Genomic DNA, 113,107 nt, shown 5'->3' with positions numbered 1-113,107 from the left:
CGCGCGGCCGTCGCCGCCCTCCGCGCCGCCGCCGTGGACCTGGGGATCGGGCCCAACGCTCGGGGAGGGGCACGGAGCGCCACGCCAGGGTGACGCGGCGTCTCAGCCCTTGATGAAGTCGAGCAGGTCGGCGTTGAGTTCGTCCTGGTGGCTGACGAAGATGCCGTGCCCGGCGGTCGGGTACTCCTTGTAGACGGTGCCCGGGATGATCTCGGCGGTACGTCGGCCGGTGACGTCCACCGGCGCCGAGAAGTCCGCCGCGCCGTGGATGACGAGCGTGGGGATGGTGATCTCGCGCAGTCCCGCGCGATGGTCGGCGTGGAACAGCGCCTCCTGGAACTTCAGCACCGCCCACGGCGAGGTGGCCTCGCACTCCCGGAGCATCCAGGCGATGAGCGCGGGGGACACCGCCGGGCCGAGGTGGGTGGCGAAGAAGACCTGGGCCTGGTCGGCGAGCCACTTCGGCCGGTCGGCGCGAATCTTGGCCTGGGTGGCCTCGAAGAGGGCCTCCGGGATGCCGGCCGGATTGTCCGCCGTCTGCTTCATGAAGGGCAGCATCGCGGAGATGAACACCGCGCGGGCGACGCGCTCCTCGCCGTGCCGGGCGAGGTAGCGGGCGACCTCGCCGCCTCCCATGGAGTGGCCGACGAGGGTGACGTCCCGCAGGTCGAGGTGCTCGATCAGCGCGGCCAGGTCGTCGGCGGTGGTGTCCAGGTCGTATCCGCCGGAGGGCCGGTCCGAGCGCCCGTGGCCCCGCCGGTCCAGCGCCACGCAGCGGTATCCCCGCTCGACGAAGAAGGGGACCTGGTACTCCCACATGTCGGTGCTCAGCATGCAGCTGGCGACGAAGACGATCGCAGGGCCCTGGCCGTAGTCCTCGTAGGCCAGGCGGGTTCCGTCAGTGGTCTCGAAGAACATGGAATCGCTCCTTGATCAGTCTTTCGTGGTCCGACGCCTTGAATCCTGCCGGTGCCGGGGAACGGGGTCGATTACGTCGGAGGTAAGAGACGGCGCTACGCGCGCCGCCGCGAGGAGGATCTCGCGACCTCGGCGCCAGCCCTGATCGGCTCGTCCCCCGAACCCGGGCCTGACGAAAGTGAGGGGTCGGCGGTGCCGATGGTGCGATGCCGCACCGGCCCGCCGGTCCCTAAGTTCTCACCCACCGAGAACGACCGGGGGAGAGGCGATGATCACCCTTCGCGGGCTGACCAAGCGGTACGGCGACACGACGGCGGTGCGGGACCTGTCGTTGGACATCGCGCCGGGGCGGGTCACCGGGTTCCTGGGCCCGAACGGTGCCGGCAAGTCCACCACCATGCGCATGATCTTCGGCCTGGACCCCGACGGGGTCCGGTGGATACGGGAGCTGGCGCGGTCCCTGGCCGCCGAGGGGCGCGCGGTCCTGGTCTCCAGCCACCTGATGAGCGAGATGCAGCTCACCGCCGACCAGCTGATCGTCATCGGGAGGGGACGCCTGCTGGCCGACGCCCCGATCGCGGAGGTCCTCGGCGGCGGCGCGCGCAGCCGGGTCGTGGTCCGCAGCCCCGACGCGGGGCGGCTGCGCGCGCTGGCCGACGCGCTCGCGGTGGAGCGGTCGGCGGTGGAGCGGGTGTCCGATCACGAACTCGCCGTCCGCGATGGGTCGATCGAACGGGTCGGCGACCTGGCCCACCGGCTCGGGGTGCCGCTGCACGGCCTGGAAGTGCGGACGGCGTCGCTGGAGCAGGCGTACATGGAGCTCACCGCGGACAGCGTCGAGTACGGAACGACGGCGGCGGTGCCGGAAGGGCGGGCCTGAACGATGACGATCACGATGACGGACGACCGGACTCGTACGAGGGCGCGCGGCGGGCTCCGCGGCGCGATCGCCGCGGAGTGGACGAAGCTGTGGTCGGTCCGCTCGACCTGGTGGTGTCTCCTGAGCGCGGGGCTGGTCATGGCGGCGGCCTGTGCGCAGCTCGCGGTCTCCCACGTCTACGACAACACGCACGCCGACCGGCCGCACCCCGGCGTCCTGTCCGCCGGGGACCTGGCGATCGAGGCGGTGACCCTGGTCCAGGTCGTGATCATCGCCCCCGCCATGCTGATGATCACCTCGGAGTACTCCACCGGATCGATCCGGTCGACGCTGCTGTGGACCCCGGTACGCCACCGCATGCTGCTGGCCAAGGTGACCGTGCTGGCTCCCGTGATGTTCGCGGTCGGGACCGCGCTCGCCCTGGCGGGCGCGGCGGTGGCCGATCCGATGATGGGACGCTGGGGGACGTTCCCGGTGACCGGAGTGGCCGCCGCGGCCCTGCGCGTCGGCGTGTACACCGCAGTGGTCGCGGCGTTCACGCTGGGCGCCGGCGCGGTGCTCCGGAGCGCCGTCGGCACGCTGACGTGCGTCTTCCTTCTCCTCATGGTGGTGCCGGCCCTGCTCGGGGCCGCCGGCGGTGCGGGCCGGCACGTCGCCGACGCCCTCCCGAGCATCGCCGGGCAGCACTTCATGGCAACGGACGCCCACCCCTACGGCCCGGCCGCCGGCCTGGCCGTGACCGCGGTCTGGGCCGTGGCCGCGCTGCTGGCCGGCGTGTGGACCCTGCACCGCCGCGACGCCTGATCCGGCGCCTGTGGCCCCCGGCGGTCAGTTCGCCGCGTGGAGGATCCCGGTCAGGGCGCCGAGGACGGCGTCGGGGCGTTCCTCGTGTATCCAGCCGTGCCCGACGTCGTCGAGGACCCGCTGTTCACCGCGGGGGACCGACGCGGCGAGCTCCGCGTGGACGGTGCGCTTCATGGCGTTGATCTCGCGCAGGAGGTCCTCCGGCCACAGGTGTGCCTGGGTGGGGTCGTGGCCCAGGGCGGTGAGCACGATGAGCGGCACGTCGGGCGGGGCGGGTGCGTTCCGGAGCTCGGCGGCGACTTCGGTGTAGAGGTTCTTGTCCTCGTTCCACGCCGTGCGCCACGCGGTGAGGTGGTACTCGATGAGCGGCCCGCGTACGGCGTCCGGCCAGGCCGCGAAGTGCCCGGCGAGCGCGTCACGGGAGCGCTGGATCTGATCCTCGGTCGGCTCCGGCAGCTCCCGGCTCTTCATCCGCTCCAGCATTTCGGGGACCTGCCGGGGCGCGCGGTCGAGGAAGTCCTCGTGGCGGGGTCGAGCAGGAGCAACCCGGCCACCTCGCCGGGGAAGCGCTGCGCGTAGTGGCGTGCGTAGGCGCCGCCCAGCCGGCGGAGAGTCCGGGCGACCCGGCGGCCGGTCACCAGGCATAGGCCTCCGGGGCGGGGCCTGGCCCGGGGAAGATCTCGTCGAGGCGGTCCAGCTCGCTTGAGCCGAGACGCACGTCCAAGGCGCCGACCGCGCGCTCGAGATGGTCGAGCGTGCGAGGGCCGATGATCGGCCCGGTGACTCCCTCCTGGTGCAGCAGCCAGGCCAGGGCCACGTCCGCCGGGTGCCGGCCCAGTCCGTCGCAGAACTCCTCGTACGCCACCACCCGGGGCCGGACGGCTGCCAGGCGCTTCTCGGTGAGGTCGGAGCCGCTCGACCGGCCGGGTCCGTCCTTCCGGAGGATCCCGCCCAGGATGCCCCCGTACAGCGGTGACCAGGGGATGAAACCGAGCCCGTAGTCGCGGGCGGCCGGAAGCACCTCGAGTTCGGCGGTGCGCTCGGCGAGGTTGTACAGCGACTGCTCGCTGACCAGGCCAAGGGAGCTCCGGCGCGCGGCCGCCTCGTTCGCCTGCGCGATGTGCCAGCCGGCGAAGTTCGAGGAACCGACGTAGAGAACCTTGCCCTGCGCGACCAGAACGTCCATGGCCTGCCAGAACTCCTCCCACGGAGTGTTCCGATCGACGTGGTGGGCCTGGTAGAGATCGAGGTGGTCGGTCCGTAGCCGGCGCAGGGAGTCCTCGACCTGCCGCCGGATGTGCCTGGCGGACAGCCCGCGGGTGTTCGGCCCCTCGCCCATCGGCTCGTACACCTTGGTGGCGAGCACGACGTCGTCCCGCCGGCCGCTCTTCTCCAGCCAGCGCCCGATGATCTGCTCGGTCCAGCCCTCACCGAGCCGCCAGCCGTAAATGTTCGCGGTGTCGAAGAAGTTGATCCCCAGGTCGAGGGCGCGATCCATGATGGCGTGGGCGGTCTCCTCCGGAGTGTCGGGACCGAAGTTCATCGTGCCGAGCACGAGCCGGGAGACCTGCAGGCCGGTACGGCCGAGACGTGTGTATCGCATGGCGCCGACGCTAAGGTTTCACATCGATGTGAAGGTCCAGCCGAACCATCGTGGAGTAAGTCACATGCGCATCGGTGAGCTGTCACGACGGACCTCGGTCAGTACGAGACTGCTGCGCTACTACGAGGAGCAGGGACTGCTCGTCCCGGAGCGGCTGCCGAACGGCTACCGCGAGTACGCCGAGGACGCCCCCATGATCGTCGCTCAGATCCGCGGGCTCCTCGACGCAGGGCTGTCAACGGACGTCATCCGGGAGCTGCTGCCGTGCGCCGAGGGCAAGAGGCCCCGGCTCACCGGCTGTCCGGAGCTGCGCGACATCCTCCGGCAGTCCCTGGAACGCATGCAGTCCCGCATCGACGCCCTCACCCACAACCGGGACGCGCTCCTGCGATACCTGGAGGCGGCCGAGACCGTCGCGTCCGCGCAGGGCTGACCGCCGGAGTACGGTCGGAGAGGTGCGCTTCGCGATCTCGATCCCGTCCCGGGGCGGTTTTGGCGGCTCGACCTGATCCTCGTCGCCTGGCCTGAGACGGGAAGGGCCGGTGACCCGACAGCGGGTCACCGGCCCTCCTCCTGCCCGGCTCGGCCGATCCTCCGGCCACGTTCCTGGGGGCGGCCGGTTCGACGACCGGGCGGTCAACGGAGCCCAGGGGCACCATCAGAGAGTCCGAGAACTCCCTGATCGAAGATCATTTGAACGATCATATCGAGTCCGTGGTGCACTTGCGCCAACACCGAGTCAAGGCGCGCCTGACACTTACGGGCCACGGCGAGTACCGGCCCCTCACCTCCGCACTCGCCGTGGCCCCTGCCGCGCGACCGGTTTTCGGGGGAAGACCCGATCGCGCGGAGCCTCGTCAGCCGCCGCACCGCGCCCAGACGGTCTTGCCGTCGCCCTCCGGCCGCCAGCCCCACTCGGTGGCGTACGCCCGGACGATGAACAGCCCCCGGCCGCCCTCCTCGTCCAGCCCGGCGTCCCGGATCGCGGGCTCGCCGTCGCCGGAGTCCCGCACCTCCACCAGGACGGCCCGGTCGCCCGGACGGCTGATCGTCAGCTCGAACACGGCACCGAGCCGTGCGGCGTTGGACACCAGCTCGGTCGTGACGAGGTGCACGTCGTCCAGCAGCTCCGGCAGCGCCCAGTCCCGCAGTCGCCGCTCGACCGCCAGCCGGGCCACCTTGGCGGCGCCCGGATGCGGTCCCAGCTTCAGGGAGTACGAGTCGGCGATCATGGCCCTGCCCATCGCGTCCGTCGGGGGATTGTCGATTCGCCTCTTACTCTGTTGCCATGTGACTACGCTCGGCAATGGAAGCGGCCCGACAACCCCCGACAGCGACAGCCCGGAGGGCGACATGGGATATCGGCGCGAGGTCGACCCGACGACATCAGTGGCGGCGCTCTTCGCCCACAAACTCCGCAAGTACCGCGACGCCAACGGCTGGACGCAGGACGCCCTCGCCGACCGCGTCGGCTGCACCGGCGACCTCATCTCGAAGATCGAAACCGCCAAACGCTCCGCGACGACCTCCATGTCCGAGGACTTCGACCGGCTGTTCGCCCTCGACGGCTACTTCGCCGAACTCCAGCCGCTCGCCGCCCGCGAGCTGGCTCTCGGCTGGTTCCGCCCGTTCCTCGAAGCGGAGGGCACGGCGTCCTCCATGCACATCTTCGAGCCGATGCTGATCACGGGCCTCCTCCAGAACGAGGACTACGCCCGCGCCGTCCTCGCCGCCGGCAACCACCCCGACAGGGTCGAACAACTGGTGGCGACCCGCATGGAGCGCCAGCAGATCCTCCGCCGCGACGAGCCCCCCTGGATCGTCCTCCTGCTCGCCGAGTACGCCATCCGCCGCAAGGTAGGCGGCCCAGAAGTGATGCGCGCCCAGCTCCAACGCCTCCTCGACGCAATGAAAGAGCCAGACATCACCGTCCAGGTCCTCCCGGAGGAGGCGCCGATCTACCTCTCGATGCCTTTCACGATTATGGGCTTTCGACGGTCGGCCAGAGGTGGCCTATGCGGAGACGGTCGAAATCCCGAGTGGTATCACGAAGGAGCATCGGCACGTCGGCAGGCTCAAAGCCCGCTTCGACTTGGTCAGAGCGGCCGCATTGACCGCTGCGGCGTCCGAGGAGTTCATCCGTTCTGTCCAGGAGGACATATGAACACGGAAGAGCCGCGGTCTGTCCAATGGCGTCGTAGCGCGCGGAGCAATGAGGAGGGCGGGCAGTGCGTGGAGGTGGCCGTCGTCGAGGAGGTCCGTGTCGGCGGCTGAGCGGGTGGCGCGTAGTGGGTGCATCGCGTGTGAGCTGAGCTCTGGGGTGCGGCCGTTGCCGGGCGGGCGGCTGCACGAGAGCGCCGGCTGGGTCGTTGAGCACTGTGTCGGTCCACTCGGCGTCGGCACGCTCGTGGTCAAGCCGCTGCGGCATGTCCTGCACGTGGCAGACCTCGACGAGACGGAGAGCGCGGCGCTCGGCCCGCTGCTGCGGCGGACGGCGGCGGCCGTCACGGAGGTGGTCCGGCCGGAGCAGGTCTACGTCTGCCTGTGGTCCCATGCGGGCGGAAAGCCGGGCCACATCCACTTCGTCGTCCAGCCGATCACGAAGGCGGACATGACCCGCTTCGGAGCGTCCGGCCCGGAGCTGCAACGCGCGATGTCCGGCACCGGCCGGTTGCCCGACGAGGCCGCCGTGGCCGCCGTCTGCGCCCGCCTGCGCCCGCTCCTCGCCGGCCGCTAGCCGTTGGCTGGGTGTGTTTCACCTGCACAGTGCGGGGTTGGTTCTGGCCGGCGCCGGGGGCGGCGGCTTGTTTCCCAGGGGCGTCTACCCAAACGAGAGGATTCTTCCCTCAGTGGACGCTGACGGGAACAAGGTGGCCCCCGGTGGTGCCCGCTCTGCCCGAGATGGTGCGTTGTGTCCCTGAGCGTGCGGTGATGACGACGAGCCACCATCACGAGATCGCTGGTCCGGGCGATCCGCGAACGCCGAAGCGGCCCGGTGCATGCTTCCCCGCACCCGTATGGTCACGCTCGTCCGGCTAGGCGGCCTCGACCCTGCCGTCTGATCACGAGCCGTTCTCACACGAACTGCTCCTCCGCGAGCCGGAGCGGAACCTGACCAGGACACCGTGCTGTCGGTGATCTCCTGCCGGCCGAGGCCGAGGCGGGCGAGGTCTCCCACCTCCGGGTCGTGGTGAGTGCCGAGGATGTTCGTTGTGGACGCGATGAAGACCCTCGGCGGCCCTTCCGGCTCAGAGTTCCAGGACGGCGCGGTAGTGGGCGCGGCCGCGGCGGACGTGGTCCAGTGCCTCGTCCATGCGTGCCGCAGGGAAGATTTCCACCATCGGGCGGATGTCGTGCCGGGCGGCGAAGTCGAGCATCTGCCGGGTCTCCGTGGGGGACCCCGTGACGCCTCCGACGATGGTCCGTTCGCCGGGGAGGAGGCTGAGCGGGCTGATGGTGAGCGCACCGCTGGGAAGACCGACGACGCACAACGTGCCGCGCGGGCGCAGGGTCGCCAGGTAGGCGTCCCACGGCAGGTCGGCCGAGACGGTCGAGAGCACGAAGTCGAAGGAGTTCGACACCCGCTCGAGACCCGGTGCCTCGGTCGTCGCGACGAAGTCGTGGGCGCCGAACCGGCGGGCGTCGTCGCGTTTGGCGGGGGTGGTGGAGATGGCGGTCACATGGCAGCCCCACTTCGCGAGGAACTGGATCGCCAGGTGCCCCAGGCCGCCGATCCCGACGACGGCGACGCGGTCCGTCGGCCTGACCCCGTGGTGGAGGAGCGGGGGGAAGACCGTCGTCCCGGCGCACAGGAAGGGACCCGCGTGCTCGGAGGCGATGGCGTCGGGGATGGGGTGGACATGCCGCCAGTCGCCGGCGCGGACATGGCTGGCGAAGGCCCCTCCGGTCCCGCGGACCACCACGTTGTCCTTGGCAGGGCACAGTTGCTGCCGGCCGCTGAGGCACCATTCGCAGGCGAAGCATGATCCGGCCGTGGCTCCGACGCCCACGCGCCGGCCGACCGTCACCCGGGTGGGGTCGACGGCCTCGCCCACGGCCTCGACGACGCCGACCGCTTCATGGCCGGCGACCACGGGGAACCTCGCGATGCCCCACTCGTCGTCGATCATGGCGAGGTCGGTGTGGCAGATCCCGCAGTGGGTCACTCTGACCTCGACCTCGAGCGGCCCCAGGGGCGCCGGCTCGTACTCGTGCACCCGCACGGGGCCGCCCGCCTGTTCGACGGCGTACGCACGCCTCATCATCATTCGCCCCCTTATAACTAACTAGATAGTTACAACCTAGGTCGCTGCTTCAGGGGTGTCAACCAGCCGGTCGGATAGCATCGGCGGATGCGCGTCCGCGATGCCGAGGCCACCCGCCGCAGGCTCCTCGTCGCCGCCACCGCCGACTTCGCCGCCCACGGCATCGCCGGCGCCCGGGTCGACCGGATCGCGGCCGAGGCCGGAGTGAACAAGGCGCTGCTGTACTCCCACTTCGGCGACAAGCGCGGCCTCTTCGACGCCGTCTTCCGCATGAACGCGGACGCCGTCGTGGAGACGACCCCGTTCACCGCCGAGGACCTCCCGGGCTACGCCGTGCGCCTGTACGACGCGGCGGTCGAGCGGCCGGAGCTGATCCGGCTCGCCACCTGGGCACGGCTCGAACGCGTCACGGACGGGAGCCTCGTGATCGACGAGGCGGCGAGCGAGGCCAAGGTACGGGCGATCGCCGAAGCGCAGCGCACCGGCCACGTCACACCCGCGATGGAGCCGCGCGACGTGCTCGCGCTGGTCATCGCGATGGCCCTGGCCTGGTCGTGCGCGAGCCTGTCCTACGTCGCCGCTCCCGGCGATCCGGACGCGGAGCATGAACGCCGCAGGCAGGCCCTGGCCACGGCGGTGTCCCGGGCCTTCGGCCCCTGATCGGCGCCGGGAGACGGGTCAGGCGTCGGGCCAGATACGGCGCTTGGCGGGGACGGCCATCAGGTCGCCGACGACGAACTCCTGCTGCGGTCCCTGCCAGGCGAACGGCATGAACACCGCGAGGGCGCAGCCCGACTGGTGCTCGGCCTCCATCGCGACCGCGTCGACGGTCCCGGCCGGGGGCGCCATCGCGTCGATCCGCCAGTCCGTGGACCGGCGGAGCCGGACGTCCACGGGAGCGGTGTCGCCGGGCGACGGCTCCTTCATGCGCACGTAGTAGGTGATCACGGCGCACCGCAGCTCGGCCGCGCGGGCGCGGTAGCCCTCGGCGAGGTGGTGCAGCGCGCCGGCGGTGGCCGTGGCGTCGTAGGCGTAGTCCGCGTCGTACTGCCCGGCCTTCCGCAGCACGCCGTCGGCGTCCATGACCAGGCCGAACGGGTAGAGCAAGCTCGCGTCGGGCTCCGGGCGGAGACGGCCCTCGGCGCCTTCCAGCGCGGCCGCGAGGCAGGCGTCCATGTCGCCGCGCGCCCGTCGCGGGACGGAGCCGTCCATCAGCATCAGCGTCAACGTCTGCATCGGATGCGGATAGGTGGGCGGGAAGTCGCCTGCGGCTCGCCAGGAGGACACGGCCGAGATCCTAATCGACGAGGATGCGGCCGGTAGGGCGACTTCCCGGATGGGCGGTGAATGCACCGATTCGCGGGCCGCCGGACGCGGCCGGTACGGGTGCTCAGCGGTACGGGTGCTCAGCGGGACAGGTCGCCGTTCTTGAGCCAGGCGCTCCAGGGGTAGTTCCAGTACTTCCAGTCGCCCTCGTTGGGCTCGTCGACGAAGTGGCGGGACGTTCCGGTGATCTTGACGATGTCGCCGCGCTGCGCGATGCCGAAGAAGTACCGGGCACCGGTCGGCGAGGTGCGGACGCAGCCGTGGCTGGCGTTGCGGACGCCGAGGGCGTCGAACTCCCCGACGCTCTGGTGGACGTACTCGCCGCCCATCGAGATCCGCACCGCGAGGTGGACGTCCTCCTTGTAGTAGTCGCAGCCGGACTGGTCCGGCTTGCAGTTCGGCGACTCCATCTGCACCACCTGCTTCTTCTCCCTGGTCAGGTGGATGCCGCTGGTGGTGGTGTACTCCCGGGTGGTGCCCTTGCCCATGCTGATCCGGAAGGTCCGCGTCAGGCCGTCGTGGTCGATCCTCATCCGGTGGGTGCGAGCGTCGGCGACCGTGATGTTCGCCGCGCCGATGGCGAAGGTCCTGGTGAGGTCCGCCGTCCCGTACACGCCCCTGGCGGCGCGCACGCCGGCCAGGTGCGCGGCGAGGGTCACGTTCTGGTGCGGCTGCCAGTACCGGCGGGGCCGGTAGACGACCTGCCGGTCCGACATCCAGTGCCAGGCGCCCTCGTCGGCCTTGTCCGCCCGCACCTCGAGGGCGCGCGTGACCCGGTCGCGGTCGGCGACCGGGCCGTCGAACGTCACGATGATCGGCATCCCGACGCCGACCCTCTCACCGGCCTGCGGTGTGACGTCGGCGACGCCGATCCGGTGGGTGGCCGGCGCCGTACGGAAGCGGCTCATCACCGCGGTGACCCGGCCCTGGCGGTTCCGGGCGACGGCCTTCACCTGGTACCAGACGCCCGGCCTCAGGGTCCACACGGTCCGCCACGACCGGCGGTCGGCGCCGAACGCGCCCGGCGTCGCGGTGCCGTCCTGCCGTACGTCCACTTCGTCCAGCCGCCCGCCGGAGACGGTGACCTCGATGCTGCGATCCGGCCGTACGGTGCGCCTGCCGTCGGCCGGGCTGATCTTGATCGTCGCGTCCACCGCGGCCGGGGTCGCCTTCCGGCCGCCATCGGAGCAGGCCGGCGTCAGGGCGACGGTCGCGGCGGCGATGGCCAGACCGGCGAACAGCCGCCTGTTCCTCATGTGGATCTTCACTCTCTATGAGATGCGCGTACGGCGGGCAGGTTCGCCGGAGCGGCGTACGACCCAAGCATCCGTCGAGACGGCGCCGAACGCCGCGATTCCGCGCGGCGTGTCCGCGACGGTCGGCGTAGAGGATGCCCTTACCCGCCCGGGGAGAAGATGTCCTCGGCCGTGACGGTGAGCGTGTCCGGATCGGCGTTGATGATCTCTTCGTGCCCGCAGACGGCGTAGCGGAGACTCTCCACGTCGTCCGTCAGGCCGAGCGCCTTGGCGTGGAGTTTCGCGGTGATGCGCCGGGCGTCGATACGACGTCCCCACTTCGACTCCCCGACCAGCACGGGGACGCGGGTGCGGTCCGGCTCGGCCAGAGCGACGGCGTCGATCTGGTCCTGACCGTCCTTCCTCCACCACGGGCCGATCGCCACGACCCCCTCGCCGAGGTCACCCCGAGCGGCCAGTCGCCAGAGATGGTCGCGGAACGCCTCCTCGTAGGCCGGGCCCATGTGCTCGTCGAGTCGCTTGAGCAGGGCGGGCAGGACGTTCTCGCCGTGGCCGCGTTCGATCTCACTGCGGTATCGCAGGAGGGGCCCCAGGTAGAACGCGAGGAAGTTGTCGGCGATGCGGTAGATGCGGCGCCGGGAGCGCTGCGGATCGTCGGTCACCGGGATGACGCGTTCGATGAGCCGGGCCTCGAGCAGCCGTTCCAGGACACGACTGGGGTCGGCGCCGATCGTGTCCTCGATCTCGTGATGGCGTGTCTTCCCGGCCGCGATGGCGTACAGGGTCGCCGCCGCGTGATCCGCCCCCACCTCGGTCAGCATGATCAGCCTTCCCTCGGTCAGCAGGGGACTGCCCGGGCGGCAGGCCAGCCGCGCGACGTTGTCCGTCACCGACATCTCCTGACGCCACCACGTGAGGTACAACGGCATGCCGCCGACGATGCCGAAGACGCGGGCGCGATCGACAGGGGACAGGCCGGGCAGCAGCAACGACGCTTCGTGCGGGCGGAAAGGGTGTACCGGCAGGGCGAGGTTGAAGCGCCCGTACAGAGGCGCCCGGGTCTGCTGGATCGACCACATCGTCCGGACCGCCGAGCCGCACAGGAGCAGGCGCAGGCGGGTCCTGCCCATCGTGCGGTCGAGGAAGGCCCGCAGAATGCCCGGCAGTGCCGGCGAGGTCGCGATGAGCTCGGGGAACTCGTCGAGGACGAGGAGGATGGGCTGCTCCTGGGCGGCGCGGGCGAGGTGGTCGAGGAGGTCCTCCCAGTCCCGATAGGGCGTCGCCTCCAGGTCGCGCAGGTCGGTGGGAAGAACGGTCGCGGCCTGCCGGGACAGCGCCGCGAGTTCGGCCGCGGCCGGCTCCCCGACGCCCGTGTGGAACACGACACGTGGCAGGTCTTCGGCGAAGCGCTGGATCAGTGCCGTCTTGCCGACCCGGCGTCGCCCCCACACCAGGGCCGGGCGCTCCGAATCGTGCGCCCACCAGTCGCGGAGCAGGGCCAGCTCCTGCTCTCGTCCCACGAAGGCCATCGCTCCCCCTGCTCGACCTGCCGCTATCAACCTGCATCTGATGTTACCTGCATCGAATGCAGGTAGCGTCGGATGCAGGTTGAGTCGGCGCGCTGGTGCGGTCACATGAACCGTGTCCGGAGGCCGGTAGTGTTGGGGGGCTATGAAGACGATCGTTCATCTGCTGCGCCACGGCGAGGTGCACAACCCCGAGGGTGTCCTCTACGGGCGGCTGCCGGGCTACCACCTCAGCGACGACGGCCGGCTGATGGCGAAGTCGGCGGCCAAGTGGTTCGACGGGCGCGACATCACCGTGCTCGTGTCCTCGCCGATGGAGCGCGCCCAGGAGACCTCCGAGCCGATCGCCGAGACGCTCGGGCTGCCGGTCGGCACCGACGAGCGCCTGATCGAGGCCGCGAACCACTTCGAGGGCCACACGTTCGGCGTGGGCGACGGGTCGCTGCGCCGCCCGGAGCACTGGCCGTTCCTCTGGAACCCGTTCCGGCCGTCCTGGGGCGAGCCGTACGAGGAGATCGCCCAGCGCATGCTGGCCGCGATGGCCGACGCGCGCGACGCCGCGCGCGGGCACGAGGCGGTGTGCGTGAGCCACCAGCTGCCGATCTGGGTGACGCGGCGGCGGGTCGAGGGACGCCGGATGTGGCACCACCCGGGGCGCCGGCAGTGCGCGCTGGCCAGCGTGACCAGCTTCACCTACGACGACGACCGCATCGTCAAGGTCGACTACGCGGAGCCGGCGGGCGACCTGTCGCGCCGCCCCAGTGTCCCCGGCGCCTGAGCCCTCCTGCACAATAGAAGCGAGTACTACACGATGTAGTAGTAGGAGTGTGCCCGTGACCCCCCGTGCCCTGACCCTTCCGGCAGTGATCCTTCTCGGTGCCGGCGTGCTCGCGGGATGCGCGGGCACCGACGCGGTGCAGAGCGGCGCCGGGAACTCCGACTCGCGCTATGTCGCGGGCGACAACTCCAGCCAGATCATCAAGAACCGCAAGCCCGCACCACAGGTGAAGGGCACCACGCTCGACGGCAAGGCGTTCGACCTCGCCGCGCAGCGCGGCAAGGTCACCGTCGTCAACTTCTGGGCGTCCTGGTGCGCGCCGTGCCGTGCCGAGGCGCCGACGATGGAGCAGATCTACGAGCAGACCAAGGGCTCGGGCGTGGAGTTCCTCGGCGTGGACATCAAGGACGGCAAGGGCAACGCGCAGGCGTTCGTCCGCACCTTCAAGATCACGTACCCGAGCCTGTACGACCAGGCCGGGCAGGTGGCGCTGGCCTTCCGCGACATCCCGCCGAACGCCGTGCCCTCCACGCTCATCGTCGACCGGCAGGGCAAGGTCGCCGTCCGCGTCATCGGCAGCGTCCCGTACTCCCGGCTCCGGGACCTCGTCACCAAGGTCGCGGCCGAGAAATGAGCCGTACCCCGACGCGCCGTCGCGCCGTGACCGCCCCGGCCACGGCCGTACGGGGGTGAGCGCGTGGTGAGCACGGTCACCAGCGGGTCGCTCGTCATGGCGGTCCCGGTCGCGGCGGCGGCCGGGCTCGTGTCGTTCCTGTCCCCGTGCGTGCTGCCCCTGGTGCCGGGCTACCTGTCGTACGTCACCGGGATGAGCGGCGCGGACCTGGGGGAGCGGCGGCGGGGGCGGCTGGTGCTCGGGGTCGCGCTGTTCGTCCTCGGCTTCACGGTCGTGTTCGTGAGCGCCGGGCTGGCGTTCGGCGGGTTCGGCGCGCTTCTGCAGCGGCACGCGGACGTGATCACGAAGGTCCTGGGCGGGGTGACGATCCTGCTCGGCCTGGCGTTCATGGGCTTCATCCCCGGGCTGCAGCGGACGGTCAAGTCGAGCCGCCTGCCCGCCGCCGGGGTGGCGGGCGCGCCGTTCCTCGGCGCGCTGTTCGGGCTCGGCTGGACGCCCTGCATCGGCCCGACCCTCGCCGCCGTGCAGGCGATGGCCTACACCGAGGCGAGCGCGACGCGCGGGGCGCTGCTGTCCTTCGCCTACTGCCTCGGCCTGGGCGTGCCGTTCCTGCTCACGGCCGTCGCGTACCGTAAGGCCCTGGGCGCGTTCGGCTGGGTCAAGCGCCACTACCAGGCCGTGACGCGCATCGGCGGTGGCCTGCTGGTCGCCATCGGGCTGCTCCTGGTGACGGGGCTGTGGAGCGACCTGACCGTCCAGCTGCAGAGCTGGGTCTCCGGTTTCAAGACGGTGATCTGATGAGCTTCGACAAGGGGGCACGCCCGTGAGCGTCGACGCTCCTGAGACACAGGCCGCGCCGCAGGCGCCACGGGAGCGCCCGGCGGGCATCGGCCTGTTCGGCTGGCTGCGGTGGGGCTGGCGGCAGCTCACCTCGATGCGCACGGCGCTGGTGCTGCTGTTCCTCGTCGCGCTCGGCACCGTGCCCGGCTCATTCCTGCCGCAGCGGGGGCTCGCGCCGGAGAAGGTCACGGCCTTCTTCCAGCAGCACAAGACGCTCGCCCCCTGGTTGGACCGGCTCTCCCTGTTCGACGTGTTCGCCGCGCCCTGGTTCGCGGCGATCTACATCCTGCTGTTCGTCTCCCTGGCCGGCTGCGTGCTGCCGCGGGCGAAGCACCACTTCGTCCAGCTGCGCTCCCGCCCGCCGAAGGCCCCGCGTAACCTCGGCCGGCTGCCGGAGTCCGCGTCGTACGAGACGGACGCCGCCCCCGACGAGGTGCTCGCCGAGGCGCGCGCGATCCTGAAGGACCGGCGGTTCCGCGTCGACGCCCACGACGACGCGGTCGCCGCCGAGAAGGGGTACCTCCGCGAGACCGGCAACCTGGTCTTCCACTTGGCCCTGCTCGTGCTGCTGTTCGCGGTCGGCTCCGGCGCGGCCTTCGGCTACAAGGGCAACGTCCTGGTGACCGAGGGGGAGGGCTTCTCCAACACCGTCGCGTCGTACGACGCGTTCAAGGGCGGCCGCAGCTTCACCGCCTCGAAGCTGCCGCCCTTCACCGTCTGGCTCGACTCCTTCTCGGCGAGCTACCTGCCGAGCGGCCCCAACCGAGGCCAGCCGACGAACTTCTCCGCCAAGGTCCGGTACCAGAACGGCCTGAGCTCCCCGGTCCGGTCCTACGACCTGAAGGTCAACCACCCGCTGAACGTCGACGGGGCGCGGGTCTACCTCCTGGGTCACGGCTACGCGCCGCGCTTCACCGTGCGCGACGGCAAGGGCCAGGTCGCCTTCCAGGGCGCGGTGCCGTTCCTGCCGACCAACGAGGCGACGTACGCCTCCGAGGGCGTCATCAAGGTGCCGGACGCCCAGCCCGACCAGCTCGGCTTCATCGGGCTGTTCTGGCCTACCGCCGTGCCGAACCAGCAGGGCAAGGTCGTCTCGGCCTTCCCCGCCGCCTGGAACCCGCAGGTCGCGCTGTTCGCCTTCAAGGGCGACCTCGGCCTGTCCAACGGCGCCCCGCAGTCGGTGTACAAGCTGGAGACCGGCAAGCTCAAGCCGATCCTGATGGGCAACAAGGTCAAGCCGCTCGCGGCCGGGCAGACGCTGCAGCTGCCGGGCGGCGCCGGGTCGGTGACCTTCGACGGTTACCGCCAGTACGTCACCCTGCAGGTCAACCATGACCCCGGCCGGGTCCCCGCGCTCGCCGCCGGCATCGTCGCGATCCTGGGCATCGTGACCTCCTTCCTCGTGCGCCGCCGCAGGGTATGGGTCCGTGCGAAGGCCGCCGAGGGCGGGCGTACCGTGGTCCAGGTCGGAGGGCTCACCCTCGGCGGTGCCACTCCCGACTTCGAAGCGATCGTCGAGCGGCTCAAGAAGGCCGCCCCGGAACAGCCCCGGAGCACGGCTCCGGACGAATCCCCGAATATGGACGAGGAGTGACGGCCGTGGTCGACCCCCATCTGGCCCACCTGAGCAATCAACTGATGCTCGGGGCGGTGCTGCTCTACGTCGTCGCCATGGTCGGGTACGCCGCCGACATCTCGTTCGGGCGGCGGCGCGTCGCGGCCGTGCCGGAGGAGGCGAAGGTCCTCGTCGGCGCGGGCGGTCCCGAGGCCGTGGAGGACGCGCAGGAGACCGAGACCGAGACCGAGGACGAGGACGAGCGCCGCCGGGTCGACTGGGGCCGGTTCGCGATCCTGCTCAACGTGCTCGCCTGGGGCGTGCACGGCGCCGAGATCGTCACGCGTGGCATGGCGGCCGACCGCGTGCCCTGGGGCAACATGTACGAGTTCGTGTCCGCGATCACGTTCGCGGCCGTGACCGTGTACCTCGTGATGCTCTGGCGCTACAAGACCAACTGGCTCGGCCCGTTCCTCATGGTGGCCGTCGTCATCGCGCTCGGCATCGCCACGATCTGGCTCTACGACGACCCGGGCCCGCTCCGCCCGGCGCTGCACTCGTACTGGATCGCGATCCACGTGACCGCCGCCGTCACCGCCACCGGAACGTTCACCGTCGCCGGCGTCTCGACGATCCTCTACCTCCTCAGGGCCCGCCGGACGGCGCCCAAGCCGGGCGGCCTGCTGGAGCGGGTCCCCGACGCCGAGACGCTCGACCGCCTCGCCCACCGCACGATGATGTTCGGCTTCCCGATCTGGACGTTCGCCATCATCGCGGGCGCCATCTGGGCGGACTCCGCGTGGGGCCGCTACTGGGGCTGGGACCCCAAGGAGACGTGGTCGTTCATCACCTGGGTCGTCTACGCCGGGTACCTCCACGCCCGCGCCACCGCCGGCTGGCGGGGCCGCAAGGCGGCCATCATCTCACTGATCGCCTTCGCGTGCCTGCTGTTCAACTTCTTCGGGATCAACTACCTCGTTTCGGGAATGCACTCCTACGCGTGATCCTTTAACTCCCAGAGGCAACTTTTCACACACCTTGTGCGTCACATGGGTCGTGGGTGAATCTGGGAGGACTCGCGTGGGGAAGATGCGGTCTGCCGGTGGCATGCTGGCGGTGGTGGCGTTGCTCGCCGGCGCGTCCGCGTGCACGGGCAGCAGTGAGGCCGGCACGAACGGCAAGGACGGGACGAAGGCGCCCGACGCCCAGGTGCGCGTCACCCCGGCCAACGGCACCGGCGCCGCACGTCCTGATCAGGGCGTCGCGGTCGCGGCCTCGGCCGGCAAGCTGGAGCAGGTCTCGGTGACCCAGGGCGGCGCGCAGGTGCCGGGCGACTTCAACGCCGACCACACGCAGTGGAAGACCAAGTGGACGCTCAAGCCCGGCGCGTCCTACGCCGTGAACGTCACGGCGAAGAACGCCAAGGGCAAGACCACGACGACGCAGAGCACGTTCACGACGCAGAAGGCGACGCAGACCTTCAAGATCGCCGACATCACGCCGATGCCCGGCGAGAAGGTCGGCGTGGGCATGCCGATCATCGTGAAGTTCGACAAGCCGATCGCCAACAGGGCGAACGTCGAGCGGGCGCTCGAGGTCAAGTCGGACAAGGGCGACACCGGCGGCTGGCACTGGATGTCGAGCCAGGAGGTCGTCTTCCGCACCAAGCAGTTCTGGGGCGCGCACCAGAACGTCACGCTCAACGCCCACCTCGCCGGCGTCCGCGGCCTCAAGGGCGTGTACGGCAAGGCGGACGTGTCGCGCTCCTTCAAGATCGGTGCGTCGAACGTCACCGTGGCCAACGCCAAGACGCACTACATGAAGGTGAACCACGACGGCGTCGTCAAGAAGTTCCCGATCAGCACGGGCGTGGGGACGACGATGGAGTACACCACGACCAGCGGCCTGCACATCACGCAGGAGAAGGCCGAGACCGTGACGATGGAGTCGCCCGGCCGCAGGCCCGGCGACGCCGGTTACTACAAGGAGGAAGTGCACCTCGCGGTCCGGATCACCAACCGCGGTGAGTACGTCCACCAGAGCGTCGGGGAGTACGACGCCCTCGGCAACCGCAACGCCAGCCACGGCTGCGTCCGCACCTCGCCGACCGGCGCCCGCTACTTCTACAACATCGCCCAGCGCGGCGACATCGTGAACGTCACCGGCACACGCCGGAAGCTGGCCAACGAGGTCGACTCTAACGGCTGGGTCTTCTGGGCCCTGTCCTGGGACAAGTGGGTCGCGGGCAGCGCCCTGCACTGACCCGTACGAGGACGTTCTGTCCGGCCCCGGCCGCCGTCACGGCGCCGGGGCCGACGCGTGTCTAGGCCCTAGGACTCCTCGCCGCGGAGGCGGCGGTCCAGCAGGCGGAGGAACTCCGGGTCGTCGTCCGGGCCGAGGGGGCGGCCCCCGTCCACCGGGCCCACGTCGTCCCTGCCGAAGTCCCGCGAGGTGAGGAACTCCGGCGGCCACGCGCCCACGCCGGCCCGTACGAACCCGCGGCGCCGGCCGAACAGGAGCCAGGCGATCGCGCCGAGTTCGAAGCCCAGCAACACAATGAGGAACCACGCGAACTTCGGAAGATGCCGCGTTTCGGTCTCATCGGTCGACAGGACCTCGAAGAGGCAGAACAGCCACACGCCGAGTGCGACAAGGACGAGCACGACGGCAAGGACGAGCATGCTCGCAGCGTAACCCGCCTACCTGAATGCCACCGCAACGATGACCGCACTGGGCCGCAGAGCCCGCCGACCGGGGCCGCAGAGGCGGCGGAGCCGGGCCACCGGGCGGCCTGGGGTGACGGGCGGCGGCGGCTGGCCTACGCTTCGGGTTAGCCGAGGCGAGGGGCCGTGTGATGCGTTACCGGGTGAACCGTCGCCAGCAGTTCGAGGCGCCGGCCGCCGACTCCCGGACCGGGCGCCACCGCCGGAGCAAGGACTCGACCGGAGACGCCGACCGCACGGCGCCCGCCGAACGACCGGTCGCCCGCCCGCGCCGCCTGCAGCCCCGGGACGCGCTCGGCCGCTTCCGCAAGCTGCGCCCGGACGAGCAACGGCGGCTCACGGACCGGGCGGATACCCCGCTGCCCGACCGGCCGGCCGAGCCGCGCTACACCTGGCGCGACTTCGAGCTCGACGACGAGTTCCCCCGCGCGGCGCCGCACTCGCCGGACACACCCGACGTACGGGACGGGCGCCGGCACTGCGGGTCGCTCGAGGACATCCTCTACCGCCAGTGGCCCGCCGGCGGGGAGCCGGTCTCCCCGGACGTCGTACGGGCCGTGGACAGCCTCGCCGACCTGCCCGAGGCGCTGAAGGAGCGGCTGGCCGAGAACCTCAACGGCATCTACGTCGGCTCCGGCGGTGTCCCGGACCTCGACGACATGGCCTACCTGCGGGGCGAGCCCCTGCCCTCGGGGAAGGCGACCTGGGACATCTGCGCCGGGGCGTACGGGGATCGCACGATCGTGGTCGGTGACCGTCCGTCACCGACTCCGGACGTCATGCTGCACGAGATCGGGCACGCTCTTGACGACATCGACGGCATCATGACCGATGAGGGCGGCCGACAATGGCAGTCCGACAGTCCGGAGTTCCGTGCGCTGTACGCCCAATGTCTTCCACACTTGGAGAGTGACTTTCACCGGCAGGCGGAAGATCTCGGTCGGCACGAGTTCTTTGCGGACGCGTTCGCGGCGATCGCGTCCCGGCAACGGCCGGCGCTTGTCGACATGCTGGGCGGCGATACCCGAACGGCGCTCAACGTAATGCTTTTCTTCAACCGCAAATACGGGATTTAGGTGATGGCGCGATGTACGTGATCAGGCTCCCCGGCGGGAACCTGCGGGTGCCCGCGAGCGTGCTGGCCCGCGGGCGGCAGGCGCACGGCGGGTCGGGGAGCGTGATCGGCCAGGCGTATGTGGAGATCGGCCCGGAGGATCCCGACTATCAGCGTCTTCTCGAGCAGTCGATCTCGGAAGAGGAGATGGCGGACAAGCGTCGCCGCTGGCGCGAGGACGATGAGGCGCTGCGCGCCGAGTTCGAGGAGTTCAAGGCCCGGCAGGCGGAGGAGTGACGGGCCCGGCAGGTGGAGGGATGACGGCGAGGTCCGGTCGCCGCCGTCGACCGTCTACCGGCTGAGTTCGCTGCGTACCGAGGACTCGACCGGCTCCTCGCCCCTCAGTAGTGCGTGCACCTCGGATTCCCGGAAACGGCGGTGCCCGCCGGGCGTCCGGATGCTGCTGATCCGGCCGGCCGCTGCCCAGCGTGTTACCGTTTTCGGGTCGACCCGGAACAGGGCGGCGACCTCACCTGGAGTCAGCAGGCGCTCGCTCGTACTCTCCACGTTTTCTCTCCCCCTTTGTCCCGCTCTCGTCGCGGGTGGACTGTTTCTCAGTCTGCCGTGTCAAGACCGATTTCTCCCTTGTTTTCGGAAAACATCACGCTGCGTAGTTTTGTGACATGCAGTAATGACTACATGTGACCGATCAGTTGCGGCCTTCCCGGCGGTCCGGCCGACCCGTCGCCGACAGTGACACCCCGGAGCCACGTAGGGTGCTCGCTATGCCCGATCTTGTAACACTGGAGGAGATCGAAGACGCCGCCCGGCGGCTGTCCGGAGTGGCGCTGCGCACCCCCCTGGTGCCGCTGCGCGGCACGGCGCCCTCGGCTCCTCTCCTGCTGAAGGCCGAGTCGCTGCAGCCGGTCGGCTCCTTCAAGCTCCGCGGCGCGTACGCCGCGATCAGCGCACTGCCCGAGGAGGAGCGCAAGAACGGCGTCATCGCGCACTCCAGCGGCAACCACGCCCAGGCGGTGGCCTACGCGGCGAACGTGCTAGGCATCCCCGCAGTGCTGGTGGTCCCGCACACGATCCCGGCCATCAAGGCCGACGCCTGCCGCGCGCTCGGCGCCGAGATCGTCTTCGTCGAGCCGACCATGGAGGCCCGGGTGGAGACGGCCGACCGCCTGGCCGGCGCGCACGGGTACGCGCTCATCCCGCCGTTCGACGACGCGCGGGTCATCGCGGGGCAGGGCACGATCGGCCTGGAGATCGTCGAGGACGAGCCCGAGGCCGACGCCGTGTTCGTGCCGATCAGCGGGGGCGGCCTGATCGCCGGTATCGCCGCGGCGATCAAGGCGAAGCGCCCCGAGACGAAGGTCATCGGCGTGGAGCCCGCACTCGCCGCCGACGCGCGCGACTCCTTCCGCGTCGGCCGCCGGATCGGGTGGCCGGCCGCGGAGACCGGCCGGACGATCGCCGACGCCCTGCGCGTCGAGCGGGTCGGCGAGCTGCCCTTCGCGCACATCCGCGCGTACGTCGACGACATCATCGTGGTGTCCGAAGAGGAGATCCGCGCCGCCATGCGGGTGCTCGCCCGCCGGGCGGGCCTGGTCGCCGAGCCGGGCGGAGCGGTCGCGACCGCCGGCCACCTGGCGGCGACGGCGTCGCGGGGGCGGAACCACGCGGGGCGCCCTCGGCGTCACGTCGCCGTCGTCTCCGGCGCGAACGTCGACCCGGTCCTGTACGCGGAGGTCCTCGGCGAGCCTGAGCAGCCCGGGACCCCCTGACGACGGCCCGGGGGAGACGGCGATCGCGGCCCCAGGGCCGGCCGGCGGGTCGGCCCGAGCGATCCGGGGCGGACCGGCGGGTCGGCCCGAGCGGCCCGGGCGCGGCTGACGATCGTGGTCCGGGGACCGGCGGGCCGGTCCCCGAACCGGCTCCCGCGAAGGGGGGATAGTCTCAGAACGTCATGCGTTCCGTACTCGTTTACACCCTTGCCCGGCTGGCGCTGTTCGGCGCGACCGCCGGAGTGCTGTTCCTGGCCGGAGCGCGTGGGTTCCTGCTCCTCGCGCTGGCCATCCTGATCAGCGGCATCATCAGCTTCGTCCTACTGTCGCGCCAGCGCGACGCCGTCTCGGCCTCCGTGACCCGGCGTGCCGCCCGGATGCGGGAGAACCTCGCCGCCGGCGCCGCCCGCGAGGACGAGGAGGAGGACGAGAGCCGCGAGGTCCCGGCCTCCTCCGCGACGGTCCGTCAGGACGGCCGGGAGCCCACGGCCTGACCCGCCGGGGTCAGCGGACGGCGTGGTGCATCGCCACCGCGCCGAAGGTGAGGTTGCGCCAGCGCACCGAGGTCCACCCGGCCTCCTGGATCAGCCGGGCGAACCCCGCCTGGTCGTGCCAGGCGGCCGTCGACTCCGCGAGGTAGTGGTAGGAGTCGGGGTTGGAGCTCACCTTCGCCATCAGCGGCAGGCCGACCTTCAGGTGCAGGCCGTGCAGGGTCCGCAGCACCGGGTTCGGTGGCCGGCTGACCTCGCAGACGACCAGCCGCCCGCCCCGCCGGGTCACCCGCCGCAGCTCGGCCAGCGCCTGGACCGTGTCGCTCACGTTGCGGATGCCGAAGGAGATCGTCACCGCGTCGAAGGACTCGTCGGCGAACGGGAGGCGCAGCGCGTCGCCGGCCACGAACCGCACGCCGGCGTCCCCGTTGCGGCGCACACCCTCCTGGAGCATGCCGAAGGAGAAGTCGCAGGCGGCGGTGTAGGCCCCGGCCTCGGCGAACGGCACCGAGGAGGTGCCGGTGCCGGCCGCGAGGTCGAGGACCCGCTCGCCGGCCTGAACGTCGAGGGCCTTGACCACCTCGCGCCGCCACAGCCGGTCGAGTCCGCCGGTCATCAGGTCATTGAGCAGGTCGTAGCGCGCGGCGGTGCGGTCGAACATCGCCGCCACTTCTGCCGGTCGCTTGTCCAGGGATGCGCGCGTCACGCAGGTAAGCGTACGCAAGCGGTCGGTTAACGGAGCACGCGGGCAGGCGCGTACGATCGGGCAGCGCGCATGGTTCCCGAGCATCGAGAGGCACGGTTTAGACTCACGGATGTAGGGAGCTTGTGAAGCGCTTCACAAAAGAACATGGAGAGCCAGAACGCACCCCGGGTCGCACCCGGCTGCACGCAGCCCCGTACGATCCGTCGCGGCATCGCTCCGTCCGCAGGGCGGACCACCGAAACCGTGCACCCGAAGGATTCTCGTGACCGAGCCAGTGTCCATAACGCAGAAGGACCCCGAGACCGAGGCCGACGTCATCGTCGTCGGCGCGGGCCCGGCGGGCTCGACCACCGCCTACCACCTGGCTCAGGCGGGGCTCAACGTCATCCTGCTGGAGAAGACGACCTTCCCGCGCGAGAAGGTGTGCGGTGACGGCCTCACTCCCCGCGCCGTGAAGCAGCTGGTGAAGATGGGCGTCGACATCGACGCGCCCGGCTGGATCCGCAACCGGGGGCTGCGGATCATCGGTGGCGGCGTCCGCCTCGAGCTGCCCTGGCCCGACCTGGCGAGCTACCCCGACTACGGCCTGGTCCGCACGCGGATGGACTTCGACCAGATCCTCGCCGAGCGCGCCGTCGCCGCGGGCGTCAAGCTCCGCATGAACACCAACGTCACCGGCCCGGTCCTCGACGACCGCACCGGCCGGATCACCGGCGTCGTCGCCAAGACCGACGACGGCGAGGTGACCTTCACGGCGCCGCTCGTCGTCGCGGCCGACGGCAACTCCACGCGCCTGTCGCTCGCGATGGGCCTGCGCAAGCGCGACGACCGGCCGATCGGCGTGGCGGTCCGGCGTTACTACACGAGCCCGCGCCACGACGACGACTACCTCGAGTCCTGGCTGGAGCTGTGGGACGGCGACCGGCTGCTGCCCGGCTACGGCTGGATCTTCGGCGTCGGCGACGGCACCTCCAACGTCGGCCTCGGCCTGCTCAACACGAGCGAGGCATTCAAGAACGTCGACTACCGCGAGCTCCTGAAGAAGTGGCTCGCCGGGATGCCCGAGGAGTGGGGCTACCAGGAGGACAATGCCACCGGCCCGGTGCGCGGCGCGGCCCTGCCGATGGGCTTCAACCGGACCCCGCACTACACGCGCGGCCTCCTGCTCGTCGGCGACGCCGGCGGCATGATCAACCCGTTCAACGGCGAGGGCATCGCGTACGCGATGGAGTCCGGCGCGATGGCCGCCGAGATCATCGCCCAGGCCCTGGCCCGGCCCACCCCGGCGCAGCGCGAGCGTGCCCTGCACGACTACCCGCGCGTGCTCAAGGAGGCCTACGGCGGCTACTACACGATCGGCCGGGTCTTCGTGAAGGCGATCGGCGATCCGCGGATCATGAAGTTCGCGACGCGCCACGGCCTGCCGCACCCGACGCTGATGAGGTTCACGCTCAAGCTGCTCGCCAACCTGACCGATCCACGGGGCGGCGACGCGATGGACCGCGTCATCAACGCGATGTCGAAAATGGCTCCGGCGGCGTGAGACGAGAGAAGAAATGATGATCGCCCTGCCTAGGATTGGGAATCCCGCCCGTGGACCGCGGCCGTGCCGCACCGACGGCGCGCTCGAAGGCAACCACCAAGAGGGGGGTGTAGGGATTTGAACCTCTACGTTCCTATTGTCGTACTCGGCGCGCTCGCGCTGCTGTTCGCCGTGGGCTCGGTCATCATGGGCTCCTTCACGGGGCCGAAGCGCTGGAACCGCGCCCGTCTCGAAGCGTACGAATGCGGCATCGAACCGACGCCGCAGCCGGTCGGCGGTGGCCGCTTCCCGGTGAAGTACTACCTGACCGCGATGCTGTTCATCGTCTTCGACATCGAGATCATCTTTCTCTACCCGTGGGCGGTCGCCTTCGACCACATGGGGCTGTTCGGTCTCGTCGAAATGGTGCTCTTCATCGTCACCGTCCTCATCGCGTACGCCTACGTGTGGCGTCGCGGTGGTCTGGAGTGGGACTGACACAATGGGTCTTGAAGAGAAACTCCCCGCAGGCGTCCTGCTGACCACGGTCGAGCAGGTCATCGGCCTGGCGCGCAAGAGCTCGGTCTGGCCGGCGACGTTCGGCCTCGCCTGCTGCGCCATCGAGATGATGGCGACCGGCGACCCGCGCCACGACTTCTCCCGCTGGGGCATGGAGCGAGCCTCCGGCTCGCCCCGGCAGGCCGACCTGATGATCGTCGCCGGCCGGGTGAGCCAGAAGATGGCGCCCGTCCTCCGGCAGATCTACGACCAGATGGCCTCGCCCAAGTGGGTCATCGCGATGGGCGTGTGCGCCTCCTCCGGCGGCATGTTCAACAACTACGCGATCGTCCAGGGCGTCGACCACATCGTGCCGGTCGACGTCTACCTGCCCGGCTGCCCGCCGCGGCCGGAGATGCTGCTCGACGCGATCCTCAAGCTGCACGACAAGATCCAGAACACCAAGCTGGGCGTGCACCGCAAGCGGGAGATCGAGGAGCTGGAGAAGGCCCGGCTCCGCCAGCTCCCGCTCCTGGACCAGCCCGAGGTGGTCTCGTGACGTCACAACACCCTGAGCAGCAGGCCGAGCAGGCCGCCGACCAGCTCCCGGCGCGCGCCGAGGAAGAGCGGCGCGAACAGCCGATCGCCCGGATGGGCATGTTCGGCGCCAAGACGACCGGCGACACCTCCGGGTACGGCCGCCTGGTCATCCGGCAGTCGCCCAAGGTCTCCAGCCCCCGCCCGTTCGGCGGTCCCCGCACTTCCGGCGCCGAGGGCGAGTTCGACGAGATCGCGGACGCGCTGGAGCGCGCCTACCCCGACTTCGGCGAGGCGATCGAGCGCGTCGTCGTGGACCGCGGCGAGCTGACCTTCGTCGTCCGCCGCGAGCACCTGGCGCAGGTCGCCCAGGTGCTGCGCGACGACCCGGCGCTGCGCTTCGAGCTGTGCACCGGCGTGTCCGGCGTGCACTACCCGGCCGAGACCGGCGCGGAGCTGCACGCGGTGTACCCGCTGCTGTCGATGACCCACAACCGGCGCGTCCGGCTCGAGGTCACCGCCCCCGACGCGGACCCGCACATCCCGTCGCTGGTCAAGGTCTACCCGACCAACGACTGGCACGAGCGCGAGACGTACGACCTGTTCGGCATCGTCTTCGACGGTCACCCGGCGCTCACCCGGATCATGATGCCGGACGACTGGCAGGGCCACCCGCAGCGCAAGGACTACCCGCTCGGCGGCATCCCCGTCGAGTACCGCGGGGCCAAGGTGCCCCCGCCCGACGAGAGGAGGTCGTACACATGACCGCCACGGACTACGACGCCTACGGTACGGGCGAGGCCGCTGAGGGCACCGTCTACAACGTCAACGGCCAGGACTGGAACGAGGTCGTCGACGCCGCCGCGTCCGGCGACGAGGACCGCATGGTCGTCAACATGGGTCCGCAGCATCCGTCGACGCACGGCGTGCTCCGGCTCATCCTGACGCTCGACGGCGAGACGGTCGACGAGGCCCGGCTGGGCATCGGCTATCTCCACACCGGCATCGAGAAGAACATGGAGTACCGGACGTGGACCCAGGGGACCACGTTCTGCACTCGTATGGACTACCTCTCGCCGCTGTTCAACGAGGCGGCGTACTGCCTCGCGGTGGAGAAGCTGCTGGGCATCACCGACGACGTCCCCGAGCGGGCGCAGGTCATCCGCGTGATGATGATGGAGGTCAACCGGATCTCCTCGCACCTGGTCGCGATCGCGACGTTCGGCCTGGAGCTGGGCGCGACCACGGTCATGCTCAACGGCTTCATCGAGCGTGAGTACGCCCTCGACATCTTCGAGATGGTCGCGGGCCTGCGCATGAACATGGCCTACATCCGGCCGGGCGGCGTCGCCCAGGACCTGCCGCCGGGCGCGATCGACAAGATCGGCGACTTCGTCAAGCGGGAGAAGGGCCGGCTCAAGCAGCTGCGCAAGCTCCTCGACGCGAACCCCGTGTTCGTCGCGCGGACCAAGGACATCGCCTACCTCGACCTGACCGGCTGCATGGCGCTCGGCGTCACCGGCCCGGTCCTGCGCTCCACGGGCCTGCCCTGGGACCTGCGCAAGACCCAGCCGTACTGCGGCTACGAGACGTACGAGTTCGACGTGCCGACCGTGGACACCTGCGACGTGTACGGCCGTTACCTCGTGCGCATGGCGGAGATGGAAGAGTCCCTGAAGATCATCGAGCAGTGCCTCGACCGGCTGAGCTCCGGCTCGGCCAAGTCGGGCCCGGTGATGGTCCAGGACAAGAAGATCGGCTGGCCGGCGCAGCTCGCGCTGGGGCCCGACGGCATGGGCAACTCGCCGAACCACATCGCGCACATCATGGGCCAGTCCATGGAGGCCCTCATTCACCACTTCAAGCTGGTGACCGAGGGATTCCGGGTGCCGGCCGGCCAGGTGTACGCCGCGGTGGAGTCGCCGCGCGGCGAGCTCGGCTGTCACGCGGTCAGCGACGGCGGCACCCGCCCGTACCGCGTGCACTTCCGCGACCCGTCGTTCACCAACCTGCAGGCGGCCCCGGCGATGTCCGAGGGCGGCCAGGTCGCCGACATCATCGCCGCGGTGGCCAGTATCGACCCGGTCATGGGGGGAGTCGACCGATGAGCGCTGAGGAACAGCGCGACGAGCAGCGCACCGAGCGCGCGGCGGGGATCGTGGCGCATGAGGACGGCGCGGCCCTCGACCCCGAGGTCCGCGCGCGGCTCGAGCGCGACGCCAAGGAGATCATCGCCCGCTACCCGAAGCCCCGGTCGGCGCTGCTGCCGATGCTGCACCTGGTGCAGTCCGAGGTCGGGTACGTCAGCGAGGCGGGTATCCAGTTCTGCGCCGACATGCTGGGCATCACGCCCGCGCAGGTCACCGGCGTCGCGACCTTCTACACGCAGTACAAGCGTGAGCCGGTCGGCGAGTACCACGTCGGCGTCTGCATCAACACGCTGTGCGCGATCATGGGCGGCGACCAGATCTGGGAGGAGCTGTCCGAGCACGTCGGCGTCGGTCACGACGAGGCGACCCCGGACGGCAAGATCAGCCTTGAGCGCCTCGAGTGCAACGCGGCCTGCGACTTCGCTCCCGTGATGATGGTCAACTGGGAGTTCTTCGACGACATGACGCCGGAGAAGGCCAAGCAGCTCGTCGACGACCTGCGCGCCGGCAAGCCGGTCGCGCCGACCCGCGGCCCGTCTTCGGTGTGCTCCTGGAAGCAGGCGTCGCGGGTGCTCGCGGGCTTCAACGACGGCCGCGCCGGCGAGGGCGTGCAGGCCGGTCCCGAGTCGCTGCGCGGCCTCGAGCTGGCCAAGCGCGAGGGCTGGACCGCTCCTGAGCCCGAGGAGACCACCAAATGACGACGACTCTGACCCCCATCCTCACCAAGACGTGGGACCAGGCGGACTCGTTCACCCTGCGCGGGTACGAGAACGCCGGCGGGTACCAGGCGTTCCGCACGGCCCTGGGCATGAACCCGGACGACATCATCCAGGCGGTGAAGGACTCCGGTCTTCGCGGCCGTGGCGGCGCGGGCTTCCCGACCGGCCTGAAGTGGGGCTTCATCCCGCAGGGCGACGGCAAGCCGCACTACCTCGTCGTCAACGCGGACGAGTCCGAGCCGGGCACGTGCAAGGACATCCCGCTGATGATGGCCAACCCGCACGTGCTGGTCGAGGGCATCATCATCAGCGCGTTCGCGATCCGCGCGAACCACGCGTTCATCTACGTGCGCGGTGAGGTCCTGCACGTCATCCGCCGCCTCCAGCAGGCGGTCGCGGACGCGTACGAGGCGGGCTACCTCGGCACGAACATCCTCGGCTCCGGCTTCGACCTGGAGCTGGTCGTGCACAGCGGCGCCGGCGCGTACATCTGCGGCGAGGAGACGGCGCTGCTCGACTCGCTCGAGGGCTACCGCGGTCAACCCCGGCTCAAGCCTCCCTTCCCGGCGGTGGCCGGCCTCTACGGCGGCCCGACCGTGATCAACAACGTCGAGTCGATCGCCAGTGTTCCCGGCATCATCGCCAACGGCGCCGACTGGTTCGCCTCGATGGGCACCGAGAAGTCCAAGGGCTTCGGCATCTTCAGCCTGTCCGGGCACGTCACCCGGCCCGGCCAGTACGAAGCGCCGCTGGGCATCACGCTCCGCGAGCTGCTCGACATGGCCGGCGGCGTCCGGAACGGCCACCGGCTGAAGTTCTGGACGCCGGGCGGCTCCTCGACGCCGCTGTTCACCGACGAGCACCTCGACGTGCCGCTGGACTTCGAGTCCGTCGGCGCGGCCGGCTCCATGCTCGGCACCCGGGCGCTGCAGATCTTCGACGAGACGACCTGCGTCGTACGGGCGGTGCTGCGCTGGAGCGAGTTCTACGCGCACGAGTCGTGCGGTAAGTGCACGCCGTGCCGCGAGGGCACCTACTGGTACAAGCAGATGCTCAAGCGCCTGGAGAAGGGCGAGGGCAGCGAGAAGGACCTCGACACCCTCCTCGATCTGTCGGACAACATCCTCGGCCGGTCGTTCTGCGCCCTCGGTGACGGCGCGACCAGCCCGGTGACCTCGTCCATCCAGTACTTCCGGGACGAGTACATCAAGCACTTCGAACAGGGCGGCTGTCCCTTCGACCGGGCCGCCTCGACCGCGTGGGCAGGTGGAAAGTGACCGTCACCAGCGACAGCACCGGGGTCGAGAAGCGCGAGGACCTGGTCTCCGTCACGATCGACGGCTTCGAGATCAGCGTCCCGAAGGGCACGCTGATCATCCGGGCCGCCGAGCTGCTCGGCATCCAGATCCCGCGGTTCTGCGACCACCCGCTGCTCGACCCGGTCGGGGCCTGCCGGCAGTGCCTGGTGGAGATCCCGGACGCCGGCAACGGGCGGCCGATGCCCAAGCCGCAGGCGTCCTGCACCACCACGGTCATGCCGGGCATGGTGATCAAGACGCAGCTCACCTCGCCGGTGGCCGACAAGGCCCAGCACGGCGTGATGGAGCTGCTGCTGATCAACCACCCGCTGGACTGCCCGATCTGCGACAAGGGCGGCGAGTGCCCCCTGCAGAACCAGGCGCTGTCCAACGGCCGCGGCGAGTCCCGGTTCGTCGAGACGAAGCGGACGTTCCCGAAGCCGATCGCGCTGTCCTCGGAGGTCCTGCTGGACCGCGAGCGGTGCATCCAGTGCGCCCGCTGCACGCGGTTCTCCGACCAGATCGCCGGTGACGCGTTCATCGACCTGTTCGAGCGCGGCGCCAAGGAGCAGGTCGGCGCGGCCACCGACGAGCCGTTCCAGTCCTACTTCTCCGGCAACACGGTGCAGATCTGCCCGGTCGGCGCGCTGACCGGCGCGGCGTACCGCTTCCGCTCCCGGCCGTTCGACCTCGTGTCGACGCCGAGCGTCTGCGAGCACTGCGCCTCCGGCTGCGCGCAGCGCACCGACCACCGGCGCGGCAAGGTGACGCGGCGGCTGGCCGGTGACGACCCGCAGGTCAACGAGGAGTGGAACTGCGACAAGGGCCGGTGGGCGTTCACGTACGCCACCCAGCCCGACCGCCTGACCCACCCGCTGATCCGTAACGAGGACGGCGTGCTGGAGCCGGCGTCCTGGCCGGAGGCGCTGAGCGTCGCGGCCGAGGGCCTGGCCCGCGCCCGCGGCAAGGCGGGCGTGCTGACCGGCGGCCGCCTCACCCTCGAGGACGCCTACGCGTACAGCAAGTTCGCCCGGATCGCGCTCGGCACCAACGACATCGACTTCCGCGCCCGTGCGCACTCCGGCGAGGAGGCCGACTTCCTCGCGGCGACCGTCGCGGGACGCCCGATCACGGTGTCGTACGCCGACCTGGAGAACGCCCCGGCGGTGCTGCTGGCCGGCTTCGAGCCGGAGGAGGAGTCGCCGATCGTCTTCCTGCGGCTCCGCAAGGCGGCACGCAAGAAGGGCCTGAAGGTCTACTCCGTCGCGCCGTTCGCCACGCGCGGCCTGCGCAAGCTGTCCGGCACGCTCCTGGCCACCGCGCCGGGGGCCGAGGCCGAGGTCCTCGGCGACCTGATCACCGGGACCGGCCTGGACGACGCGGGCAAGGCCGCCGCGGAGCTGCTCAAGGCCAAGGGCGCGATCGTCCTCATCGGTGAGCGGCTCGCCGCGGCGCCGGGCGCCCTGTCGGCCGCCGGCCGCCTGGCCGCAGCCACCGGCGCCCGCGTCGCGTGGATCCCGCGCCGGGCCGGTGAGCGCGGCGCGATCGAGGCCGGCGCGCTGCCGACGCTGCTGCCGATCGGCCGTCCGGTCACCGACGCCGCCGCGCGCGGCGAGGTGGCACGGGCCTGGACCGTGAGCTCGCTGCCGGAGACGCCGGGCCGCGACACGGCGGGCATCCTCGCCGCCGCGCGGGACGGCGGGATCGACGCGCTGCTCATCGGCGGCGTCGACCCGTACGACCTGCCGGACCCGGCCGGAGCCCTGGAGGCCCTGGAGAACACCCCGTTCATCGTCAGCCTGGAGCAGCGGGTCAGCGCGGTCACCGACCGGGCCGACGTGGTGCTGCCGGTGGCGACGGTGACGCAGAAGGCCGGGACGTTCGTCAACTGGGAGGGGCGCGGCCGTCACTTCGACGTCGTCCTCAAGACCCCCGGCGTGATGTCGGACCTCAAGGTGCTGGCGGCGATCGCCGACCAGCTCGACGTCCACCTCGGCCTGCCGGACCCGGAGGCGGCCCGCCGCGAGATGGCCGCGCTCGGCGCGTTCCGCGGCGACCGGCCGAGCCTGCCCAGCGTCGCCGCGGCCGTCACCGCCGAGCCCCGCAAGGGCGAGGCGCGGCTGGCCACCTGGCGGATGCTGCTCGACGCGGGCCGGATGCAGGACGGCGAGCCGTACCTCGCGGGCACCGCGAAGACGCCGGTCGCGCGGCTGAGCGCGATGACGGCCGAGGAGATCGCGGCGGACGGGAAGGTCACCGTGGCCACGGCGCACGGCGAGATCACCCTGCCGCTGGAGATCGTCGACATGCCGGATCGCGTGGTCTGGCTTCCCGAGAACTCCCCGGGCTGCGCGGTCCACCGGGACCTGGGCGTTTCCGCCGGGGCGGTCGTGAAGATTTCGAACGGGAGCGTCGCATGAGCGAGACGCACGTCCTCGCCGAGGGCGCCACGCTGAACAGCTTCGGGCACGACCCGTGGTGGATCATCGGCCTCAAGGCGCTGGTGGTCTTCGTCTTCCTGCTCCTGACGGTGCTCATCACCGTCTGGGCGGAACGCCGGATCATCGGCCGGATGCAGCTCCGCCCGGGTCCGAACCGCGCGGGCCCCTTCGGCATCCTGCAGGCGCTGTTCGACGGCATCAAGGGCGCGCTGAAGGAGGACATCGTCCCGCGCGGCGTGGACAAGGTCGTCTTCTTCCTCGCGCCGATCCTCGCCGCCGCGCCCGCGATGGTGTCCTTCTCGGTCATCCCGTGGGGCGGGGTCGTCTCGATCGGCGGCCACAAGACGCCGCTGCAGCTCGCCGACCTGCCGGTCGCGGTGCTGCTGCCGCTGGCGATGGCCTCGATCGGCGTGTACGGCTTCGTCCTCGCCGGCTGGTCGTCGATGTCGCCGTACGCCCTGCTCGGCGGTCTGCGCTCCAGCGCCCAGGTGATCTCCTACGAGATCGCGATGGGCCTGTCGTTCGTGGCGGTGTTCCTCTTCTCCGGGACGCTGTCCACGTCCGAGATCGTCGCGGCGCAGGCGCACGGCACGGCGTTCAAGGTCGCCGGGATGACGCTCCACACGCCGTCCTGGTACGCGGTCCTGCTGCTGCCGTCGTTCATCATCTACATCTTCACGATGATGGGTGAGTCCGGCCGTATCCCGTTCGACCTCCCCGAGGGTGAGGGCGAGCTGGTCGCCGGCTACCACACCGAGTACTCATCGCTGAAGTTCATGATGTTCTACCTCGCCGAGTACGTGAACATGACGACGCTGTCGGCGCTGTGCACGACGCTGTTCCTCGGCGGGTACCGCGCGCCATGGCCGATCACCTGGTTCTGGTCCGGGGCCAACTCCGGCTGGTGGCCGGTCCTGTGGTTCCTGATCAAGATCTGGATGTTCACCTTCTTCTTCATCTGGCTGCGCGCGGCCCTGCCGCGGGTCCGCTACGACCAGCTGATGAAGCTCGGCTGGAAGGTCCTCATCCCGGTCTCGCTCGGCTGGATCCTGTTCGTGTCGGTCGTGCGGGCCCTGCGCAACGAGCACCACGACGTCGGCCCGATCATGATCGTCGCCGCGATCATCGTCGTCCTCCTGCTCATCGCGTCGTTCCTCTGGGAGCGGGTCTCGGCGAGCGAGGCGCAGCCGGAGGAGGCGGAGGCCGCGGCCGAGCAGGACCCGATGGCGGGCGGCTTCCCGGTGCCGCCGCTCGACGCGCCGCACTACCACGGCGTCGGCAACGGCCGTGCGCCCAACTCCGCGGAGGCCACCCGTGCTTGATTTCCTGAACCCGATCAAGGGGTTCGGCGTCGCGTTCCACCAGATGCTCAGCAAGACCGAGGTGGTGGAGTACCCCGAGGTCAAGAAGCCGACGGCGCCGCGCTTCCACGGCCGGCACCAGCTGAACCGCTGGCCCGACGGCCTGGAGAAGTGCGTCGGCTGTGAGCTGTGCGCGTGGGCGTGTCCCGCCGACGCGATCTACGTCGAGGGCGCCGACAACACCGAGGAGGAGCGGTTCTCCCCGGGTGAGCGGTACGGCCGCGTCTACCAGATCAACTACCTGCGGTGCATCCTCTGTGGGCTGTGCATCGAGGCGTGCCCGACCCGCGCGCTCACGATGACCAATGAGTACGAACTCGCCGACGTCAGCCGCGAGAGCCTCATCTACACCAAGGAGATGCTGCTCGCCCCGCTGACCGAGGCCATGGAGGCCCCGCCGCACCAGATGCGTCTCGGCGAGACCGAGGAGGACTACTACCGCCTCGGCGCCAAGAGCGAGTCCAAGGACGGTGCCAAATGACCGGGGTAGTGGCCGCGGGCGCGCACCAGACCGGCGAGAGCGCGATCTTCTGGATCCTCGCGATCGTCTCGGTCGGGGCGGCCCTCGGCATGATCCTGACGCGCAAGGCCGTGCACTCGGCGCTGATGCTGGCGGCGGTGATGTTCTCGCTCGCGGTGCTGTACGCCGTGAACGAGGCGCCGTTCCTGGCGTTCGTGCAGGTGATCGTCTACACCGGCGCGGTGCTGATGCTGTTCCTGTTCGTCGTCATGATCATCGGGGTCAGCTCCACCGACTCCCTGGTCGAGACGATCAAGGGCCAGCGGGTGGCCGCCGCGATCGTCGGCATCGGCTTCGCGGTGCTGCTGTTCGTCGGCTTCGGCCACGCGACGCTGCCGAAGACGGCCGGCCTGAAGGACGCGAACGCCAATGGCGGCAACGTCATGGGCCTGGCGCGGCTGATCTTCACCAAGTACGTCTTCGCGTTCGAGGTGACCAGCGCCCTGCTGATCACCGCGGCGCTCGGCGCGATGGTCCTCGCCCACCGCGAGCGGCTGCGCCCGAAGCCGACGCAGAAGCAGCTGTCGAAGGAGCGGATCAAGAGCGACCGCGTCTCGCCGCTGCCGCCGCCCGGCACGTACGCCCGCCACAACGCCGTCGACATGCCGGCCCTGCTCCCCGACGGCAGCATCTCGGAGCTGTCGGTCAGCCCGGTCATCGCCCGCCGCCGTACCGGCGACCACGAGGACCTGCACGGCGCGTCCCCCGAGGTCGTCGCCCACGAGGGCGCCAAGACGGTCAAGGCCGTGATCGAGAAGCCGGTCGAGGTCGAGGAGGAGGAACAGTGACGGGCCACTATCTGGTTCTGTCCGCCATCCTGTTCACGATCGGCGGGATCGGCGTGCTCATCCGCCGCAACGCCATCGTGGTCTTCATGTGCGTCGAGCTCATGCTCAACGCCACCAACCTGGCGTTCGTGAGCTTCGCCCGCATGCACGGCAGCCTCGACGGGCAGATCATCGCGTTCTTCGTGATGGTCGTGGCCGCGGCCGAGGTCGTCGTCGGACTGGCGATCATCATGACGATCTTCCGGAGCAGGAAGTCCTCGTCGGTCGACGACGCGAACCTGCTGAAGTACTGAGGACATCCCGATGACCACGATGAACGCTGTTCTTGCCGCCGGTGGGCCGGAACTCCACCCCCAGGCGGCCGAGGGCGTCCAGTCCGTCGCCTGGCTGCTGATCGCCCTGCCGCTCGCCGGCGCGGCGATCCTGCTGCTGAGCGGGCGCCGTACCAACAAGTGGGGCCACCTGCTGGGCACCGCGATGTCCCTCGGCGCCTTCGTCGTCGGCCTCCTCGCCTTCTTCCAGATGCTGGGCCAGGACGCGGAGGGGCGCAGCCGCCTGGTGCACCTGTTCCCCTTCATCTCGGCCGGGTCGCTGAAGGTCGACATGAACCTGCTGGTCGACCCGCTGTCGATCAGCTTCGTTCTGCTGATCACCGGGGTCGGCTCGCTGATCCACATCTACTCGATCGGCTACATGTCCCACGACCCGGACCGGCGCCGGTTCTTCGCGTACCTGAACCTCTTCGTGGCGGCGATGCTCCTGCTGGTGCTGGCCGACAACTACGTCGGCCTGTACATCGGCTGGGAGGGCGTGGGTCTCGCGTCGTACCTGCTGATCGGGTTCTGGCAGTACAAGCCGAGCGCGGCCACGGCGGCCAAGAAGGCGTTCATCGTCAACCGGGTCGGTGACTTCGGCCTGTCCGTCGCCATCATGGTGATGTTCGCGACGTTCGGTTCCCTGAGCTACCAGGACGTGTTCGGTCAGGCCTCGCAGGCGTCGCAGGGCACGATCACCGCGATCGGCCTGCTGCTCCTGCTCGGCGCCTGCGGTAAGTCCGCGCAGCTCCCGCTGCAGTCCTGGCTCCTGGACGCCATGGAGGGCCCGACCCCGGTGTCGGCGCTCATCCACGCGGCGACGATGGTCACCGCGGGCGTCTACCTGATCGTCCGCTCCCACGCGATCTTCGAGCTGTCGCCGGACGCACAACTGCTCGTCACGATCGTCGGCGTCGCCACGCTGCTCGCCGGTGCGATCATCGGTTGCGCCAAGGACGACATCAAGAAGGCCCTCGCCGGCTCGACGATGTCGCAGATCGGCTACATGGTGCTGGCCGCCGGCCTCGGCCGTCCCGGCTACGTCTTCGCGATCGCGCACCTCATCGCGCACGGCTTCTTCAAGGCCGGCATGTTCCTCGGCGCCGGTTCGGTCATGCACGCCATGAACGACGACGTGAACATGCGCAAGTACGGCGGCCTGCGGAAGGTCATGCCGATCACGTTCGCGACGTTCGGTCTCGGCTACCTCGCGATCATCGGCTTCCCCGGCCTGTCCGGCTGGTGGACCAAGGACGGCATCATCGACGCGGCCTTCGAGAAGGGCGGCACGTCCGGCCAGATCCTCGGCTGGCTCGCCCTGATCGGCGCCGGCATCACCGCGTACTACATGTCGCGCCTGATGTTCATGACGTTCTTCGGCGAACCGCGCTGGGACGAGGACGTGCACCCGCACGAGTCCCCGAAGGTCATGACCGTCCCGCTGATCCTGCTGGCCATCGGCTCGGTCGCCGGCGGCGCGTTCCTCATCCTCGGCGACCGGTTCGCGAAGTTCCTCGCGCCCGTCGTCGGCGAGCCCGAGGCGGCGCACAAGCTGGTCACGCCGTACACCGCGATCGTGTTCGCGCTCATGGTGGTCGGCGTCGGCCTCGCGTACGTGCAGTACCTGCGCCGCCCGGTCCCGCGGACCGCCCCGGCGGGCAACCCCGCCGTGACCTTCGCCCGCAAGGACCTGTACGGCGACGCGCTGAACGAGTCGCTGCTCATGCGGCCCGGTCAGTGGCTGACCCGCCTCACGGTCTACTTCGACAACCGCGGCGTCGACGGCCTCGTCAACGGCCTCGCCGCGTTCATCGGAGGGACCTCCGGCCGGGTCCGCCGCGTCCAGACCGGCTTCGTCCGCTCGTACGCACTGTCCATGTTCGTCGGCGCCGCGCTGGTCGTCGGTGCCCTGTTCCTGGTGAGGATCTGATGGCCACGACTGCCGCAGTGGCCCGCCGCACGGGGCATGGCGTCGTACGCCCTGTCCATACGTGCTCGCTTGAGAGCCGCACTCGTCGTCGGTGCCCTGTTCCTGGTGAGGATCTAGTGGTCGCCACGACTTCCCTGCCGCACCGGAAGGTGGCCTCATGCTGACCGCCCTCATCGCGATCCCGGCCGTCGGCGCACTGCTCGTCGCGCTGCTGCCGAAGGGCCGTGACGCGCTGGCCAAGCAGGTCGCGCTCGGCGTCACGCTCGTCGTGGCGGTGCTGTCCATCGTCATGGCGGTGCAGTTCAAGACGGACGGCGCGCGCTTCCAGTTCACCGAGAAGTACTGGTGGATCAAGCAGTTCGGCGTGCACTACGCGGTCGGCGTCGACGGCGTCGCGCTCGTGCTGATCCTGCTGTCCACGATCCTCGTTCCGCTGGTCGTCCTGGCCTCCTGGACCGAGGCGGGACGCTCGGGCGGGGTCGACACCCCCCCGAAGCGCTCGGTGAAGACCTACATGGCGCTGCTGCTCAGCCTCGAGGCGATGATGGTCGGCGTCTTCGCGGCGACCGACGTCTTCCTCTTCTACGTCTTCTTCGAGGCGATGCTGATCCCGGTGTACTTCATCATCGGGTCCTACGGCGGGGCGCAGCGCTCGTACGCCGCGGTGAAGTTCCTGCTGTACTCGCTGTTCGGCGGCCTGCTGATGCTCGCCGCGGTGATCGGCCTGTACGTCGTCTCGGCGAACGCCGGCCACGGCACGTTCCTGTTCGACGAGCTGCGGAACCTCCACATCGCGCCGACCACGGCCAAGTGGCTGTTCCTCGGCTTCTTCATCGCCTTCGCGATCAAGGCGCCGCTGGTGCCGTTCCACACCTGGCTGCCGGACGCCGCGGGCCAGGCCCCGGCCGGCGCCGCCGTGCTGATCGTCGGCGTGCTCGACAAGGTCGGCACGTTCGGGATGCTGCGGTTCTGCCTGGAGCTGTTCCCCGGCGCGTCGAAGTGGTTCACGCCGGTCGTGCTCACGCTGTCGGTGGTCGGCATCGTGTACGGCGCGGTCCTCGCGATCGGCCAGGTCGACATCAAGCGCCTGATCGCCTACACGTCGGTGTCCCACTTCGGCTTCATCACGCTGGGCATCTTCGCGATGACCTCGTCGGGTCAGAGCGGCGCGACGCTGTACATGGTGAACCACGGGTTCTCCACCGGCGCGCTGTTCCTGCTCGCCGGGTTCATGATCTCCCGCCGCGGGTCGGCGCGGATCGACGCGTACGGCGGCGTGCAGAAGGTCGCGCCGCTGCTGGCGGGCACCTTCCTCGTCGCGGGCCTGTCCGGTCTGTCGCTGCCGGGTCTGTCGAGCTTCGTCTCGGAGTTCATGGTCCTGGTCGGCACGTTCTCCCGCTACAAGGTGCCCGCGGTCATCGCGACGGTCGGCATCATCCTCGCCGCGATCTACATCCTGTGGATGTACCAGCGGACGATGAACGGCCCCACCGCCGAGGCGGTCAAGGGCATGAAGGACCTGTCCAAGCGTGAGCTGATCGTCGTGGCGCCGATCCTCGCGATCATCGTCGCGCTCGGCTTCTACCCGAAGCCGGTGCTGGACGCCATCAACCCGTCGGTCAAGCAGACCCTGGTCCAGGTCCACAAGCAGGACCCGAAGCCGACGGTCGCCGAGAAGGGAAGCCACCAGTGACACCCGTCTACATGGCGGCGGGGGACATCCCGACCCCCCACATCGAGTACGGGCGGCTCGCGCCGGTCCTGATCGTGCTCGGGGCGGCGTGCGTCGGCGTGCTCGTCGAGGCCCTCGCGCCCCGCGCCCAGCGGTACGGGCTGCAGGTGCTGGTCTCCGTCGTCGGCCTGGTCGCGGCGTTCGCCTGGACGATCGCGCTCGGCATCGGCGACCAGCCGCACCACGTCGCCGCGATGGGCGCGGTCGGCGTGGACGGGCCGACCCTGTTCATCCAGGGCACGATCCTCGTCCTCGCCCTGATGTCGATGCTGCTGATCGCCGAGCGGAGGCACGAGGACAGCCCGTTCACGGCACAGGCGTCCACGGTCCCCGGCAGCCCGGAGGAGCGCGAGAGCCTCGTCGCGGGCCTGGTGCAGACCGAGATCTACCCGCTGGTGCTGTTCGCGGTCGGCGGCATGCTGATCTTCCCAGCCGCCAACGACCTGCTGACGATGTTCGTGGCCCTCGAGGTCATGTCGCTGCCGCTGTACCTGCTGTGCGGTCTGGCGCGGCGCCGCCGTCTCCTCTCGCAGGAGGCCGCGGTCAAGTACTTCCTGCTGGGCGCGTTCTCCTCGGCGTTCTTCCTCTACGGCACCGCGATGCTGTACGGCTTCGCCGGCTCGGTGCGGCTGTCGGAGATCGCGGCGGCGATCAGCAAGCAGGGCGGTGACGAGCCGCTGCTGCTCGCGGGCGTCGCGCTGCTGTCGGTCGGCCTGCTGTTCAAGATGGGCGCCGCGCCGTTCCAGGCGTGGAAGCCGGACGTGTACCAGGGCGCCCCGACGGCGCTCACCGCGCTGATGGCGTCCTGCACCCTGGTCGCCGCGGTCGGCGGCGTGCTGCGGGTCTTCTACGTCGGGCTGGAGACGCTGCGCTGGGACTGGCGGCCGATGATGTGGGCCGTGGCGATCCTCACGATGCTGGTCGGCGCGATCGTCGCGATCACGCAGACCGACGTGAAGCGCATGCTCGCGTACTCCTCCATCGCGCACGGCGGCTTCCTGCTCACCGGCGTCATCGCCACCAACAAGGCGGGCCTGTCCAGCACGCTGTTCTACCTGGCGGCGTACGGCTTCACGACCGTGGGCGCGTTCGCGGTCATCACGATGGTCCGCGACGCGGGCGGCGAGGCAGGGCACCTGTCCCGCTGGGCGGGTCTGGGCAAGCGTCAGCCGCTCGTCGCCGGAACGTTCGCCTTCTTCCTGCTGGCGTTCGCCGGTATCCCGCTGACCAGCGGGTTCACCGGGAAGTTCGCGGTGTTCCAGGCCGCGATGGCCGGCGGCGCGATGCCGCTGGTGATCGTCGGTGTGGTGTCCTCCGCCATCGCCGCGTTCTTCTACGTCCGGGTCATCGTGCTGATGTTCTTCAGCGAGCCGCTGGCGGACGGGCCGACCGTCTCCTTCAGCCCGGCGACCGCGACGGCGGTCGCAGTTGGGGCGTTCGTTACCCTGGTCCTCGGTGTGATTCCCGCCCCCGCACTGCACCTGGCGCAGTCGGCCGCGAATCAGCTATTCGTCCGCTGAGACTGGGGAGAAGTCTGTGAGTAGTGCCCTTCTGGGCCTTCCGGCCGTCGATGACACGCTCGCAGCAGGCATTCAGGAGAGACTGGCCGAGGTCGAGGAGGCGCTGCGGGAGGCGGTGCAGAGCGATTACGCGCTGATCACCGACGCCTCGCGGCACCTCACCGACGCGGGCGGCAAGCGGTTCCGGCCGATGCTGGTGCTGCTGGCCGCGCAGTTCGGCGACCCGGCCGCGCCCGGGGTGATCCCGGTCGCGGTCGTGGTAGAGCTGACCCACCTGGCGACGCTCTACCACGACGACGTGATGGACGAGGCCGTGATGCGCCGCGGCCAGGTCTCGGCCAACAACCGGTGGAACAACACGATCGCCATCCTCACCGGCGACTTCCTGTTCGCCCGCGCCTCGGACATCCTCGCCGATCTCGGCCCGGAGGCGGTGCGCATCCAGGCGCGGACGTTCGCCCGGCTGGTGCGCGGGCAGATCCAGGAGACCGCGGGTCCCGCCGAGGGCACCGACCCGCTCGAGCACTACATCGAGGTCGTGGCGGGCAAGACGGGCTCGCTGATCGCCGCGTCCGGGCAACTGGGGGCCCTGCTCGCGGGCGCCGGCCCCGAGATCGTCGCGACGCTGACGTCGGCGTGCGAGAAGATCGGTGTCGCGTTCCAGCTGTCCGACGACATCCTCGACATCGCCTCGGAGTCGGAGGAGTCGGGCAAGACGCCGGGCATCGACCTGCGCGAGGGCATTCGCACGCTGCCGGTGCTCCACGTGCTGCGCTCGGCCGCGGACGAGGACGCCCGGCTGCGCGAGCTCCTCGACTCCGACCTCACCGACGACGCTCGGCACGCCGAGGCGCTCGCCCTGCTGCGCGCCCACCCGGCGATGGACCGGGCCCGCGCCGACCTGCGCCGGTGGGTCGACGAGGCCCGTGCGGAGCTGCTGACCCTGCCGGACGTCCCGGCGCGCGAGGCGTTCCTCTCCCTCTGCGACTTCGTCCTGACCCGCACGGCCTAGTACGGCCGTCTCCGCCGCAGCCCGGGGTGGGGTCGTCGCCGGCGCTGTCACCTCAGGAGGGATTCGTCCCTGCTGACGGGACAGCGCCGGATGGCCGGGGGAAGGCCGGACGGAGTGCCACCGGGCGAGGCGAACGCCTGAGGACACCCCCTACTAGCCGCGACGGCGGCGGACGAGCAGCGTGCCACCGGCGCCGAGCAGCAGCGCGGCCATCGTGGCGATGATCACTAGGAACGGCGTCTTCGACGCGTCGTGGCTCTGCGAGGCCGCAGGCGTGGCGCTCAGGCTCGCGGGCGGGCGCGGGGAGGCGGCCGGCGACTCGGTGGGCGGCGATGCGACCGGAGCCGAGGACGCGGTGCCGGGCCTGCCGGCTCTGGCCGCGACGACGACCTCGCCGTGGACCGTACGGCCGTCTCCGCAGGACGCGACGATGGCGTACGGGCCGGGCCGCAGGTCTCTCTTGAGCCTCGGGTCGCCCTCGCCGGTGTCGGCCTTGCCGTAGAGGATGACGTCGCGGGTGAACGCCGCCGACCTGGCGATGTGGGGCGTCGGGCCCACGCTGCAGTCGGGCACGGAGATGTGGATCCGCTGGCCAGGGTGCGGCGAGTGCGGCGAGACGGCGATGCCGTCCGTGGCGGCGGGCGCGGCGCCCACGCCGGTCGCCGCGGCGACCGGACAGGTCGCCGCGACGGCCATGGCGGTTACCGCGACGGCCTTACGAGCTGGTCGCACTGCTTCCTCCTCGGAGCCTTCAGGCTCTCGCGTCCATGTCCGGTCCGGGCCAGGTCCACTACGGGACATGCAAGTTACTGCATACCTTGATCACCCGTGGAGATGTTGGGGCTACGCTATTGGTTCGCTTTGCCAGTGTTAATGATTGTCATGGACGGGGTGACTGGTGCGGGCGACGAAAATAATGCCGTTTGTCCTGATCCCGGCGGCGCTGGTCACACTCGCCGGGCCGGCGGCCGCCCGATCGACCCATCGGCACAGCACCTCGGTCAGTGTCCAGGCGGGTGATCCGTACGGGGTGTCCGATCCGGCGACGCTCGCGTTCTGGACGCCGAAGCGGATGGCGGCGGCCACCCCGCTGGACGGCCGGCCGACTCAGCCGTCGAGCGCGAAGATGGGTGCGGCGTCCAGCGGGAAGAGCGGCACGGTGAGCGCGGCGTCCCGGCCGACCGCCAAGACGTGGACCGGCAGCCCCGTCGTCGGAGCGCTGTTCCTCAGCAACGGCAGCGGCAGCCACTACTGCACCGCCAGCGTCGTCGGCACGGCCAAGAAGAGCCTCATCCTCACCGCCGGGCACTGCCTGTACGGCACGAACGGCTGGGCGAAGAACATCGTCTTCGTGCCGCGCTACAGCAAGTCGAAGGGCGCCCGCCCGTACGGCGCCTGGACGGTGAAGTACATGTACGTCGACTCGCGCTGGAAGAAGCACCGTGACCCGGACCTCGACTTCGGCTTCGCGGTGGTCGGCACGCGGAACGGCAGGCGCATCGCGGACGTCGTCGGCGCGAACCGGCTCGTCATCGACCAGGGCTACACGAACAAGGTTCGTGTCATCGGATACCCGATGAAGAAGTACAAGTCCGTCGACAAGCCGATCTACTGCAACGTCACGACGCACAAGGCGTTCAAATACCAGATCACGTTCGACTGCAACGGCTTCTACGGCGGCACGAGCGGCAGTCCCTGGATCAAGAACTACAACACCACGACCCGGCGTGGCGACGTGCTCGGCGTCATCGGCGGCTACCAGGAGGGCGGCAAGTACGACTGGCGCTCGTACAGCTCCGTCTTCGACAAGGACATCAACAAACTCTTCACGAGCGCCAAGAAGCGCGGCTGAATCGCGACACGGCTCGCGAAAGCCCGGCGGTGGCACCGCGATGATGCAATAGTTCGTCATCGTGTACGCCTGCGCACGGAGGGTGAGCCACGGGTGAAGACGACACGATTGCTCTGCGCCCTCTTGGCCGCCGGGGCGGCGCCGCTCAGCCCGGTCCCGCCCGTCTCGGCCTCGACCGGTGACGGCGTGCACGCCGTCACCTTCGTCGACCACGCCGCGGGAACGCGCAGCGCGGCGTACTGGACCGAGCACCTCATGGAGACCGCGACCCCCCTCGACACCCGCCTCGTACGCCAGGCCGGACCGCCGGCCGCCTACCCGATGGCCGGCTACACGGGCGGCAGCCGCGTCGTGGGGGCGCTGTTCCTCAGCAACGGGACCGGCCGGCACTACTGCACCGCCAGCGTGGTCGGCTCCGCCAAGCGGAACCTCCTGATCACCGCGGCGCACTGCCTGTACAGCCCGAGCGGCCACGCCTGGAACCGCAACATCGTGTTCGTGCCGAAGTACAGCCGCGGCCGCCGCCCGTACGGCACCTGGCCGGTCTGGCTGATGGTGGCGGATCGGCGCTGGATCGACCACGGTGACCCGGACGCCGACGTCGCGTTCGCCGCCGTTCAGGAGATCGGCGGCCGGCGCGTCGCCGACGTCGTCGGCGCCGACGAACTGCTGATCAACACGGGTTACTCCAACCGAGTCACGGTGATCGGCTACCCGTCGCGGGCGAACAACCCGAGCGACCGGCCGATCCGCTGCGCCGCCCTGACCTCCCGGCAGTCCGACGGCCAGCTCCGGTTCGACTGCGGCGGTTTCACCGGCGGCACGAGCGGCAGTCCGTGGATCGCCGAGTACGACGACCAGGCGCAGCGCGGCTACGTGATCGGGGTGATCGGTGGCTACCAGAGGGGCGGCGACACCGACTGGCGGTCCTACAGTCCGCTGTTCGACGACGACATCGGCCACCTGGCCGTCACCGCGAACGACCAGGCCTGAGCCTCGGTGCTGCACGGTGCGCTGCTGACGGCCGCCCTGTCCGCGATCGTGATGCCGGCCGTCGCGGCCGACGTCGAGACCATCCGCGCGGTGAGCCACGCGGAGCCGGACACCGTGCGGGCGGCCGCGTACTGGACCGTCTCCCGCATGGCGTCCGCCACTCCACCGGAGAGCCGATCGGCCGGGAAGGCCGCGGAGCGGTCCGGGCCGCCCGCCGGGACACCCACCGCCAAGAAGGGCGGCGGCAGCCGCGTCGTCGGCGCGCTCTTCTACAACAACGGCAGCGGCAACCACTACTGCACCGCCAGCGTCATGCACACGTCGAAGAAGGACCTCATCCTCACGGCGGCCCACTGCCTGTACGACCCGCACAAGCACACCTACGCGACGCACATCGCCTTCGTCCCGAAGTACAACACCTCCCGGCCGAGACCGTACGGCGTCTGGCCCATCCGCAAGACCTGGCTCGACGCACGCTGGACGCGCCGCGGCGACCCGGACCTCGACTACGGCTTCGCCGCCCTCAACAAGGTCGGCGGCCGGCACATCGTCGACGTCGTCGGGTCGAACGTCCTGCGGATCAACCAGGGATACTCCAACCGGGTGACCGTGATCGGGTACCCCGCCAAGAGCCACAACCCGGCCGACAAGCCGGTTCGGTGCGTCAACCGGACCTTCAAGCAGTGGAAGTACCAGATCGGCTTCGACTGCAAGGGCCTCTACGGCGGCACCAGCGGCAGCCCATGGATGATCCAGTACAACGACAAGACGGAGAGCGGTCTCGTGATCGGGACGCTCGGCGGATACCAGGAGGGCGGCGACACCGACTGGCGCTCCTACAGCGCCCTGTTCGACAACGACATCACCAAGCTCATCGTCAAGGCCGACAAGGAGGCCTGACCCGCGCGCAGCCGTCTGACCGGACTCAGGCGGCCTCGGCGACCGGCTCGGGGCGTGGCGCCGCCGCGCGCCGCCTGGACCGGGCCGCGCGCAGGCCGTCCGCGGTGAGCAGCGCGAGGGCCGCCCACACCAGCAGGAACCCGACCCACCGGCTCGCCGGCATCGCCTCGTGCTGCACCAGCAGGCCGATGAGGAACTGGATGACCGGCGCGAGGTACTGCAGCATGCCGATGACGGTGAGCGGCACACGCGTCGCCGCGGTGTTGAACAGCATTAGCGGGATCGCCGTGACCACACCCGCGCCGACGAGGAGCGCGACGTGCCCGGGTCCGTGCCCGGTGAACGTCTGGTGGGGCGCGAGCAGCGTGTACGCGAGCGCGGGCACGAACAGCACCGCCGTCTCGATCGTCAGGCTCTCCGCCGACCCGGTCGCCGCGAACTTCTTGACCAGGCCGTACGTGCCGAAGCTGCAGGCCAGCAGCAGCGCGATCCACGGCAGCCGCCCGTAGTCCGCGGCGAGCACCCCGACGGCCACCACGCTGATCCCGATCGCCGCCCACTGCCAGGACCGCAACCGCTCATGGAAGACCAGGACGCCGAGCAGTACGCTGACCAGCGGATTGATGAAGTAGCCGAGGGCCGCCTCGATCGTGTGGCCGCTGTTCACGGCGTAGATGTAGGTGCCCCAGTTGACCGTGATGATCAGCGCGGCGACGGCCAGCAGCAGCATCCGCCGCAGGCCGATCGTCCGTAGCCACGCCCAGTTCCGGCGCACGGTCAGGATGACGAGGACGGCCACCAGCGACCAGATCATGCGGTGCGCGAGGATCTCCAGCGCCCCGGCCGGCTTCAGCAACGGCCAGTAGAGCGGAAACAGTCCCCACATCGTGTACGCCGCGATGCCGGACACAATGCCACGACGGGTATCAGCCACGGATGGATCGTACCAAGCCGTAATTAGCGTTAGTGCTTAACGGTACTGTCCAGCACTGCTTCACAGACGGGTCCCGTTTGCGCCCAGGGATACCCTGCAAGGGTGTTCGGATTCGTGAAGACGACGATGGTGACCCCTGAAGAGGCCCTTCCGGGCCGCGACACCCCCATGCCGGTCACCGAGCGGCACACCGTGCTCGGCACCCCCCTCGCGCCGCCGTACCCGGCGGGCACCGCGATTGCCGAGTTCGGCGAGGGCTGCTTCTGGGGCGTGGAACGCGCCTTCTGGAAGATCCCCGGCGTCGTGTCGACGGCCGTCGGCTACGCGGGCGGCTACACCCCCAACCCCACGTACGAAGAGGTCTGCTCCGGCCTCACCGGCCACGCCGAGGTCGTGCGCGTGGTCTACGACCCGGCCGAGATCTCCTACGACGGGCTGCTCAAGGCGTTCTGGGAGGGCCACGACCCGACGCAGGGCATGCGCCAGGGCAACGACGTCGGCACGCAGTACCGCTCGGTCATCTTCTACCGCGACGACACCGAGCGCGACGCCGCCCTCGCCTCCCGCGAGGCGTACCAAAAGGTGCTGAACGCCGCCGGCTACGGCGAGATCACCACTGAGATCGTCCCGGCCGGTGAGTTCTACTTCGCCGAGGACTACCACCAGCAGTACCTGTCGGACGCCAAGAACCCCAACGGCTACTGCGGCGTCGGCGGCACCGGCCTCACCTGCCCGGTCGGCGTCGCCCGGGCCGAGTGATCGACGTCGTCTTCGACGAGGTCTCGGTTCTGTGGGCGGAGCACCTCGGGCTGACGTTCCCGGATGACCTCAAGTGGCTGGAGGCCGACGGTGAATCCGTCGTGCTGCTCGACGGCGACATGGCGGGTTGCGTGAGGAGCTATCTGGACGGAACGCTGGATGGGGAGAAGCGCGCCATTCTGGATGACTGCAGCCGGGTGCTCCGTGAGCTTCTGCCGAAGCTTCGTTGTGGCGAAGGGCGTCGGTATGCGGCGCGCCTGGTCCGGATGGCCGATCTCATCCTCAGCGACTCGCCGCTGCCCCAGTCGAGCGAGACATGACCTCGGGCAACGTCCTGTACATTGCCGTCTGCGCCGCTCCGGCGGCCTCCGGCGTTGAGGACCTGGTAGTCCTCGCGCAGGCGGCGGGATGGCGCGTCTACGTGATCGCCACGCCGCTGAGCCTGCGGTTCATTGATGCCGACCGGCTCGTCTCGTTGCCCAGTGAGCCGGTACGGGCGTCAATCCGGCGCTCCGAGGCATCCCAAGCGTTCGCTGTTCGGTATTGACCGAACAGCGAACACCAACGCAGCCGGTGCGGATGTCACACGTGACGATCTCGACCTCGTCGCGGAGTTGCTGAACGCGGTGCCGGAACGTCCAGGCCAGTCGATGATGAGGCTCGGACATCAGGGCACGTTGGGGGAGCCATGAGGGTGGCCGGGTCCTTCATGTGGCTTTGAAAAGATGATTGACCATGTCGGAGACTCTGCAGTTCATCGTCATGGTGGACGGGGATGTGAGCGAAGAGGCGTTGCTGCGGAGCGTCTTCGACGCGTTCCCCGACGCCGTGCGGCTGAAGGTCCACTCGTGCGATGTCCAGGGGAACCAGCTGGAGATCTGGCACAACGAGGACGCCGATCCGGCCCTCGCCTTCACCGATGACGATGGTTACCTCTACTACCGCCGGCGGGTGGAGGTCACGCCGATGATCGGGTCTGTCGATGAGGACCACCAGGTCGCGCTGGCCCGGGCGCTCGCCGTCGCCTTCGAGAGCATCGGCGGGCGGGCCGTCGTCCTGGCGAACTTCGAGGATCGCTTGTGACCTGAGTTCGCGTGCGTACGGGCCGGGGCTCAGTCCACCCGACTTCCGGCCGCGTCGGGGGTCGGAGGTCGGGCCTGGACGGCTGATCATCTCCTCCATATACTTGAACAATCAACTACTGACTGTTGTGATGACGGTCAGATAAGTACTTGTGAGGGGCTTGTGGCGGCGTGCGGACCGAGCATGACCGGCAGGCCGGAAGTCACCACAGGAAGGCGGCTGGCATGAAGCTCAGGACCCTCGGGAGCGGCACGGTGGGCGCGGTGGCCCTGGCCGTGGGCGCACTGGTCATGGCCCCGCCGGCCTCGGCCGTCGGCCCCGCCACCGCCACCATCCAGATCAACTGCGGCGACTGGGGCTCTGGGCAGGCCAGGCTTGACGCCCAGCAGAACGGCTCGGCAGCGACCATCACGTTCTCGACGCCCGTGGTGTGGGCGTCCCACTCGTTCCCGGCCAACACGATCGAGACGACGCTGACGCTGTCCAACGCGCGCGGCGGCACCGTCACCTTCAAGGGGAAGGCCAACCCGGCGTGGACGCTACTCGGGCAGCCTTTCAACTCCGGCCCGCTGACGGGGACCGTCGCCCCGGGTGACGTGCTGGAGGCCAAGTCCCTCACGAGCACGGTCGGGACGTTCAGAGTGGACTGCACGGCCACCTCGCTCCAGAACCCGGGGCCGTTCGTCTTCTGACAGTGCAGCGAGGCTACGACGAACACGGCCCCCGGCTCAGAAGAGAGCCGGGGGCCGCGTCAATGCCGGAGCCCCTGACGGCCGTCCGGAGGCGGAGTCGTCAGGAGCCGGTCGCCGGTATCAGTAGTGGTAGTACGGGTTCTTGATGTACTTCTTCCTCTCGCAGTGCTGCTGGGCGTTGCTGACCGGCAGGTTCCGGCAGACCTGTATCTTGACGCCGCGCAGGAACGATTTGCCGGTCGAGGTCTTCTTCCAGTCGAGGTGCTTGCCCTTGCCGCAGGCCTTGCCGCTCGTGTATTCGACGTCGTTCCCGGGCACGTCGAGAATGATCCGGGCCTGGGCGCACCACTTACCGGACGCGGTGTCGGTCACTCGAACGTTCCACTCGGCCTTGTCGGTCACCAACCCGTCGTGCCAGCCGACCCAGGCCTTGCCCTTGGGGATGCCGCTGAGCTTGGTGCCCAGCCCGCTCAAGGTGAAGTACGTCTTCTTCGAGGCGCCCGCGATTTTGACGGGGGCGTCGGCCTTGGGGGAGGCGGGAGCGGCTTGAGCCGAGGCCATGGGCGCCAGCGTGAACGCCGCCGCGGCCGCGGTCGCGACCGAGAGCATGCCGACGCGACGGGAGATCCGGAAAGTGGTCATCGTTTCCTCTGCGGGTAGAAGGGACCGACGGCCACATCATGTTGATCGGGGGAAGCCGAGGGTAGAGCCCCACGTCCTAACCGCTAATGGTGCTGCAGCACTACGGTTGCCGCCCCGGTTCCGCCTGGCGGGAATGATACGGCCGCCGCCTGACGCCGGTGGCCCGGCGTGAACTGCGGAAAGTTTGGCTCGGGGCATCGCGGGCATTCGCTGGCACACCTGCTTACGAGCCACGAAGGGGAGCGCAGCGATGGGCGTGATGTTCCGTAAACGGCAGAAGTTCGGGCCGCTGATCCTCAATTTCACCGAGCACGGGTTTTCTTCCTGGAGCATCAAAATCGGCCGATGGTCGTGGAACTCCCGATCCCGCGCGCATCGGGTCGACCTGCCCGGCCCGCTGTCCTGGAAGCAGAACAAGTCCCGCGCTCGAGACCGCGTCTGAGCCCGGACTCAGTGATGTGACGTCGGCGCAGGGGCGGCCTCGGCCGTCTCCGCGGCGGGTTCGCCGAAGCGGGCGAGGACGAGCGTGCCCACCACGGCCATGAGGAAGCCGAGCACGGCGCTCCAGGTGTACCCGTGACGGGTGTCGTCGCCCAGGAGGACGACCCCGACCAGCGCCGGTACGACGGTCTCGGCGACGACCATCGCGGCGGTGGTCGTCGTGACCGAGCCGCGCTGCAGCGCGGTCGCGAAGAACAGGAACGCCGACAGGCCGCCGCCCGCCACGACGTACGTCGCCGGGTCACCCAGGAGGTCGAGCGGGGACAGGCTCACCAGCACGCGGGCGCCGATGGCGACGAAGCCGAACCCCAGGCCCGCGACGAACCCGAGCACCGCGGACCGGGTCTCTCCGCGCAGGCGCCCCGCCAGCATCCCCGCCGCCCCCATGAGGACGACGCAGCCGAGCAGCGCGAGCCTGAACGCCAGGCTCACCGACGCCGGATTCTCGTGACCGGCGGCCAGGCCGAGCAGGGCCAGGCCGGCGCAGACCGCGGCGACCGCGCCCCACTCGCGGGCGGACAGCCTGATGTGCAGGACCCAGGCGGCGACGACCGCGGTGACCGCCAGGTTGGCGGCGATCACCGCCTGCACGACGAACAGCGGCAGTGACCGCAGCGCCGCCAGTTCGGCGACGAAGCCGAGCAGGTCCAGCCCCGTGCCGACGAGGAACGGGAGCCGCCGGACGAGACGGACCAGCAACCGCGGATCGACGCCCGCGCCCGTCGGCGCGGTGCGCGCGGCGAGCGCCTGCAGCACGCTTCCCGTGCCGAAGCACACGGCGGCGGCGACCGCCCCCAGCAGACTCCAGACCATTCCCCGAGCCTACGAGCTACGGGTACCGCTGACACCTCTGTGGTCACCTCACCGCCGTCGGAGCCACGTGGCCGTCATCGTTGACGGACGCATGACCGGTTCGCCGGGCTTGTTCCGTCAATAGCGACGTCACAGTGGCTGAACGGAACGGCTGGACGGCGGTGGTGGGCCGGAGCCCACCGCCGCCGCCAGGTCAGCGGACGGTGGGGTCCGCCTGTTCCTCGGCCTCGATGAGGAGTTCGCCGGTCCACAGCCGGCGCATCTCCGCGCAGTTCTCCAGGAGTTCGTCGAGCCGGCCGTGACCGGCGACGCGGCCACGATCGAGGACCACGATCCGGTCGGCTCGTTCGAGGGCCGCCCGGCGGTGCGACACGACCAGCAGCGTCGCCGGTCCGCGTCCGTCGCGCGCCGCGTCGGCGAGCCGTTCCCACAGGGACCGCTCGGTCTCCACGTCCAGCGCGGAGGACAGGTCGTCGACGACGAGCAGGTCCGGGTTCCGTACGAGGGCGCGGGCGGCCGTGGCCCGTTGCACCTGTCCGCCGGACAGTCGTACGCCGCGGGGACCGACGACCGTGTCGAGGCCGTCCGGCATGTCCGCCACGTCCGTGTCGAACGCCGCCAGCCGGATGGCGGTGGCGAGCCGGTCGTCGTCCGCGCCGAGTAGGAGGTTCTCCCGGAGCGAGTCGGAGAACAGCCGGGGGATCTGGCTCGCGTACGCGACGCGGCCGGGGACCAGGTACGTTCCCGGGTCCTCGACGGGCCGGCCGTTCCAGGTGATCGTTCCGGCGTCCAGGGGCACGAGCCCGAGCAGTGCCCGTACGAGCGTGGTCTTGCCGGTCCCGACGGCTCCGGTGACCACGGTGAAGGACCCGCGTTCGATCCGCAGGTCGACGGCGTCCAGCCCGCGGCCACACCCGTACCGCACGGTCAGGCCGCGGCCCTCGATCACCTTCAGCGGGTCGGGGTGCGGCGGCGGCGCCGGGACCGGTGGCGGGTCCCGGCGGAACCAGACGCCGCTCACCCGCGCGAGGTCATGGACGTCCTCGTGCGGGGCCATGAGCCGGCCGAGGCGTTCGGTGGCGACCGCGGCCTGCGGCAGGCGGTACAGGAACGTGCCGAGGGAGCGCGGCAGCGCGGTCAGCCAGCCGAGGTAGCCGGTGAAGAGCGCCAGGTCGCCGACCGTGAAGCTCCCGTGGTGCATCGCGGGGGCGGCGATGAGCAGGACGATGCCCATGCCGATCTCGACGGTCGCGCTCGTCACCGTGTCCAGGAGGTCGGTCGCGAGCCGGTCCCGGACGGCGGCGTTCCGCCGCCGGCGGTTGTGCGCGCGGAGGCGCGCCAGCACCGCGTCCTCCGCGCCCGCCGTCTTGATCGCCAGGATGCCCGCGAACGCGTCGCCGAGATGGGCGGTCACCGCGGCGCCGAGGCGCCGGGCGCGGCGGTGCAGGCGCCGGATGACGGTGCCGAGCAGCCGGCTCAGCACCGCTGCGGCGACCATCGGCAGGACGAGCGCGAGCGTGACGGCGGGGTCGATCGCCGCCATGATCACCAGTGCGGTGCCGCCGAACAGCGCCGTGCCGGCCAGGTCCACCAGGTCGTCGGTGACCTGGACGAGGTCGGACACGTCGTCGCGAAGCCGCGCCAGCGCCTCACCCGGCGCGTACGGCAGCCGGGCCGCGGCGGCGCCGCGGGCGGTGAGGATCGAGCGCAGCACGTTGACGCGCAGCGTGGTCGCGGCGGCCTCCCACCAGTACACGCCGTACGCCCAGGCGGTGACGATGTTCAGGCCGCGGACCACCTCCAGCCCGGCGAACGCGGCGCAGAGCCACAGCGCCCCCGTCAGGTCGGCGGCCCGATCCCCGCTGAGCTGGTCGAACAGCCGCTTCAGCAGCAGGCCGCCGCCGATGGGGAACAGGTACGTCGGCAGCCACAGCAGGCCGCCGAGGAGGTACCGGCGCAGCCCGGAGGAGCGGGCGAGACCGGCCATCACGGTCGGTACGGGCCTCATCGCGCCACCCCCGCCGCGCTGAGCAGCCGCGCGAACCGGCTGCCGGGGTCGGCCGTCAGGTCGTCCCGGCGGCCGTACTCGACGATCCGGCCGCCGTCGACGACCGCGACCGTGTCCACCCGTGCCAGGGAGGACAGCCGGTGGGCGATGAGCACCCCGGTACGGCCGGCGAGGAGCCGGTCCACGACGGCCTCGACGCGTCGCTCGGTCGCCGGGTCGAGCCGGCTCGAGGCCTCGTCCAGCACCACCAGCCCCGGGTCGGTGAGCAGCGTACGGGCGAACGCCAGCAGTTGCGCCTCACCGGCGGAGACGCCGACCGCGTCGCCGCCCAGCCCGGTGTCGAGGCCGTCGGGCAGCCCGGCCAGCCAGTCGCCGAGACCGACCTCGGCGAGGATCTCCCGCAGCCGCCGGTCGCCGGCGAGGTCCGGCCGGAACAGCGTCAGGTTGTCCCGCACGCTCGCGGTGAACAGTTGCACGTCCTGGGTGACCACGCCGATCCGCCGCCGTACGGACGCCGGGTCGGCGTTCCGCAGGTCCAGCCCGCCGACCCGTACGGCGCCCTCGGTCGGGTCGTACAGCCGCAGGATGAGCCGGGCGATGGTGGTCTTGCCGCTGCCGGTCCGGCCGACCAGGCCGAGCGTCTCACCCGGCGCCAGCGTCAGGTCGACGCCGGACAGCACCGGCGCGCCGTCGTCGGCGTACGCGAAGCCCACTCCGTCGAGGCGCAGGCCGAGCGGGCCCGACGCCGGCAACGGCCGGGGATCGGCGGGCTCCGGCAGCGTACGGCGTTCGGCCAGGAGGTCCCGGACGCGGGCGACACCGGCGAGGGCCGCCTGGTACTGCCGCAACTGGTCGATCAGCCGCTCGAACGGCGTCCGGACCATCTGGGTGTACTGCAGCAGCAGCACGGCGGTGCCGACGGTCAGCGTCCCGGACCAGCGGGCCCAGGAGGCCAGGGCGACGACCAGCGCCGTACCCGCCGCGAAGGCCACCGACGTGCCCGCGAGCAGGCCGCTGCCGATGCGCTCGGACCGGAACTCCGCGCGGTACATCCGGCCGCTCGCCCGGTGGACGCGGTTCACGGCGTGCTCGCCGGCGCCGTTCGCACGCAGGTCCTCCAGGCCGGCCAGGCGCTCCTCGATGTCGCCGAACAGCGCGGCGTACCGCGCGCGGGACCGGGCGGCCGACGGCACGGCCAGCCGCTGCGCCTGGGCCATCGCGAACCCGATCAGCGCGCAGTACGCGAGCAGCAGCGCGCCGACGCGCGGTTCGACGGTCAGCATGACGACGAGCACGCCCGCCAGGAGGAGGACGCCGGCCACGACGTCCAGCAGGAAGGCGACGACGAACTCGGCGATGGCGACGACGTCGCCGTCGACGCGTTCGATCAGCTCGCCGGGGGTACGCCGCCCGTGGAAGCCGAGGTCGAGGCCGAGGGTGTGCTCGGCCAGCCGCTCCCGGAGGCGGTTGGTGCCGTCCCAGGCCAGGCGGCTCGCCAGCCAGGCGGTGAGGGTACGGGCGCCCTGCCCGGCGACGGCGAGGATCAGGTAGCCGACGGCGACGAACACCAGGTGGCGGGTGCTCGCACCGCCGATGGCGTCGTCGACGAAACGCCGGGTGAGCTGCGGTGCGACGAGCGGCAGCGCGGTCGCCGCCGTGACGGCGGCGGCGAGGGCCGCGGTCGCGCGAAGGCCCGGGCGAAGGCAGCCCAGGACGGTGGTCTGAGTGGTCTTACCGGCGTCTCTCCGCGCCGGTCGCGTCGGTGAATGCACGAAGCGTCGTGTCCTCTGCGTAGGTGGCGACTGCCTGCTGGGGGGACACGTACGCAGGACGCATGACCATCTCCTCGGTCGACCGCTCGTACGGCGCGAGTAGAACAGAGGGCGGCCTCGGCGGGCAACGCATTTTCCGCCAGGGCATACCGTGCGAAGTGGACTGATCGGCCGCGGAGGAGCGGACGACGACGGTGGGAAGGTGCGTGGCCGGTGGCCGGTGCGGCATGGAACTGGGCGGGCAACATCGGCTTCCAGGCCGAGGAGGTCCGCTATCCGGTCTCTCTCGATGAGGTACGGAGCCTGGTGACGCGCGGCCCGAAGGTGCGCGTGCTGGGCAGCGGCCACTCCTTCAACGACATCGCCGACACGCCGGGCACGCTGCTCTCACTCGCGAAGCTGCCCTCCGCCGTGGAGATCGACGGCGGCGCCGGCACGGTGAGGGTCGGCGCGAGCGTGCGGTACGCCGAGCTGAGCCACGAACTGCACGCCCAGGGGTACTCCCTGCACAACCTGGCGTCCCTGCCGCACATCTCCGTGGCCGGCTCGATCGCGACGGCGACGCACGGCTCCGGGGAGACGAACGGCAACCTCGCCACGGCGGTGTCCGGGCTGGAGCTGGTCACGGCCGGCGGCGACATGGTCTCGCTGAGCCGCGACCGGGACGGGGACCGGTTCGCGGGCGCCGTCGTCGGGCTCGGCGCCCTCGGCGTCGTCGTGAGCGTGACGCTCGACATCGCGCCGGCCTTCGACGTCCGGCAGCGGGTGTACGAGGGGCTGCTCCTCGAAGTCCTCGACGAGCACTTCGCCGCGGTGGTCTCCGGCGCGTACAGCGTCAGCCTCTTCACGACGTGGCGCGAGGCTCGGATCGACCAGGTGTGGGTGAAGGAGCGCGTCGACGCGGCGGGCGGGGACCCGATGCCGGAGGAGTGGTTCGGCGCCCGGGCCGCCGACGGCCCCCGGCACCCCGTGCCCGGGATGTCCCCCGTCGCCTGCACCGAGCAGGGCGGCGTGCCCGGCCCGTGGCACGACCGGCTGCCGCACTTCCGGCCCGACTTCGCGCCGAGCAGCAGCGGCGACGAGCTGCAGTCGGAGTTCCTCCTGCCCCGGTCACACGCGGTCGCGGCACTGCACGCCCTGAACGAGGTCCGCGACCGGATCGCCCCCGTCCTGCAGATCTGCGAGGTCCGGACCGTCGCGGCGGACGACCTGTGGATGAGCACGTCCTATGGGCGGGACACGGTCGCCCTGCACTTCACGTGGGTCAAGGACGCCGACGCGGTGCGCCCCGTGCTCGAGCTGCTCGACGAGCGCCTGGCACCCTTCGACCCCCGGCCGCACTGGGGCAAGCTGTTCACCACCCCCGCCGACGCGCTGCGCGCGGCGTACCCGCGCCTCCCGGACTTCCACGCCCTGGCGCGCCACTACGACCCGAACGGCACCTTCACCAACGACTTCCTCGCCCGCCACCTCTTCGCCGGCCTGGACTGACCGGGCCGTTCTGGACCGACCGCGCCGGCCTGGACCGACCGCCCGCGCGGTTCAGTCGAAGAGGGCGTCGACGGTGCGGACGATGACGGACCGCTTGACCCAGGCCTCGATCTGGGCGACGTCGGTGCAGGCGGTGATGCGTTCGCGCGCCTCGTCCGGGACCATGACGCCCCGGGCCTCGAGCACCTGAAGGAGGGTCTCCACCCTGCCTTTGGTCTCTCCCTTGGCCACGCCCTTGGCTTCGCCGCTGGCTTCGCCTTCGGCGTAGGTCCTGCGGAAGGCGTCGCTTTTGTAGGGAGATGTATCGCTGCGCACGATTGCCTCCAGTTCGGTGGCCGGCGTCTCGGGCAGTGCCGCGAGCACGATGTCAATGTACAGTTTCGCGCGGTCACCGTCCTCGATGGTGGCGAGGGCGGAAAGAAGGGCGTGGAACATCCGCGCCCGGTCGTAGGCGGCGCCGTGGGTCATGGTCGACAGCACCGCGAGCTCCGGCGCGCGGACGGCCTCCGCCACGTCGGTCACGACCGGGACCGCCTCGGGCTTGAGCACCAGCGGAGTAAGAGTCCAGCCGGGATGGCCGAGGTCGATCGGCTCGGCGCACCAGTCGCCGACGGCCGCGTCGGCGCAGATCACCAGCAGGATCGCCGGGCAGCGCGTTCGTGCGCGCAGACCCGCGAGGTAGACCGGCCAGCTCCATCGCTTGCCCTGGTCACGGCCGAGCTGGATCTCCACGACCACGGCCAGCACGGGGGTGGCCGCCTCGAAGACGACCACGGCGTCCGCGCGGAACTCCGCGGGGTTCCACTCGGTGAGATCGCCGGATTCAACCCGGATTTCCTCATAGTCCGGGATGTCGACTTTTAAGGCGTTATGGAGAATTTCTGCGGCCAGAGGCGGGCGGTTCTTGAACAACAGGGCGAGCGATTCGTGACTCAGCGATGGCATGGCCGGGACTTTAAACCGGCCATGCCATCGACCGCGAATTGATCACTCGGCAATAGCGATATATGCTGAACAATCAGATATGTTCGGGACGATAGGCCGTCAGCCAGTCGTTCAGGCCGACGATCCGTTCCATCGCGGTCCGGTTCTGCTGGAGGCTGGCCCGGCCGATCGGCCGGCGCAGCACGGCGCGCGCGGCCTTCTCGTCGAGGTAGGGCCGTACGGGGGCGTTCGGATCGGCGAGGATGCCGGACAGGCGCTCGCGCACGGCCCGTTCGTACCCGGGATCCTGCGTGGCCGGATACGGGCTCTTCCGCCGCCGTACGACCGACTCGGGGAGCAGGTCGGAGGTGGCGCCGCGCAGCAGGCTCTTCTCCCGGCCGTCATAGGTCTTGTACGCCCACGGTGTGTTGAAGACGTACTCGACGAGCCGGTGGTCGCAGAACGGCACGCGGACCTCCAGGCCGACCGCCATGCTCATCCGGTCCTTGCGGTCGAGGAGGAGGCGGACCATCCGGGTGAGGTGGAGGTGGCAGATCTCCCGCATCCGGCGCTCGGCGCCGTCCTCGCCGGGCAGGCGGGGCACCTCGTCGATCGCCTCGTGGTACCGCTCGGTGAGGTACGCGCCGGCGCGCCGGTCGAGATCCCGGTCCACCAGGTCCATCGTCCCGCCCAGGCCGCGGAGCCAGGGGAACGCCTCCGCGGCGACCGCGGCCGGATCGTGGAACCAGCGGTACCCGCCGAAGATCTCATCGGCGGACTCACCCGACAGCGCGACCGTGGAATGCCGGCGGATCTCGGCGAACAGCAGGTACAGCGAGGTGTCCATGTCGCCGCCGCCGGGCAGGTCCCGGGCACGCAGCACCGACTCGACGGCCTCGGGCGAGGCCAGGCTCTCACTGCCGAGGACGACGTCGGTGTGATGGGACCCGACGTGCTTGGCGACGTCGTGGACGTACGGGGTGTCGGGCGTGTCCCGCACGGCGTCCGGCACGAAGCCGCCGCCCTCATCGGTGAAGTCGACCGCGAAGCTGCGTACGGTGCCGATCCCCAGCGCCCGGTCGGCCAGCGCGGTGAGGGCACTGGAGTCCAGCCCGCCCGACAGCAGCGTGCACAGCGGGACGTCGGAGATGAGCTGCCGCGCGACGATGTCCTCCAAGAGCTCGCGGACGCGCCGGACGGTCCTGGGGATGCCGTCGGTGTGCTCCCGGGCGGTCAGCGCCCAGTAGCGCCGGTCGGTGAGCCCGTCGCGTGAGACGCGGACGACGTGCCCGGGCTCGACCTCGTACATGCCGTCGAAGACGGCGTGACCCGGCGTCTTCGCGGTGGTGAGCAGCTCGAACAGGCCCTCGTCGCGAAGGCGCGGGCCGAACAGCGGATTGGCGAGGATGGCCTTGGGCTCGGAGCCGAACAGCACACCGTGGCGGGTCGGCGCGTAGTACAGCGGCTTGATGCCCATCCGGTCCCGTACGAGGAGGAGCTCCTCGGTCCGCCGGTCCCACAGCGCGAACGCGTACATCCCGTTCAGGTGCTCGACGAGGTCGGCCCCCCACCGCAGGTACGCCCGCAGGACGACCTCGGTGTCGCTGCGGGTGCGGAACCGGTGCCCGTGGGACTCCAGCTCCCGGCGGAGCTCACGGAAGTTGTACGTCTCGCCGCTGTAGACGAGGGTGACGGGCCCCTCGCTCATCGGCTGTGCGCCGCCCTCGAGATCGATCACGGCGAGGCGCCGGTGCCCCAGCGCGACATGGGACTCGATCCAGAGCCCTTCGGCGTCGGGGCCCCGGAGCGCCATCGTGCGCGTCATCGCGCGGGCGGTCTCGCCGTCGCGCGTGAGGTCGCGGTCGTAGTCCACCCAGCCGGCAATCCCGCACATGCGAACGCCTCCTCATCGGATGCACTATGCACGTGACTGACCCTAACTCGGCTTGTCAGGAACATCTAAGTAACGAACCTCACGGCGTGCGGATCTGGACATCCGGGCCGGACCGTGGAGAGCGTCAGCCGGCGACCGGGTCGTCCTCCCCGTTCACCGCGCCGTGAAGCCAGTCGAGCGACCCGGTGGCGAGCGCCTCATCGGCGAGCCTCTTCCCGGACGGCGTCTGCAGCGCGGCGAGCGAACTGTCGATCCACGGCTGGATCGTGTGATGCCCCTGGTCCCGGTACTCGATGGCCTGCAACAGGCATTCGAGCTTGTCGGCGTCCCGCGCGCAGCGCGACTCCAGACTGGTCCGCTGCTCGTACTCCGCGACCGAACCGGAGACCAGGTCGGCCACCGGCGCGGGCAGCCCGCGCACCTGGTCCGCGGTGACCTGCTCGTTGGGCATGCGGGTGACGTACCGCTTGGCGAGGTACGGCAGGTCGGTCAGCCGGGTCTCCTGACTGTCGTGGAAGAGGCTGAGCAGGACGGCCCGCTCGGGACTCGCGCCCTCCAGGGCGGCCAGGACGCCGGCCAACACCGCCGCCCGGAAGGAGTGATCCGCGATGCTCTCGGGAGCGGCGACGCCGGCGACGAGCCAGCCGCTCCGCTTGTAGCGCTTGAGCAGTCCGATCTCGTAGACGAACTCCGTCAAGCGCGCCAGCTCCTCCGGCATGCCTGCCCCCTCACTCTCGGCCGCCCGGGTATCTCACGGTAGACGACTTCCCGCAGATGAAACGGTAAGCGAACGGCAATCTCCGCCCGATCCGCCGGACCGGGGAGTGGGGCCCGGGCGACCTGCGCACCGACACCCACGGTCGATGCCAGGTGATGCGCGACCCGGCGGGCCACGAGTTCCGCCTCGTGGACCGAGCGGCGCATCCGGCCCCGCCGGACCACGTGGAATCATGCGGGCGTGGAGTTGCATTTGTTGCTTCTGAGGTACACCGCTTCGCCGGATGCGATCGCCGAGCACATTCCCGGCCACGTCGATTACCTGGAGCGCCACCACGGGACCGGCACGTTCCTGGCGTCCGGGCAGACGGTGCCGGCCGAGGACGGCGGCGCGATCGTCGCCCGCGGCGTCGACCGGAGGCGGATCGCGGAAATCATCGCCGAGGACCCCTTCGTCCGGGCAGGCCTGGCCGCGTATGAGATCGTCACCATCGACGCCGCCCGCGTCCACCCGGACCTGGCGGAACCGCCCGCCGAGGGCCGAACATCCTAGGCGCCCGTCATCCGGTCGCCAGGTGGGCGGTGACGAAGTCCAGGACCTCCGGGCACGCCTTCGGGAGTGAGCCGCTGTCGAAGGGCGGTCGCGGGTCGTACTCGATCCACAGCTGGATCGCCTGCGCGGCGACGTCGCCGCCGATGCGGGCGGCCAGGGTCAGCGCCATGTCGATGCCGGCCGAGACGCCCGCCGCCGTCACGATCTTCCCGGCCGTCACGACGCGCTCGGGGACGTACGTCGCGCCGGTCGCCTCGAGCTGTTTCCGCGCGCCCCAGTGCGTCGTCGCCGGCAGGCCGTCGAGCAGCCCGGCCGCACCGAGGATCAGCGAGCCGGAGCACACCGACGTGGTCCACCGGGTCGTGCGATGCACGCGCCGGACCCAGTCGACGTACCGCTGATCACCGAGCACGACCTCGCGGGTGCCCGGACCGCCCGGCACGACGAGGACGTCGCAGCGGTCCAGCTCGTCCAGGGCCGCGTCGGCCGACACGGTGAGCGTCCCGTCCGAACGGACGGGTCCGCGTTCGGCCGCCGCGAAGACCGTCGTGACGCCCGGCAGGCGCGACAGGACCTCATGTGGCCCGACGGCGTCGAGCGGGGTGAACCCTTCGTAGAGCGCGAACACGATCTGCACGGGAATGCTCCTCATCGGGACGCCACGGAAGCGTGGCCACGGAACCGGCGGCGGTAGTCGCCGGGAGTGACGGACACGGTCCTCCTGAAACTGCGGTGCATCGTCTCGGGCGTGCCGAAGCCGCACTCGCGGGCGATCACGTCGAGCGGGCGGGCGGAGGTCTCCAGCAGCCGGCGGGCCGCCTCGACCCGCACCGATTCGACGTACGCCCCCGGCGTCACGCCGACGTCGTCGCGGAAGACCCGGGCGAAGTGGCGCGTGCTCAGCCCCGTCCGGGCCGCCAGCGCCTCGACGGACAGATCCGCGGTCAGGTGGTCGGCGATCCACCGCTGCAGTTCGCGCAGGCCGGGCCGGTCCGGCCGCTGCGCGGCCAGTTGCGCGCTGAACTGCGCCTGCCCGCCCGGCCGCTGCACGAACACGACCAGTTGCCGGGCGACCGTCCGGGCGGCCGCGGCGCCGAGGTCGTCCTCGACCATCGCGAGCGCCAGGTCGATCCCCGCGGTCACCCCCGCGGAGGTCCAGACCGGATCGTCCCGTACGAAGATGGGATCCGGGTCGACCTCGACGGACGGGAATCGCTCCTCCAGCAGACGGCAGGCCGACCAGTGAGTGGTCGCCCGCCGGCCGTCGAGCAGACCCGCCCGTGCCAGCAGGAACGCGCCGCTGCACACCGAGCCGACGCGGCGGGCGCGCCGCGCGGTGGTCGTGATCCAGGCGATCGTCCGCTCGTCCCGGACGGCCTCCGCGGTGCCGGGACCGCCCACCACGATCAGGGTGTCGACGGGGTCGTCGTGGAAGGCCCGGTGCGGAAGGACCGCGAGACCGCTGGATGACTCGACCGGCGCACGTTCGGCGGCGACGACCTCGGTGGCGTAGGTGCCACCGGCCAGGGCGAAGACCTCCAGGGGGCCGGTGAGGTCCAGCGACTGGAAGCCGGGGTGGACGAGGAACGTGATCCGCACGTCCTCAGCGTCGCCGCCCCGATGCGGTGGCCGCAATGACGCGGATATGACGATCCCGGCCATCCGCCGGTCCGCGGAACCCGCGAAGAAGCCGGCATCGTCGGCGGATGAGGGAAGGGGCCGGGATTTCCCGGCCCCTTCACTTCGTGTCCGGCCGGGTCAGTGGGCGGCCTCGTAGGCGTCCATCGTGCGGCCGAGCAGCGCGAACTTCTCGGTCCGGTTGACCGACGGCTGAACATCCTGGCGGTTCGGGTCGATGTACCGGTAGCCGAGGTTGCTGAACGCGGCGATGATGTAGTGCCGGTTCGGCTTGCCGGGCAGCGATTTGACGATGCCCGCGTCGCTCACCGCGTTCTCCGACAGCCCCGTCTTGTGGGCGAACGTCACCTGCGCGGCGTCCTGGCAGGGCTGCACGGGGTACAGGTACTTGCCGTCGGTCGGGTCGTCGTTGACCGTCACGGTCCCGTCGGGGCCGATCCACCGCTGCGCGATCCGCTGCGGCATGCCCGCCGCCGGGTAGGTGTAACCGCAGTAGTTCGTCGTCGACAGGACGTTGTTCCAGCCCTGCTCGCCGAGCTCCTTCAGGAAGAACTCCCGGGAGGACCTGCTCAGGACGTCACTGGTGACCGCCTTGCCGTTCGGAGCGGTCCACGCCGTGCCCGACACGCCGTTGACGAGCGCGAGCAGCTTGGCGGTGTCCAGCGAGGACATGTTGATGCCGGAGGTCCAGTTCCCGCCGTTGGCTGGGTTGGTGTCCTTCAGCTGCAGCGTCTCCAGGCCGATGTCCTGGAAGGTCTGGTTGAGGCCGTCGATCGCGCCCTTGTCGTTCAGCAGCTTGATCAGCGCGCACGTCGAGCCGTTGTCGGAGACGGTGATCATGCGGTCGAAGTAGTTGCGGACGGTGTCGGTGGTGGCGTCACCGCACAGGGAGGAGGCCTGCGTCGGCTGGTAGGCGTACGTGTCGTCCAGGGTGATGGTGCCCTTGTCCACGAGCTGGAGGACGCCGAAGCCGACGAGCAGCTTGAGGGTCGATGCCGGGTACGGCGACATGAAGTCGATGGGCGCGTTCTCCCGGCCCGGGACGACGTCGGTGTCGCCCTGCCCGTTGTCGGTGTTCCACAGGGTGGTGTCCCAGTGCCGGTAGCGCACCGCGGTGGTGTGGAAGTTCCGGTCGACCGGGACGATGACGCCGTTCTTGTACGTCGGGCTCGTCACGACGGTGCCGGAGGAGACGGGCCGGCCCTTGCCGTCGAGCTCGAGGACGGTCACGTCGACGTTGGGCTGCTGGTGGATCTGGGTCGCGGCCGCGGTGGCCGCCGCCTTCAGCCTGGGGGCCCGATCCCGTCCCGCGAGCTTCTTCTCCGGGTCGACGTCGACCGAGGCGGACTTCGTCGCCATGGTTGACGTGGGGGGTTCGGTGTCCAGGACCTCGCCGAACTTCAGCGCGGCCATGGTCTTCTGGAGCTTTCGCGCGACACCGCTGGTGTCCGGCTCGGCCGCCTGCGCCGGCTGCGCGACGGTGGCCAGCAGCATCACCGCACCGCCCAGCGCAAGCCACCCCCGACCGTGCTTACGATAACGGTTCAAGATCATTACGACAAAATAGCGATATCGGCCGCGCGCCATCCCGGTTTTCGACCACATTTGTAAAGCCGCTGGTCATCGGCGGTGCGTATGCGTGTCGCCGTGGAGCGTGCCCGGCGCGGGACGCCGAGGGTCAGAAGTCGAACAGGACGCTGATGCTCTCGCGGCGGTGGATACGGGTGATCGCCTCCGCGAAGAGCGGCGCGACCGAGACCTTCTGCACCTTCGGCGACAGGCGCACCGGCTGGTTCTCCACCGTGTCGGTCACGTAGAGCCGCGAGATCGGGCTGGAGTCCAGCCGCTCCATCGACTTGCCGGTGAACACGCCGTGCGTCACGGCCGCGCGCACGCTCCGCGCGCCGTGCTCCATCACGGACTCCGCGACCTCGGTGAGCGTGCCGGCGGTGATCGTGAAGTCGTCGACGATCACCGCGTCGCGGCCGCGTACGTCACCGATCAGGTCGACGACCCGCGCGGTCTCGCTGTGGTCGACGCGCTCCTTGTCGGCGATGGCGAGCGGTGCGCCGAGCCGTCTGGCGTACTTGCGGGCCTGCTTGGCGAATCCCGCGTCCGGCGACACGACGACCAGGTCGCCGGAGTCACCGATGGCCTCGGCGAGCAGCGGGAGGGCGTACAGGTCGTCGACCGGCCGCGTGAAGAATCCCTGGATCTGCGGCGCGTGCAGGTCCATCGTGACGACCCGGTCGGCCCCGGCCGCCTCGATCGACTGCGCGCACACCCGGGCCCGGATCGACACCCGCGGCTCGTCCTTCTTGTCGGCCTTCGCGTAGCTGAAGTACGGCATCAGCACCGTCACCGATGCCGCGCTGGCCCGCTTGAACGCATCGATCCAGAACAGCAGCTCCATGAAATTGTCGTTGGCAGGGAACACCGACGACTGCACGAGGTGCACGTGCCGGCCGCGGACGTTCTGGTTGACCTTCACGAACAGGTTGCCGTCGGAGAAGCGGATGACCTCCCCGCGGCCCGGCTTGATGCCCAGGTGGTCGCAGATCGCGGCGGTGAGCCGCGGACTGCCCGATCCGCCGAACACCAGCAGCTCTTCGAATTCGGTACCGGTCACCCGCATCGCCTCCCGCGCGTCCGCCTCGATCATGCCCGGAACAGCCCCATTCGTCACCATCGATCTGCCGCGACCGGATCACCGGCCGGGTACTCCGGGAATCGGATCAGCTGACGACGTCCTTGGCGCGGAAGCGGCGGACGGCCAGGGCGAGGAACACCACCGCGTACGAGGCGGACAGGGCCGTGCCCTTGATCATGCCGGTCCACTCCAGGTGCGGCTGGAGGGCGTCGGTCCAGGCGAACGTCCAGTGCGTCGGCAGGAACTCCCGCCAGTGGCCGAGCGCGGTGACCGCGTCGATGATGTTGCTGAGGATGACGAGGCCGACCGCGCCGCCGACCGCGCCGAGCGGCGAGTCGGTGGTGACGGACAGCAGGAACGCCAGGGCGGCGACCACCAGCTCGGACGCCAGGATGTAGGCGACGATGATGAGCAACCGGGTGAGGGCCGTGCCGTTCGGCAGCGCGACGTCCGCGCCCGGCACCCGCAGGCGGGCCCAGCCGAATACGTAGATCCCAGTGATCATCGCCATGGCGGGCAGGCTGACGACGGCCAGCGCGGCGTACGCGAGGGCGACGATCAGTTTCTGGCGCAGCAGGCGGACGCGCGGCACCGGGGCGGCGAGCAGGTAGCGCAGGGACGCCCAGCCCGCCTCGCTCGCCACCGTGTCGCCGCAGAACAGCGCCACCGCCACGACGAGCAGGAAGCCCGCGGATGCGAACAGCGTGAACGCCGTGAAGTTCAGCGCGCCCGCGGTCGCGACCGTGACGAGGCCGGGGGTGTTCGCGTCGTTCCCCGACGGCGAGCCGCCGATCTTGAAGGCGGCGGCGAGCACCCAGGGCAGGGCCAGCAGGACCAGGAACGCGATCCAGGTGCGGCGCCGGCGGAACTGGCGCACGGCCTCGACGCACAGCGGCAGCGTTCGGCGCCGCCGGTACGCGGGCTCCTCGGCCACGAGTCCCTCCCGGGTCATGAGCCGTCTCCGATCAGCGCGAGGAAGGCGTCCTCCAGGCGGCGGTGCGGCGTCACCCGGTCGACCGGGACGCCGCCCGCGACCAGGGCCGCGACCACGGCCGCGGGGCCCGAGCCGTTCAGGTGCACGAGGACACCGGGGGCGTACGGCTCCGCGCCCTCGACGCCCTCCAGCGCGGTCAGCACGCTCATCGCGCGGTCGACCTCCGGGGTGCCGACCAGGATCGAGCCGTCGTGGCCCGCGATCTCGGCCACGGGACCGGCGGCGACGAGCGTGCCCCGGTGCATGACGACGACGTCGGTGCAGGTCTGCTCGACCTCGGCGAGCAGGTGGCTGGAGATGATGACGGTCCGGCCCGCGGCGGCGTACCGCACGAGGACCTCGCGCATCTCGGCGATCTGCGGCGGGTCGAGGCCGTTGGTCGGCTCGTCGAGGACGAGCAGGTCGGGCAGGCCGAGCATGGCCTGGGCGATGGCGAGCCGCTGCCGCATCCCCTGCGAGTAGGTCCGCACCGGCCGGCGGATCGCGTCGCCCAGCCCGGCGATCTCCAGGGCCTCGTCGAGGTACGCCTCGCCGCGCCCGGCGGCCTTCCAGTACAGCTCCAGGTTGTCGCGGCCGGACAGGTGCGGCAGGAAGCCGGGGCCCTCCACGAACGAGCCGAGCCGGGCCAGCACGGGAGCGCCGGGCCGTACGGGCTCGCCGAAGATGCGGATCTGCCCGGCGTCGGGGTGGATGAGGCCCATGAGCATGCGCAGCGTGGTGGTCTTGCCGGCGCCGTTCGGGCCGAGCAGGCCGCAGACCTGCCCGCGTTCGACGCGGAAGGACAGGTCGTCCACGGCGAGGTGGCCGTTCTTGTAGCGTTTGGTGAGCCCGCTGATCTCCAGCGGCACCTCGGGGTCGCCGGGTTCGCCGCCGCCGTGGCGCCGCCCACGTCCCGTCGCGACGAGGACGACGGCCGCCGCCACCGCGATCGCCGGAAGCCCCCACACCCACCAGGGCAGCGGGGCGGACGGCGCGCGCAGCGCCGGGTCGGCGGGGACGGTCAGCGGGGAGTCCACGGACACGCGGTAGGAGGCGGCGCGGGCCGGGGAGGCGAAGCCCATGTCGGTGGTGCCGAAGACGACCCGGATGCTATGACCCGCGTCGAAGCGGTGGTCGAGGGCGGGCAGGGCGACGTCCGCCGTGCCGTCGAGGGTGAACGGGGCGGCGAGGCGGCGGGCCGGTGTGGCCTGGCCGTCCGGCCCGACGTCGTACACCTTGGCGAACAGGGTGGCCCGCCCGCCGGCGACGTGGACGCGGACACGCGCGGATCCGGTGAGCGTCACCGGTGCGTCCAGCGGCTCGGTCTCGAAGGCCGCCGACTGGCCGGGCAGGTCGAACTGCGCCCCGCCGGCGCCGAGCCCGCCGGCCGCGTTCAGCGCGCCGAGCCCGGGCAGCGTGGAGACGGAGGCGGGGGAGCCGCCGGGCGGGTTCTGGATCGTCTGCTCCTGGCCGCCCAGCGGGAACGTGCGCCGGGCCGCGCCGGACAGGCCGGGGTACCGGGGCGCGGTGGCGGCGGTGACGACGACGCGCTGGGTGGAGGAGTCGATGCCGCCGCTCCGGGTGACGGTGAACCCGCTCTCCGCCGCCGTACGGTCGCCCTTGAGGTAACGGTCGAACCAGCCGGTGACGAGCCCGCGGATCCGGGTGGTCTCCGGGTCGCCGCCGTCGTGCCCACCCTGGAACCAGACGACCTTCACCGGAGCGCCGGTGACCGCCCGCGCGTTGCCGTCGGCCTGGTCGAGGGGGAACAGCGAGTCCGACTGGCCCTGGACCAGGAGGGTCGGGACGTGGATCCGGCCGGCGACGGAGGAGGTGCTGGACCGGCGCAGCGTCGCGATCGCCTCGGGCGTGGGCGCCCCGGTCTCCGCGACCCTCTGGTACATCGCGCACAGCGACGGCAGGAACCGTCCACAGGCTGTGGACGACGCGCCGCCGGTGAAGAAGATCCCGGCCCAGACCTTCTTGAACACGCCGTTCGCGGCACCCCGGCCGGTGGCGTCGGGAAAGAGCGAGTCGGCCAGGTCGTACCAGGTGACCTGCGGCGCGATGGCGTCGACGCGGCGGTCGTACGCGGCGGCCAGCAGAGTGATCGCGCCGCCGTAGGACTGCCCGGCGACGCCGACGCGCGGATCACCCGGCGCGTCGAGGCGCACCTCGGAGCGGCGGGCCAGCCAGTCGATCAGCTGCCGGACGTCCTTCACGTCGTAGTCGGGGGAGTCGAGGGTGATCTCACCGTCCGAGCGGCCGAAGCCGCGCGCGGACCAGGTGAGCACGGCGTACCCGTGCCGGGCCAGCCGCTCGGCCTCGCCACGGGTGTCGTCCTTGCTGCCGCCGAACCCGTGCGCGAGCAGCACCGCGGGCGCGCGCCCGCGGCCGGCGGGCGCGAAGAAGGTCGTGTCGAGGGCGATGTGCCGGTCGTCGTGCGGCCCGTCGACGACCGCGACGCGCTGCTCCGACGCCCGTACGCGCGGCGGCCCCGGCAGCGCCGCCCAGGCCACCCCGCCCGCCAGCACGGCCACCGCGCCGGCGACCGCCGCCCACCGCCCCCGCCTCATGGCGTAGACCCTACGCGGCGCTCCCCGGCGAGAGCGGGCAGCCTCCCACATGATCGGACGGTCGTGGCCGGCCGCCCGGGGAAGTGCTCGGACTACGCCGACCTGAAGGCTCCCTGACCGGACCTCACAGTGAGCGGACCGCGGGCAGCAGGTCGCGTTCGGCCCAGGAGATGAAGGAGTCCTGGTGCTCGGCGCCGATCTGCACGATCGCGACCTCGTCGAACCCCGCGTCGACGAAACCCTTGATCTTCTCCACGTGCTCGTCGACGTCCGGGCCGCACGACAGCTGCTGCGCGACCTGCTCCGGCGTGACGAACCGACTCGCCGACTCGAACGCGCCCGTCCCCGGCAGGTTGGCGTTCACCGGCCAGCCGAGGCCGAACCACCGGAACTGCTCGTGGGCCCGCTTGACCGCCGCCTCCCGGTCGGTGTCGTACGCGATGGCGAGCTGCCCGACACGCGGCTTGCCGGATCCGCCCGCCGCGTCGAACATCTCACCGAGCTCGCCCTTCGGCTCGGTCGCGATCATGATGTCGGCCTGCTCGCCGGCCAGCCGGCAGGACTCGGGCCCCGACACCGCGACGCCGATCGGCACGCGCCGGTCGGGCAGGTCCCACAGCTTGGCCGACTCCACGTCGAAGTGGGCGCCCCGGTAGTCGATCGTCCCGCCGTCGAACAGCGCGGAGATCACCTCGATCGCCTCGCTCAGCATCTCGTGCCGGACGCTCGTCATCGGCCAGCCCTTGCCCACCACGTGCTCGTTGAGGTTCTCCCCGGCGCCCAGGCCGAGGCGGAACCGCCCGCCGGACAGGATCTGCACGGTGGCGGCCTTCTGGGCCACGATCGCCGGGTGATAGCGCATCGTCGGACACGTCACGAAGGTCATCAGCGGAATGCGCTCCGTGGCCTGCGCCGCGGCTCCCAGGATCGCCCAGGCATAGCCGGAATGGCCCTGTGCGGGCAGCCACGGGAAGTAATGGTCGCTGATGACCGAGAAGTCGAACCCGGCGTTCTCGGCGGACCGGACATCGCGTACCAACTGGTCCGGAGCCGCCTGCTCACACATCATCGTGTATCCGATGGCAACCATCTTCCGTCCCCTCTCCGTGCTCTCCCTGGCCCTCGGACCGGCCGAGACCCGCACCGAGGACGCCGATGACCTGACGCTAACGCCCGACTGCGCCGAGTGAGCCCCGAACGGCGTACGGAAGATCCAAAACGGTTCCGGACCCGCGCGCCTCCGGGCTCACGGCGCGGAGTTCCGCGGCACGGGCTACCCGGCTCCGGCCGCCGAAAACCTGAATACGGCCGGTCGGCCGCGGCCGTGGACGCCCCCCGGTCTGGCGCACCAGGCCGTCCGCATGATGCCATTGACCCGATTCACCCCCGGCGAGAGCCTTCCGCCCGCCCCCACGCGGAGGAGAAGACACCTTGAGGTTCGCGGTTCACCGGTCCGCACGCCGACCGGTCTCCCCGCACGGACGACCCCAGGAGCCCGGCGGCGACGCCGAGGACACGACCCGTCCGATGCCTCCGGTCCCGCCCTCGCAGCCCACCGACGCTCCCGCGCCGGGCACGGCGCCTTCCGCACCGGCCGAGCGGGCGGCACTGGCCGAGCGGGCGGCACTGGCCGAGCCGGCGGCACCGGCCGAGCCGGCGGCACCGGTCGAGCCGGCGGCACCGGTCGAGCCGGCCGCATCGGCCGAGCCGGCGGCACCGGCGGTACCGGCCGAGTCGGCCGCGTCTGCCGGCCGGACGCGCACGATGCCTCCGATCGGGAGCCCGATCACCCCCGTGCCACCGGACGCCGCCGGCACGACAACCTCCGGCGGCGGACAGCCGTCCTCCTCCGGGAGACCGGAGGAACGGAGGTCGGTGTTGCGGATCGTGCGGCGTACGGGCGAACGGCCGGACCGCGGGTCCGGCGCGGGAGCCGCGCGGCGGGCCGCCGGCCGGCCGGGACTGATCGCGACCATCGTCATCCTGTGGCTCGTCATCGCCGCCATCGCCCTGACCGGAACGCTCATCGTCGCGTTCTCCCAGGAGCATCCGACGCGCTTCGCCGCACCGCTGAAGATCTTCCCGGTCGCGCAGGCCATTCCCGGGCAGCAGTGCCCGCCCGGAGTCCAGGGCATGATGGGCCAGAGCGGCATCGGTCCCGTCTGCTACGAACTGACGACCGGCATCACCATCAAACGGGTGAACGACCTCCACGTTGAGCGCGCCAAGAAGGCCGGCGGGTACGCCGTCTCGATCAGCCTCACGCCGGCGGACGGCCGGGCGCTGAAGCGCCTCACCCGCAACGCGACCGGCCGCATGTACGCGCTGACCGTGCGCGACCAGGTCGTGGCCGCGCCCAAGGTGGACGCCCCGATCACCAAGGGCCGGGTGCTCATCACCGGCGACCTCAGCCGCAGCGCCGCGGAGGACATCGTGAACCGGCTCAAGACGGGAAAGGGAGTGCCGGTGCCCACCCCGGCCCCCGTCTACACGCCGCCGGCACCGACCCTGACCCCGCCATCCACGCCGACGCAGACCCCCACGCCCACCCCGGACCCGACGTCCACCTCGACCTCGTCGACGTCGCCGACCCCGGCGCCCACCGGGACGACGTCGACTCCGAGCCCGGGCGCCACGTCGACGACGAGCCGGTCCGTGTCGTCGGTCTGATCAGCGGTCGACGGCGCCGTGCCGGCCGGCGCCGTCCCGGAACCGCTGGACGCCGGCCAGGCCGGTCTCCTCGAGTACGGCCCGGCCGTGGCGGTACTCGTTCGCGAGCGCGGCGTCCTCTTCCAGGCCCCGCTGCTCGAGCATGGACATCCGGTCGTGCCGCAGGCAGTCCTGGGGGAACCCCGCGATCCGCGCGGCCAGCTCCTCCGCGGCCGCGCGCGCCCGTCCCGGCGGCACGACGCGGTTGACCAGGCCCATCTCGTGCGCCTCGGCCGCCGGCACGGCGCGGCCGGTGAGGATGAGGTCCGCCGCCCGCGACTCGCCGATCAGGCGCGGCAGGCGCACGGTGCCGCCGTCGATCAGGGGGACGCCCCAGCGACGGCAGAAGACGCCCAGCACCGCGTCCTCCTCGGCGACGCGCAGGTCGCACCAGAGCGCCAGTTCGAGGCCGCCCGCGACGGCGTGCCCGCTGATCGCCGCGATGACGGGTTTGGACAACCGCATCCGCGTCGGGCCCATCGGGCCCTCTGCCGCGTGGGACACGTCGTGCGCGGAGGCACCGACGCTGGGCGGATCGACGCGGTTGCCGCGGTCGGTGCCCAGCGCCTTCAGGTCCGCGCCCGCGCAGAAGGAGCCGCCCTCGCCCCACAGCACCGCGACGCTCGCCTCCGCGTCGGCGTCGAACGCCCGGAACGCCTCGGCCAGCGCCCGCGCGGTCGGCCCGTCCACGGCGTTACGCACCTCGGGACGGGCCAGCACCACGGTCGTCACCGGCCCCTGCTTCTCCACGCGAACGCCCATGGAACCGAACGATTCCATGGGCGCGCGGGCGTAACAAGCGGGCTCACTGCCGCGGTGCTCATGCCGCGCTCGCCTCCTCACTCGCTACGCGGCCGGCTCGTCCCTCACCGACCACTCCGCTCGCTCGTCGGCTCGCCGCGGTCAGTCGATGCGCCAGGTGTCCCCGCTGCCGAGCAGTGCCGCGAGGTCGCCCGGGCCCTGCTGGGCGATCGCCTCGTCGATCTGGGTCCGCATCAGCTCGTCGTACGACGGGCGCTCGACGTTGCGGAAGATCCCGATCGGCGTGTGCTCGAACGTCGGCGAGTCGAGCCGGGACAGCGCGAACGCGAGCGACGGGTCCGGGTTCGTGGCGTCGTGCACCAGGACGTCCGGCGAGTCGGCCGGGACGACCTCCAGCGAGCCGGAGGCCGACCGCCGCAGCGCCTTGTCCCGGTTCGCGCCGAACACGATGGGCTCACCGTGCTCGAGCCGGATCGTCACGTCGTCGCGGGTCTCGGGGTTCTTCAGCGGCGCGAACGCGTCGTCGTTGAAGATGTTGCAGTTCTGGTAGATCTCGACCAGCGCCGTGCCGTTGTGCGTGGCGGCCTCCCGCAGCACCGACTGCAGGTGCTTGCGGTCGGAGTCGATCGTCCGGGCCACGAACGACGCCTCCGCGCCGATGGCCAGCGAGATCGGGTTGAAGGGGGAGTCCAGCGACCCCAGCGGGGTCGACTTGGTGATCTTCCCGACCTCCGAGGTCGGGGAGTACTGCCCCTTCGTGAGCCCGTAGATCCGGTTGTTGAACAGCAGGATCTTCAGGTTCACGTTGCGGCGCAGCGCGTGGATCAGGTGGTTGCCGCCGATCGACAGCGCGTCGCCGTCGCCGGTCACGACCCACACCGACAGGTCCGGGCGCGAGGACGCCAGCCCGGTCGCGATCGCCGGAGCGCGCCCGTGGATCGAGTGCATCCCGTAGGTGTTCATGTAGTACGGGAACCGCGACGAGCAGCCGATGCCCGAGACGAAGACGATGTTCTCCCGCTTCAGGCCCAGCTCCGGCAGGAAGCCCTGCACCGCCGCGAGGATGGCGTAGTCACCGCACCCGGGGCACCAGCGGACCTCCTGGTCGGTCTTGAAGTCCTTCGCGGTCTGCCGCTCGGGGTCCTTCGGCACGAGGGCCAGAGGGTCGCTCATGAGTTGATCACATCCCGGATGACGTCCGCGAGTTCTTCCGCCTTGAAAGGCAGGCCGCGGACGCGGTTGTAGCCGATCACGTCGATGAGGAAACGGCCGCGCAGGATCAGCGCGAGCTGACCCAGGTTGATCTCCGGCACGATCACCTTGTCGTACGAGCGCAGCACCTCTTCGAGGTTGGCCGGGAACGGGTTCAGGTGACGCAGGTGCGCCTGCGCGACCTTGTCCCCGGAGACCCGGATGCGCCGCACGGCCGCGGCGATCGCGCCGTACGTGCCGCCCCAGCCGAGCACGAGCACGCGCGCCTCACCGTCGGGGTCGTCGACGGCCAGCGGCGCGACGTCGCGGGCGATCCCGTCGATCTTCGCCTGGCGGAGCCGCACCATCAGGTCGTGGTTGTCCGGGTCGTAGGAGATGTTGCCGCTGCCGTCGGCCTTCTCGATGCCGCCGATGCGGTGCTCCAGTCCCGGAGTGCCCGGCACCGCCCAGGGGCGGGCCAGCGTGTCCGGGTCCCGCTTGAACGGCTGGAAGTCCTCCTGGCCGGGTTGCGCGAAGGCCGGGTCGATCTGCGGCAGCGTGTCGACGCCGGGCACCTGCCACGGCTCGGAGCCGTTCGCGAGGTACCCGTCGGACAGCAGGATCACCGGCGTCCGGTACTTCACGGCGATGCGCGCCGCCTCCACCGCGGTGGCGAAGCAGTCCGACGGCGTCGCCGGCGCCACCACGGGCACGGGCGCCTCGCCGTTGCGGCCGTACATCGCCTGCAGCAGGTCGGCCTGCTCGGTCTTGGTCGGCATGCCCGTCGACGGGCCCGCCCGCTGCACGTCGATGACGACGAGCGGCAGCTCCGTCGCGACGCCCAGGCCGATCGTCTCGGCCTTCAGCGCGATGCCCGGACCGGACGTGGTCGTCACGCCGAGCGCGCCGCCGAACGACGCGCCGAGTGCCGCCCCGACCGCCGCGATCTCGTCCTCGGCCTGGAACGTTCGAACCCCGAACCGCTTGTGCTTGGACAGTTCGTGGAGGATGTCGGAGGCCGGCGTGATGGGGTACGAGCCGAGGAACAGCGGCAGTCCGGACCGGACGCTCGCCGCGATCAGCCCGTACGCCAGAGCCATGTTGCCGGAGATGTTGCGGTACAGCCCCGGCGGCAGCGTCGCCGGCTTGACCTCGTACGACACCGAGAAGGACTCGGTCGTCTCGCCGTAGCTCCAGCCCGCCTGGAAGGCCGCGATGTTGGCCTTCATGATCTCGGGCTTCTTGGCGAACTTCACCTCGAGGAACCGGACCGTCGCCTCGGTCGGCCGGTGGTACAGCCAGGACAGCAGCCCGAGCGCGAACATGTTCTTCGCCCGCTCGGCGTCCTTCTTGGAGATGTCGAAGTCCTCGAGCGCCTTCACCGTCATCGACGTGAGCGGCAGCGAGTGCACGCGGTACTCGTCGAGCGAGCCGTCCTCGAGCGGGTTGGCCGCGTAGCCGACCTTCGCCAGCGCGCGCTTCGTGAACTCGTCGGTGTTGACGATGAGGTCCGCGCCGCGCGGCAGGTCGCCGACGTTGGCCTTGAGCGCCGCGGGGTTCATCGCGACCAGGACGTTCGGTGCGTCGCCCGGCGTCAGGATGTCGTGGTCGGCGAAGTGCAGCTGGAAGCTGGACACGCCGGGAAGCGTGCCTGCCGGCGCGCGGATCTCGGCGGGGAAGTTGGGCAGTGTTGACAGGTCATTGCCGAACGCGGCCGTCTCCTGAGTGAAGCGGTCGCCGGTCAGCTGCATGCCGTCGCCGGAGTCCCCGGCGAAACGGATGATGACGCGGTCGAGTTGCCGGACCTGTTTGGTCACAGAGCAGGACCTCCTCGACGCGCGGCACTCGGGCGGAGGGGGGCATCCGCCACCGACGTGCCACTTAGGCTTACCTTCATGCTACGTCCCGGATCACGTGGTTATTTCAACATTGGCTGCTAGAAGCGCGCTTGTGAGATGCGTCGCAGCGCCCAGTGATCCGCCCCGCTCGCATCACGCCCTCGTACTGACTTCCCAGGCCATGGCGTCGCCATTCATGCGAGCGGCGGACCGGTGCGCCGCGCCGGGCGGCCGGATCAGGCCGCCGTCGATTCCGGACACAGGGCGCTCGCCGACCGGCAGAGGTCGACGTGCAGCCGTGCGAAGAGCAGGAGTCCGGACACGTGCCGAACTATAGGGCCTGACCCTCGGCATTCCTCGAAACGGGGAGGCGTGGCATGTCCCCGGCGGGTGCCCCGGCCCGGGCGAAGCCGGCCGGTGAACGCCGTGAAAGCCCATGAAAACGGGCACGGCAGGCGCCGGGGCCGCAGGGACCCGGCGCCTGCCGTCCGCAGTTCGTGCTCAGTGCTTTCTCAGCTCGTCCGCTGCTCCTCCGCGAGCTTGTCCAGCAGCCCGTTGACGTCGGCGGCGGTGTTGACGGTCCCGGAGAACGACGGCGTCGCGTGGATGGTGAACCGCCCGACGTGTGAGCGGTACCAGGACGACCACTTACCGCCGCTGGTCCGGCAGGACAGCCGTACCTGGGAGTCCAGCTTCGCCGACGCCGTGTCGCTGCAGGTCGACACCGACGACCCGTAGGTGGTGGCGCTGAACGAGATCTTCATCGTGACGCGGACACCGCCGTCGGTGTCGTGGAGCGTCGTCGCCCGGACGTCGGCGTGCACCGTACAGCCCGACTCGGTGCAGCTTCCGAACTGCAGCTTGCCGGCCGGCACCACGGTCAGGTCGGGATCGTAGGCGTCCTTCAGCGCGCGCACATCGGTGCGGAGCCCGTTGAACACCTCACCGGCGGTGGCGGAGGTCAGCGGCTTGACGTCGAAGACGTACCGGTCCGACCCCGAGACGCCCTCCAGCCGGAGCACCCGGCGAGGCTCGCTCTTCGTGATGTAGTACGTCCGTGCGGCGACCCTCATCTTGACGGCCTGCACGCCGCCCACCGTCGTCCGCACGGCGAGCGGGTCGTTCGCCGCCTGGGCGAGGACGGACCCGAGCCGGGAGGGCGCCAGGTCGGCCAGGCTGAGCGTCGTGAGGTCGTCAGGGGCCTTCGTCCAGTTGTCACCCGCCTTCTGGGCGTCGGCCGAAGTCAGCCCCTGGTCGTTCCAGAAGCCGCTGTTCGCCTTCAGGTAGGTGGTCCCGCCGACGTCGACCCGCCCGACCTGCGAACCGCTCGCGGTGAACGTGCCGCGGGCGCTCCCCGCCTTCGTCACGCCGAACGTCGCCTGGTTCCCGCCGTAGGTGCCCGTGAGCGTCAGCCCGGCCGCCTGGCCGATCCGGCGACCCGCCTCGCGCGCCGCCTTGCCCGACGTGGTCTTGGGGTCGTCGTCGCCGGAGCGGCCCAGCGCCACGACACCGACGACGGCGAGAACGACGAGAACGACACCGGCGCCGGCCAGCACCGAGATGAGAACGCCCTTCGACTTCTTCGCCCGCGGTGGCGGCCCGAACCCGTACGGCTGAGGCGCGCCCCATCCCTGCCCGCCACCCCAGCCCTGCGGTCCGGCGGTCGGTCCGACAGGGCCACTGGGGTTCTCCCACGGCCCGGGCCCCGCGGGGTTGCCCGCGTACGGTCCGGGCCCGCCGGCCTGCTGCCCGTATGGCCCGGGCCCGGCCGGGCCTCCCGCGTACGGCCCGGGTGCCCCGGCGGCGTCGCCGTACGGTCCAGGCGGGGCGGTGGCGTCGCCATAGGAACCGGGCGCCGGGGTGGCGTCGCCGTAGGGACCGGGCGTGGCGGTGGGGTCGCCGTACGGTCCGGGTCCGGTGGGACCTCCGGGGAAGGGCCCGGGCCCGGCCGGACCGCCCGGGTAGGGAGCGGGGCCGCCAGGGTGCTGCGGGTAAGGGCCGGACCCACCGGGGTCCGCGCCCGGTCCGGCGGGCCCGTCGGGCGCTCCGGGACCACCCGGGCCCGCGTGCGGGGAGGAGGAAGGCGTCCACCCCGGGGCGGGCGCTTCGGCGGCACCGGCGGCCGCGCCGCCGGCCTGCGCCGGCTCCCCGGACCCGGACTCCCCGGACCCGGACTCCCCGGACCCGGACTGCCCGGGCTGGGATGCTTCGGGGAGCGGGGCCACCTGCTCGCCGGGTACCGATCCCGCGTCCTGCGGGGACGGTTCGGGCGGGTCGGAGGGCGGCGTCTGCGCTGGACCTTCACCTGGCGCGGACGGGCGCGCCTCCTCCGGCGATCCGGCGTGCTCGATACCCTCCGGCTTGCCCGGCTGTTCCGGCGACGGCTCCTGAACGCCGTCTCGCTCCGTGCTCAATGATGTCCCCTGTATGACGATCGACGCCGTGACCTTACGTTTACCCTTATCGTCGGACAAGACGGAAAAGCGGTCTGTTACCCGGTCGATGCCCGTACGAGCGCCGGTCCGCGGGGCGGGGGAGGTCGTCCGCCGCGGGAGATCCGATTACGCTGAGGCTCGTGCACGGCTATTACGGGACCTACCTGACGGTCGTCGTGCTGTTCGCGATCGGCGCTGCGATCGTGGGCGGCGCGTTCCTCGCCAACCGGGCACTCCGCCCGCACCGGCCGACTCCGGAGAAGCTCACCACGTACGAGTGCGGCGTCGACCCCGTCGGCGAGGGCTGGGCGCAGTCGTACGTCCGCTACTACGTCTTCGCGTACCTGTACGTCGTCTTCGCGGTCGACGCGGTGTTCCTGTTCCCCTGGGCGACGGTCTTCTCCGCGAAGGGGTACGGCTACGTCACGCTCGGCGAGATGTTCGTCTTCCTCGCCTTCATCGCCGCGGGCCTCGCGTACGCCTGGAAGAAGGGCGTCCTCGGCTGGGTCTGAGCCGCGGGCGGCGGTTCAGCCGTCCTGCGGCAGCAGCTCCGCCGGGTCGAACTCGACCGGATAGGGCAGCGTGATCCGCCCCTTCGCCCCGCCGGCCAGGCGCTCGGCGAGCCGGTAGGAGCCGCTCTCCTCGTCGAGTTCGTGCACGAGCACGACGGGCGGCTGCTCCCCGGGCTGAATTCCACGGAACCTCTGCGGTTCGACGAGCCAGAAGCACGGGATGCCCGCACCGGCATGGAGCGTGGGTTTGAATCTCCGGTCGGTGCCGGCGCTGCCGGGCGAGACGACCTCGACGACCGCGAGTACGTCCTCGGTCTCGAGGAATCCTCGATCACCCAACTTCACCTGTGGCCGGATGACGACGATGTCCGGGACGAAAGCGGTCACGTCGCTTCCCAGCCGCACGGTCACGTCCGTGAAGACGTTGCCTCCGCGAGGGGCGCTGTTCTTCAGGCACAGGCGTAGTTCGTCACGGATGGCCTGATGCTTGATCGCGGGCCACGGGCTCACGAGGAGCGCACCTTCGAAGAGCTCGTAGCGGACCTTGTCGCCGGGCATCTCCAGGAGGTGGTGGATGGTGAAAGGCTCGCCCTCCCCTGGCAGATACCGCGGTGGAAGGGGCTGTTCCGGAGCCACTTCAGCCACCACTCGCCGTCATTCCTCGCTCGACATGGACGTCGATGTACGCTCCGTGAGCAATCGACTACTCTCGCGGCTGCGTACCGTGACCCACCTGTGACAAGTGTGCCCCAACGGTCCCGCCGTCATCCACCTTGTCGCCGACGTGGTGTGCGGACGCGTAAGAATGGGGGCATGGGTGCCGTCGATCTCCCCGAGCCGCGTATCGGGCCCGCCTCCCGGCTCGCCCCCAAGCCGATCAAGTTCGTGCTCAACTGGGGGCGGCGGTACTCCCTGTGGGTGTTCAACTTCGGTCTGGCCTGCTGCGCCATCGAGTTCATCGCGACGTCGATGTCCCGGCACGACTTCATCAGGCTGGGCGTCATCCCCTTCGCGCCAGGGCCGCGGCAGGCCGACCTGATGGTGGTCTCCGGCACGGTCAGCGACAAGATGGCGCCGGCCGTGAAGCGGCTGTACGAGCAGATGCCCGAGCCGAAGTACGTCATCTCGTTCGGCGCCTGCTCCAACTGCGGCGGGCCGTACTGGGACTCGTACTGCGTGACGAAGGGCGTCGACCAGATCATCCCCGTCGACGTGTACGTTCCGGGCTGCCCGCCGCGACCGGAGGCGCTCCTGCATGGGATCCTCAAGCTGCAGGAGAAGATCGCGGCCGAGTCGCTCGGCGAGCGGTACACCGGGCACGGTGAGGCCGTCGCGCCGCCACCGCCGGTCGTCCGGCGGCCGCCGACGCCCGCGGTCCTCCGCCGTCCGCTCGTGCTGCCGCCCGTGCCCGAGCCGGAGGAGATCGAGGCCGCCGAGCAGCCCACGCAGAAGCTCACCGTGCTGGGCGAGGACGTCGCGGCGACGGGGACCCAGGAACTCCCGCCGGCCGTCCCGGCGCCGCCGGAGGAGTCTTCGGCCGGGACCCGGGACTCCGTCGAGACCCAGGACCTGCCCGTCCCCGCGGTCCCGGCGTCCGGCGACGTGGCCACCGCCGCGGAGACCCAGGAGCTCCCGGCCGTCGATCCCGGGGGCACGCGCGAACTCCCCCCGGTGAGCCCCTCCGACGTCGCGGACCGGCCGACCGAGGTGCTGCCGCCGGTCCCCGACGCGAGCACCACCCAGGACCTGCCGGTCCCGGAGGACCCGGGCACGGCCCGGGAGACGCCGGCTCCGGAGGGGTCCGGCCGGCCGGCCGGGGCGCCACCGTCCCTGAAGGGACCCGACGAGCCCACCGAGGTCCTGCCCACGGTCGACGAGACCGCCGGGGAAGAGCCGCCCGAGGCGTCCGGCGGCGCGAGGGCCGCCGAGCCGCCCTCCGGCGGCGGCCCGCCGGATGAGAGGCGGAGACGACGGTTCGGCGGCCGGTTGCGAAGGCTCGCCGAGCCGCCCCCCGTGCACGGTGACACCGACCACACGATCATCCCGGGGCTGAGCGATGACGATTGAGCTGGCGGTGTCGTGGGCGCGCCGGTTCGGTGACGACGTCCGCGCGGAGGAGTCCTTCGGCCTGCTGACCGTCGATGTCCCTCCGGAGCTGTGGGAGGAGGCGCTGACGTTCGCGCGTGACGACCTGGGCTGCGGCTTCTTCGACTGGCTCACCGCGGTGGACGAGCTGGAACGCGGGTTCGCCGTCGTGATGCACGTCCACTCGCTCGAGCAGGGGCACCATCTGCTGCTCCGTACGACCGTGCCGCGCGAGGACCCGCGGCTGGTGAGCGCGACCACGATCTACCGTGGCGCGAACTGGCACGAGCGGGAGACGCACGAGATGTTCGGCGTGATCTTCGATGGGCATCCGGATCTGACTCCGCTGCTGCTCCCGGACGGGTTCGAAGGTCACCCGCTGCGCAAGGAGTTCGTCCTGGCGGCGCGGGTGGCCAAGCCCTGGCCGGGTGCGAAGGAGCCCGGTGAGTCCGGGCACGGGGCGCCGAGCCGCCGCCGCATGCTGCCGCCGGGCGTACCCCAGGACTGGGGTCCGGCGGCCCGCGCCGCCGGGAAGGCGCGCCGAGGGGCGGCCGAGGAACCCGGGGACCGGCCGGCGCGCCGCCGGGCGCGCGGCATCGACCCGGAGGGCGGCGATGTCTGACGTCCTGGTCGTCGTCGTCAAGCTGCTGCTGGTCGTCGGCGCGTTCGCCGTGCTGCCGCTGCTCGTCGGGCAGGCCGAGCACAAGGTCATGGCCCACATGCAGGGCCGCCTCGGGCCGATGTACGCGGGCGGGTTCCACGGCTGGGCGCAGCTCGTCGCGGACGGGGTGAAGTTCGCCCAGAAGGAGGACGTGATCCCGGCCGCCGCCGACCGGCGGATCTTCTCGCTCGCGCCGGCGGTCGCGCTCATCCCGTACCTCGTCGTGCTGATCGTGATTCCGGTCGGGCCGGGCGGCCAGGTGGCCGTGTCGATGGACGCCGGGCTGTTCTTCGCGCTCGCGATGATCGGCGTCGGCGTGCTGGGCGCGATCATGGCCGGGTGGGCCAGCGCGAACAAGTACAGCCTGCTCGGCGGGATGCGGGTCGCCGCCCAGCTGCTGTCGTACGAGCTGCCGATGGTGCTGGCGGCGTCCTCGGTGGCGATGGCCGCGGGCACCCTGAACCTGTCGGGGATCGTCGACCAGTGGCGGTGGTGGTGGCTGCCCTGGCAGGTGATCGGCGCGGTGGTGTTCTTCGTCGCGGGCCTGGCCGAGCTGCGCCGTCCGCCGTTCGACATGCCGGTCGCCGACTCCGAGATCATCTTCGGGCCGTACACCGAGTACGCGGGGCTGCGGTTCGCCCTGTTCCTGCTGGCGGAGTATGCCGGGATCGTGGTGCTGTCCGGGCTGACGACCGTGCTGTTCCTCGGCGGCTGGAAGGGGCCGGTGCTCGATGAGCAGCTCGGGTGGCTCTGGACGCTGGTCAAGGTGTTCGTGCTGTCGTTCGTCGTGATCTGGCTGCGGGTGAGCTACCCGCGGCTGCGCGAGGACCAGCTGCAGAAGCTCGCCTGGGCGGGCCTGGTTCCTCTCGCCCTCGTCCAGCTGGCCCTCACCGGCGTCATCAAGATCGCCATCGGCTGACGCCGGCGCGCCGATTCCCGCGCCCGCCCACGACCTCGTGGGCGGGCGCTCTCTTTTCCTCGGTGGTGGAGGCTTGACGGCGCTCGGCTAATCGGATTAGCTTTATGGCTATCAGAGTTAGCCAAGGAGATGGCGATGACCGAGTTGATGAACGTCGACGGTGGGCGGATCGCGTACGAGGTGGCCGGTGAGGGGCCGCTGGTCGTGCTCGCGCCCGGGATGGGCAACCTGCGCAGCGCCTACCGCTTCCTGGCCCCCCGCCTCGTCGCGGCCGGCTTCCGGGTGGCGAGCGCCGACCTGCGCGGCCAAGGCGAGTCCAGCACCGGCTGGGCCTCCTACAGCCGTACGGACACGGCCGGAGACCTGCTGGCGCTCATCCGCCACCTCGGCGGCCCGGCGGTCATCGTCGGCCACTCCTTCGCCGGCGGGGCGGCCACGATCGCGGCCGCCCAGGCGCCGGACCTCGTCAGCGCCGTCGTCGAGATCGCCCCGTTCACCCGGGCGCAGAAGGTCGACCTGGGCGGCCTCCTGCGGGTCGGGCGCTACCGCAAGGGCGCGATGCTGCTGCTACGGACCGCGATGTCCGGCAGCGTGGACACCTGGACCCGCTACCTCGACCACGCCTACCCCGGCACCAAGCCCGCCGACTTCGCCGACCAGGTCGGCGCGATCCGCGCGAGCCTGAGCGACACGGAGCGGATGGCGGCCCTGCGGAGGATGGGGCAGTCCAAGCCGACCGACGCCGACGCCCACCTTCCGGACCTCCCGTGCCCGGCGCTGATCGTCATGGGCACGCTCGACCCCGACTGGGCCGACCCGAAGGCAGAGGCGGACGGCATCGTCGCCAGGATGCCCGCCGGGCGGGGCGCCGTCGCCATGATCGAGGGCGCCGGGCACTACCCGCACGCGCAGTTCCCCGAGGAGGTCGCCGCGGTCATCGTGCCGTTCCTCAAGGAGCACACGGCCGCGTGAGCGAGGAGGACGAGCGATGCCACGGGGCAGACTGACCGCCGCCGACGTCGTCCGGGCCGGCGCGGAGCTGGCCGACGAGATCGGCTACCAGGACCTGGCGATGGGCGCGCTGGCCCAGCGGCTCGGCGTCCGCGCGCCGTCCCTGTACAAGCACGTCGACGGCCTGGACGACCTGCGGCGCAGGATCGCAGTCCTCGCGATGACCGAGCTCGGCGAGGTCGTACGGGCCGCCATCCAGGGCAGGGCCGGCACGGACGCGCTGGCCTCCTTCGCCCGCGCGTTCGGCGCGTACATCACCGCCCACCCGGGCCGCTACACGGCGACGATCGGCGCGGAGGTCAGCGGCCCCGGCGACGAGCTGTACGACGCGAGCGCCCGGGTCCTCGAGTCGATGGCCGCGATCCTGCGGGGGTACGGCGTCGAGGAGGACGAGATGGTGCACGCCCTGCGGACGCTGCGGTGTCTCTTCCACGGGTACGCTGCGCTCCACACCGCGAACGGCTTCCAATGGAGCGGCGACACCGACGAGAGCTTCGACTGGATGATCGGCTTCGTCGACCGCGGCCTCCGGGTGAGACCTCCGGGACCGGAGGGCGTTCAGGACCGGAGATAGCGCAGGACCGCCAGCACCCGGCGGTGGCCGTCGCCGGACGGCGCCAGGCCGAGCTTGGTGAAGATGTTGGCGATGTGCTTCTCCACGGCCCGGTCGGAGACGACAAGGGTCTTGGCGATCGCCGCGTTCGCCCGGCCCTCGGCCATCAGGGCCAGCACCTCCCGCTCGCGCGGCGTCAGCGCGTCGACGCCCTGCCGGCGGGAGCCGAGCAGCTCGGTGACCACCTCCGGGTCCAGCGCGGTCCCGCCCGCGGCGACCCGCCGCAGCGCGTCGACGAAGTCGTCCAGGTCGGCGACGCGCTCCTTCAGCAGGTAGCCGACGCCCGCGGACGACCCGGCCAGCAGGTCGGCGGCGAACCGCGTCTCGACGTACTGGGAGAACAGCAGGATCCCCACGCCCGGATGGTCCCGGCGCAGGTCGATCGCCGCACGCAGCCCCTCGTCCGTGTGCGTCGGCGGCATCCGTACGTCGATCACGGCGACGTCGGGCCGGTGCGCCGCAACCGCCTCCCGCAACGCCGCGGCGTCCCCGACCCCCGCGACCACCTCATGGCCGCGCACGGCCAGCAGCTGGGCCAGCCCCTCCCGCAGGATGACGGCGTCGTCGGCGATCACGATGCGCATGGGGCGATCCTCAGGCGTGAGAAGGGAGATCGACGGTGATCACCGTAGGCCCACCGGCCGGGCTGTCGACCTCCAGGAGGCCGTCGACCGGCCGGATCCGTTCGGCGAGGCCGGGCAGGCCCGACCCCGCACCGACGACCGCGCCGCCCGAGCCGTCGTCCCGCACGCGCAGCCGCAGCCGGTCCTCGCGCTGCACCACCTCGATCTCGGCGCGGGCCGCGCCGCTGTGCTTGATCACATTGGTCAGCAGCTCCGCCGCGCAGAAGTACGCGATCGACTCGATCGCCGCCGTGGGCCGTACGGGAATGTCGGCGCGCAGCTCGACGGGCAGGCCGGCACGCGCGGTGAGCGAGGCCAGGGCGGGGTCCAGCCCGCTGTCCAGGACCGGCGGGTGGATGCCGCGGACGAGCTCGCGCAGCTCGGCGACGGCCTCGCGCGCCGTCGCCTGGGCGGTCGCGGCGAGGTCCCGGACAGGGCCCTCCGGCGCGGTCTCCCGCAGCAGGGTGAGCTGCATCGTCAGCGCGACGAGACGGGCCTGCGCGCCGTCGTGCAGGTCCCGCTCGATGCGGCGGAGCGTCGCGGCGGCGTCGTCGACGGCCCTCGCCCGGGTCTCCTCCAGCGTGCGGATGCGCTCCGCGGCGGACGAGCCGCCCAGGAGCCGCCGGATCAGCATCCGGTCCAGCAGCACGACCGCGTGTACCGCCCGCGGCGCGAGGAACAGCAGGGCCGCGCCGGCCACCGACACGAGCAGGGCACGGGGCCACGTGTCGAGGTGGAGGCCGCCGATCACGAAGCCGTGCCGGAGCACCCCGCGCTCGTCACGGGTGGTCACGTCGTTCAGGCCGAACGCGCGCTGCAGGGGATAGGTCAGCGCGACGACGCCCCACCCCCAGGTGAAGAGGACGACGTAGAGATGGAGGAGGGCCAGGGGGAGCCGCAGGAGGAGGTACGCCATCGCCCGCCGGCCCGCCGCGTCGCCGAGCACGGCCTGGACCCGGCCGTAGAACCCGGAGCCGGGCCGGTGGGGCGCCGGCGGCCGTACGCGCTCGCCAAGGAGCCGCCCGGCGAGCCGGCGGTACAGGCCGCCGAACCACCGGGCGCCGAGCAGGCCCACGGCGAGGAGCGGGATGCCGGCCGCGGTGACGGCCAGGCCCAGGCCGAGCACGAGCGTCGCCGCCGCGTAGCCGAAGCCGAGGACGGCGAGCGGCAGGCTCGCCACGGCGTACAGCAGCTCGGCCGCCGCCCGCCGGCCGAAGGCCGCCCGCGCGGCGGCCACCGGCCGGGACGCCACCCCGGCGCTCAGGCGTTCCATCGGCCCAGGATCCGGACGTGCAGCGCGGTGAGGCCGCGCAGAATCCACGGCATGAGGAACAGGAACGTCAGCCCGCCGAACACGGCGTGGAAGGCCCACACCCCGGCGAACGCGGGACCGCCCCACGCGTGCTCGTACGATCCGCCCATCCCGATCAGCCAACGTACCGGGTAGCCCAGGTTGAGGGCCGCGAGCGACCATCCGTAGCCGGTGACCACGAGGCTCACCAGGGCGAGCGGCAGGACGGCGGCCCCGCGCAGCCGGCCGGCCCGCACGCCATGGCCGAGGAGCGCGCCCGCCAGCCGGCGCTGGAGCCGCCCGCCGTCGGCGATCGCCACCACCGCCGCGACCGGTGCCAGCGCGAGGTACGCGGTGCGCCGCCAGGGGTCGGCCGTGAACGGCATCCCCCACCAGGCGGCCCGCGCGGAAGCAGCGATCGTCGCGGGACCGGCGGTCGACGCGAAACGAGCAGTCGCCGCGGGACCGGCGGTCGGCGCGAGAGCGGACGTCCTCGCGGGGCCGGTGGTCGGCGCGGAATGCGAGGTCAGCGCGGTCATCGGGGTCTCCTTCATCGAGCGGCGATGTCGTGCCTCCATGCTCGCGGCCGAGCACCGTACCGGGCGATCGTGCGGGTACGGAGATCCGGGGGTTCGGTTCACCCCACCCCCGCCGCCGGCCGGCGTTCAGGTGAGGAACAGGCCGTACTCGGCGATGTCGGGGACGATCCGGGGCGGCAGGTCGGCCTGGAGCGCGAGCTCCTCCGCCGAGATGAACCCGCCCTGCTCGGCCCGGCAGCGGACGATCCGGTCGACGATCTCCGGCGTCACGCCCGGCAGCAGGCCCAGGGCCTGCGGCGGAGCGTGGTTCACGTCGATCAGCCCGCCGTCGTCGTACGCGCGCGGGCCCAGGTCGGGCCGGCCGATGCGCAGCTCGTGTGCCAGGCCGCGGTCCTCCAGCGCGATCCGGCGGGCCTCCTCGCGGAGCGTCCGGCGGTACCGCGCCGCCTCCACGACCCGGCGGTTCCGCTGGTCGCTCGGGTCGGCGGGCGGGTAGAGGCGGGGCCGGGCGCCGACGGCGTGCATCGCGCTGACGATCCAGGTCCCCAGGAGCAGGAGCAGGCCGAGGGTGTGCGGCTCGTCGCCCTGCGCGAGAAGGGCCTCGTACGCCGCCACCAGGGCGCCGGCGTACACCGCCGCGGCGACCGCCAGCCCCGCCGAACGCCGCCGGACCGCGGCGTACAGGAACGAGACCGGCGAGCCGACGCCGAGGGTGATGAGCGGCACCACCGCCCAGCCCAGCCCGTCGGACGGAGGGCGCGGCGGGAGCCCCGACGGCCGCCGTTCGGGCAGGGGCATCGGCGACCGCGTCATGGCCCGATGGTAAGCCGGGAGACCGCCGTATCGCCGCAACCCGTTCGGGCTCGATGGGTATACGGTCGTGTTCGAAAGACGCTCCCTATAGGTAATCATGGTGAACCGTGGCACGGCTTCCCGGAACTGGCCTGGCGAAGGGGCTCGCGGTGACGCTGCGCACGATGACGCGGCGGTCGATCACGCGGCAGTACCCCGAGGTGCAGCCCGACCTGCCGCCGCGCAGTCGTGGCGTGATCGCGCTGTTCGAGGAGAACTGCACCGTCTGCATGCTCTGTGCTCGCGAGTGCCCCGACTGGTGCATCTACATCGACTCGCACAAGGAGACGCTGCCGGCGCCGACGGGCGGCCGGGCGCGCACCCGTAACGTCCTTGACCGGTTCGCCATCGACTTCGCGTTGTGCATGTACTGCGGCATCTGCATCGAGGCGTGCCCGTTCGACGCGTTGTTCTGGTCCCCGGAGTTCGAGTACGCCGAGTACGACATCGCCGAGCTGACGCACGAACGGGAGCGCCTCCGCGAGTGGATGTGGACGGTGCCGCCGCCGCCCGCGCACGACCCCGGCGCGGAGCCGCCCAAGGAGCTGAAGGCCAGGTGACCGCGGCGGACCTCGTCATCGTGCTCCTCGGCGTGGTGGCCGTGGGCGCCGGTGTGCTCGTCGTCGCCACCCGGCAGCTCGTGCACGCCGCGCTGTGGCTGGTCGTGTCGTTCGGCGCGCTGGCCGGCTCGTACCTCGTGCTGACGGCGGAGTTCGTCGCCTGGGTACAGGTGCTGATCTACGTCGGCGCGGTCGTCGTCCTCCTGCTGTTCGGGATCATGCTGACCCGCGCGCCGATCGGGCGCTCGGAGGACCTGGACTCCGGCAACAGGATCGTCGCCCTCGTCGTGGCGGTGGCGACCGCGGGCGTGCTGGTGACGACGCTGGTCCGCGGGTTCCGCTCGGCGTACGTCCCGATCAAGGACCGGGTCGGCAGCGGGTCGTCGCACACGCTGGGCGGGAGCCTGTTCCAGACCTGGGTGCTGCCGTTCGAGGCGCTGTCGGTGCTGCTGCTGGCCGCGCTGATCGGCGCGATCGTGCTGTCCCGCACCGACATCGGCGGCGCCGGGCCGGAGCCCGAGGAGGAGGAGCCCGAGCCACGGCGCCGGCCCGCCGCCCCGCGCGGCACGGTCGCGCGGCGGCTGGGCACGGCCAGGCGCCGGGCGACCCCCGACGACGAGGACACCATCGTGCTGTCCCGCGTGGACGAGGAGATCTGATGCATCTCGTCTACCCGGTGGTGATCGCGGCGCTGCTGTTCGCCGTGGGCGTGTACGGCGTCCTCGCCCGGCGCAACGCGATCCTCGTGCTGATGTCCGTCGAGCTGATGCTCAACGCCGTCAACCTCAACCTCGTCGTCTTCGACATGCGGTGGGCCGACCGGCTGCACGGCGGCCAGATCCTGACGCTGTTCGTCATCGTGCTGGCCGCCGCCGAGGTGGGCATCGGCCTGGCGCTGATCCTGCTGATCTACCGCAACCGGCAGACGGTCGACGTCGACCGGCTCCGTACCCTCGCCGAGGGCGACCCGGACCCCGAGGCGGGGTCCATGACCGACGACGAAGGGGTGCGCCGGTGATCGTCGTGGCGGCCGTCGCGGTCGTGCTCCCGTTCGCCGCCGCCCTGATCGGCATGCTGTTCGGGCACACCGTCTCGCATCTGCTGTCCCCGCTCGCACGCCGGCTGCGGACGCCCGCGCCCGGCGCCTCGCGGCGCGGCGCGCTCGTGCTGGCGCGCCGGATGCCCGCGAACGGCCCGGCGCTGATCGCCGTGCTGCCCGTCGCGGCCTCGACCGTGCTCACCGCGGTCCTGGCCGCCGACCAACTGCGCGACCCCGCGACGCACGTCGGCACGCTGACGCGCGTCCCGACGGGCACGGCGTCCGTCGCGCTGTCCCTGCAGGTCGACGGGCTCGTCTCGGTGGTCGCGCTCCTCGTCTGCTGCGTGGCGCTCGCGGTGCAGATCTACTCCGTCGCCTACATGCGCGACGACCCGCGCTACTCCTCCTACGCCGCGTTCGTGTCGCTGTTCACCGCGGCGATGCTGCTCGTGGTCCTGTCCGGCGACCTGCTCGTGCTGTACGTCGGGTGGGAGGTCATGGGCATCTGCTCGTACTTCCTCATCGGGCACTACTGGCACGACCGGGCCACCTCGCGCGCCGCCGTGAAGGCGTTCCTCGTCACCCGGCTCGGTGACGTGGGCTTCCTGTTCGGGATCTTCGTGCTCGGCCTGGCGGCGCACTCGTTCCAGATCCGGGAGATCATCGGGCGGGTCGGGATCATGTCGCACACCGCGCTGCTGGCGGGCACGCTCCTGCTGCTGTGCGGCGTCGCGGGCAAGAGCGCGCAGTTCCCGCTGCACACCTGGCTCCCGGACGCCATGGCCGGCCCGACGCCGATCAGCGCGCTGATCCACGCCGCGACGATGGTCGCGGCGGGCGTGTACGTCGTCGCCCGGCTCTACCCGGCGTTCTGGTTCGCGCCCGCGTCGCTGGCGGTCCTGGGAGTCATCGCCGCGATCTCCATGCTCGGCGCCGCGCTGGCCGCGCTCGCCCAGGACGATCTCAAGCGCGTACTGGCGTACTCCACGATCAGCCAGCTCGCGTACATGGCGGCGGGCCTGGCGGTCGGCGCCCGGGACGGTGCGGTCTTCCACCTGCTGGCGCACGGGGCGTTCAAGGCGCTGCTGTTCCTCGGCGCGGGCTGCGTGATCGTCGCGGTCGGCTCGAACCTGATGAGCGCGATGGGCGGCCTGCGCCTGGCCATGCCGGTGACGTTCTGGTCGATGACGATCGGGTTCGCGGCGCTGGCCGGGATCCCGCCCGCCAGCGGCTTCTTCAGCAAGGACACGATCCTGTCTCAGGCATGGAAGGCCGCCCACGATCGCGGAGCACCACCCGCCGGCGGCCGGATCTCCCTCGAACCGCTGTACGCGCGACCGGACCTGCAGGGACGCCCTGCGGGCTTCGTGGCCGTGAAGGCGAAGGCCCGGGACCTGATGGGCGCGCCGGTCCCGGACATCCCGTCGTGGGTCGCCTGGCTCGTACTCATCACCGGGCTCCTGACCGTCGTGATCACCGCCGCGTACTGCACCCGGACCTGGCTGGTGACGTTCTTCGGCGAGCGGCGGTCGGCGGTCCGGGCACGGGAGGCGACGCCGCTCATGCGCTGGCCGGTCGCGGCGCTGGCGATCCCGGCGCTCATCCTCGGCTTCTTCGGGCTGGGCAGCGCCGAGCTGCGGCCCGAGTGGGGGATGGCGGTGATCTCGCTGCTGTGCGCCGCCGCCGGGGCGGGCGGCGTGTACCTCGTCTGGAACAACGACCCGGCCCTGGACCCCGTCCGCCTGCTCGGCCCGCTGCGGCCGGTGCTGCGCGCCGCCTTCTACCTCGACACGGTCTACGACGTGGCGATCGTCCGGCCGGTACGCGCCCTGGCGAGCCTCGTCGTCCACGCCGACGAGCGCGTGGTGGACGCCGGCGTCGAGGGCTCCGGCCGGGGCGCGCGGCGGCTCGGCGGTCTGCTCCGGGTCACCGAGAACGGCAACGCGCAGGCGTACGTCTCCGGGCTCTTCGCGGGAGTGGTGCTGATCGTGGTCGCGGTGGTGGTGCTGACGTGATCCTCGCGGCGATGCTCGTGGTGCCCTTCCTCGGCGCGCTGGGGATGCTGGTGCCGCTGCCCGGGAGCCCGCGCCGGGTGACGCGCCTGGCGCGGCTGTACGGCCTGGCCGTGTCCGGCGTGACGCTGGTGCTGGCGGTCGTGGCGGCGGGCATGTTCGACTACGGCCGGCGCGGCGCCCAGCTCGGCGTGAACGTTCCCTGGGCCCGCTCCATCGGGCTCCGCTTCCACCTGGGCGTCGACGGCATCTCCCTGCCGCTCATCGTGCTGACGGCCGCGCTGACGTTCCTCTGCATGGTCTACACCGCCCGCGCGCTGCCGGCCCCGGGCGGGACGCGGGCCGGGTCGCCGCAGGCGCTCATCGGGCTGGTCCTGCTGCTCGAGGTCGGCATGCTCGGCACGTTCGTCGCGCTCGACCTCCTGCTGTTCTTCGTGTTCTTCGAGGTCGTCCTCATCCCGATGTACTTCGTCATCGCCGACTGGGGCGGCTCGGGCAGGGACGCCGCGCCGCGCGTCCGGGCCGCGGCGAACAAGTTCATCCTCTACACGCTGCTCGGCTCCGGCCTCCTGCTCGTCGGCATTCTCATCGTCGCGGTGAACGCCCACACCTTCGACATGACCGCCCTCACCGCCCGGCACGGCGCGGGCCTGTCGCACGGCCCGCAGGTCGCCGCGTTCGGGCTGCTCGCCCTCGGCTTCGCGGTCAAGACCCCGATGTGGCCGCTGCACACCTGGCTGCCGGACGCGCACACCGAGGCGCCGACCGTCGGCTCGGTGCTGCTGGCCGGGGTGCTGCTGAAGATGGGCACGTACGGCTTCGTCCGCATCGCCGTGCCGATGGCCCCCGAGGGCGCGAAGGTGTGGGCGCCCTGGCTGGGCCTCCTCGCCGTCATCGGCATCGTGTACGGTGCGCTGGCCTGCCTCGCGCAGCGCGAGCTCAAGCGGATGATCGCCTACTCGTCCATCGGGCACATGGGCTTCGTGCTGCTCGGCATCGCGACGCTCACGCCCGTCGGGCTGAACGCCGCCCTCTTCGGCAACATCGCGCACGGCCTCATCACCGGCCTGCTGTTCTTCCTGGCCGGGTCGATCAAGGAACGGTACGGCACCGGCGACCTGGACGCCCTCGGCGGCGGCATGCTCGCCAAGGCCCCGTACCTCGCCTCCATCCTCACGTTCGCCGCGGTGGCGAGCATGGGCCTGCCCGGCCTGGCCGGTTTCTGGGGCGAGATGCTGGCCCTGCTCGGCGCGTACGACCCGCACAGCGGGCTGCCGCGGCCGACGTTCATCACCTTCATGGCCGTCGGCGGGCTCGGCGCGGTCCTGACCGCCGCGTACTTCCTGCGGCTGCTCTCCCGGGTCACGCACGGGCCGGTGGCCGACCGCTGGCGCACGACGCGGTTCGCCGACGTGCGGTCGCACGAACTGCTGGCCTGGACCCCGCTGATCACCGCCACGCTCTTCATCGGGCTGTGGCCGAAGACGCTCCTCGCCCTCACCGACGGGGCCGTACGCCTGCTCCTGGGGGGACGATGATCCAGTCCATCGGCTACCTGGCGATCCTCCCCGCCCTGATCGTCGCGGTGGCGTCCGTGGCCGTGCTGATGGCCGACGCGTTCGGCGCGCCCGCGAAGGCCATCGGCGGGCTCACCGTCGTGTCGCTGGTGGGTGCCGCGGTCGCGCTGCCGTTCGGCCACGGGCGGTCGACGTTCTGCGCGGCCGCGACCCGGGCCGGCGAGCACGTCTCCTGCTCCTACGTCGCCGACGACTTCACCGTGCTGTTCCAGGCGGTGGTGCTGCTGGCGGCCATCGTGGTCGTGCTGCTGTCGCACGGCGAGATGCGGCGGTCGGCGCTGCCCGTGGGGGAGTACCACTTCCTGCTGCTCGCCGCGATCCTCGGGGCGCTGCTGCTCGCGGCGGGCCGGGACCTGATCACGCTCGTCGTCGCGCTGGAGACGCTGTCGCTACCGGTGTTCGCGCTCGTCGCGCTGCGCAGGTACGACGGGACGGCGTCCGAGGCGGCGCTCAAACTGTTCCTCGTGTCGGTCGTGTCGTCGGCGGTGACGCTCTTCGGCATCAGCCTCGTGTACGGCGTCACCGGCGCGATGCACCTCGACCGGGTCGCCGCCGGCCTCACCCACGTCCACGGCGACCTACGGCCCGTGGCGGCCGCCGGCATCGCCCTGACGGTCGCCGGATTCGGCTTCAAGATCGCGGCGGTGCCGTTCCACTTCTGGGCGCCGGACGTCTACCAGGGCTCACCGCTGCCGGTGGCGGCGTTCCTGTCCGTCGTCTCGAAGGCAGGCGGCTTCGCCGGACTGACCCTCGTCCTGACGGCCGGCTTCTGGCCCTACGGCAACACGTGGGGCCCGCTGATGGGCGTGCTGTCCGCGGCGACCATGACGCTCGGGAACCTCCTCGCCCTCCGCCAGACCGACGCCGTACGGCTGCTGGCGTGGTCCTCGGTGGCGCAGAGCGGCTACATCCTCGCCCCGATGGCCGGCGGAGCGCATGTCCGCCCGCACCAGTGGATGACGGCCACGGCCGCGTACGTCGCCATGTACGCGATCATGAACATCGGGGCCTTCGCGGTCGTCACGGTCGCGGCCAGGCGCGGCATCCGCGACCTGGAGTCCTACCGCGGCCTCGCCCGCGCCAACCCGGGCAGCGGTCTCGCCCTCGCGTTCTTCCTCCTCTGCCTCGCCGGACTGCCCCCGGGCATCATGGGCCTGCTCGCCAAGGTCGTGGTGTTCCGCGCGGCGGTCGGCGGTGCCGCCACCTGGCTCGCGGTGATCATGGCGGTGAACACCGTCATCGGCCTTTACTACTACCTGACCTGGGCCGCGCGGCTCTTCGCCGCCGGTGAGGCCCGGCGCGTACGGGCCGGCCGCGCCGGCGGCGTCGCGATCGCGGTCGCCCTCGCCGGAGCCGTCGTCGTCTCCGCGGCGCCTGAACTGGTGCTGCACGCGGCCGCGCTCGCCGTCCCCTAACGGGGAACATTTCTCCAGGTCAGCCCGTTGATCCCTGTGGGGGACAAGGGGAGGTGGCGCAGTTGCGTTTCAACGGTGTCAAGACGGCCGCCCTGCTCGGGGCCATGTCCGCATTGATCCTCCTCATCGGAGGAGCGCTCGGCGGCCGTGCGGGTCTGACCATCGCCCTGGTGATCGCGGTGGGTACGAACGGCGTCGCGTACTTCTTCAGCGACCGGATCGCCCTGTCGGCGATGCGCGCCCGGCCCGTGAGCGAGGTCGAGCAGCCCGCGATGTACCGCATCGTCCGGGAGCTGTCGACCGGTGCCCGGCATCCCATGCCACGCCTGTACATCTCACCCACCATCGCGCCGAACGCCTTCGCCACCGGCCGTAACCCCCGCAACGCCGCCGTCTGCTGCACGACCGGCATCCTCCAGCTGCTCGACGAGCGGGAACTGCGCGCCGTCCTCGCGCACGAACTGTCGCACGTCTACAACCGCGACATCCTGATCTCCTCGGTGGCCGGTGCCCTCGCAGCCGTCGTCACCTGGGTCGCCAACCTCGCCTGGCTCATCCCCTTCGGCAACTCCGACGACGAGGACGGCCCCGGCGTGCTCGGCGCGCTGCTGATGATGATCCTCGGCCCTATCGCGGCCACCATCGTGCAACTGGCCATCAGCCGCACCCGCGAGTTCCAGGCCGACGCCTCGGGCGCCCAGCTCAGCGGCGACCCGCTCGCTCTGGCCTCCGCCCTCCGCAAGATCGAGTCTGGCACGCGGCGGCTCCCACTGCCGGAGGACGGCCGCCTGACCGCGGTCAGCCACCTCATGATCGCCAACCCGTTCCGCGGCGAGGGCCTCGTCCGCCTGTTCTCCACCCACCCGCCGACCGCCCAGCGCATCGCCCGCCTCGAGGAGATGGCCGGCTACCGCAGGTGACCGCCCGCCCGGCACCGTGACCCCCCCTGCCCGTCCGCTGCCCTCCGCCCGCATGTCGTCTCACGCGTCGCCCCAGGGGCCAGAGCCGCAATGACAGGAGGGGAGCGTGGACCGCCCGGCCGCCGGCGTGATCGGCGGGGGCAGCGGTGGTGGCGCCGGTTAGAGGCCCCTCGGCGCACTTTGGGAGCGTTGACGGGGCGCAGGTCAGCGGGCGGCGGAACCTGCGGTGCGGGTGGCCGTCTCCCCGTGCACATAAGGGACATGCAGCGGCAAGCCAGGCTGACCACCCCGCGCCGTCCCGACAGGCGGCGTCATCATGGCGCCGGCGAAGGAGGCATTGCCGTCGGCGTTGACGGGATAGGAGGCCCAAATAGGACGAAGCGCGGTCACCGCGACGGCAAACCGGCCACTGCGACGTCAAGGTGGTCACTACGACGGCGAAGCGAACGGTACAACGATGAGGGGCCGCCCCCTCGGATGCTCGGTGATCGCCGCGGCTGCCGGGTGGTTCCTCCCGCTACGCCCGGCGATTCAGGCCCCTTCGCCAAGGGGCTTCGCTTGGCCCTGGGCCACGATCGCTGGAGCGGTCACGGCGTCGTCGGGCACCCTGCCCGCGCGCACCTGTGCCCGGGCCCCGTACGGAGCCCGGGCGCGTCGAGGCGGCGCTCAGAACCCTCGCGGACGTCGATCCGCCGGAAGGGGGCCGTCGTCAGCGGTAGTTGGTGAACTGCAGAGCGACGTCCAGGTCCTTGCCCTTGAGCAGGTTGATCACCGACTGCAGATCGTCCTTCTTCTTCGAGCTGACGCGCAGCTCCTCACCCTGGATCTGCGCCCGAATACCCTTCGGGCCCTCGTCCCGGATGATCTTGCTGATCTTCTTCGCGTCCTCCTGGGAGATGCCCTCCTTCAGCCCGATGGTGAGCTTGTAGAGCTTCCCGGACGCCTTGGGCTCGCCCGCGTCGATCGCCTTCAGGGAGACGCCGCGCTTGACCAGCTTCTCCTGGAAGACGTCGAGGACGGCGTTGGCCCGCTCCTCGCTGTTGGCCTGGACCTCGATGGTCTCGCCCGACCACCGGATCCCCGCGTCGACGTTACGGAAGTCGAACCGGTTGGCGATCTCCTTGGCGGCCTGGTTCAGAGCGTTGTCCACCTCCTGCCGGTCGAGCTTTGACACGATGTCGAATGAGCTTTCCGAAGCCACGGTTCATGTCCTCACGGATAACGACGATCTCTTCCCAGAGCCTAGTGAGCCCGTGTCCGCTCCACGGCCACCGACGCCGCCGACCGCCGTGACCGAAACCGATGTCACCCTTGGGCCCAGAGTCCGCTATCCTTCTGAGCGTCGCTACGGCGGCTTACCCGGCGGGTTGCCCGAGTGGCCAATGGGAGCGGACTGTAAATCCGTCGGCTCAGCCTACCCAGGTTCGAATCCTGGACCCGCCACATCAGGTGGAACGGCCCCTGACCAGCAGAGATGCGGTCAGGGGCCGATCTTGTTCTGTCCGGTTGTCTATGGCTGCGTACGGCCGTGTGCGGATGGCTGTGCCGAATACGTGCCCAAGTTCGGCAGGGGCTCGCAGACGGGCTATCGAGGCTGGGTCGCCGCGAGGATGCGCCGCTTGGCCTCCTCCTGCTGTCCCGCGATGCACTTGGCGTAGACCCGCAAGAGGACATCCACGCTGTGGCCGGCCCACTCCGCGACTTGCGGAGGGGCCACCCCCGCGTTGAGCCACGTCGAGACGGCGGCATGGCGTAGGTCGTACGGGCGGCGGGCCACGAGAGACGCCGTCTCCTCGTCGGTAAAGGCAGTGGCGCGGGCGGCGTGGAAGACGGCCAGGTACGCCCGGTCAGTGAGGATGCCGCCCCGCGGGCCGACGAACACCCGACCGCCGGTCGCGGAACCGAACTCCTTGAGGTGATCGCGGAGGAGTTTCACCAGTTCGGGATGGATCGGGACGCGACGGGTCTCGCCTGGTGCCCGGTGCTTCAGCTCTCGTCGCTCGCGGGCCTGGCCGTTGTTCGTCCACTGGCTACCACTGCGAGGCTCGGAGTGGGTCAGCAGCATCTCGCCCCACCCTTCGTCCGGCAGGCTGACCAGATTCTCGCGGCGCAGATCCACCGCTTCCTCGGGGCGCAGCGCGGCGTAGTACATGCAGCCGAAGAAGGCCACCATGCGCGCCCCTCGCTCGCCCTGGGCGCGTACGGCGTCGAGGAAGCGCCGTGCCTGCTCACTGTTGACCACCGCGCGCGGGTCAACGGTCTTGAGCGTCCGGGGCTTGTTCCATTTGATGCTGCGGAGCGGGTTGTCAGGCAGAACGTTGATCTCTATCGCGTACTGCATGATGTTGGTCAAGGTCATGCGCTTGCGAGTGGCAGTACTCGCCGCCGCGGTGCTGCCGTCCTTGGTTCTGCTGATGCGGTCGAGTAGAGCGCGGACACGGACGGCGCCGCTTCCCGGCTGGGTGAGTTCCTTGACGGGGACCGTGTTGCCTTCCAACCACCGGACAACGGCGCTGAGGTCGGCGGGGGGTTCGGTAACGCCGCGCAGACGATCGCTGAACGCCCAAGTCCGGAGGGCTCGCCGGATCTCGTCGTGATCATGGGGACCGTCGCCGGCGAGCATGACCTCGGTGGCGTCGGTGAGGGCTTCGGCGATGCCTCGCCGATGGTTCGGCGACGCGTATGGCCACTTCGCCGCCGTGTAGTCGAGCGTCAGCGTGTACCAGGACATCGCGGATTCCTCGCGCTTCCACGAGACCGGCCGGCCGGTGTCGAGACTGAACGCCTCGCCATTACGGGCCGCGGCCAGGAGCGAGGAACGGAAGCTGTCGGCCTGTGCGGCCTTACGGAAGGGCTCCTTCCACGGTTTGCCGCCGGTCTTCCACCGGACGTAGTACGTGGTGACCTTCTTGCCCTTGTAGACCTCGGTCTTGTAGACGCGGACGTCGTAGGTGATGTCCTGCATCAGGCGGCGTCCTCTCGCACTTCGAGCCAGCGGTCGAGTTCGGTACGGCGGACGCGGAGGCTGCCGTTCGGGAGGGTGATGCAGCGGGGCGCCTTCCCCTTGGCGCGCCATTCGTAGAAGGTCGAGCGGGAGATACCGAGTTCGGCGCAGACCTCGGCGAGAGTGAGCTTGTCGCGGGTACGTTCGGCGGTCTTCACGGAGCAGGTTCCTCCGGGGTGGTCGTGATCGGTCGGGGTGACGTGGCCGGCGGCGTGCTTGGTGGCTGTTCGCCGGTCGCGGTCGGTGTCTGCCGGTGCGGGGTGGTGGCGGGCGTGCGGGGGTAAGCGCGTAAGCGGAAATCAGCAGAAATGTTTTTGCTGCTTTTCGCTTACGTGCTTCACGGCGCGGGAGTGTTCGGGCGCCGGGGTGACGGTGACGCTCTGCGGCGCTCATCGGTTCGTTTCCAGCGCGGAGGGGTGTACCTCGTATTGCGGTGCGGACGGGCGTCCGCGTCCGGTGCGCGGGGATGGCGGCAGCCGGCGAATCCAGCCGTGGGTTTCCAGGACGCGTAGTGCCGGGTCGAGGTCCGTGACTTTCTTGAACCGAGCGCGTAGTGCGGGCTGGACGTCGCGGGCGGCAAATCGGGCCGCGCTGGTGTTGCGTGCCCAGTCGAGGATGGCGCGGGCGTCGGCGGTGGCGGGGTCGGCGCCGATGGCGTCGTAGGCGGCTTTGGCGTGGGCGGTGAAGTATTCGCCGATGTCGCGGGCGTCGGCGAACGTGTCAGCGCTGATCGGCTGATTCCAGCCATCGCGGAGGTGCCTGGCCAGATGCAGTAGTCCGGCGATGCGGACGACGGCGCCGACCAACTTGCCTCCCCAGTCGGTCATGTGCGCCAGGTCGCCGTCTGGGCGGAAGTGGGGTTCGGTGTCGGCCAGAAGCCGCGTGATCGCGGCTTGGGCGTCGGGGGCGAAGGTGAGGATGGCGGGCTGGGTGAGCTTGGCCAGAGAGAGCACGAGCGCCTTGGCGCGGGTCTGGTAGGTGGTCTCTTGGTCGGCGGGCATGGGGTCGGGGTTGTGCTTGCGGTGTCCGAGCAAGGAGCGCGGGACCGAGTAGAGCAGGCGGCCGAGTAGTCCTTGGTCGCGGAATTGGGGGGTCGCGCCGAGTTCGGCCAGGACACCGGGCTGTGTGCAGATTCCCAGGGTGACGGTGGCGGCCTCGACGTGCTCGGATTCGCGTCTCATCCGGTCGACGCGCATCTCTTCTCCCGCGTGACCTTTCTTCAGGACGGCGAAGTTCGGAGCGCCGGAGTAGCGTCCGGCGGCGATCGAGAAGATCTCGCCTTCGGGCGATAGGACGGCCATGCGCCCGCCCTGTTCGCATAGGAGTGAGGTGAGTCCTTCGACGGTGGCGTCATCGGAGAACAGACGCGGGCGGGGCGGAACGGTCGCGGCGTCGAGGGCGAGTTTCGCCTCAGCGGCCTCGGTGATCGCGAGTGTCTTCTGTACGGGGTCCAGGCCGGTGGCGTTCTCGGCGGCTTTCGCCGCTCTGTCGGCCTCGGCTTCGGCGATTCGGCGGGCGATGACCGCACTGGCGATCACCGGTTCAGCCTCGGCGATCAGCGCCTTTTCCGCCTCGACGATCGGGGCGCACATCGCGCGGAAGACCTCGGATTTGCGGTTGCCGGGCGGCAGCACGACGACGGTGAAAAGGTTCGTCGGCTCGCGCCATGCAGGGGCTTGCACCCACACCTTCCCGCCGGCCGCGACGGCGAGCACGGCCAGGGCTAGGCAGCCCGCCAGGTCCGGCGGGGTCTGGGTGACCTCGGCCAGGCTTGCGGCGTACTCGCCGATCCAGTCCGGCAGTGTCCACAGCGGGAAGACGGGCAAGTCGGTGGCCGTCGCGGTCAGTGGGACAGGATCGGGCCATCCGCGTACGTCGGCGGAGGTCAGTTCGGCGACTTCGGTGGTGACGGTGCCACGGAGGTTGCTCGCGCTTTCTCCGGTGGCCTCGTGGCCGAGTTGGATGAGCCGGGTTCCCGTCTCGATCACTTTCCGGGCGTAGGCCAGGTCACGGATCATGTGGGCGTAGTAACCGGCGTTGGCGGCGGTGGGGACCTGGGCGACGAGGGTGTGTAGGTAGGGCGCCCCGCCCGTCTTGCTCAGGTCAGGGCCGAGTTCGGCGCCGACGGCCAAGGGGTCGCAGGGGGCGCCTCGGTCGGCGAGGGTGGTTACCGTCTCCCAGATTCGCGCGTGGGCGGGCCGGTAGAACTCGCTGCCGTCGAGCACTTCGCGAACCTCGGTGAGGGCGGCCGGTGAGAGCATCATCGTGCCGAGCACGACTTGTTCGGCGGTGATGTTGTGCGGGAGCGCGCGTCCGGGTTCCGCGTCGGGCTGGTCGCCGTCGATGATGCGGAGCGCGGTTGGCTTGGTCACTGGGGTGGTTCCCTTCGAGGGCTTGGGGGTGCCCCGCCGCGCGAGGCGGCGGGGCGGAAGCGGCTTTCAGGCGGCGAGGTGATCGGCGCTGATCTGTTCGGCCAGGGCGCGGGCGGTCGAATGCGCCATGTGGAGCCGCTTGGCGATCGTGGTGGGCGTGCCGCCGGTGGCGAGGATGAAGGCGGCGGCGATGCGCCGCTCAGCGGGCGTGAGCGCGACGGGCCGCACGCCGCGGGCGGCAAGCTCGACCGCGAGGAAGTCGATGATGCCGTCTTCGGGAAGCAGCCAGACCGCGCGCGTACGGGCGTTCTGCTGGCCGGGCTGGAGGGCCTGAGTCATGATGGAGGTGCCTCCTTCGGTTACGTGATCGGTTGGGGGTGGCGGTCCGGCGTCGTGCTTGGTGGCTGTGCGCCGGACCGCTTTCGCGTCTGGACGCTAGGACTGAGCGGGCTGGGCTTTATTACCGCCGTGATATTCCGACTGGATGTGATCAAGCTGTGATCAGCGGGTGCCGCGGTCACGGGTGTTCTTGAAATGGGTGTAGATGCGGCGGCCGAGACGGAGCTTGGCGCCGGTGCCGTTGCAGTGGTGGCAGGGTCGCCAGGCGCGGCCGGTGGGCGAGGGGAAGCGGCCGATGCCCCGGCAGTGGCGGCACGCGCGGAACGGCCAGATGACGCACGCGGCGATGTAGCCGGCGCCCATCACGAGAGCGAACAGGAGCAGGCTTCCGGCCGAGTCACCGGTAGCGGTTGCGGTAGCGGCAAGCAGGGTCACGGGTGGCCTCCTGGGACGGTTTTCGGGCGTGCGAAGTGGGGGCCGCTACCCGCTACCTGGGCTCATCCGCGCAGGTGAGGCGGGTAGCGGGCCGGGTAGCGTGGACGCGACCGGTAGCGGGTGTGCCGCTACCCTGCGGCGGCGTCGTTGCGGCGGTTGATCGCGGCGTCGATGGCGTCGGCTTTGGCGCCCTTGAGGACCTGGCCGTCACGCTTGACGTCCACGCTCGGGACTCCGAACGCGCGGACTTGGGCGGAGATCGCATCGGCGGTCAGGTCGGCGTAGTGCTCGGGGAACGTCTCGGCGAGGCGCGCGGCGATCTGCTGCCAGTGCAAGCCACGCTCGCGGGGTCCGTAGATCCGGCGGACGTCGGCGAGCACGTCGCGCACCTCGCGGGCGACGTCCTCGCCGGCCGCCATGCCGGACAGCGTTCCGGCGCGCTGCCGGTGGGTGCGGGCGGCGGTCAGGATCTTCTCGGCGTCTTCGGCGTCGGCAAGGTAGGTCCGAACGGTCGGGGTGGCGTCGGTCGCGCCGCGCAGGATCCCGACGCCCTTGTACGTCGGTAGCAGCGTCGAGGAGTCGTATCCCTCCGAGTAGGCGCCCGACCCAAGCACCAGATCCGACACCTGCCACGAGCCCGTACGCAGTGAGAAACGAATCTGGTGGTTGTCGCGGAAGGCGTTGAACTGCTGGGCGACCTGGCCGGTACCGATGCCGCTGGGCTTCTGGGTGGCGCCCAGGACGATGACGCCGGCCGCGGGGGCGACCTTGACCAGGAACACCAGCAGCTTGGCGATCTCCTTGGACGCGTCGGGGTCCGGGAGGTCGAAATACTCCTGAAACTCATCGATCACGACGAGCCGGACCGGCATCCGGTACTTCGGATCACGGGCGATCTCGCGGGTCAGCTTGCCCTCGGGGCACACGTCCACCGGAAGCTCCGAGAGCCGCTGATAGCGGTCTTGAACGTCGCGCTCGATCTCGCGTAGGGCGTCGATGAACAGCTCGACGGGGTCACCGTCGCGGGTCATCGCCATGCCGAACGCGCACCGGTCGGCGACGAGCTTGAACTTGCGCCAGTCGGGCGACCCCTTGCCGTCGAACACACTGAGCTTGACGTACGGGTCGAGGGCTGCGAACAGGGCCAGAGCGCGGGCGGAGAACGTCTTGCCTTGCCGGGGCTGGGCACCCACGAGGATCGAATTCCACATCATGTCCACGCCGACGCGGTTGCCGCGCTCATCGAGGCCGAACGGCGCGGGCTGCCATATGTCGGTGGGCTTGCACGCCAGCAGCGGCGTACGGCCGGCGGGGACGGCGAGGGGGTCACGGTCGGCGACCCACAGCACGTGGCGCCGGTGAGAGGTGGGATCGCGGGTGATGAAGACCTGGGAAAGAGCCACGTCCAGCCCTGAGGCGATGGCGGGCTTGGCGCGGATGGCGTCGTCGAGGCCCTTGCCGTGCGGAAGGTCGATCAGCACACGGGACCCTTCGCCGTCGCGGGACATCGTTGAACCGAACTGGATCTGCTGGCCGGGCTTGTCGGGGTCGCCGAGTCTGGCGGCGTAGTACGCGCGAAGCACGATGTCGGGGTTGAGCTTACGGAACCGGGGCGCGACGACGGCCGGGGAGATGATCGGCCGGTCGATCGGGCGGCCAACATGAGCCAGGGCGGGGACCGCCACGGCGAGGGTGACCGCGCTCACCCACCATGGACCGTTGGCCACCATCGACGCGCCGACGCCGACACCGGCCGTCTCGCCGAGGAGGACGATGCCCCGCCACGTGCGGGTGGCCTTGACCTCCCGGTGAAGCTTCATCCACACCTCGGCGTCGTTGCGGTCGGCGGCGTACTGGCGGAGGGTGTTCTGTTCGGTGACCCACCACCAGCGCAGTTGACGGCCGATCAGCCGGAAGACGCCGACACCGGCCCAGAAACCGCCGAGCATGGCGTACTGCGGAGCGCGGACGGCGTGATAGCCGGCCTGGTGCGCCCACCGGCCGATGATCTGCCGCACCGACGCCTTGACGCTCGCCCAGGTACGCAGAGCGGGCGGGATGATCGGCTGCCACTGCCCGGACGCGTCCGGGGCCGCAGGCAGCACAGGGACGGCTTCGGCGGGCGGCTCGTCGTCAAGGGTGACCTCATAGTGAGTGTCCGGCGCCGTCGCGGTCTCGCGCGCAGCACGGTCCGGGCTCATCTCGTGGCCGTTGGCGGTGTCCGTCGCGGCGGTGGTCCGGCGCAGGGGGATGAGGTCACCCATGCCGCGCGTCTCAGCGGAGGCCTCGCGGGTGCGGTCGGTCACGGCTGCACTCCTTCACGGTCGGAGTCGGCAGGGGCGGCGGATTCGGCCTTGAGACGAGCGAGCAACGCGCCGACGCGCTCGTTACCGGCGGTCTGGCCTGCCTCGCGCAGAGCGGCGGCGAAACTGTCGCGGGTCAGCGCTACGCCACGCTCGTCCAACTCGGCGGCGATGCGCCGTCCGGTCGGCATGAGCTCATCGACGTTCGGGACGGTCCGGCGCTTCGCCCCGGACCGCGCCCGGGGCCGAGTGGTGGCCCGTCCGGCGGACCGTCCGCGCTTGGCCGGTCCGTCCGTCCGGCGTGCCGTCTTCGTGGCGGTACCGGACGGCGCGGGCGTCTCGTCTACGGGACCGTCCGCTGCCGTGGGTGCGGCGGGCAGAGCGGAAAGGTTCACCGCGGGGATCAGTTCACCGAGCTTGTAGAGGGCTTTCGTCCGGCGGGGCGCCTTCCACCGCCACGCGACGGCGCCGTAGGTGTCTTTCAGGTCGGTGAGGGCGAGGATGCGGTCACGCTCGCGCACCAGCGCGGCCGGGTAGGACCGGGTCTCCCAAAGGACCATGCGACGCCACAGCCGGACGGTAGGCGCGGGGGCAAGCAACCACCGGGATAGCCGGATCGAGTCCATCCGGGTTCCGGCGGCCAGCCCGGCGCGGGTGCGGACGACATGCGCGGCGACCTCGACCGCCGCGACCCACAAGGCGGGCAACACCGCGTGCGCCACGACGCCGAACACCGATGCCTCGCCGGCGACGTTGAGGTAGACGGTTGCGCCGGTCAGCGACCAGGGGATCAGCCGCAGCCACCGAATCCGCATATCCAGCCGGGCAAGCACGATGTCGAGCGCGGAGAACACCGCAATCCCCAGGTCGATACCGATGGGCACGGTGAAGGCGAACCAGCCGAACGAGGCACGGGCCGCCGCAGCGACGCGAGCGAAGCTGTTGACGAATCCCAACAGCCCCAGGGCCGCGACCAAGCCGCCGACCACCACGACGGCGGTCTGTTCGTGCTCGGTCAGCGCTCGCGTCCGCTCATCGCTCGTGGGTTCGGCCGGGGCCGGAACGGCGGTCAGGCGCGGAGGGACGTACGGGTCAGCCATGATGGCCTTCCTTCGGTTGCGTGATCGGTCGGGAGCCGCTGTCCGGCGCCGTGCTTGGTGGCTGTGCGCCGGAAATACTTGGGGTCACGGCCGCTGCTCGTCCTGGCCGTTCTGCAGGACGTTGTCGGCGGCGTCCAGGACACGGACGCCGGGCGGGAACCGGCCCGGTTCGGGAACGGTGACGGTGCCGTTGGTGGTGCCGTTCGCGTGAAGGACGGCTTGGGCCACGAGGCGGATGTTGTGGGCGTCGAGGCCGATGAGCACCTCTCGGAGCACGACGCCGGGGCCGTCGTCGAGAGCGGCGGCCAGGCGGAGAATCTTCGCCTCGCTCGTCGAGCACGGCAGATCACCGGCGTCCAACGCCTTGATGGCCTGCCGCCAGTCGATGACGGCGGCCGACTGCTCATCGTTGAAGACCACGAACGCACCGGCGAAGTCCTGACGGCGCAGCCAGATTCCGTGATCGATCAACAGGTTGATCGACGCTTCTGCGGGATGGTAGCCGCGCGCTCCCTCGCGGAGCAGGCCAGCAAGATCACATCGGATCGCGGACATGACGCGTTGATCTCCTCTCACTACGAATCGGGATGCCAGGCGTCAGGCGACGTCTCGGTAGGCGGCGCGGCCGGTCGGCTGCTCGTGGTCGGCGCACAAATCGGCGACGGCCGCGACCTCTTCCGCGCTCAGGCCGGCCCAGATGCCTCGCTCGGGCATGGTGCGTACCGCGTACTCCAAGCAGGCACCCCGTACCGGGCACGTGCCGCAGATGTCCTTGGCGATGTCCTCGCGTGCCGCCCGCTCGTGGGGGTGCTCGATGGCCTCGCCGTCGCCGGGGCCGTCGTGGAGTTCGGGGTCGAACAGGCACTCGGCGCCGTCGAGGCATGCGTCACGCAGGTCTGAAAGCAGGAGTCGGCTGGGGTGGGTGTTCATGCGAACCTCCGGGTTGATGGGGGACGTGATCGGTTGGGGCGGCGGGTCCGATGCCGTGCTTGGTGGCTGTGCAGCGGATCAGCCGACGTGCAGAGCGGAAGCGAACTTGCCCAGCGCAGCGGCACCCTGGGAGATGAGGCCAACGAGGTTGTTGGCCATGTGGGCGGCGGCGGTGGGGTTCTTGAACACGAAGACCACGACGATCGCGCCGACCACGTAGCGCGGCCACTTCTTCGGCTGGGGGAACATCAGCGAACCTCCTCCGCTCGTTTGCTAGACAAGAAGTACATGTACAGATAACGCGCCTTGGCGATCACCTGTCAAGTCCCTTCTGCTTGTGGAGCCTTGGCCTCGTCGGCCCGACGAGATCCAGGTTCGCCGCCGGCGTCGTCCGGCAGTAGATGACACGGCCTGACAACGGATGACTGTCATCCCCTTGTCAGGCCAGGCAGAACCGGGAGAATGCAGGTCAGTAAACATGTGCGACCTGTACGGCTAGGAGTGCTGGTGACGACCCCGTTGCGCGCGCAGCGTGAGCAACGCGGATGGACCAAGACCCAACTCGACGCGCGGCTACGCCAGGCTGCCGCCAGGCGCGGGGAGGTGCTTCCCCAGCCTCAGAGCCTCGCCCGCCAGATAGCGCGCTGGGAGAACGGACACGGCCCGGTCGGCGAGTTCTACCAGCCGCTCTTCTGCGAGGTGTACGAGTGCTCACCGGCCGAACTGGGCTTCGTTGAACGGGCGGAGATCAGGGCGAGTGATCAGGAACCGCTCAACGAGCTCGCGACCGAGCTCGCACGTGCCGCGTCCGTTGACGCGGAGGTCGCCAGCCTGCTTCAGGCCCAGACGGATGGTCTCCGGCTTCTCGATGGACGCCAGGGCGCCCAACTCATCCGCGATCAGATGCGCGCCCACATCGCCCACATCGAGGAGTTGCATCGCCACGCCGTGAAGCCCGGTGTACGCGCCATGCTCGCCAAAGTGCTGGCAGATACCTCCCGCACTGGCTGGTTGGCAGGCGCTTGACGTCGGCACTCCACGCGAATCCTGGGAACACTTCGAACGCGCAAAGTCCGCAGCACGCGAAGCGGAAGATCCGTCGCTGCTTGCCTTCGCGACCGCCGAACAGGCCTACGTACTTCTCGACCTGGGGAACGCGGAGCAGGCTGCCGAACTGGTCGAATACGCGCGACACCAAGCCGCCGGCAAGGTGCCGGACCTTATGCGAACCTGGCTCGCGGCCGCGCAAGCCGAGATGGCGGCGAGCATGAGAAGCGTCGATGCTGACGCGGTCCGAGAAAAGACCTGAGTGCCGGGCTCGTCGGAGTGGATGGAACGTATGCGCGCGCTGAGGCAAGCGCCCGAATCGATCTCGCCACCGCCTTGCTGGTTCGGGGCGAGCGCAGATCTGCCGATGAACACCTACAAGTCGCCCGCATCCTGGTGGACCGTACTGGATCGCTCCGGCAAAAGCGTCGCATAGCGAGTCTTGACAGGAAAATCTAAAGCGATATGTGTGGTAGTGATCGACCAGGCTAATGCCCTGGCTTCGGCGCTATCCTCCCTCGCTTGAGGGCAACCTTGTCCGAGATATACCAGCCAGCCCGAGTGCTTCCGTAGTCAACGATATACAGTTGACCTTCGACTTCGATGTCTTCTCCGAACTCCATATGCCAAGCAGGCTTGTCCGGCTCTGGGTTGTGTACCCAGCAAAGGTAGTAGCCAGCCGGATATTGGCGAATCTCATATTTGCCTGCATGCATTCGGAGGCCGTTCTTTGGGCCTCTAACCTCGGGGTGATAAATGTAGTCCTTCGATCGCGACGCTTCACCGCAGTCTGGATTCTCTGGGGTCGCCATGACAACCTTAATCATTGCGCTCTCCTTGGTGGGCTATCGGGCTTGGCTTCGTTGAGATGGCCAGATTACAGAGGAAAAATCCGCAGTGGTTGAGATGTCGATAGTATGGCCGGTGTTGGTCGCGTTGCTCCTCGCCCATTGCTTCCCGTGGTTGGCTTACCTATCTTCCGTGCGAGCAAGGATGATTCGGCCCCTGCCATGGACTACCTCGACCAGCCCGCGGCCGTCGAGCTCGCCGAGTGCTGAGCGAATCGTGTTTCGGGATGCATGGAACTGTTCGGCTAGCTGTGCCTCGCCGGGTAGTTGTGAGCCAGGCGGGTAGTCGCCAGCTTCTATGGCGGCGATGAGTTCGGCGGCGATGCGCCGGTAGCGTGGGGTCTTGTCGGCCTGTTCCGTGCTGCGGACGATCCGACCGACGGCAGGCAGCGTGTCGACCAGGCCGTCAGTCTCCAGCTTCTTCAGCGCCTCGCGGGCTGTGCCGCGAGCAACGCCGAATTCGGCCGAAACCTCCGCCTCGGAGGGCAGTTTGTCGCCGGGCTTGAGACGACCTTCGTGGATACGGTCGCGTAGGACAGCAGCGATCTTGAGGTAGACGGCATCGCTGCTCTTGGGCCTAGCCACAGGGCTCCTTCCACCTTCATGTAACGGACAGGGTAGTCGGTGCGATCGTCGTGAGTCATGTCCCGGTGCGGCGACGGTGGGTGCTTGCATGGCGTCTGGGGCCTGATTCGCTGGCCTATTCCTCACGTTCAGGCTCAACGTTGGCAAGAAATCGCCGTGCCTGATCCGGATACTTGCCGATTAATATTTTGAGTTGTTGGATCTCCACTACTTGAGACGCGCCGGTGAAGGTCATCGAGTCGAGCATCGCGTAGAACTCCGCGAGTGAGTGATTTAGTCGCTCCTCGCGGGAAGTCAATTCTGCTCCCAATCCTCTGGTGGGCGCGCATAGCTTCCCTTGTGCGGCAACGTCCACACGTACCGACGCGCCCGCAGGTCGGCAATCGCACGAGATATGGTTTGGTTCGAGGTATTGAACTCGGTGGTCATCTGCTTCTGAGATGGAAGTCGTTGGCGGGGCCTGAGTTCACCCGAGGTGATTCGAGAGCGGAGGATCTCGGCTATCTTCTCGTGTCGCTTACCGGCCATTTCGATGTAATCCACCTCGTATTGTCTAAGCCCAGTTATCGATCGTCAGGAGAGAGTTCAGCGGCACCGGTCCCTCAGCCGGTGCCGCTGAACTCCCCGATCACCCCACTACGCCGGAAGGACGTGGGGGTACCGCGCGGCCAGCCCTCCTCGACCCTGGCCGACCGCGTGGGGTCCTCATCTCCTGTGAGCGTTGATGATGGCTCCGGTGAGTTCTTCCGGTCCGGCAGCGTCGATGAGCTGCCACCGGCCGCCGGCCCACACCAGCGCCCACCACCGGCGCGTAAACGCTCCGAACCACATCACCGCGGAGGGGAAGCGGCGGCCCAGCATCGAGGCTGCCGACGCCACCTCGGTTCCGACCGGTGGCGTCAGGCCGTCGACCAGCGTCGGCGCCGTCATACGGGGTTTCCAGAGTCGGCGCGGTCGAGGCGCAGAACGCGCGTGATGCGGTCCGCCGCCTGGTTCACGTCCTCGGCCGGGCACAGATACTCCGCTTCCGGCGGAGCGTCCCGCGTCGTTCCAGACCACAGCCAGTACCACGCCAGGCCTCCGGAGTGCTGATCGTGCTGGCAGACGACGGCCTGCCGGAGACCGGGGCTCATGGCCGCCGCCTGCGGTTCACCGCTCGGTGGATCGGCGGCGGGGTTCTTGGCCCACACCATCCGGGCGCCGAACACCTCTGCGACCAGACCACGGTCGACGAGAGCGGCGGTGAGTTGGTTGAGGAATCGAGTGACCGTCTCGGGGGTTGCGTCCGGACCTGACTCCATGACGCTCATGGCGCGTCTCCCTCCTACGCCGGGTGTGGACATGTGGTGCCGACCAGGTGCGATGACATCGCTCCAGCGCGGCTCACGGAAGCCCGCACCGGTTAACAGGCGTCTGTTAACCGGGCGCTGGAATCGGTACCGGTGGGACATGCTGAGTCCATGACCTGGGATGGTGACGAAGGAGCGGTCATGACGCCTCTACGGCGGACGCGCGCGGAGTTCGGGTGGAAGGTGTCCCAACTCATCGCCGTGTTGCGGCGTTGTGCCCCACACGCTGGGGTGAGTCTCGGCAGCGACAAGAGCCTGAAAACCACGATCTCGCGTCATGAGACCGGCAGAGTGACCCCTGATGAGGACTGGCGGAAGCTCTACCGCCTCGCCTACGGACGTACCGACGAAGAGTTGGGGTTCGCCGGCACCGCCGTTCCAGAGACGGCCAGTCCGGCCGATGACCTTCGGCAGCGCCTGGCCACCGCGCGGCGGGTCGATATGCCGCTGGTGCGGCAGATGCAGCAACAGGTCCACCAGATCCGGCTACTCGATCGCCGTCTCGGCGCTCCGTCGCTGCTGGAACAGACCCGCTCTGTGATGGCGACGCTGGCCGAACTACTGGGCTACAGCCTTAGCCCGTCCGTCCGGGAAGCGCTCGCCGCGGTCCTGGCCGACGCCGGCGCCCTCGCAGCCTGGCAGGCACTCGACGTCGGCGCCGTGGGGCAGGCGTGGGCGCACTACGAGACCGCCAAGACCGCCGCACGCGAGGCAGCATCGCCCGTACTGCTCGCGCACGCCGCAGGGGAACAGGCATATGTCCTGCACGACGTCGGGCGGCTCACGGACGCCCTGAGCCTCGTACGCCAGACACGAGCGCTCGTCGGTAGGAGCTGCCCGCCGCTCCTGCTGTGCTGGCTGCATGCCGTTGAGGCAGAGGTACAGGCGGCACTCGCCGACGATGAGTGCCGTACGGCCCTAGACCGCTCAGCGATGTTCCTCACCGCAGACACGACCGATCCAGCGCTGCCGTTCATCATGCTCAACGAAGCTCACCACGCTCGGTGGCGTGGCCACTGCCTCGCCCAGGTCGGCGACAATGAGGCGATCACCTACCTCATGACGGCACTCGGCGAAATGGACGCGTCCTTTGTCCGGGCAGCGGCCGGCCTCCGCTGCGACTTGGCGCAAGCCCTCGCCGCACAAGGCGAACTCGACGAAGCACGCGCACACCTACGCCGCGCCCGGCTGCTGGCAAACCAGGTCGGGTCCGTACGTCAACGCAAGCGCATCATGAGCGTCGGTCTCGCGGCCTAGGAATCACTCTCGGCGCCACGCTTGGCCAGCAGATACAACAATCCCACCAGCGACCCGGACCCCAGCACTTCGCCCTTGCTGATGAGTTCCAAAACGGTGCTCATCGGGATCCAGTCGATACGTGCGGCCTCTTCAAGGTCGGTCGGCTCGCCCACCAACTCGGCGCCGCGGCCGATGTAGACCTCATGCGGGGTGTCCACCATCCCGACCATGGGCTGAAAGCTCACCGCGTGCTCCATCGGCCCAGGACGCCAACCGGTCTCTTCTTCGACCTCACGGGCCGCCGCTGTCGCGCCGTCTTCTCCCTGGTCGATGATGCCGCCCGGCAGTTCCCAGCCCCAAGAGTCGTCGACGAAGCGGTGGCGCCACATCATCAGCACCTCATCGGCCTCGTTGAGGACCAGGGCGACGGCGACGCGCTGAAGCCGCACCACGTGATACTCGAAGCGCCGGCCGTCCGGCGGCTCGATGTCGACCAGGGTCAGCCGAACCCACGGGTTGTCATAGATCGTGCGCTCGCCGAAGACCTTCGTCCTCAGCTCTTCTGGGCGCTCAGGAGTGCTCACGCACAGGACGGTACCGGTCCTGTCCCACATGTCCAGCAGTCCGCGCCTTGGCTGTTACCTACGGGACGGAGGAGGCTACGGCAGCCCCGCGGAAGTTGGCTGGGCAATGCATCCGTCACGCCGATATGGGGCATTGCGCCATGTTCTTCAGAAGCATGCACCAAGCCGTAAGGGTGGACGGCAGGATCGTGATCGTTGCGGCGTCGTACGTGAGCACACGCGGATTTGTCAATGGATCCGAGGCATCTGCGCCAAGAAGGGTGGCTCGATTCGGTCACCATCCCGGTGTCTCTTTCCAGTAACTGTGTCCTGTCCTAGCATGCTTCTTGATGAGCGGATCCGAAGACCAGGACACCCCTCGGTCGTCAGCTGACTATACTTCCCCAAGCGGGGCGTGCACGGTTGCCTTCACCGCACCCGTATCGAGGACTTCATACAAGCCCGGCACAGCCGTCTCTTCCGAATCGCTAGCCTTCCACCAACGAGCAGGTACCGGCCTGCAATGCTCGAAATCTCCCACGATAGGAGTGGGCCATACCGAATCCCATTCAGGCATGGATTAGGCAATCGCGAGGGAGCACCTGGGGACCATAATCAGCAACGTTCCCCGGCCTGGCTAGAGAAGACTTCAGCCAGCATCCCTGCCTGATGGTCGGTTGCAGAGAGCGGAGATCATCTCGGATCGACCCGCCGACGGGAACACCGCATGTGCGGCCGGTCGGATCGAGCCGGCCTGAAGAAGGTGCGTCCCTGGCCCGAGAGGGTCGGCCATCGGCGACACGTACAGCGCGGCCCCCTGCGAGGATCGCAAGCCCTCACCCGAACACGACTCCGGTCGGTTCGTCTGGAGGAACGCCGCACGACCGTCCTCCGAGCGTGGACCCGTATTGGACCCGGAGAGTCGTAGATGCCCGCAACGAGCCGGACACAGCCGGACGGAACAAGATCGGCCCCTGACCGCATCTCTGCTGGTCAGGGGCCGATCTCCCTGCTGTGGCGGGTCCAGGATTCGAACCTGGGTAGGCTGAGCCGACGGATTTACAGAGGGTCGGCGATCATTGCTCCACGCGTCCGCTGACCAGGGCTTAGAGCAACCAACATCTCGTTGGCTGGCAGAGTCATCCCGCGCACATCCCGCGCTCGCAGTCGTAGCCGCTGATCGGCAGAACACAGAAAGCGGCCGACCCGAGACAGCGCGGGTCGGCCGCTTCTCAACGAGCCCGCGGTACGTCGGACTCTCCCTGCCGTCCTACTTCTTCTTGGAAGACTTGGACGGCTTCTCGACGACGGTCGTCTTCGGGTTCCGCTTGGCGGTCGACATCTTCACGTAGCGGCCCGTGATCGCGCTCCGTGCCTTTGAGTTAGAGGACTTACCAGCCATACACCTCACATTTTGCGCGGTGCCCCCGGTGGGATGAGGGGTTCGCATGATCGGGCGGCCGCCGCCGGGCGTGGGCTGGCCTCATCGATCGGGTGACTGGCCTGGGTGTTGAGATTCGTTCGATTCACAACACCTCGCCCCGCCGGGCTCCGGACCGCTTTTCCACGTCGCTCAAGGCGTTGAAAAACGTGTTGAGAAATCGTGGTGTTCCACAAGTGCGAGCGCCCTTTTCTCTACGCTTGCGGGCATGGAACCCGTCCCCGAGCCCGTGCTGCCGTACCCGCACGCCCGTAACTGACTGCGGCATCTGCCATGAGATGGACGCCGACTTCCAGATCGTGGAGGAGGCACTGGATCCGCCGGACTGGACGGGCCGGGAGGCTCGCCGGTTCTGCCAGGGCTGCATCGGCCGCTGGGTGGCCACCGCGGCGATGGCCCGCCCCGGGGACCTCTCACTCGGTGCGCCGCTGGCCGTGACCGTCACCCCGCTGCGCCCCGGCCGCGGTGTGTGGTGACCAGCGCCGCGCTTCCCGAGGGCTCGCTGCTGGCCGGCTCACTCGGAGACAACCCCCTCGCCACCGAACCGGCCGCATCGACCGGCGCGCTGATCGGCTACGCCCGCGTCTCCACCGGCGGGCAGCGCCTGGACCGGCAGACGCACGCTCTGACCGAGGCGGGCTGCATCCGGATCTTCGCCGACAAGAAGTCCGGCAAGAACGTCGTTTAGGGTCTCCGGGTATGGGCGTAGCGGGTGGTTGGGTGGGGTGGCGTACGTCGCGGTACAGCGCGGCCGGGGCTGAGGCGGCGTGTGTGGAGGTGGGCTGGGCGACGTTGTGGCGCGATGGGATGGTCACGCAGGGGACCGGTCCCCGCCCGGCGCCGGGGGTGCCCGGCGGGCCGCTGGTCTTGAGGCCTGCCACCACGTCCGTTCCGCCCGCCCCGCCGGCCGTGGCGGCCGTGGCGGCCGGAGACACCGATCATGGTGTGTCCGGGGCCGGGGCCGGGACGTCGGGGTCGGTGGGGGTGCCGGTTCGGGGTGGCGGGGGGTGGAAGGGTTTTACCGCCCGGGGCCGGGTGCGGTACGTGCCGGTGCCGCGCGACCTGGATGCCGGCTTGAGCGTGCGGGAGGAGTTCGTGCGCGCGGTCGGGCCCCGGACCGAGGCCACCGGCCGGAAGAACGGCCTGCCCCATCGGCCACCGGCCCAGATGGACGATTCTCAGGCCACCGGAACACATGATGAGCTGCTTGAGGTGATCTCGTATGCGATCGGGCAGCTGGAGCGCGATCGCGTCCCCGATGTCGCGGGCCGGTGTCTGCAGTTCACCGAAGCGGTTCTGGCGGGGCTGTTCCCCCAGGGCATCAAACCCCCCGCGGGGGCGCGATCGGCCGATGATGCGGCGGCCTCAGCGGATCTGAGCGCGCGGCGCTGGCTGAACCAGCCGCCCGATGCCTGGGAACAGGTCCGGTCCTGGGAAGCGGTGTTTGAGACGGTCACGGGGCACAACACCGCCACGGTCGTGATCGTCGGCAGCCGGAAGATCAGCCACGCCCTGATCCTGATCAACACCACCGGCACCATCGAGGGCGTCAAAGTCCTGGACTACGACGGTCATACCGCCGTGCTCAACGACTTCACACCCGTCATGACCGACCGGTTCGACAGCCCGCTCGGCGCGGTCGCCTTCACCCGTGCCCTGCACATCAGCCTGACCACCGCACAACCCCTGACCGGCCGCACCACCACCCCGAGGCTGTCCAGCCGCGACATCGTCGCCGTGCTCACCGGCATGGCCAGCCCCCACATCGGCATGCCGAAGCGGAAGAGTGCCGATAGCGGAGCGAACCCGGCTGGAGGTGATCCTTCAGACACGCCGAAGGTGTCAGGGGCCAAGGTGACCGTGCTTGCGAACAAACTCATCACGGCCATGAAGGACAAGCCACAGACCGGGAAGGACCTCAACGACCTCAAAATTCCCGTTGCGGTCCGCGCGGAGGTCTTCGCCAAGATCGAAGAGCTGCGCCCGGGCGCATTCGGGACCTGGAAGGGGAAGGGAAAGGGGGGCACCGTCTGCTATGGCCCGCTGGACAAGGTGCCCGCGGGAACACCGAGCCAGTCGATCGCCGAGTCCACTGACGCGGTGACCCTGCTTGCGAACAAACTCATCACGGC

The 113,107-nt window shown here is 70.4% G+C and carries 117 protein-coding genes and 1 tRNA gene (1 of these 118 cut by a window edge); 65 read left to right on the top strand and 53 right to left on the bottom strand.

The genetic code is table 11. The annotated features are described in order from the left end of the window. On the top strand, positions 1-93 hold the 3' end of the coding sequence (locus NE235_RS13870) for a LysR family transcriptional regulator (RefSeq protein ID WP_252802665.1). Its footprint begins 855 nt before the window's first position; 93 of the gene's 948 nt are visible here — the last part of the coding sequence; the start codon falls outside the window, past its left edge; its stop codon occupies positions 91-93. A gap of 9 nt (positions 94-102) precedes the next feature. Here the strand turns inward: NE235_RS13870 and NE235_RS13865 are convergent, their stop codons facing one another. After that, on the bottom strand, positions 103-918 hold the full coding sequence (locus tag NE235_RS13865; protein WP_252802664.1) for an alpha/beta fold hydrolase: 816 nt from the start codon (positions 916-918) through the stop codon (positions 103-105). 268 nt (positions 919-1,186) lie between these two features. On the opposite strand from NE235_RS13865, the gene NE235_RS13860 reads away from it, so the two are divergent. Together NE235_RS13860 and NE235_RS13855 are read left to right on the top strand one after the other, a co-directional pair. Further along, on the top strand, positions 1,187-1,798 hold the full coding sequence (locus NE235_RS13860) for an ATP-binding cassette domain-containing protein (protein ID WP_252802662.1): 612 nt from the start codon (positions 1,187-1,189) through the stop codon (positions 1,796-1,798). Between the two features lie 3 nt (positions 1,799-1,801). Further along, positions 1,802-2,602: an ABC transporter permease gene (locus tag NE235_RS13855; RefSeq protein WP_252802660.1), complete on the top strand. Its 801-nt coding sequence runs from the start codon at positions 1,802-1,804 to the stop codon at positions 2,600-2,602. Positions 2,603-2,626: 24 nt separating this feature from the next. Here NE235_RS13855 and NE235_RS13850 read toward each other — a convergent pair whose 3' ends face one another. Together NE235_RS13850 and NE235_RS13845 are read right to left on the bottom strand one after the other, a co-directional pair. After that, the gene (locus tag NE235_RS13850) at positions 2,627-3,085 is read right to left on the bottom strand and encodes an alpha/beta fold hydrolase (RefSeq protein ID WP_252802658.1); all 459 of its coding nucleotides are present in this window, start codon (positions 3,083-3,085) and stop codon (positions 2,627-2,629) included. A gap of 151 nt (positions 3,086-3,236) precedes the next feature. Then, positions 3,237-4,205: an aldo/keto reductase gene (locus NE235_RS13845; protein WP_252802657.1), complete on the bottom strand. Its 969-nt coding sequence runs from the start codon at positions 4,203-4,205 to the stop codon at positions 3,237-3,239. Positions 4,206-4,269: 64 nt separating this feature from the next. Between NE235_RS13845 and NE235_RS13840 the strand changes: the two genes are divergently transcribed. Beyond that, positions 4,270-4,638, top strand: a complete 369-nt coding sequence (locus tag NE235_RS13840; protein WP_252802655.1) for a MerR family transcriptional regulator — start codon at positions 4,270-4,272, stop codon at positions 4,636-4,638. Positions 4,639-5,062: 424 nt separating this feature from the next. On the opposite strand, the gene NE235_RS13835 is transcribed toward NE235_RS13840, so the two are convergent. Then, positions 5,063-5,449, bottom strand: coding sequence for an ATP-binding protein (locus NE235_RS13835; protein ID WP_252802653.1), 387 nt, complete (start codon positions 5,447-5,449; stop codon positions 5,063-5,065). 46 nt (positions 5,450-5,495) lie between these two features. Here NE235_RS13835 and NE235_RS13830 point away from each other — a divergent pair, with 46 nt between their 5' ends. After that, complete coding sequence (locus tag NE235_RS13830; protein ID WP_252802644.1) at positions 5,496-6,479, top strand: helix-turn-helix domain-containing protein; 984 nt, start codon at positions 5,496-5,498, stop codon at positions 6,477-6,479. After that, entirely contained in the window at positions 6,466-6,942 is a 477-nt protein-coding gene (locus NE235_RS13825; protein WP_252802642.1) for an HIT family protein, read from the top strand. The genes NE235_RS13830 and NE235_RS13825 overlap by 14 nt, the downstream gene beginning before the upstream one ends. Before the next feature lie 511 nt (positions 6,943-7,453). Here NE235_RS13825 and NE235_RS13820 read toward each other — a convergent pair. Then, on the bottom strand, positions 7,454-8,473 hold the full coding sequence (locus NE235_RS13820) for an NAD(P)-dependent alcohol dehydrogenase (RefSeq protein ID WP_252802640.1): 1,020 nt from the start codon (positions 8,471-8,473) through the stop codon (positions 7,454-7,456). 84 nt (positions 8,474-8,557) lie between these two features. Between NE235_RS13820 and NE235_RS13815 the strand changes: the two genes are divergently transcribed. Further along, complete coding sequence (locus NE235_RS13815; protein ID WP_252802638.1) at positions 8,558-9,130, top strand: TetR family transcriptional regulator; 573 nt, start codon at positions 8,558-8,560, stop codon at positions 9,128-9,130. 18 nt (positions 9,131-9,148) lie between these two features. Here NE235_RS13815 and NE235_RS13810 read toward each other — a convergent pair whose 3' ends face one another. The 3 genes from NE235_RS13810 to NE235_RS13800 all read right to left on the bottom strand — a co-directional run bounded on the left by NE235_RS13810 (position 9,149) and on the right by NE235_RS13800 (position 12,572). Continuing rightward, positions 9,149-9,757, bottom strand: a complete 609-nt coding sequence (locus NE235_RS13810; RefSeq protein ID WP_252802636.1) for a hypothetical protein — start codon at positions 9,755-9,757, stop codon at positions 9,149-9,151. A 119-nt stretch (positions 9,758-9,876) separates the two neighbouring features. After that, entirely contained in the window at positions 9,877-11,052 is a 1,176-nt protein-coding gene (locus NE235_RS13805; RefSeq protein WP_252802634.1) for a L,D-transpeptidase, read from the bottom strand. A gap of 140 nt (positions 11,053-11,192) precedes the next feature. Beyond that, complete coding sequence (locus tag NE235_RS13800; protein WP_252802631.1) at positions 11,193-12,572, bottom strand: ATP-binding protein; 1,380 nt, start codon at positions 12,570-12,572, stop codon at positions 11,193-11,195. Between the two features lie 151 nt (positions 12,573-12,723). Between NE235_RS13800 and NE235_RS13795 the strand changes: the two genes are divergently transcribed. The 6 genes from NE235_RS13795 (at position 12,724) to NE235_RS13770 (ending at position 18,647) form a co-directional block, all read left to right on the top strand. Next, positions 12,724-13,356 (top strand): histidine phosphatase family protein, encoded by a 633-nt coding sequence (locus tag NE235_RS13795; RefSeq protein WP_252802629.1) that lies wholly within the window; start codon positions 12,724-12,726, stop codon positions 13,354-13,356. A 55-nt stretch (positions 13,357-13,411) separates the two neighbouring features. Beyond that, positions 13,412-13,990 (top strand): TlpA family protein disulfide reductase, encoded by a 579-nt coding sequence (locus tag NE235_RS13790; RefSeq protein WP_252802627.1) that lies wholly within the window; start codon positions 13,412-13,414, stop codon positions 13,988-13,990. A 96-nt stretch (positions 13,991-14,086) separates the two neighbouring features. After that, entirely contained in the window at positions 14,087-14,788 is a 702-nt protein-coding gene (locus NE235_RS13785; protein WP_252803120.1) for a cytochrome c biogenesis CcdA family protein, read from the top strand. Between the two features lie 25 nt (positions 14,789-14,813). Beyond that, positions 14,814-16,424: a cytochrome c biogenesis protein ResB gene (gene resB, locus NE235_RS13780; protein WP_252802625.1), complete on the top strand. Its 1,611-nt coding sequence runs from the start codon at positions 14,814-14,816 to the stop codon at positions 16,422-16,424. 5 nt (positions 16,425-16,429) lie between these two features. Beyond that, positions 16,430-17,389 (top strand): c-type cytochrome biogenesis protein CcsB, encoded by a 960-nt coding sequence (gene ccsB, locus NE235_RS13775; protein WP_252802623.1) that lies wholly within the window; start codon positions 16,430-16,432, stop codon positions 17,387-17,389. 85 nt (positions 17,390-17,474) lie between these two features. After that, the gene (locus tag NE235_RS13770) at positions 17,475-18,647 is read left to right on the top strand and encodes a L,D-transpeptidase (protein ID WP_252802621.1); all 1,173 of its coding nucleotides are present in this window, start codon (positions 17,475-17,477) and stop codon (positions 18,645-18,647) included. 68 nt (positions 18,648-18,715) lie between these two features. On the opposite strand, the gene NE235_RS13765 is transcribed toward NE235_RS13770, so the two are convergent. Then, the gene (locus tag NE235_RS13765) at positions 18,716-19,066 is read right to left on the bottom strand and encodes a PLD nuclease N-terminal domain-containing protein (protein ID WP_252802619.1); all 351 of its coding nucleotides are present in this window, start codon (positions 19,064-19,066) and stop codon (positions 18,716-18,718) included. Positions 19,067-19,239: 173 nt separating this feature from the next. Between NE235_RS13765 and NE235_RS13760 the strand changes: the two genes are divergently transcribed. Together NE235_RS13760 and NE235_RS13755 are read left to right on the top strand one after the other, a co-directional pair. Then, a complete protein-coding gene (locus NE235_RS13760; protein WP_252802617.1) occupies positions 19,240-20,184 on the top strand; it encodes a hypothetical protein in 945 nt (314 codons plus the stop codon). An 11-nt stretch (positions 20,185-20,195) separates the two neighbouring features. Further along, positions 20,196-20,459 carry a hypothetical protein gene (locus tag NE235_RS13755; protein ID WP_252802615.1) on the top strand — a complete coding sequence of 88 codons (264 nt, stop codon included), beginning with the start codon at positions 20,196-20,198 and terminating at the stop codon, positions 20,457-20,459. Between the two features lie 54 nt (positions 20,460-20,513). Here NE235_RS13755 and NE235_RS13750 read toward each other — a convergent pair whose 3' ends face one another. After that, positions 20,514-20,729 (bottom strand): BldC family transcriptional regulator, encoded by a 216-nt coding sequence (locus NE235_RS13750; RefSeq protein WP_252779585.1) that lies wholly within the window; start codon positions 20,727-20,729, stop codon positions 20,514-20,516. 218 nt (positions 20,730-20,947) lie between these two features. On the opposite strand from NE235_RS13750, the gene NE235_RS13745 reads away from it, so the two are divergent. Further along, a complete protein-coding gene (locus tag NE235_RS13745; protein WP_252802613.1) occupies positions 20,948-21,952 on the top strand; it encodes a threonine ammonia-lyase in 1,005 nt (334 codons plus the stop codon). Between the two features lie 182 nt (positions 21,953-22,134). After that, positions 22,135-22,446 (top strand): DUF4229 domain-containing protein, encoded by a 312-nt coding sequence (locus tag NE235_RS13740; RefSeq protein ID WP_252802611.1) that lies wholly within the window; start codon positions 22,135-22,137, stop codon positions 22,444-22,446. A gap of 10 nt (positions 22,447-22,456) precedes the next feature. Here the strand turns inward: NE235_RS13740 and NE235_RS13735 are convergent, their stop codons facing one another. Further along, positions 22,457-23,149 carry a demethylmenaquinone methyltransferase gene (locus NE235_RS13735; protein WP_252802609.1) on the bottom strand — a complete coding sequence of 231 codons (693 nt, stop codon included), beginning with the start codon at positions 23,147-23,149 and terminating at the stop codon, positions 22,457-22,459. A 262-nt stretch (positions 23,150-23,411) separates the two neighbouring features. Here NE235_RS13735 and NE235_RS13730 point away from each other — a divergent pair, with 262 nt between their 5' ends. The 16 genes from NE235_RS13730 to NE235_RS13655 all read left to right on the top strand — a co-directional run bounded on the left by NE235_RS13730 (position 23,412) and on the right by NE235_RS13655 (position 41,491). After that, positions 23,412-24,692 carry a geranylgeranyl reductase family protein gene (locus tag NE235_RS13730; protein WP_252802607.1) on the top strand — a complete coding sequence of 427 codons (1,281 nt, stop codon included), beginning with the start codon at positions 23,412-23,414 and terminating at the stop codon, positions 24,690-24,692. 117 nt (positions 24,693-24,809) lie between these two features. Further along, positions 24,810-25,169 carry an NADH-quinone oxidoreductase subunit A gene (locus NE235_RS13725; RefSeq protein ID WP_252779618.1) on the top strand — a complete coding sequence of 120 codons (360 nt, stop codon included), beginning with the start codon at positions 24,810-24,812 and terminating at the stop codon, positions 25,167-25,169. A 4-nt stretch (positions 25,170-25,173) separates the two neighbouring features. Beyond that, positions 25,174-25,728, top strand: coding sequence for a NuoB/complex I 20 kDa subunit family protein (locus NE235_RS13720; protein ID WP_252802605.1), 555 nt, complete (start codon positions 25,174-25,176; stop codon positions 25,726-25,728). Beyond that, positions 25,725-26,471 carry an NADH-quinone oxidoreductase subunit C gene (locus tag NE235_RS13715; protein ID WP_252802603.1) on the top strand — a complete coding sequence of 249 codons (747 nt, stop codon included), beginning with the start codon at positions 25,725-25,727 and terminating at the stop codon, positions 26,469-26,471. The genes NE235_RS13720 and NE235_RS13715 overlap by 4 nt, the downstream gene beginning before the upstream one ends. Further along, on the top strand, positions 26,468-27,814 hold the full coding sequence (locus tag NE235_RS13710) for an NADH-quinone oxidoreductase subunit D (RefSeq protein ID WP_252802601.1): 1,347 nt from the start codon (positions 26,468-26,470) through the stop codon (positions 27,812-27,814). The genes NE235_RS13715 and NE235_RS13710 overlap by 4 nt, the downstream gene beginning before the upstream one ends. Continuing rightward, positions 27,811-28,554: an NADH-quinone oxidoreductase subunit NuoE gene (nuoE, locus tag NE235_RS13705; protein ID WP_252802599.1), complete on the top strand. Its 744-nt coding sequence runs from the start codon at positions 27,811-27,813 to the stop codon at positions 28,552-28,554. The genes NE235_RS13710 and nuoE overlap by 4 nt, the downstream gene beginning before the upstream one ends. Beyond that, complete coding sequence (gene nuoF, locus NE235_RS13700) at positions 28,551-29,852, top strand: NADH-quinone oxidoreductase subunit NuoF (protein WP_252802597.1); 1,302 nt, start codon at positions 28,551-28,553, stop codon at positions 29,850-29,852. Before nuoE ends, nuoF begins: the two co-directional genes overlap by 4 nt. Then, a complete protein-coding gene (locus NE235_RS13695) occupies positions 29,849-32,293 on the top strand; it encodes an NADH-quinone oxidoreductase subunit G (RefSeq protein WP_252802595.1) in 2,445 nt (814 codons plus the stop codon). The genes nuoF and NE235_RS13695 overlap by 4 nt, the downstream gene beginning before the upstream one ends. Next, positions 32,290-33,636, top strand: a complete 1,347-nt coding sequence (nuoH, locus tag NE235_RS13690; protein WP_252802593.1) for an NADH-quinone oxidoreductase subunit NuoH — start codon at positions 32,290-32,292, stop codon at positions 33,634-33,636. The genes NE235_RS13695 and nuoH (NE235_RS13690) overlap by 4 nt, the downstream gene beginning before the upstream one ends. Further along, a complete protein-coding gene (gene nuoI / locus NE235_RS13685; protein ID WP_252802592.1) occupies positions 33,629-34,156 on the top strand; it encodes an NADH-quinone oxidoreductase subunit NuoI in 528 nt (175 codons plus the stop codon). Before nuoH (NE235_RS13690) ends, nuoI begins: the two co-directional genes overlap by 8 nt. Next, the gene (locus NE235_RS13680) at positions 34,153-34,983 is read left to right on the top strand and encodes an NADH-quinone oxidoreductase subunit J (protein WP_252802591.1); all 831 of its coding nucleotides are present in this window, start codon (positions 34,153-34,155) and stop codon (positions 34,981-34,983) included. The genes nuoI and NE235_RS13680 overlap by 4 nt, the downstream gene beginning before the upstream one ends. Further along, the gene (nuoK, locus tag NE235_RS13675; protein WP_252779706.1) at positions 34,980-35,276 is read left to right on the top strand and encodes an NADH-quinone oxidoreductase subunit NuoK; all 297 of its coding nucleotides are present in this window, start codon (positions 34,980-34,982) and stop codon (positions 35,274-35,276) included. The genes NE235_RS13680 and nuoK (NE235_RS13675) overlap by 4 nt, the downstream gene beginning before the upstream one ends. A 19-nt stretch (positions 35,277-35,295) precedes the next feature. Next, positions 35,296-37,227 carry an NADH-quinone oxidoreductase subunit L gene (gene nuoL, locus NE235_RS13670; RefSeq protein ID WP_252803118.1) on the top strand — a complete coding sequence of 644 codons (1,932 nt, stop codon included), beginning with the start codon at positions 35,296-35,298 and terminating at the stop codon, positions 37,225-37,227. Between the two features lie 157 nt (positions 37,228-37,384). After that, complete coding sequence (locus tag NE235_RS13665) at positions 37,385-38,920, top strand: NADH-quinone oxidoreductase subunit M (protein ID WP_252802590.1); 1,536 nt, start codon at positions 37,385-37,387, stop codon at positions 38,918-38,920. Positions 38,921-38,931: 11 nt separating this feature from the next. After that, positions 38,932-40,479: an NADH-quinone oxidoreductase subunit NuoN gene (gene nuoN / locus NE235_RS13660; RefSeq protein WP_252803116.1), complete on the top strand. Its 1,548-nt coding sequence runs from the start codon at positions 38,932-38,934 to the stop codon at positions 40,477-40,479. 16 nt (positions 40,480-40,495) lie between these two features. Beyond that, a complete protein-coding gene (locus tag NE235_RS13655; RefSeq protein ID WP_252802588.1) occupies positions 40,496-41,491 on the top strand; it encodes a polyprenyl synthetase family protein in 996 nt (331 codons plus the stop codon). 153 nt (positions 41,492-41,644) lie between these two features. Here the strand turns inward: NE235_RS13655 and NE235_RS13650 are convergent, their stop codons facing one another. Next, complete coding sequence (locus NE235_RS13650; RefSeq protein ID WP_252802586.1) at positions 41,645-42,223, bottom strand: hypothetical protein; 579 nt, start codon at positions 42,221-42,223, stop codon at positions 41,645-41,647. A gap of 184 nt (positions 42,224-42,407) precedes the next feature. On the opposite strand from NE235_RS13650, the gene NE235_RS13645 reads away from it, so the two are divergent. The 3 genes from NE235_RS13645 to NE235_RS13635 all read left to right on the top strand — a co-directional run bounded on the left by NE235_RS13645 (position 42,408) and on the right by NE235_RS13635 (position 45,236). Beyond that, complete coding sequence (locus NE235_RS13645; protein ID WP_252802584.1) at positions 42,408-43,343, top strand: trypsin-like serine peptidase; 936 nt, start codon at positions 42,408-42,410, stop codon at positions 43,341-43,343. 93 nt (positions 43,344-43,436) lie between these two features. Further along, entirely contained in the window at positions 43,437-44,336 is a 900-nt protein-coding gene (locus NE235_RS13640) for a trypsin-like serine peptidase (protein WP_252802582.1), read from the top strand. Positions 44,337-44,342: 6 nt separating this feature from the next. Then, positions 44,343-45,236 (top strand): trypsin-like serine peptidase, encoded by an 894-nt coding sequence (locus tag NE235_RS13635; protein WP_252802580.1) that lies wholly within the window; start codon positions 44,343-44,345, stop codon positions 45,234-45,236. Between the two features lie 25 nt (positions 45,237-45,261). Here NE235_RS13635 and rarD read toward each other — a convergent pair whose 3' ends face one another. Then, positions 45,262-46,170: an EamA family transporter RarD gene (gene rarD / locus NE235_RS13630; protein ID WP_252802578.1), complete on the bottom strand. Its 909-nt coding sequence runs from the start codon at positions 46,168-46,170 to the stop codon at positions 45,262-45,264. Between the two features lie 102 nt (positions 46,171-46,272). Here rarD and msrA point away from each other — a divergent pair, with 102 nt between their 5' ends. From msrA to NE235_RS13605, 5 genes are all read left to right on the top strand, one after another. Continuing rightward, complete coding sequence (gene msrA / locus NE235_RS13625; protein WP_252802576.1) at positions 46,273-46,929, top strand: peptide-methionine (S)-S-oxide reductase MsrA; 657 nt, start codon at positions 46,273-46,275, stop codon at positions 46,927-46,929. Next, entirely contained in the window at positions 46,926-47,249 is a 324-nt protein-coding gene (locus NE235_RS13620) for a hypothetical protein (RefSeq protein WP_252802575.1), read from the top strand. The genes msrA and NE235_RS13620 overlap by 4 nt, the downstream gene beginning before the upstream one ends. Then, positions 47,246-47,476 carry a hypothetical protein gene (locus tag NE235_RS13615; RefSeq protein WP_252802573.1) on the top strand — a complete coding sequence of 77 codons (231 nt, stop codon included), beginning with the start codon at positions 47,246-47,248 and terminating at the stop codon, positions 47,474-47,476. The genes NE235_RS13620 and NE235_RS13615 overlap by 4 nt, the downstream gene beginning before the upstream one ends. A 188-nt stretch (positions 47,477-47,664) precedes the next feature. Beyond that, entirely contained in the window at positions 47,665-48,012 is a 348-nt protein-coding gene (locus tag NE235_RS13610; RefSeq protein ID WP_252802570.1) for a hypothetical protein, read from the top strand. Between the two features lie 224 nt (positions 48,013-48,236). Further along, a complete protein-coding gene (locus NE235_RS13605) occupies positions 48,237-48,704 on the top strand; it encodes a hypothetical protein (protein ID WP_252802569.1) in 468 nt (155 codons plus the stop codon). Between the two features lie 120 nt (positions 48,705-48,824). On the opposite strand, the gene NE235_RS13600 is transcribed toward NE235_RS13605, so the two are convergent. After that, the gene (locus tag NE235_RS13600; protein WP_252802567.1) at positions 48,825-49,346 is read right to left on the bottom strand and encodes a hypothetical protein; all 522 of its coding nucleotides are present in this window, start codon (positions 49,344-49,346) and stop codon (positions 48,825-48,827) included. Positions 49,347-49,596: 250 nt separating this feature from the next. Here NE235_RS13600 and NE235_RS13595 point away from each other — a divergent pair, with 250 nt between their 5' ends. Continuing rightward, a complete protein-coding gene (locus tag NE235_RS13595; protein WP_252802561.1) occupies positions 49,597-49,788 on the top strand; it encodes a DUF4236 domain-containing protein in 192 nt (63 codons plus the stop codon). Between the two features lie 8 nt (positions 49,789-49,796). On the opposite strand, the gene NE235_RS13590 is transcribed toward NE235_RS13595, so the two are convergent. The 3 genes from NE235_RS13590 to NE235_RS13580 all read right to left on the bottom strand — a co-directional run bounded on the left by NE235_RS13590 (position 49,797) and on the right by NE235_RS13580 (position 54,440). Further along, entirely contained in the window at positions 49,797-50,660 is an 864-nt protein-coding gene (locus NE235_RS13590) for a DMT family protein (protein ID WP_252802559.1), read from the bottom strand. Positions 50,661-50,853: 193 nt separating this feature from the next. Continuing rightward, complete coding sequence (locus NE235_RS13585) at positions 50,854-52,668, bottom strand: ABC transporter ATP-binding protein (RefSeq protein WP_252802557.1); 1,815 nt, start codon at positions 52,666-52,668, stop codon at positions 50,854-50,856. After that, on the bottom strand, positions 52,665-54,440 hold the full coding sequence (locus NE235_RS13580; protein ID WP_252802555.1) for an ABC transporter ATP-binding protein: 1,776 nt from the start codon (positions 54,438-54,440) through the stop codon (positions 52,665-52,667). Before NE235_RS13580 ends, NE235_RS13585 begins: the two co-directional genes overlap by 4 nt. Positions 54,441-54,653: 213 nt before the next feature. Here NE235_RS13580 and NE235_RS38150 point away from each other — a divergent pair, with 213 nt between their 5' ends. Then, the gene (locus NE235_RS38150) at positions 54,654-55,931 is read left to right on the top strand and encodes an FAD-binding protein (protein ID WP_252802553.1); all 1,278 of its coding nucleotides are present in this window, start codon (positions 54,654-54,656) and stop codon (positions 55,929-55,931) included. A 51-nt stretch (positions 55,932-55,982) separates the two neighbouring features. Here NE235_RS38150 and NE235_RS13570 read toward each other — a convergent pair whose 3' ends face one another. The 3 genes from NE235_RS13570 to NE235_RS13560 form a co-directional block, all read right to left on the bottom strand. After that, positions 55,983-56,876 carry a hypothetical protein gene (locus NE235_RS13570; RefSeq protein WP_252802551.1) on the bottom strand — a complete coding sequence of 298 codons (894 nt, stop codon included), beginning with the start codon at positions 56,874-56,876 and terminating at the stop codon, positions 55,983-55,985. Positions 56,877-56,949: 73 nt separating this feature from the next. Beyond that, positions 56,950-58,749: an asparagine synthase (glutamine-hydrolyzing) gene (gene asnB / locus NE235_RS13565; RefSeq protein WP_252802547.1), complete on the bottom strand. Its 1,800-nt coding sequence runs from the start codon at positions 58,747-58,749 to the stop codon at positions 56,950-56,952. A 124-nt stretch (positions 58,750-58,873) separates the two neighbouring features. Further along, positions 58,874-59,467 carry an HD domain-containing protein gene (locus tag NE235_RS13560; protein WP_252802545.1) on the bottom strand — a complete coding sequence of 198 codons (594 nt, stop codon included), beginning with the start codon at positions 59,465-59,467 and terminating at the stop codon, positions 58,874-58,876. Between the two features lie 240 nt (positions 59,468-59,707). Between NE235_RS13560 and NE235_RS13555 the strand changes: the two genes are divergently transcribed. Next, positions 59,708-60,019, top strand: a complete 312-nt coding sequence (locus NE235_RS13555) for a YciI family protein (protein ID WP_252802543.1) — start codon at positions 59,708-59,710, stop codon at positions 60,017-60,019. 7 nt (positions 60,020-60,026) lie between these two features. On the opposite strand, the gene NE235_RS13550 is transcribed toward NE235_RS13555, so the two are convergent. From NE235_RS13550 to NE235_RS13520, 7 genes are all read right to left on the bottom strand, one after another. Next, on the bottom strand, positions 60,027-60,656 hold the full coding sequence (locus NE235_RS13550; protein WP_252802541.1) for a DJ-1/PfpI family protein: 630 nt from the start codon (positions 60,654-60,656) through the stop codon (positions 60,027-60,029). Between the two features lie 11 nt (positions 60,657-60,667). Beyond that, positions 60,668-61,618: a GlxA family transcriptional regulator gene (locus tag NE235_RS13545; RefSeq protein ID WP_252802539.1), complete on the bottom strand. Its 951-nt coding sequence runs from the start codon at positions 61,616-61,618 to the stop codon at positions 60,668-60,670. 159 nt (positions 61,619-61,777) lie between these two features. Further along, positions 61,778-63,151, bottom strand: coding sequence for a serine hydrolase (locus NE235_RS13540; RefSeq protein ID WP_252802537.1), 1,374 nt, complete (start codon positions 63,149-63,151; stop codon positions 61,778-61,780). Positions 63,152-63,335: 184 nt separating this feature from the next. Beyond that, complete coding sequence (locus NE235_RS13535) at positions 63,336-64,319, bottom strand: ribose-phosphate diphosphokinase (RefSeq protein WP_252802535.1); 984 nt, start codon at positions 64,317-64,319, stop codon at positions 63,336-63,338. 73 nt (positions 64,320-64,392) lie between these two features. Continuing rightward, entirely contained in the window at positions 64,393-65,259 is an 867-nt protein-coding gene (locus tag NE235_RS13530; protein WP_252802533.1) for an ABC transporter permease, read from the bottom strand. Continuing rightward, complete coding sequence (locus NE235_RS13525; RefSeq protein ID WP_252802531.1) at positions 65,256-67,856, bottom strand: alpha/beta fold hydrolase; 2,601 nt, start codon at positions 67,854-67,856, stop codon at positions 65,256-65,258. The genes NE235_RS13530 and NE235_RS13525 overlap by 4 nt, the downstream gene beginning before the upstream one ends. A 124-nt stretch (positions 67,857-67,980) precedes the next feature. After that, the gene (locus NE235_RS13520; RefSeq protein WP_252802529.1) at positions 67,981-68,946 is read right to left on the bottom strand and encodes a TIGR03557 family F420-dependent LLM class oxidoreductase; all 966 of its coding nucleotides are present in this window, start codon (positions 68,944-68,946) and stop codon (positions 67,981-67,983) included. A 341-nt stretch (positions 68,947-69,287) separates the two neighbouring features. Between NE235_RS13520 and NE235_RS13515 the strand changes: the two genes are divergently transcribed. Next, complete coding sequence (locus NE235_RS13515; protein ID WP_252802521.1) at positions 69,288-70,526, top strand: SecDF P1 head subdomain-containing protein; 1,239 nt, start codon at positions 69,288-69,290, stop codon at positions 70,524-70,526. Here NE235_RS13515 and NE235_RS13510 read toward each other — a convergent pair whose 3' ends face one another. The 5 genes from NE235_RS13510 to NE235_RS13495 all read right to left on the bottom strand — a co-directional run bounded on the left by NE235_RS13510 (position 70,527) and on the right by NE235_RS13495 (position 76,770). Continuing rightward, positions 70,527-71,327 (bottom strand): crotonase/enoyl-CoA hydratase family protein, encoded by an 801-nt coding sequence (locus NE235_RS13510; RefSeq protein ID WP_252802519.1) that lies wholly within the window; start codon positions 71,325-71,327, stop codon positions 70,527-70,529. A 141-nt stretch (positions 71,328-71,468) separates the two neighbouring features. Then, positions 71,469-72,500, bottom strand: coding sequence for a 2-oxoacid:ferredoxin oxidoreductase subunit beta (locus NE235_RS13505; protein WP_252802518.1), 1,032 nt, complete (start codon positions 72,498-72,500; stop codon positions 71,469-71,471). Beyond that, positions 72,497-74,335, bottom strand: a complete 1,839-nt coding sequence (locus tag NE235_RS13500; RefSeq protein WP_252802516.1) for a 2-oxoacid:acceptor oxidoreductase subunit alpha — start codon at positions 74,333-74,335, stop codon at positions 72,497-72,499. Before NE235_RS13500 ends, NE235_RS13505 begins: the two co-directional genes overlap by 4 nt. Positions 74,336-74,592: 257 nt before the next feature. After that, entirely contained in the window at positions 74,593-74,679 is an 87-nt protein-coding gene (locus NE235_RS38660; protein WP_406567578.1) for a putative leader peptide, read from the bottom strand. Between the two features lie 189 nt (positions 74,680-74,868). Continuing rightward, positions 74,869-76,770: a hypothetical protein gene (locus NE235_RS13495; protein WP_252802514.1), complete on the bottom strand. Its 1,902-nt coding sequence runs from the start codon at positions 76,768-76,770 to the stop codon at positions 74,869-74,871. Positions 76,771-76,931: 161 nt separating this feature from the next. Between NE235_RS13495 and NE235_RS13490 the strand changes: the two genes are divergently transcribed. Further along, positions 76,932-77,303, top strand: a complete 372-nt coding sequence (locus NE235_RS13490) for an NADH-quinone oxidoreductase subunit A (RefSeq protein ID WP_252802512.1) — start codon at positions 76,932-76,934, stop codon at positions 77,301-77,303. Between the two features lie 15 nt (positions 77,304-77,318). On the opposite strand, the gene NE235_RS13485 is transcribed toward NE235_RS13490, so the two are convergent. After that, positions 77,319-77,951: a Uma2 family endonuclease gene (locus NE235_RS13485; protein ID WP_252802510.1), complete on the bottom strand. Its 633-nt coding sequence runs from the start codon at positions 77,949-77,951 to the stop codon at positions 77,319-77,321. Positions 77,952-78,116: 165 nt separating this feature from the next. Here NE235_RS13485 and nuoB point away from each other — a divergent pair, with 165 nt between their 5' ends. The 5 genes from nuoB to NE235_RS13460 all read left to right on the top strand — a co-directional run bounded on the left by nuoB (position 78,117) and on the right by NE235_RS13460 (position 82,553). Then, positions 78,117-79,370: an NADH-quinone oxidoreductase subunit B gene (nuoB, locus tag NE235_RS37335; RefSeq protein ID WP_289848608.1), complete on the top strand. Its 1,254-nt coding sequence runs from the start codon at positions 78,117-78,119 to the stop codon at positions 79,368-79,370. Then, on the top strand, positions 79,360-80,010 hold the full coding sequence (locus NE235_RS13475; RefSeq protein ID WP_252802508.1) for an NADH-quinone oxidoreductase subunit C: 651 nt from the start codon (positions 79,360-79,362) through the stop codon (positions 80,008-80,010). Before nuoB ends, NE235_RS13475 begins: the two co-directional genes overlap by 11 nt. Next, positions 80,003-80,968 carry an NADH-quinone oxidoreductase subunit NuoH gene (nuoH, locus tag NE235_RS13470; protein WP_252802506.1) on the top strand — a complete coding sequence of 322 codons (966 nt, stop codon included), beginning with the start codon at positions 80,003-80,005 and terminating at the stop codon, positions 80,966-80,968. Before NE235_RS13475 ends, nuoH (NE235_RS13470) begins: the two co-directional genes overlap by 8 nt. Before the next feature lie 135 nt (positions 80,969-81,103). Beyond that, on the top strand, positions 81,104-81,940 hold the full coding sequence (locus NE235_RS13465; RefSeq protein WP_252802504.1) for an alpha/beta fold hydrolase: 837 nt from the start codon (positions 81,104-81,106) through the stop codon (positions 81,938-81,940). A 16-nt stretch (positions 81,941-81,956) separates the two neighbouring features. Then, positions 81,957-82,553, top strand: coding sequence for a TetR/AcrR family transcriptional regulator (locus NE235_RS13460; RefSeq protein WP_252802502.1), 597 nt, complete (start codon positions 81,957-81,959; stop codon positions 82,551-82,553). Here the strand turns inward: NE235_RS13460 and NE235_RS13455 are convergent. From NE235_RS13455 to NE235_RS13440, 4 genes are all read right to left on the bottom strand, one after another. Further along, positions 82,538-83,176, bottom strand: a complete 639-nt coding sequence (locus NE235_RS13455; RefSeq protein ID WP_252802500.1) for a LuxR C-terminal-related transcriptional regulator — start codon at positions 83,174-83,176, stop codon at positions 82,538-82,540. The two genes, NE235_RS13460 and NE235_RS13455, sit on opposite strands and share 16 nt — an antisense overlap. A gap of 10 nt (positions 83,177-83,186) precedes the next feature. Then, positions 83,187-84,488: a sensor histidine kinase gene (locus NE235_RS13450; protein ID WP_252802499.1), complete on the bottom strand. Its 1,302-nt coding sequence runs from the start codon at positions 84,486-84,488 to the stop codon at positions 83,187-83,189. Next, the gene (locus NE235_RS13445; RefSeq protein ID WP_252802497.1) at positions 84,476-85,045 is read right to left on the bottom strand and encodes a hypothetical protein; all 570 of its coding nucleotides are present in this window, start codon (positions 85,043-85,045) and stop codon (positions 84,476-84,478) included. The genes NE235_RS13450 and NE235_RS13445 overlap by 13 nt, the downstream gene beginning before the upstream one ends. A gap of 126 nt (positions 85,046-85,171) precedes the next feature. Then, positions 85,172-85,858 (bottom strand): ComEA family DNA-binding protein, encoded by a 687-nt coding sequence (locus NE235_RS13440; RefSeq protein WP_252802495.1) that lies wholly within the window; start codon positions 85,856-85,858, stop codon positions 85,172-85,174. A gap of 107 nt (positions 85,859-85,965) precedes the next feature. On the opposite strand from NE235_RS13440, the gene NE235_RS13435 reads away from it, so the two are divergent. The 7 genes from NE235_RS13435 (at position 85,966) to htpX (ending at position 93,420) form a co-directional block, all read left to right on the top strand. Next, the gene (locus tag NE235_RS13435; protein WP_252802493.1) at positions 85,966-86,457 is read left to right on the top strand and encodes a NuoI/complex I 23 kDa subunit family protein; all 492 of its coding nucleotides are present in this window, start codon (positions 85,966-85,968) and stop codon (positions 86,455-86,457) included. Continuing rightward, the gene (locus NE235_RS13430; protein WP_252802491.1) at positions 86,454-87,116 is read left to right on the top strand and encodes an NADH-quinone oxidoreductase subunit J family protein; all 663 of its coding nucleotides are present in this window, start codon (positions 86,454-86,456) and stop codon (positions 87,114-87,116) included. Before NE235_RS13435 ends, NE235_RS13430 begins: the two co-directional genes overlap by 4 nt. Further along, positions 87,116-87,475, top strand: a complete 360-nt coding sequence (gene nuoK, locus NE235_RS13425; protein ID WP_252802489.1) for an NADH-quinone oxidoreductase subunit NuoK — start codon at positions 87,116-87,118, stop codon at positions 87,473-87,475. Before NE235_RS13430 ends, nuoK (NE235_RS13425) begins: the two co-directional genes overlap by 1 nt. Then, on the top strand, positions 87,472-89,511 hold the full coding sequence (locus tag NE235_RS13420) for an NADH-quinone oxidoreductase subunit 5 family protein (RefSeq protein WP_252802487.1): 2,040 nt from the start codon (positions 87,472-87,474) through the stop codon (positions 89,509-89,511). Before nuoK (NE235_RS13425) ends, NE235_RS13420 begins: the two co-directional genes overlap by 4 nt. Further along, on the top strand, positions 89,508-91,046 hold the full coding sequence (locus NE235_RS13415) for a complex I subunit 4 family protein (protein WP_308206070.1): 1,539 nt from the start codon (positions 89,508-89,510) through the stop codon (positions 91,044-91,046). The genes NE235_RS13420 and NE235_RS13415 overlap by 4 nt, the downstream gene beginning before the upstream one ends. Beyond that, positions 91,043-92,500, top strand: coding sequence for an NADH-quinone oxidoreductase subunit N (locus NE235_RS13410; RefSeq protein ID WP_252802485.1), 1,458 nt, complete (start codon positions 91,043-91,045; stop codon positions 92,498-92,500). Before NE235_RS13415 ends, NE235_RS13410 begins: the two co-directional genes overlap by 4 nt. A gap of 62 nt (positions 92,501-92,562) precedes the next feature. Further along, entirely contained in the window at positions 92,563-93,420 is an 858-nt protein-coding gene (gene htpX / locus NE235_RS13405) for a zinc metalloprotease HtpX (protein ID WP_252802483.1), read from the top strand. 709 nt (positions 93,421-94,129) lie between these two features. On the opposite strand, the gene NE235_RS13400 is transcribed toward htpX, so the two are convergent. Then, positions 94,130-94,621 carry a YajQ family cyclic di-GMP-binding protein gene (locus tag NE235_RS13400; RefSeq protein WP_252802481.1) on the bottom strand — a complete coding sequence of 164 codons (492 nt, stop codon included), beginning with the start codon at positions 94,619-94,621 and terminating at the stop codon, positions 94,130-94,132. 160 nt (positions 94,622-94,781) lie between these two features. Here NE235_RS13400 and NE235_RS13395 point away from each other — a divergent pair. Further along, positions 94,782-94,863 (top strand) — tRNA-Tyr (locus NE235_RS13395). Positions 94,864-95,005: 142 nt separating this feature from the next. Here NE235_RS13395 and NE235_RS13390 read toward each other — a convergent pair. The 10 genes from NE235_RS13390 to NE235_RS13345 form a co-directional block, all read right to left on the bottom strand. After that, complete coding sequence (locus tag NE235_RS13390; RefSeq protein WP_252802479.1) at positions 95,006-96,385, bottom strand: tyrosine-type recombinase/integrase; 1,380 nt, start codon at positions 96,383-96,385, stop codon at positions 95,006-95,008. Continuing rightward, entirely contained in the window at positions 96,385-96,582 is a 198-nt protein-coding gene (locus NE235_RS13385) for a helix-turn-helix transcriptional regulator (protein ID WP_252802478.1), read from the bottom strand. The genes NE235_RS13390 and NE235_RS13385 overlap by 1 nt, the downstream gene beginning before the upstream one ends. 231 nt (positions 96,583-96,813) lie before the next feature. Further along, on the bottom strand, positions 96,814-98,796 hold the full coding sequence (locus tag NE235_RS13380; protein ID WP_308206069.1) for a DUF3987 domain-containing protein: 1,983 nt from the start codon (positions 98,794-98,796) through the stop codon (positions 96,814-96,816). Positions 98,797-98,862: 66 nt separating this feature from the next. Next, the gene (locus NE235_RS13375) at positions 98,863-99,135 is read right to left on the bottom strand and encodes a hypothetical protein (RefSeq protein WP_252802475.1); all 273 of its coding nucleotides are present in this window, start codon (positions 99,133-99,135) and stop codon (positions 98,863-98,865) included. 162 nt (positions 99,136-99,297) lie between these two features. Further along, positions 99,298-99,570: a hypothetical protein gene (locus tag NE235_RS13370; RefSeq protein WP_252802473.1), complete on the bottom strand. Its 273-nt coding sequence runs from the start codon at positions 99,568-99,570 to the stop codon at positions 99,298-99,300. A 128-nt stretch (positions 99,571-99,698) separates the two neighbouring features. Next, on the bottom strand, positions 99,699-101,876 hold the full coding sequence (locus tag NE235_RS13365; protein WP_252802471.1) for a hypothetical protein: 2,178 nt from the start codon (positions 101,874-101,876) through the stop codon (positions 99,699-99,701). Continuing rightward, positions 101,873-102,865: a DUF2637 domain-containing protein gene (locus NE235_RS13360; protein ID WP_252802469.1), complete on the bottom strand. Its 993-nt coding sequence runs from the start codon at positions 102,863-102,865 to the stop codon at positions 101,873-101,875. Before NE235_RS13360 ends, NE235_RS13365 begins: the two co-directional genes overlap by 4 nt. 192 nt (positions 102,866-103,057) lie before the next feature. After that, positions 103,058-103,528, bottom strand: a complete 471-nt coding sequence (locus NE235_RS13355; protein ID WP_252802467.1) for a hypothetical protein — start codon at positions 103,526-103,528, stop codon at positions 103,058-103,060. Between the two features lie 42 nt (positions 103,529-103,570). Beyond that, positions 103,571-103,903, bottom strand: coding sequence for a WhiB family transcriptional regulator (locus NE235_RS13350; RefSeq protein WP_252802465.1), 333 nt, complete (start codon positions 103,901-103,903; stop codon positions 103,571-103,573). A gap of 78 nt (positions 103,904-103,981) precedes the next feature. Then, positions 103,982-104,152 carry a hypothetical protein gene (locus NE235_RS13345; protein ID WP_252802462.1) on the bottom strand — a complete coding sequence of 57 codons (171 nt, stop codon included), beginning with the start codon at positions 104,150-104,152 and terminating at the stop codon, positions 103,982-103,984. A 258-nt stretch (positions 104,153-104,410) separates the two neighbouring features. Here NE235_RS13345 and NE235_RS13340 point away from each other — a divergent pair, with 258 nt between their 5' ends. Both NE235_RS13340 and NE235_RS13335 read left to right on the top strand, forming a co-directional pair. After that, positions 104,411-104,929, top strand: coding sequence for a hypothetical protein (locus NE235_RS13340; RefSeq protein WP_252802460.1), 519 nt, complete (start codon positions 104,411-104,413; stop codon positions 104,927-104,929). Beyond that, positions 104,862-105,212, top strand: a complete 351-nt coding sequence (locus NE235_RS13335) for a hypothetical protein (RefSeq protein ID WP_252802458.1) — start codon at positions 104,862-104,864, stop codon at positions 105,210-105,212. The genes NE235_RS13340 and NE235_RS13335 overlap by 68 nt, the downstream gene beginning before the upstream one ends. A 706-nt stretch (positions 105,213-105,918) precedes the next feature. Here the strand turns inward: NE235_RS13335 and NE235_RS13330 are convergent. From NE235_RS13330 to NE235_RS13320, 4 genes are all read right to left on the bottom strand, one after another. Then, the gene (locus NE235_RS13330) at positions 105,919-106,383 is read right to left on the bottom strand and encodes a winged helix-turn-helix domain-containing protein (RefSeq protein WP_252802456.1); all 465 of its coding nucleotides are present in this window, start codon (positions 106,381-106,383) and stop codon (positions 105,919-105,921) included. 294 nt (positions 106,384-106,677) lie between these two features. Next, entirely contained in the window at positions 106,678-106,911 is a 234-nt protein-coding gene (locus tag NE235_RS38655; protein ID WP_406567577.1) for a winged helix-turn-helix domain-containing protein, read from the bottom strand. A 177-nt stretch (positions 106,912-107,088) separates the two neighbouring features. Further along, complete coding sequence (locus NE235_RS13325) at positions 107,089-107,313, bottom strand: hypothetical protein (RefSeq protein WP_252802454.1); 225 nt, start codon at positions 107,311-107,313, stop codon at positions 107,089-107,091. Continuing rightward, positions 107,310-107,693 (bottom strand): hypothetical protein, encoded by a 384-nt coding sequence (locus NE235_RS13320; protein ID WP_252802452.1) that lies wholly within the window; start codon positions 107,691-107,693, stop codon positions 107,310-107,312. The genes NE235_RS13325 and NE235_RS13320 overlap by 4 nt, the downstream gene beginning before the upstream one ends. 150 nt (positions 107,694-107,843) lie before the next feature. On the opposite strand from NE235_RS13320, the gene NE235_RS13315 reads away from it, so the two are divergent. Further along, the gene (locus tag NE235_RS13315) at positions 107,844-108,989 is read left to right on the top strand and encodes a tetratricopeptide repeat protein (protein WP_252802449.1); all 1,146 of its coding nucleotides are present in this window, start codon (positions 107,844-107,846) and stop codon (positions 108,987-108,989) included. On the opposite strand, the gene NE235_RS13310 is transcribed toward NE235_RS13315, so the two are convergent. Then, complete coding sequence (locus tag NE235_RS13310; RefSeq protein ID WP_252802447.1) at positions 108,986-109,555, bottom strand: NUDIX hydrolase; 570 nt, start codon at positions 109,553-109,555, stop codon at positions 108,986-108,988. The two genes, NE235_RS13315 and NE235_RS13310, sit on opposite strands and share 4 nt — an antisense overlap. A 1,698-nt stretch (positions 109,556-111,253) precedes the next feature. On the opposite strand from NE235_RS13310, the gene NE235_RS13305 reads away from it, so the two are divergent. The 3 genes from NE235_RS13305 to NE235_RS13295 all read left to right on the top strand — a co-directional run. Further along, a complete protein-coding gene (locus tag NE235_RS13305; protein ID WP_252802445.1) occupies positions 111,254-111,451 on the top strand; it encodes a hypothetical protein in 198 nt (65 codons plus the stop codon). After that, on the top strand, positions 111,448-111,663 hold the full coding sequence (locus NE235_RS38540; protein ID WP_319946969.1) for a recombinase family protein: 216 nt from the start codon (positions 111,448-111,450) through the stop codon (positions 111,661-111,663). The genes NE235_RS13305 and NE235_RS38540 overlap by 4 nt, the downstream gene beginning before the upstream one ends. 356 nt (positions 111,664-112,019) lie before the next feature. Beyond that, a partial coding sequence (locus NE235_RS13295; protein WP_252802444.1) for a hypothetical protein occupies positions 112,020-113,107 on the top strand: 1,088 nt, incomplete at its 3' end.

Source organism: Actinoallomurus spadix (assembly GCF_024055725.1).
GTDB classification, from domain to species: domain Bacteria; phylum Actinomycetota; class Actinomycetes; order Streptosporangiales; family Streptosporangiaceae; genus Actinoallomurus; species Actinoallomurus spadix.
Note: the sequence above shows the minus strand (reverse complement) of the source record. Positions and strands in the feature narration are given on the sequence as shown.

Coding starts and splice junctions, on each gene's coding strand:
- NE235_RS13865 (WP_252802664.1), bottom strand. CDS start 918: ATGTTCTTCGAGACCACTGACGGAACCCGCCTGGCCTACGAGGACTAC.
- NE235_RS13860 (WP_252802662.1), top strand. CDS start 1,187: ATGATCACCCTTCGCGGGCTGACCAAGCGGTACGGCGACACGACGGCG.
- NE235_RS13855 (WP_252802660.1), top strand. CDS start 1,802: ATGACGATCACGATGACGGACGACCGGACTCGTACGAGGGCGCGCGGC.
- NE235_RS13850 (WP_252802658.1), bottom strand. CDS start 3,085: ATGCTGGAGCGGATGAAGAGCCGGGAGCTGCCGGAGCCGACCGAGGAT.
- NE235_RS13845 (WP_252802657.1), bottom strand. CDS start 4,205: ATGCGATACACACGTCTCGGCCGTACCGGCCTGCAGGTCTCCCGGCTC.
- NE235_RS13840 (WP_252802655.1), top strand. CDS start 4,270: ATGCGCATCGGTGAGCTGTCACGACGGACCTCGGTCAGTACGAGACTG.
- NE235_RS13835 (WP_252802653.1), bottom strand. CDS start 5,449: ATGGGCAGGGCCATGATCGCCGACTCGTACTCCCTGAAGCTGGGACCG.
- NE235_RS13820 (WP_252802640.1), bottom strand. CDS start 8,473: ATGATGATGAGGCGTGCGTACGCCGTCGAACAGGCGGGCGGCCCCGTG.
- NE235_RS13815 (WP_252802638.1), top strand. CDS start 8,558: ATGCGCGTCCGCGATGCCGAGGCCACCCGCCGCAGGCTCCTCGTCGCC.
- NE235_RS13805 (WP_252802634.1), bottom strand. CDS start 11,052: ATGAGGAACAGGCGGCTGTTCGCCGGTCTGGCCATCGCCGCCGCGACC.
- NE235_RS13795 (WP_252802629.1), top strand. CDS start 12,724: ATGAAGACGATCGTTCATCTGCTGCGCCACGGCGAGGTGCACAACCCC.
- NE235_RS13785 (WP_252803120.1), top strand. CDS start 14,087: ATGGCGGTCCCGGTCGCGGCGGCGGCCGGGCTCGTGTCGTTCCTGTCC.
- NE235_RS13770 (WP_252802621.1), top strand. CDS start 17,475: ATGCGGTCTGCCGGTGGCATGCTGGCGGTGGTGGCGTTGCTCGCCGGC.
- NE235_RS13765 (WP_252802619.1), bottom strand. CDS start 19,066: ATGCTCGTCCTTGCCGTCGTGCTCGTCCTTGTCGCACTCGGCGTGTGG.
- NE235_RS13760 (WP_252802617.1), top strand. CDS start 19,240: ATGCGTTACCGGGTGAACCGTCGCCAGCAGTTCGAGGCGCCGGCCGCC.
- NE235_RS13755 (WP_252802615.1), top strand. CDS start 20,196: ATGTACGTGATCAGGCTCCCCGGCGGGAACCTGCGGGTGCCCGCGAGC.
- NE235_RS13745 (WP_252802613.1), top strand. CDS start 20,948: ATGCCCGATCTTGTAACACTGGAGGAGATCGAAGACGCCGCCCGGCGG.
- NE235_RS13740 (WP_252802611.1), top strand. CDS start 22,135: ATGCGTTCCGTACTCGTTTACACCCTTGCCCGGCTGGCGCTGTTCGGC.
- NE235_RS13720 (WP_252802605.1), top strand. CDS start 25,174: ATGGGTCTTGAAGAGAAACTCCCCGCAGGCGTCCTGCTGACCACGGTC.
- NE235_RS13710 (WP_252802601.1), top strand. CDS start 26,468: ATGACCGCCACGGACTACGACGCCTACGGTACGGGCGAGGCCGCTGAG.
- nuoE (WP_252802599.1), top strand. CDS start 27,811: ATGAGCGCTGAGGAACAGCGCGACGAGCAGCGCACCGAGCGCGCGGCG.
- nuoF (WP_252802597.1), top strand. CDS start 28,551: ATGACGACGACTCTGACCCCCATCCTCACCAAGACGTGGGACCAGGCG.
- nuoH (WP_252802593.1), top strand. CDS start 32,290: ATGAGCGAGACGCACGTCCTCGCCGAGGGCGCCACGCTGAACAGCTTC.
- NE235_RS13680 (WP_252802591.1), top strand. CDS start 34,153: ATGACCGGGGTAGTGGCCGCGGGCGCGCACCAGACCGGCGAGAGCGCG.
- nuoL (WP_252803118.1), top strand. CDS start 35,296: ATGAACGCTGTTCTTGCCGCCGGTGGGCCGGAACTCCACCCCCAGGCG.
- NE235_RS13665 (WP_252802590.1), top strand. CDS start 37,385: ATGCTGACCGCCCTCATCGCGATCCCGGCCGTCGGCGCACTGCTCGTC.
- nuoN (WP_252803116.1), top strand. CDS start 38,932: ATGGCGGCGGGGGACATCCCGACCCCCCACATCGAGTACGGGCGGCTC.
- NE235_RS13645 (WP_252802584.1), top strand. CDS start 42,408: ATGCCGTTTGTCCTGATCCCGGCGGCGCTGGTCACACTCGCCGGGCCG.
- NE235_RS13615 (WP_252802573.1), top strand. CDS start 47,246: ATGACCTCGGGCAACGTCCTGTACATTGCCGTCTGCGCCGCTCCGGCG.
- NE235_RS13610 (WP_252802570.1), top strand. CDS start 47,665: ATGTCGGAGACTCTGCAGTTCATCGTCATGGTGGACGGGGATGTGAGC.
- NE235_RS13605 (WP_252802569.1), top strand. CDS start 48,237: ATGAAGCTCAGGACCCTCGGGAGCGGCACGGTGGGCGCGGTGGCCCTG.
- NE235_RS13600 (WP_252802567.1), bottom strand. CDS start 49,346: ATGACCACTTTCCGGATCTCCCGTCGCGTCGGCATGCTCTCGGTCGCG.
- NE235_RS13595 (WP_252802561.1), top strand. CDS start 49,597: ATGGGCGTGATGTTCCGTAAACGGCAGAAGTTCGGGCCGCTGATCCTC.
- NE235_RS13590 (WP_252802559.1), bottom strand. CDS start 50,660: ATGGTCTGGAGTCTGCTGGGGGCGGTCGCCGCCGCCGTGTGCTTCGGC.
- NE235_RS13585 (WP_252802557.1), bottom strand. CDS start 52,668: ATGAGGCCCGTACCGACCGTGATGGCCGGTCTCGCCCGCTCCTCCGGG.
- NE235_RS13570 (WP_252802551.1), bottom strand. CDS start 56,876: ATGCCATCGCTGAGTCACGAATCGCTCGCCCTGTTGTTCAAGAACCGC.
- asnB (WP_252802547.1), bottom strand. CDS start 58,749: ATGTGCGGGATTGCCGGCTGGGTGGACTACGACCGCGACCTCACGCGC.
- NE235_RS13560 (WP_252802545.1), bottom strand. CDS start 59,467: ATGCCGGAGGAGCTGGCGCGCTTGACGGAGTTCGTCTACGAGATCGGA.
- NE235_RS13540 (WP_252802537.1), bottom strand. CDS start 63,151: ATGCTGCTGGCCACCGTCGCGCAGCCGGCGCAGGCGGCCGAGCCGGAC.
- NE235_RS13535 (WP_252802535.1), bottom strand. CDS start 64,319: ATGATCGAGGCGGACGCGCGGGAGGCGATGCGGGTGACCGGTACCGAA.
- NE235_RS13530 (WP_252802533.1), bottom strand. CDS start 65,259: ATGACCCGGGAGGGACTCGTGGCCGAGGAGCCCGCGTACCGGCGGCGC.
- NE235_RS13525 (WP_252802531.1), bottom strand. CDS start 67,856: ATGAGGCGGGGGCGGTGGGCGGCGGTCGCCGGCGCGGTGGCCGTGCTG.
- NE235_RS13520 (WP_252802529.1), bottom strand. CDS start 68,946: ATGGTTGCCATCGGATACACGATGATGTGTGAGCAGGCGGCTCCGGAC.
- NE235_RS13510 (WP_252802519.1), bottom strand. CDS start 71,327: ATGGGCGTTCGCGTGGAGAAGCAGGGGCCGGTGACGACCGTGGTGCTG.
- NE235_RS13505 (WP_252802518.1), bottom strand. CDS start 72,500: ATGAGCGACCCTCTGGCCCTCGTGCCGAAGGACCCCGAGCGGCAGACC.
- nuoB (WP_289848608.1), top strand. CDS start 78,117: ATGGGTGCCGTCGATCTCCCCGAGCCGCGTATCGGGCCCGCCTCCCGG.
- NE235_RS13475 (WP_252802508.1), top strand. CDS start 79,360: ATGACGATTGAGCTGGCGGTGTCGTGGGCGCGCCGGTTCGGTGACGAC.
- nuoH (WP_252802506.1), top strand. CDS start 80,003: ATGTCTGACGTCCTGGTCGTCGTCGTCAAGCTGCTGCTGGTCGTCGGC.
- NE235_RS13465 (WP_252802504.1), top strand. CDS start 81,104: ATGACCGAGTTGATGAACGTCGACGGTGGGCGGATCGCGTACGAGGTG.
- NE235_RS13460 (WP_252802502.1), top strand. CDS start 81,957: ATGCCACGGGGCAGACTGACCGCCGCCGACGTCGTCCGGGCCGGCGCG.
- NE235_RS13455 (WP_252802500.1), bottom strand. CDS start 83,176: ATGCGCATCGTGATCGCCGACGACGCCGTCATCCTGCGGGAGGGGCTG.
- NE235_RS13450 (WP_252802499.1), bottom strand. CDS start 84,488: ATGGAACGCCTGAGCGCCGGGGTGGCGTCCCGGCCGGTGGCCGCCGCG.
- NE235_RS13445 (WP_252802497.1), bottom strand. CDS start 85,045: ATGACCGCGCTGACCTCGCATTCCGCGCCGACCACCGGCCCCGCGAGG.
- NE235_RS13440 (WP_252802495.1), bottom strand. CDS start 85,858: ATGACGCGGTCGCCGATGCCCCTGCCCGAACGGCGGCCGTCGGGGCTC.
- nuoK (WP_252802489.1), top strand. CDS start 87,116: ATGCATCTCGTCTACCCGGTGGTGATCGCGGCGCTGCTGTTCGCCGTG.
- NE235_RS13410 (WP_252802485.1), top strand. CDS start 91,043: ATGATCCAGTCCATCGGCTACCTGGCGATCCTCCCCGCCCTGATCGTC.
- NE235_RS13390 (WP_252802479.1), bottom strand. CDS start 96,385: ATGCAGGACATCACCTACGACGTCCGCGTCTACAAGACCGAGGTCTAC.
- NE235_RS13375 (WP_252802475.1), bottom strand. CDS start 99,135: ATGACTCAGGCCCTCCAGCCCGGCCAGCAGAACGCCCGTACGCGCGCG.
- NE235_RS13355 (WP_252802467.1), bottom strand. CDS start 103,528: ATGTCCGCGATCCGATGTGATCTTGCTGGCCTGCTCCGCGAGGGAGCG.
- NE235_RS13350 (WP_252802465.1), bottom strand. CDS start 103,903: ATGAACACCCACCCCAGCCGACTCCTGCTTTCAGACCTGCGTGACGCA.
- NE235_RS13345 (WP_252802462.1), bottom strand. CDS start 104,152: ATGTTCCCCCAGCCGAAGAAGTGGCCGCGCTACGTGGTCGGCGCGATC.
- NE235_RS38655 (WP_406567577.1), bottom strand. CDS start 106,911: ATGGCCGGTAAGCGACACGAGAAGATAGCCGAGATCCTCCGCTCTCGA.
- NE235_RS13325 (WP_252802454.1), bottom strand. CDS start 107,313: ATGACGGCGCCGACGCTGGTCGACGGCCTGACGCCACCGGTCGGAACC.
- NE235_RS13320 (WP_252802452.1), bottom strand. CDS start 107,693: ATGAGCGTCATGGAGTCAGGTCCGGACGCAACCCCCGAGACGGTCACT.
- NE235_RS13315 (WP_252802449.1), top strand. CDS start 107,844: ATGACCTGGGATGGTGACGAAGGAGCGGTCATGACGCCTCTACGGCGG.
- NE235_RS13305 (WP_252802445.1), top strand. CDS start 111,254: ATGGACGCCGACTTCCAGATCGTGGAGGAGGCACTGGATCCGCCGGAC.